The organism is Bifidobacterium sp. ESL0784, from assembly GCF_029433295.1.
In the GTDB taxonomy this organism is placed as follows: Bacteria; Actinomycetota; Actinomycetes; order Actinomycetales; family Bifidobacteriaceae; genus Bifidobacterium.
In genome coordinates this window covers 173015-288357 of record NZ_JAQTHV010000003.1, presented here as the reverse complement: position 1 = coordinate 288357, position 115343 = coordinate 173015, and the positions used below count along the sequence as shown (strand labels likewise).

At 54.9% G+C, this 115343-nt stretch carries 87 protein-coding genes, 2 tRNA genes and 1 pseudogene (2 of these 90 running past the window's edge); 58 read left to right on the top strand and 32 right to left on the bottom strand.

Annotated features, from left to right (window positions below):
- Positions 1–3191, top strand: the 3' portion of a protein-coding gene (gene ileS / locus PT279_RS05725; protein ID WP_277166441.1) for a mupirocin-resistant isoleucine--tRNA ligase. It extends 190 nt beyond the left edge of the window; the window shows 3191 of its 3381 coding nt (coding positions 191–3381); its start codon lies beyond the left edge, outside the window; the stop codon is at positions 3189–3191.
- Positions 3192–3506: 315 nt separating this feature from the next.
- On the opposite strand, the gene PT279_RS05720 is transcribed toward ileS, so the two are convergent.
- The 4 genes from PT279_RS05720 to PT279_RS05705 all read right to left on the bottom strand — a co-directional run bounded on the left by PT279_RS05720 (position 3507) and on the right by PT279_RS05705 (position 6988).
- Positions 3507–3671: a hypothetical protein gene (locus PT279_RS05720; protein ID WP_277166440.1), complete on the bottom strand. Its 165-nt coding sequence runs from the start codon at positions 3669–3671 to the stop codon at positions 3507–3509.
- A gap of 272 nt (positions 3672–3943) precedes the next feature.
- Positions 3944–4351, bottom strand: coding sequence for a hypothetical protein (locus PT279_RS05715; RefSeq protein ID WP_277166439.1), 408 nt, complete (start codon positions 4349–4351; stop codon positions 3944–3946).
- 394 nt (positions 4352–4745) lie between these two features.
- Positions 4746–5717, bottom strand: a complete 972-nt coding sequence (locus PT279_RS05710) for a thioredoxin domain-containing protein (RefSeq protein ID WP_277166438.1) — start codon at positions 5715–5717, stop codon at positions 4746–4748.
- Between the two features lie 290 nt (positions 5718–6007).
- A complete protein-coding gene (locus tag PT279_RS05705; protein WP_277166437.1) occupies positions 6008–6988 on the bottom strand; it encodes a thioredoxin domain-containing protein in 981 nt (326 codons plus the stop codon).
- A 369-nt stretch (positions 6989–7357) separates the two neighbouring features.
- Here PT279_RS05705 and PT279_RS05700 point away from each other — a divergent pair, with 369 nt between their 5' ends.
- Positions 7358–8692, top strand: coding sequence for a TraX family protein (locus PT279_RS05700; RefSeq protein ID WP_277166436.1), 1335 nt, complete (start codon positions 7358–7360; stop codon positions 8690–8692).
- Between the two features lie 256 nt (positions 8693–8948).
- Here PT279_RS05700 and PT279_RS05695 read toward each other — a convergent pair whose 3' ends face one another.
- A complete protein-coding gene (locus PT279_RS05695) occupies positions 8949–9935 on the bottom strand; it encodes a thioredoxin domain-containing protein (protein WP_277166435.1) in 987 nt (328 codons plus the stop codon).
- A gap of 261 nt (positions 9936–10196) precedes the next feature.
- On the opposite strand from PT279_RS05695, the gene PT279_RS05690 reads away from it, so the two are divergent.
- From PT279_RS05690 to PT279_RS05635, 12 genes are all read left to right on the top strand, one after another.
- Positions 10197–10385, top strand: a complete 189-nt coding sequence (locus PT279_RS05690) for a hypothetical protein (RefSeq protein WP_277166434.1) — start codon at positions 10197–10199, stop codon at positions 10383–10385.
- A 146-nt stretch (positions 10386–10531) separates the two neighbouring features.
- Entirely contained in the window at positions 10532–11437 is a 906-nt protein-coding gene (locus tag PT279_RS05685; RefSeq protein ID WP_277166433.1) for a hypothetical protein, read from the top strand.
- Positions 11431–12342, top strand: coding sequence for a hypothetical protein (locus tag PT279_RS05680; RefSeq protein ID WP_277166432.1), 912 nt, complete (start codon positions 11431–11433; stop codon positions 12340–12342). The genes PT279_RS05685 and PT279_RS05680 overlap by 7 nt, the downstream gene beginning before the upstream one ends.
- Positions 12342–12710 (top strand): hypothetical protein, encoded by a 369-nt coding sequence (locus tag PT279_RS05675; RefSeq protein ID WP_277166431.1) that lies wholly within the window; start codon positions 12342–12344, stop codon positions 12708–12710. The genes PT279_RS05680 and PT279_RS05675 overlap by 1 nt, the downstream gene beginning before the upstream one ends.
- A gap of 29 nt (positions 12711–12739) precedes the next feature.
- Positions 12740–13228: an S-ribosylhomocysteine lyase gene (locus PT279_RS05670; RefSeq protein ID WP_277166430.1), complete on the top strand. Its 489-nt coding sequence runs from the start codon at positions 12740–12742 to the stop codon at positions 13226–13228.
- Positions 13229–13411: 183 nt separating this feature from the next.
- A complete protein-coding gene (locus PT279_RS05665; RefSeq protein WP_277166429.1) occupies positions 13412–13948 on the top strand; it encodes an N-acetyltransferase in 537 nt (178 codons plus the stop codon).
- A gap of 155 nt (positions 13949–14103) precedes the next feature.
- Positions 14104–15462, top strand: coding sequence for an alanine racemase (alr, locus tag PT279_RS05660; protein ID WP_277166428.1), 1359 nt, complete (start codon positions 14104–14106; stop codon positions 15460–15462).
- A gap of 347 nt (positions 15463–15809) precedes the next feature.
- Positions 15810–17252 carry a cytosine permease gene (locus PT279_RS05655; RefSeq protein ID WP_277166427.1) on the top strand — a complete coding sequence of 481 codons (1443 nt, stop codon included), beginning with the start codon at positions 15810–15812 and terminating at the stop codon, positions 17250–17252.
- Positions 17252–17812, top strand: a complete 561-nt coding sequence (locus PT279_RS05650) for a cysteine hydrolase (protein WP_277166426.1) — start codon at positions 17252–17254, stop codon at positions 17810–17812. Before PT279_RS05655 ends, PT279_RS05650 begins: the two co-directional genes overlap by 1 nt.
- Positions 17813–18105: 293 nt before the next feature.
- Positions 18106–19389: a deoxyguanosinetriphosphate triphosphohydrolase gene (locus PT279_RS05645; RefSeq protein WP_277166605.1), complete on the top strand. Its 1284-nt coding sequence runs from the start codon at positions 18106–18108 to the stop codon at positions 19387–19389.
- 169 nt (positions 19390–19558) lie between these two features.
- Positions 19559–21670 (top strand): DNA primase, encoded by a 2112-nt coding sequence (gene dnaG, locus PT279_RS05640; protein ID WP_277166425.1) that lies wholly within the window; start codon positions 19559–19561, stop codon positions 21668–21670.
- Between the two features lie 412 nt (positions 21671–22082).
- Positions 22083–23276, top strand: a complete 1194-nt coding sequence (locus tag PT279_RS05635) for an SLC13 family permease (protein ID WP_277166424.1) — start codon at positions 22083–22085, stop codon at positions 23274–23276.
- Positions 23277–23368: 92 nt separating this feature from the next.
- On the opposite strand, the gene PT279_RS05630 is transcribed toward PT279_RS05635, so the two are convergent.
- The 3 genes and pseudogenes from PT279_RS05630 to PT279_RS09275 form a co-directional block, all read right to left on the bottom strand.
- Positions 23369–24616: an ATP-binding protein gene (locus PT279_RS05630; protein ID WP_277166423.1), complete on the bottom strand. Its 1248-nt coding sequence runs from the start codon at positions 24614–24616 to the stop codon at positions 23369–23371.
- Positions 24617–24789: 173 nt separating this feature from the next.
- Positions 24790–25175: pseudogene (locus PT279_RS09280) on the bottom strand (type II toxin-antitoxin system HicB family antitoxin).
- A gap of 96 nt (positions 25176–25271) precedes the next feature.
- Positions 25272–25352 carry a hypothetical protein gene (locus PT279_RS09275; protein ID WP_348519374.1) on the bottom strand — a complete coding sequence of 27 codons (81 nt, stop codon included), beginning with the start codon at positions 25350–25352 and terminating at the stop codon, positions 25272–25274.
- A gap of 231 nt (positions 25353–25583) precedes the next feature.
- On the opposite strand from PT279_RS09275, the gene PT279_RS05615 reads away from it, so the two are divergent.
- Together PT279_RS05615 and PT279_RS05610 are read left to right on the top strand one after the other, a co-directional pair.
- Positions 25584–26345 (top strand): ABC transporter ATP-binding protein, encoded by a 762-nt coding sequence (locus tag PT279_RS05615; protein ID WP_277166421.1) that lies wholly within the window; start codon positions 25584–25586, stop codon positions 26343–26345.
- The gene (locus PT279_RS05610; protein WP_277166420.1) at positions 26342–27772 is read left to right on the top strand and encodes a hypothetical protein; all 1431 of its coding nucleotides are present in this window, start codon (positions 26342–26344) and stop codon (positions 27770–27772) included. The genes PT279_RS05615 and PT279_RS05610 overlap by 4 nt, the downstream gene beginning before the upstream one ends.
- Positions 27773–27977: 205 nt before the next feature.
- On the opposite strand, the gene PT279_RS05605 is transcribed toward PT279_RS05610, so the two are convergent.
- The 4 genes from PT279_RS05605 to PT279_RS05590 all read right to left on the bottom strand — a co-directional run bounded on the left by PT279_RS05605 (position 27978) and on the right by PT279_RS05590 (position 31204).
- Entirely contained in the window at positions 27978–28661 is a 684-nt protein-coding gene (locus PT279_RS05605; RefSeq protein WP_277166419.1) for a response regulator transcription factor, read from the bottom strand.
- Positions 28658–29854, bottom strand: coding sequence for a sensor histidine kinase (locus PT279_RS05600; RefSeq protein ID WP_277166418.1), 1197 nt, complete (start codon positions 29852–29854; stop codon positions 28658–28660). Before PT279_RS05600 ends, PT279_RS05605 begins: the two co-directional genes overlap by 4 nt.
- Before the next feature lie 66 nt (positions 29855–29920).
- A tRNA-Arg gene (locus tag PT279_RS05595) sits at positions 29921–29994 on the bottom strand.
- 124 nt (positions 29995–30118) lie between these two features.
- Positions 30119–31204 carry a glycerol dehydrogenase gene (locus PT279_RS05590; protein ID WP_277166417.1) on the bottom strand — a complete coding sequence of 362 codons (1086 nt, stop codon included), beginning with the start codon at positions 31202–31204 and terminating at the stop codon, positions 30119–30121.
- Between the two features lie 254 nt (positions 31205–31458).
- Here PT279_RS05590 and PT279_RS05585 point away from each other — a divergent pair, with 254 nt between their 5' ends.
- The 4 genes from PT279_RS05585 (at position 31459) to PT279_RS05570 (ending at position 34574) form a co-directional block, all read left to right on the top strand.
- Positions 31459–31767, top strand: coding sequence for a YhbY family RNA-binding protein (locus PT279_RS05585; RefSeq protein ID WP_277166416.1), 309 nt, complete (start codon positions 31459–31461; stop codon positions 31765–31767).
- 460 nt (positions 31768–32227) lie between these two features.
- On the top strand, positions 32228–32725 hold the full coding sequence (gene purE / locus PT279_RS05580; protein ID WP_277166415.1) for a 5-(carboxyamino)imidazole ribonucleotide mutase: 498 nt from the start codon (positions 32228–32230) through the stop codon (positions 32723–32725).
- Positions 32709–33878, top strand: coding sequence for a 5-(carboxyamino)imidazole ribonucleotide synthase (gene purK, locus PT279_RS05575; RefSeq protein WP_277166414.1), 1170 nt, complete (start codon positions 32709–32711; stop codon positions 33876–33878). The genes purE and purK overlap by 17 nt, the downstream gene beginning before the upstream one ends.
- 258 nt (positions 33879–34136) lie before the next feature.
- Positions 34137–34574 carry a transcriptional repressor gene (locus PT279_RS05570; protein WP_277166604.1) on the top strand — a complete coding sequence of 146 codons (438 nt, stop codon included), beginning with the start codon at positions 34137–34139 and terminating at the stop codon, positions 34572–34574.
- A 126-nt stretch (positions 34575–34700) separates the two neighbouring features.
- On the opposite strand, the gene PT279_RS05565 is transcribed toward PT279_RS05570, so the two are convergent.
- Together PT279_RS05565 and PT279_RS05560 are read right to left on the bottom strand one after the other, a co-directional pair.
- Positions 34701–37823, bottom strand: coding sequence for a DUF2156 domain-containing protein (locus PT279_RS05565; protein ID WP_277166413.1), 3123 nt, complete (start codon positions 37821–37823; stop codon positions 34701–34703).
- Between the two features lie 97 nt (positions 37824–37920).
- Entirely contained in the window at positions 37921–39312 is a 1392-nt protein-coding gene (locus PT279_RS05560) for an alpha/beta hydrolase-fold protein (protein WP_277166412.1), read from the bottom strand.
- 292 nt (positions 39313–39604) lie between these two features.
- Between PT279_RS05560 and PT279_RS05555 the strand changes: the two genes are divergently transcribed.
- Positions 39605–41812, top strand: coding sequence for an LTA synthase family protein (locus tag PT279_RS05555; protein ID WP_277166411.1), 2208 nt, complete (start codon positions 39605–39607; stop codon positions 41810–41812).
- 231 nt (positions 41813–42043) lie between these two features.
- Here PT279_RS05555 and purD read toward each other — a convergent pair whose 3' ends face one another.
- From purD to PT279_RS05525, 6 genes are all read right to left on the bottom strand, one after another.
- Entirely contained in the window at positions 42044–43372 is a 1329-nt protein-coding gene (purD, locus tag PT279_RS05550; protein WP_277166410.1) for a phosphoribosylamine--glycine ligase, read from the bottom strand.
- Between the two features lie 117 nt (positions 43373–43489).
- Positions 43490–44527 (bottom strand): phosphoribosylformylglycinamidine cyclo-ligase, encoded by a 1038-nt coding sequence (purM, locus tag PT279_RS05545; protein WP_277166408.1) that lies wholly within the window; start codon positions 44525–44527, stop codon positions 43490–43492.
- A gap of 1 nt (position 44528) precedes the next feature.
- Positions 44529–46085, bottom strand: a complete 1557-nt coding sequence (gene purF, locus PT279_RS05540; RefSeq protein WP_277166406.1) for an amidophosphoribosyltransferase — start codon at positions 46083–46085, stop codon at positions 44529–44531.
- A 30-nt stretch (positions 46086–46115) separates the two neighbouring features.
- Positions 46116–49967 (bottom strand): phosphoribosylformylglycinamidine synthase, encoded by a 3852-nt coding sequence (locus PT279_RS05535; RefSeq protein WP_277166403.1) that lies wholly within the window; start codon positions 49965–49967, stop codon positions 46116–46118.
- Positions 49968–50104: 137 nt separating this feature from the next.
- Entirely contained in the window at positions 50105–50854 is a 750-nt protein-coding gene (gene purC / locus PT279_RS05530) for a phosphoribosylaminoimidazolesuccinocarboxamide synthase (protein WP_277166401.1), read from the bottom strand.
- 262 nt (positions 50855–51116) lie between these two features.
- Positions 51117–52052, bottom strand: coding sequence for an Abi family protein (locus PT279_RS05525; protein ID WP_277166399.1), 936 nt, complete (start codon positions 52050–52052; stop codon positions 51117–51119).
- A gap of 308 nt (positions 52053–52360) precedes the next feature.
- Here PT279_RS05525 and PT279_RS05520 point away from each other — a divergent pair, with 308 nt between their 5' ends.
- Together PT279_RS05520 and PT279_RS05515 are read left to right on the top strand one after the other, a co-directional pair.
- Positions 52361–54094: an AAA family ATPase gene (locus PT279_RS05520; protein ID WP_277166397.1), complete on the top strand. Its 1734-nt coding sequence runs from the start codon at positions 52361–52363 to the stop codon at positions 54092–54094.
- Positions 54091–55215, top strand: coding sequence for a hypothetical protein (locus tag PT279_RS05515; protein ID WP_277166395.1), 1125 nt, complete (start codon positions 54091–54093; stop codon positions 55213–55215). The genes PT279_RS05520 and PT279_RS05515 overlap by 4 nt, the downstream gene beginning before the upstream one ends.
- Here PT279_RS05515 and purT read toward each other — a convergent pair.
- Entirely contained in the window at positions 55193–56473 is a 1281-nt protein-coding gene (gene purT, locus PT279_RS05510) for a formate-dependent phosphoribosylglycinamide formyltransferase (protein ID WP_277166393.1), read from the bottom strand. The two genes, PT279_RS05515 and purT, sit on opposite strands and share 23 nt — an antisense overlap.
- 224 nt (positions 56474–56697) lie before the next feature.
- Between purT and PT279_RS05505 the strand changes: the two genes are divergently transcribed.
- Positions 56698–57882 carry a glycosyltransferase gene (locus PT279_RS05505; protein ID WP_277166391.1) on the top strand — a complete coding sequence of 395 codons (1185 nt, stop codon included), beginning with the start codon at positions 56698–56700 and terminating at the stop codon, positions 57880–57882.
- A gap of 109 nt (positions 57883–57991) precedes the next feature.
- Here the strand turns inward: PT279_RS05505 and PT279_RS05500 are convergent, their stop codons facing one another.
- Both PT279_RS05500 and PT279_RS05495 read right to left on the bottom strand, forming a co-directional pair.
- Positions 57992–59017: an aminotransferase class I/II-fold pyridoxal phosphate-dependent enzyme gene (locus PT279_RS05500; RefSeq protein ID WP_277166388.1), complete on the bottom strand. Its 1026-nt coding sequence runs from the start codon at positions 59015–59017 to the stop codon at positions 57992–57994.
- A 238-nt stretch (positions 59018–59255) separates the two neighbouring features.
- Positions 59256–60146, bottom strand: a complete 891-nt coding sequence (locus PT279_RS05495; RefSeq protein WP_277166386.1) for a formate/nitrite transporter family protein — start codon at positions 60144–60146, stop codon at positions 59256–59258.
- 433 nt (positions 60147–60579) lie between these two features.
- On the opposite strand from PT279_RS05495, the gene PT279_RS05490 reads away from it, so the two are divergent.
- The 6 genes from PT279_RS05490 to PT279_RS05465 all read left to right on the top strand — a co-directional run bounded on the left by PT279_RS05490 (position 60580) and on the right by PT279_RS05465 (position 65822).
- Entirely contained in the window at positions 60580–61746 is a 1167-nt protein-coding gene (locus PT279_RS05490; RefSeq protein ID WP_277166384.1) for an iron-containing alcohol dehydrogenase, read from the top strand.
- 58 nt (positions 61747–61804) lie between these two features.
- Positions 61805–62845 (top strand): ATP-binding cassette domain-containing protein, encoded by a 1041-nt coding sequence (locus PT279_RS05485; protein ID WP_277166382.1) that lies wholly within the window; start codon positions 61805–61807, stop codon positions 62843–62845.
- Entirely contained in the window at positions 62838–63518 is a 681-nt protein-coding gene (locus tag PT279_RS05480; RefSeq protein ID WP_277166380.1) for a methionine ABC transporter permease, read from the top strand. The genes PT279_RS05485 and PT279_RS05480 overlap by 8 nt, the downstream gene beginning before the upstream one ends.
- A 132-nt stretch (positions 63519–63650) precedes the next feature.
- Complete coding sequence (locus tag PT279_RS05475; RefSeq protein ID WP_277166377.1) at positions 63651–64508, top strand: MetQ/NlpA family ABC transporter substrate-binding protein; 858 nt, start codon at positions 63651–63653, stop codon at positions 64506–64508.
- Between the two features lie 68 nt (positions 64509–64576).
- Complete coding sequence (locus PT279_RS05470) at positions 64577–65608, top strand: DUF1684 domain-containing protein (RefSeq protein WP_277166375.1); 1032 nt, start codon at positions 64577–64579, stop codon at positions 65606–65608.
- A gap of 138 nt (positions 65609–65746) precedes the next feature.
- Positions 65747–65822: transfer RNA gene (locus tag PT279_RS05465), tRNA-His, on the top strand.
- Between the two features lie 82 nt (positions 65823–65904).
- On the opposite strand, the gene PT279_RS05460 is transcribed toward PT279_RS05465, so the two are convergent.
- A complete protein-coding gene (locus PT279_RS05460; protein ID WP_277166373.1) occupies positions 65905–67263 on the bottom strand; it encodes an aldehyde dehydrogenase family protein in 1359 nt (452 codons plus the stop codon).
- A gap of 490 nt (positions 67264–67753) precedes the next feature.
- Between PT279_RS05460 and rpsL the strand changes: the two genes are divergently transcribed.
- The 18 genes from rpsL (at position 67754) to PT279_RS05370 (ending at position 90819) form a co-directional block, all read left to right on the top strand.
- Positions 67754–68125, top strand: coding sequence for a 30S ribosomal protein S12 (gene rpsL, locus PT279_RS05455; RefSeq protein ID WP_277141808.1), 372 nt, complete (start codon positions 67754–67756; stop codon positions 68123–68125).
- A gap of 5 nt (positions 68126–68130) precedes the next feature.
- Positions 68131–68601, top strand: a complete 471-nt coding sequence (rpsG, locus tag PT279_RS05450) for a 30S ribosomal protein S7 (RefSeq protein ID WP_277141807.1) — start codon at positions 68131–68133, stop codon at positions 68599–68601.
- A 33-nt stretch (positions 68602–68634) separates the two neighbouring features.
- A complete protein-coding gene (fusA, locus tag PT279_RS05445; protein WP_277166371.1) occupies positions 68635–70764 on the top strand; it encodes an elongation factor G in 2130 nt (709 codons plus the stop codon).
- A 168-nt stretch (positions 70765–70932) separates the two neighbouring features.
- On the top strand, positions 70933–72135 hold the full coding sequence (gene tuf, locus PT279_RS05440) for an elongation factor Tu (RefSeq protein WP_277166369.1): 1203 nt from the start codon (positions 70933–70935) through the stop codon (positions 72133–72135).
- A gap of 208 nt (positions 72136–72343) precedes the next feature.
- The gene (gene efp / locus PT279_RS05435) at positions 72344–72910 is read left to right on the top strand and encodes an elongation factor P (RefSeq protein WP_277166367.1); all 567 of its coding nucleotides are present in this window, start codon (positions 72344–72346) and stop codon (positions 72908–72910) included.
- A gap of 98 nt (positions 72911–73008) precedes the next feature.
- On the top strand, positions 73009–73701 hold the full coding sequence (gene nusB / locus PT279_RS05430; protein ID WP_277166365.1) for a transcription antitermination factor NusB: 693 nt from the start codon (positions 73009–73011) through the stop codon (positions 73699–73701).
- Between the two features lie 98 nt (positions 73702–73799).
- On the top strand, positions 73800–75107 hold the full coding sequence (gene carA / locus PT279_RS05425; RefSeq protein ID WP_277166363.1) for a glutamine-hydrolyzing carbamoyl-phosphate synthase small subunit: 1308 nt from the start codon (positions 73800–73802) through the stop codon (positions 75105–75107).
- On the top strand, positions 75107–78487 hold the full coding sequence (gene carB / locus PT279_RS05420) for a carbamoyl-phosphate synthase large subunit (protein ID WP_277166361.1): 3381 nt from the start codon (positions 75107–75109) through the stop codon (positions 78485–78487). Before carA ends, carB begins: the two co-directional genes overlap by 1 nt.
- A gap of 368 nt (positions 78488–78855) precedes the next feature.
- On the top strand, positions 78856–79662 hold the full coding sequence (locus PT279_RS05415; protein WP_277166359.1) for a substrate-binding domain-containing protein: 807 nt from the start codon (positions 78856–78858) through the stop codon (positions 79660–79662).
- Between the two features lie 139 nt (positions 79663–79801).
- Positions 79802–80272: a YhcH/YjgK/YiaL family protein gene (locus PT279_RS05410; protein ID WP_277166357.1), complete on the top strand. Its 471-nt coding sequence runs from the start codon at positions 79802–79804 to the stop codon at positions 80270–80272.
- Positions 80273–80558: 286 nt separating this feature from the next.
- A complete protein-coding gene (locus PT279_RS05405; RefSeq protein WP_277166354.1) occupies positions 80559–81512 on the top strand; it encodes an NAD(P)-dependent oxidoreductase in 954 nt (317 codons plus the stop codon).
- 25 nt (positions 81513–81537) lie between these two features.
- Positions 81538–82551 (top strand): hypothetical protein, encoded by a 1014-nt coding sequence (locus PT279_RS05400; RefSeq protein WP_277166352.1) that lies wholly within the window; start codon positions 81538–81540, stop codon positions 82549–82551.
- Between the two features lies 1 nt (position 82552).
- A complete protein-coding gene (locus PT279_RS05395) occupies positions 82553–84073 on the top strand; it encodes an FGGY-family carbohydrate kinase (RefSeq protein WP_277166351.1) in 1521 nt (506 codons plus the stop codon).
- Positions 84070–84939, top strand: coding sequence for an L-ribulose-5-phosphate 3-epimerase (locus PT279_RS05390; protein ID WP_277166349.1), 870 nt, complete (start codon positions 84070–84072; stop codon positions 84937–84939). Before PT279_RS05395 ends, PT279_RS05390 begins: the two co-directional genes overlap by 4 nt.
- Positions 84940–85330: 391 nt before the next feature.
- The gene (locus PT279_RS05385; RefSeq protein WP_277166347.1) at positions 85331–86788 is read left to right on the top strand and encodes a PTS transporter subunit IIC; all 1458 of its coding nucleotides are present in this window, start codon (positions 85331–85333) and stop codon (positions 86786–86788) included.
- A gap of 25 nt (positions 86789–86813) precedes the next feature.
- Entirely contained in the window at positions 86814–87782 is a 969-nt protein-coding gene (locus PT279_RS05380; RefSeq protein ID WP_277166345.1) for an amidohydrolase family protein, read from the top strand.
- Positions 87783–88048: 266 nt separating this feature from the next.
- A complete protein-coding gene (gmk, locus tag PT279_RS05375) occupies positions 88049–88669 on the top strand; it encodes a guanylate kinase (protein ID WP_277166602.1) in 621 nt (206 codons plus the stop codon).
- A gap of 383 nt (positions 88670–89052) precedes the next feature.
- Positions 89053–90819: an ATP-binding cassette domain-containing protein gene (locus PT279_RS05370; protein ID WP_277166343.1), complete on the top strand. Its 1767-nt coding sequence runs from the start codon at positions 89053–89055 to the stop codon at positions 90817–90819.
- Between the two features lie 248 nt (positions 90820–91067).
- Here the strand turns inward: PT279_RS05370 and ilvD are convergent, their stop codons facing one another.
- Entirely contained in the window at positions 91068–92930 is a 1863-nt protein-coding gene (gene ilvD / locus PT279_RS05365; protein WP_277166601.1) for a dihydroxy-acid dehydratase, read from the bottom strand.
- Between the two features lie 111 nt (positions 92931–93041).
- Between ilvD and PT279_RS05360 the strand changes: the two genes are divergently transcribed.
- The 10 genes from PT279_RS05360 to dop all read left to right on the top strand — a co-directional run bounded on the left by PT279_RS05360 (position 93042) and on the right by dop (position 105938).
- A complete protein-coding gene (locus PT279_RS05360; RefSeq protein WP_277166341.1) occupies positions 93042–93665 on the top strand; it encodes a hypothetical protein in 624 nt (207 codons plus the stop codon).
- Between the two features lie 182 nt (positions 93666–93847).
- On the top strand, positions 93848–94141 hold the full coding sequence (rpoZ, locus tag PT279_RS05355; protein WP_277166339.1) for a DNA-directed RNA polymerase subunit omega: 294 nt from the start codon (positions 93848–93850) through the stop codon (positions 94139–94141).
- Between the two features lie 183 nt (positions 94142–94324).
- Positions 94325–95548 (top strand): methionine adenosyltransferase, encoded by a 1224-nt coding sequence (gene metK / locus PT279_RS05350; protein ID WP_277166600.1) that lies wholly within the window; start codon positions 94325–94327, stop codon positions 95546–95548.
- A 199-nt stretch (positions 95549–95747) separates the two neighbouring features.
- Positions 95748–97058: a class I SAM-dependent methyltransferase gene (locus tag PT279_RS05345; protein ID WP_277166337.1), complete on the top strand. Its 1311-nt coding sequence runs from the start codon at positions 95748–95750 to the stop codon at positions 97056–97058.
- Between the two features lie 112 nt (positions 97059–97170).
- Positions 97171–99663: a primosomal protein N' gene (locus PT279_RS05340; RefSeq protein ID WP_277166335.1), complete on the top strand. Its 2493-nt coding sequence runs from the start codon at positions 97171–97173 to the stop codon at positions 99661–99663.
- A gap of 91 nt (positions 99664–99754) precedes the next feature.
- Entirely contained in the window at positions 99755–100462 is a 708-nt protein-coding gene (locus PT279_RS05335; protein ID WP_277166333.1) for an HAD family phosphatase, read from the top strand.
- A gap of 11 nt (positions 100463–100473) precedes the next feature.
- Entirely contained in the window at positions 100474–101508 is a 1035-nt protein-coding gene (gene fmt, locus PT279_RS05330; RefSeq protein ID WP_277166331.1) for a methionyl-tRNA formyltransferase, read from the top strand.
- Between the two features lie 98 nt (positions 101509–101606).
- Entirely contained in the window at positions 101607–102461 is an 855-nt protein-coding gene (locus tag PT279_RS05325; protein WP_277166329.1) for an aldo/keto reductase, read from the top strand.
- Between the two features lie 37 nt (positions 102462–102498).
- Complete coding sequence (arc, locus tag PT279_RS05320; protein ID WP_277166327.1) at positions 102499–104142, top strand: proteasome ATPase; 1644 nt, start codon at positions 102499–102501, stop codon at positions 104140–104142.
- A 29-nt stretch (positions 104143–104171) separates the two neighbouring features.
- Entirely contained in the window at positions 104172–105938 is a 1767-nt protein-coding gene (dop, locus tag PT279_RS05315; RefSeq protein ID WP_277166325.1) for a depupylase/deamidase Dop, read from the top strand.
- Positions 105939–106056: 118 nt separating this feature from the next.
- On the opposite strand, the gene PT279_RS05310 is transcribed toward dop, so the two are convergent.
- The 7 genes from PT279_RS05310 to PT279_RS05280 all read right to left on the bottom strand — a co-directional run.
- Complete coding sequence (locus PT279_RS05310) at positions 106057–107082, bottom strand: class C sortase (protein ID WP_277166323.1); 1026 nt, start codon at positions 107080–107082, stop codon at positions 106057–106059.
- Between the two features lie 22 nt (positions 107083–107104).
- A complete protein-coding gene (locus PT279_RS05305) occupies positions 107105–108862 on the bottom strand; it encodes an isopeptide-forming domain-containing fimbrial protein (protein WP_277166320.1) in 1758 nt (585 codons plus the stop codon).
- A 780-nt stretch (positions 108863–109642) separates the two neighbouring features.
- Positions 109643–111169: a proteasome accessory factor PafA2 family protein gene (locus tag PT279_RS05300; protein WP_277166317.1), complete on the bottom strand. Its 1527-nt coding sequence runs from the start codon at positions 111167–111169 to the stop codon at positions 109643–109645.
- A complete protein-coding gene (locus tag PT279_RS05295) occupies positions 111169–111363 on the bottom strand; it encodes a ubiquitin-like protein Pup (RefSeq protein WP_277166313.1) in 195 nt (64 codons plus the stop codon). The genes PT279_RS05300 and PT279_RS05295 overlap by 1 nt, the downstream gene beginning before the upstream one ends.
- A 255-nt stretch (positions 111364–111618) precedes the next feature.
- Complete coding sequence (locus PT279_RS05290) at positions 111619–112476, bottom strand: inositol monophosphatase family protein (RefSeq protein ID WP_277166310.1); 858 nt, start codon at positions 112474–112476, stop codon at positions 111619–111621.
- A gap of 130 nt (positions 112477–112606) precedes the next feature.
- Positions 112607–112891, bottom strand: coding sequence for an HU family DNA-binding protein (locus tag PT279_RS05285; RefSeq protein ID WP_033521170.1), 285 nt, complete (start codon positions 112889–112891; stop codon positions 112607–112609).
- A 255-nt stretch (positions 112892–113146) separates the two neighbouring features.
- Positions 113147–115343: the 3' portion of a lysylphosphatidylglycerol synthase transmembrane domain-containing protein gene (locus tag PT279_RS05280; protein WP_277166307.1), read on the bottom strand. Its footprint extends 344 nt past the window's final position; only the last 2197 of its 2541 coding nucleotides appear in the window; its start codon lies off the right edge, out of view — the gene reads right to left on this strand; the stop codon is at positions 113147–113149.

Below are 115343 nucleotides of genomic sequence, written 5' to 3'. Positions count from 1 at the left end.
TCTTCGACGGCCCGCCGTTCGCCAACGGCCTGCCGCACTACGGCCACCTCCTGACTGGCTACGCCAAGGACGTCATCCCGCGCTATCAGACCATGAAGGGCCGCAAGGTCAACCGTGTCTTTGGCTGGGACACCCACGGCCTGCCCGCCGAACTTGAGGCGCAGAAGGAACTTGGCATCGAATCGGTCGACCAGATTGAGGAGATGGGCATCGAGAAGTTCAACGATGCCTGCCGCAAGTCCGTTCTCAAATACACCAACGAGTGGAAGGATTACGTCCACCGTCAGGCCCGCTGGGTCGATTTCGAGCACGGCTACAAGACGCTGAACACCACGTATATGGAATCGGTGATGTGGGCGTTCAAGACGCTTTACGACAAGGGCCTGGCCTACAAGGGCTACCGTGTGCTGCCGTATTGCCCGAAGGACCGCACCCCGCTTTCCGCGCACGAGTTGCGCATGGATGCCGACGTCTATCAGGACCGTCAGGACACCACGGTCTCCGTCGCTGTCAAGATGCGCGATGAGGATGACGCCTACGCCGTCTTCTGGACCACGACGCCATGGACCACACCCACCAACTTCCTCATCGTTGTGGGCGAGGACATCGATTACGTCGAGGTCAAGCCAACCGAGGGCAAGTTCGCTGGCAAGAAGTTCTACCTCGGCAAGCCGCTGCTCGGCTCGTATGCCAAGGAACTCGGCGAGAACTACGAGGTCGTCCGAAAGCTCAAGGGCAAGGAGCTGGTCGGTCGCCGCTACTGGCCGGTCTTCCCGTACTTTGCAGGGGAGGAGGCCGAGTCCGAAGGGCACGTCCCCGGGCCGAACGCCTACCAGATCCTCGCGGCCGACTATGTCGACACCGTCGAAGGTACTGGTCTGGTCCATCAGGCTCCCTATGGCGAAGACGATATGAACACGTTGAATGCCAACGGTGTCAACTCCATCGACGTGCTCGATGCCAGCTGCACCTTCACCTCCGCATGCCCGGATTACGAGGGCATGTACGTTTTCGACGCCAACCTGCCGATTCTGCGCAACCTGCGCAACGGTGACGGCCCGCTGGCCCGCATCCCCGAGGACCACCGTGCCCTGCTCTTCCAGGAGAAGAGCTACGTGCACTCCTACCCGCATTGCTGGCGCTGTGGCACCCCGCTGATCTACAAGCCGGTCTCCTCCTGGTTCGTTTCCGTCACCAAGATCAAGGACCGCTTGCTGGCCAACAACCAGAAGATCAACTGGATTCCTGAAAACGTCAAGGACGGCCAGTTCGGCAAGTGGCTGCAGAACGCCCGCGACTGGTCGATTTCGCGTAACCGCTTCTGGGGCTCGCCGATTCCCGTGTGGGTTTCCGACGACCCGAAGTACCCGCGCGTCGACGTTTACGGTTCGCTTGATGAGCTCAAGGCCGACTTCGGCGACTACCCACGCGACAGCGAGGGCAACGTCAACATGCATCGGCCCTATATCGACAATCTGACGCGTGTCAACCCCGACGACCCGACCGGCAAATCGCACATGCACCGCATCTCCGACGTGCTCGATTGCTGGTTCGAATCCGGTTCCATGCCATTCGCCCAGTTCCATTACCCCTTCGAAAACAAGGAGTATTTCGAGCAGCATTTCCCGGCTGATTATGTAGTTGAATACATCGGCCAGACCCGCGGCTGGTTCTATGTGCTACACGTCATGGCCACGGCCCTCTTCGACAAGCCCGCCTTCAAGAACGTCATCTGCCACGGCATCGTGCTCGGCGACGACGGCCAGAAGATGAGCAAGCACCTCAGGAACTACCCGGACGTCAACGGCGTGTTCAACGATTACGGTTCCGACGCGATGCGCTGGTTCCTTATGTCCTCGCCGATCCTGCGTGGTGGCAACCTCATTGTCACCGCCGACGGCATTCGCGATACCGTTCGTCAGGTGCTGCTGCCGGTGTGGAGCTCGTATTACTTCTTCACGCTCTATGCCAACGCGGCCAACGGAGGCAAGGGGTACGACGCTCGCGCGCTAAAGCATGAGGAAGTCGCCGGACTGCCGCAAATGGACCGCTACCTGCTGGCCCGTACTCGCAGGCTCGTCGTGAGCGTCGAACATGCGCTCGACACCTTCGCCATCTCCGACGCCTGCGCTGCGGTGCAGGACTTCATCGACATGCTCACTAACTGGTACATCCGCAACAACCGCGAACGCTTCTGGGATGAGGATGAGAACGCCTTCAACACGCTTTACACCGTGCTTGAGGTATTGATGCGCGTCATGGCTCCGCTGGCCCCGATGGAATCCGAGTCGATCTGGCGCGGGCTTACCGGCGGGGAATCGGTGCATCTCGCCGAATGGCCGTTCGTCACCGTTCAAGACGAGGAATCGCACGATGTCGGCGCGAACGCTGAAACCACCGGCGAGCTCAACCGGGGCAAGGAAACCGAGCTGGGTCGCGTCTTGGTGGATGAACCTGCGTTGGTCGACGCCATGGAGCAGGTGCGCGAGGTCGTTTCCGGCACGCTTTCGCTGCGCAAATCCTGCCAGATTCGCGTGCGTCAGCCACTCGCCAAGCTCACCGTCCTGGTCGAGAATCCCGAAGGTGTCGCCGAATACGACGACATTCTGAAGACCGAGCTCAATGTCAAGGACGTGGAATTCTCCACGCTCGCCGACGCAGGCAAGCACGGTTTGAAGATCGTGCACGACTTGAAGGTCAATGCGCGTGCCGCCGGTCCGAGGCTTGGCAAGCAGGTGCAGCTCGCCATCAAGGGCTCCAAGTCCGGCAACTGGCACGTCGACGCATCCGGTGCGCCGGTCGTAGAGACGCCGAACGGCGACCTCAAGCTGGAAGATGGCGAATACACGCTGATCAACCAGGTCGAGGAAGTCGGTGCCGATGATCGCGCCAACGATGTTTCCGCAGCGCTTCCTGGCGGCGGTTTCGTCATTCTCGACACGGCGTTGACCGATGACCTCATCGCCGAAGGCTATGCACGAGACGTCATCCGCGCCGTGCAGGATGCCCGCAAGGAAGCCGATCTTGACATCGCCGACCGTATCAGCCTAAAGCTCGATGTGCCGGTCGCCGATGCGCCGAAGGCCGAGCAGTTCCGTGACCTTATTGCCCACGAAACGCTCGCCACGACGCTCGACATCAACGCCGACACGTCCGCCGACGAGCTGAAAGTCACGGTCGCCAAGCAATAGCGGTAACAGCCGTTGCTGGTTCAACGGTTATTACCGGAATATGGCCAGCAAGACGGTAGAGCGGTAAAAACAAAAGAGTTGTGGGCCAACCGAAACGGATATCGGTTGGCCCACAACTCTTTTTACGTCGTGACAGGTCTTATTCTAAAGCTTGGAGAAAGCTCACCCATGCGTAATGCAAAATGCATCCGGAATGCTATCGGAAGCCCTCATTTGATGACGCTCAGTACTCCGTCCGGGCCAATGGCAGGCAGGAAGTCGGGATTGCCGACCTGCATGTAATCGAGGCCGATGCTGCCGCAGAACTGCTTGGCGCTATGCGAAAGATCGGCCGAACACGTCCACCGGCCAGATATGGCCGTCGACCCTGATGGTGGGGGTGAAGAAGCTGTGGATGCCTTGCACTGTGGTGTAGAGTTCCTTGCGTTTCCAGTCGTAGTTCGTGGCTTTGGTGACGTAGTCCGCATACATACCGTTCATCGCAGCTTTGGCGACATCCGGCTGATGGCTTGGGCCGCGATCCGGTCGTTGCTGACATCCCTGTAATGATTCTCGTCCGGCTGGAATCCTCGCTCAAAGAGGGCCGACACAAATGCAGCAGTGTGCTCGGTGTCATGCTCCGAGACATAGGCCACAGCGCTGGCGGTACGTGTGGAATACTGCTTGCTCTGAGGGGTGTCCAGGAAATTGCCACATGGAATTCAAGGTTGATCTGCCGGGCGTTCTGCATACGCATCAGCGTGGGCTCGAGTTCATAAGTCAACTTGCCGCAGTATGGGCACAAAAAGTCCTCGTAGACTTCCACCGTCGGCGCCTTGGGGTTTGTACTGTGCCTTCGTATAGGCTCTCAGCCCACCCTGCTTGGTGGCGTTCGCCGGTTTGTTTGCCACTTGTTGCAATTGTTGGTATGGCTGTGCAAGAGCTTCGGGGGAGCTTTCGGCAGCGGCTGCCTTGTGGTTGTTCCACACTCTGATGCTCGTGATTATAACGATTGCCGCCACGATTATGACGGTGATGGACAGGATGATATTGCGTAATTTTCGTTCCCTTTTGTTGGTGTGGCTGTCCGTCGCCGCGTTCGCTATCGCGGTTGTTTCTGCCCCCTGAACCGGTTCGGTGTCGTCCTGCTCCTGTTGACTGACGCTGTCGTTGATATTCACTTCAAACTCTTCCCGTTGTTTGCGCGATGAAGATATAGCCATTGCAGAATTAATACCGTCACTGTATCTAGAACACATAAAAGCTTAGATGGTATTATTTTACTTCAAATGGATATCGTTTAACTAATATTCTGAAGATAGTGTTAAGAAATGCCGAAAAATGTCAATAATTAGATAAAATACTATAGATAAACTAAAAACTATAAATTAAATAGTATTTTCCTGATAAAATATTTCCTATAGTAATGAAAAGAAACCATATTTAAATCTCAGAAAAATAATAAGTAAAATAGCGATAGAGAAGAAGCAGGTTATTTCTTGGCCGGTGGTGTCTCCGTATCCTAGGCATTTTCATGGCATGCCGAACGCCTTTGCGGCCGAAGCCTTGATATTCCTATTTTCCGCTAGAGGTGTCCGCGCCGATTGACGGCAAGACGTTGGGATTGCCGATGTCCGTTGGGCGCAGTCCCAGATTTCCGCTGAACCGCTGAACGATTTTGCCGTCGTTGTCGGTGGTGTTGAGTTCCGACACACTCTCATTGATGCGGATTGTCGGAGGGTAAAATCCTCTGGTGCCATGCATGGAGGTAAACAGCTCTTTTCGTTTGCTGGTATAGACGGTCGCTTTGCTAATGAAGGTCGAGTATGGAGCTTTCACCGACGCCTCGGCGATGTCGCGGCTCACTCCTGCTTTGGTCGCTTGTCCCACGATTTGCTCGTCGGTGACATCCTTGTAGTGAATGGCATCCGGCTGGAAATCCTTTTCGAAGAGCGCGCCGACGAACGCCGTGACGTGGTCGGGGTCGTGTTGAGAAACGTAAGCCACCGCATTCGCGGCTCTGGTCGAATATTTGTTGGTGGAAGGAGTGTCGTACAGATTGACGATATGGAACTCAAGGTTGATCTGTCGGGCTGCCTGCAGTTTTTCGAGTGTCGGTGTAAGCGCGCGGGTCAGATCCCCGCAGTACGGGCAGAGGAAATCCTCGTAGACTTCCACTGTCGGCGCATCGGGATTACGTTCGTCTTGCCGGTAAGCAAGCAGCCCGCCCTCTTCGGTGGAGCTGGTCGGTTTGTCAATGACCCTTTGCAGCTGGTCGTAAGCCTGTTCTTGGGTCTGGGGGAGTGCCTGCTTTGACTTCTTGCCTTGATTGATACCGATGGAAAGACCGATGACCAGCACCAATACCATCACAATGAGCGTTGCGATGCCGCCGATAATCAGTTGGTTACGGCTTATGACGCCTCCGTGCTGCCCAATATGTGTTTTGTCGTTATGAACGCTTTCGGGAGGTGTTGAAGTCAGAAGAGGCGGGTTCTTTCGTCTTTTGGGAGTGTACGACCGGGAATGCTTGCCAACCTTACTCATTTCCTGATCACCCGATTCCCTTCGCAGTGTTCTTTTCGGACGTCGCCGAAATCCCGATTATGCCAATATGATGGATTTTATCTCTTTGTTGAGATAATCATGTGTTTGATCGATACATACCAACTGTCGAATCTGCCATCTATGGCGGTTGTGAACGTGATACAGAACAGAGGCGGCAACGAGTCCTAAATCCTTGAAGGTTCCGGGCAAGGCAAGTAACCGGGGGTTGCTGTCAGATAATTCCCGGAATATCGAGCTGGTGCGCGAATGTATGGATATCGTCAGGGGCATCAGACTTTCCGGGGTTCTTCGTTGGCGCCGATGGAAGGAAGGATCTTGTGGTTGCCGACGTCTTTTGATTTGATGCCTAGGCCGTGTTCGAAATCGGCGACAAGATCGTTGTAATTGATGCCGTCCAATGACCATATATGGTTATTGACGCGAATCAGAGGCGTACCGAAACCGCCTTGCGGATGCAGAGCATAGTCGCACAACTCAGGCCGGTGGAGAGTGGTATAGGTGTTTGCCTTATCCATATATTCTGTGTACGTGCCTTGCATTGCCTTGGTCGCTGTGGTTTTGTCGATGCCGGCTTTGACGGCCTGGCAGATGATCTGGTCGTCGCTTACCGGTTTGTAGGCGGTCTCGCTGGGCTGGAAGTCCTTCGCGAACAGTTCTGAGACGAAACCCATCAGGTGGTCGGGGTCGTTGTCGGCGATATAGGCCGCGGCGCTCGCGGTACGCGATGAATAATGATCGGACGACTGGCCGTCAAGGAACGTGACCGGATGTACTTCGATATTGATTTGGTGCGCCTTGTTCATTTTTTCCAGTGTGGAATCCAACGTGCGGTTGAGCTCGCCGCAGGAAGGACACATGAAGTCGAGATAGATTTCGATGGTTGGGGCCTTGGCGTTGAGATTGGCTTTCTTGCAGGCGTAAAGACCGGCCTTGTTCGTGGCATTGGTAGGCTTTTGCGCCACTGCCTGCAAATCGCGGTAGGCGGCGGAAGCGGGTTGGCTTTTGATTCGCACGGACTCGTTGTGCCAGGTCCATCCGGTCACGCCGATTACGGCCACCAACGCCACGACAATCAGCATCACCAGAGCGCCGACCAACGTCTGCTGTCGACGCTCCTTCGCGGCGATTGCTGCGGCTTTGGCATCGGCAGCGGCCTTGGATTCCCGCCTTTGCATGGCCTGCTTCGAAGAGATTCGATCTTGTGCCATTCGTGTCGTCGTGGAATGCGTCTTCCCGTGTTCGCGTGACATCTTGCTCGGCTTTCCGTGTTATCCGATTGCGCATTTTATCCGTCATGAATCACTGCGAATAAAATCGCTTCTTGGTGTAATTATACAAGTTCAATGAGAAGTCTTGTTTGCTGCCTCTTTCGATTGCATGCCATGTAGTTTGGACGTATTTTTCTCACGGTATTTAGACAAAAGCGGATAATATTTCATCCTATAGAACGATGGCAGAGCAGTTGCGAATCCGTATTCTTGGATATTCGTAAGGGGCGTCAAGCCGGGTATCGCCAGCGACCTTCAGGGGACCGGCAGGTTTGAGGCTTCAAAAGCAAGACAAAAGATAAAACAAGAAGATTGATATCCGAGACTGACAACCACGAGGGGAATGGCTGATTGAAAGAGAATATCAACGTCATGAACAACAACATGGATGCCATGGCCACCGGAACGGCGAATGTGCCGGTTTTACCGGCGAGACCCGTATCCGCACCGTCCGGTACCTCGACAGGTTTCCGACGCCATGTCATCACAGGACATGGCATGTACGATAGGGGAGCAACGACGAACACCACTGCCTCAGTGAACGGCGAAGCCGCGAGTGTGGCGACTGGCAAAGCCCCCAATGCTCGGTTGGCCAGGCTTGCGAAGGCTGTGCCGGGCAACACTGCCAAAACGATGGCAGATGTTTCTGGTGCGCCGATTGACAGGGCTGCCGATCTGCATCTTAAGACCGCGCCTTCCGGTTTCTGGGGCAAGATTCGTTCCGGCCGCCTGGGGCTGACGACCTTCGACATCAAGATGATCGGCGTGGTCTTGATGGTGGTCGATCACATTCACCAGATGTTCGCCTCACACGGTGCGCCGAACTGGCTCGATTGGTTCGGCAGGCCCGTGGCTACGCTGTTCTTCTTCGTCAGTGTCATCGGCTTCTCGCACACGCACAGCAAAAAGGCCTATATGGTGCGGCTTTACGTGTGTATGGTGCTGATGGCGGTGCTCGACGTCGTGTTGCAGCAGGTAGTCAACTATGACGGCGCACAGCTGGTCAACAACATCTTCCGCGATCTCTTCATCGGAACGGTTTTCATGGCTGCGGTCGATTGCTTCGAGGCCGCGTTCAAGAAGCGCGGAAACAAGGCCTCCGCAGGATTCGGCGCAGCGGTGCGTGGAGGCGACGAGCGTACCGGTTCGGCACATGGTGTCATCGATCGCAATGATGCTGCCTCGGCGGGCGCAAACAGATCCGATGCCAGTCAGAGCGCAATGCACGCTGGTCGACATACCGGCAGTGTTACCCGTGGTTTCCGCGTGAAAAAGACCATGGAAGGCGTGCTGCTGCTTGCCCTGCCGTTCCTGCTTTCGCTTGTTCTTTTGCCGTTCCTGGCTCAAGGTGACGGTCCGCAAAGCCCAGTGATGATCTGGGTGTTGCGCGTGCTGACTGTGGTCGACCCAGCGATTCTGTTGGCCGAAAACACCGTCATGGTGCTGCTCATCCCCGTGATGTATGCGCTACGCAACGCGAAGTACAGTGTGATCTGGCAGAGCCTGGCCATCGCCGTGGTCGCGGTGTGTTATGCCTTTGCCGGACAGACGCAGTGGATCATGATCTTTGCCGTCATCCCGATCCTGCTTTATAACGGCGTCAAGGGGAGAGGAGACAAGTACTTCTTCTACATCTTCTATCCCGCGCATATCGCCGCGTTGTATGTGCTCGCAAGTCTTGTCTGAGAAAACGCATGACCGGTTTGGGCTTATCGCCCCGAAATAATCAGATAGAAGACCAATCGGTTTCTGAGAGCCTGATTGATCGGCCTGTTTCATCCGGGCTGGCGATCACAGTATCAGAAATGGATATAAGAAAGGTTCCGTCACCATGTCATCCTTGCGACGGAACCTTTCTTATATGTACTGCGGTTAATGTCGGATCATGCGATTTACGCATTTCAAATTTGCACGATCAATCAGACGGCAAAATACCGAATAATCACAGATACTTCTCCTCTATCGCTATCGCCTTGCCGTCCGCTCCGATCGAAGGGGTGACCCCAGGATCGCCGACTTGCTCGTCCTGAAGCCCGATGGAGTGAATAAGCGTGGGCTTGATGTCCTGGAGCACATGCAGCTTACGATAGTTCCACATGGTGCCGTTGATGCAGATGGTCGGGGTCGAGAAGCGGAACTCGTCCTGCAGATGTACATACAGCTCTTTGCGTCTGGTCGTATATTTCGTCGCCTTTTCGACGTAGTCGTTGTAGGTGCCCTTCGTCGCGTTTTCGGCGACGTCTTTGCTGACCCCCGCCTTTAGGGCGCGTTTGATGATTTCCTGATCGCTGACCTTGCGATTGTTGTCTTTGTTCGGCTGGTAGTCCTTGTCGAAAAGCGCCGTCGAGAAATCGAGCAGCTTGTCCGGCTCGTGCGAGGCGACGTAGGCGAAAGCGCTTGCAGAACGGGTGGAGTAGTGGTTCATCGTCTTGGAATCAAGGAAATTGACGGGATGGATGTAGAGGTTGATCTGTCTGGCCTGTTGCATTTTCTGCAAAGTCTCGGAAAGGCTGTGCTCCACGTTCGCGCAGCCAGGGCAGAAGAAGTCGACATAAAGATCGATGCTGGGCGCTTTGGGGTTGTAATCGCTGGCCTTGAACGCGGGCAGACCTCCCTGCTTGGTCATTCCGACCGGTTTCTGGCTCAGCTCCTGCAGTTGCTGGTAGTTGCTTTCCTCGCCGTGTTTGTGGTCCCAGAAGGCGTAGCAGCCGGCGATGATGATAATGACTGCCAGAGCCGCTGCGACGATACTGCAGATGATGATGGCGCGACGCTGCCGAGCCTTATCGTGAGCCGTCAAGGTTTCCGCCCCCGCTGTCGCTTCTTTTTGGTTTGCCGACGCTTCGATGCCGCCGTTGGCGTTTGCCGTATTTGCGTCTGTTCGTTCAGGCTTCCGAATGTCATTGCCTTGGCTATTGCCTGCTACCATGTCGCATCTCCCCCTGACCGACGCACAGTGTGACGAAAGTCTCATTTCTTATCTCTTTGAGAGTTTACTAGTTTTCCTGCTCAAACACCAATGCCAACAGTGTTCAAGGAGCTATTTGTATATAATTATAATTAACCCGCAGTAATATATCAAACAATCAATGTAATTAGTTTCATTGAATATAAATAAATGTGTAGAAATCTTGTATCTATATAAAATGGAATGCCATACCGTGAAAAATCAAAGATTATGGATTCCGTTATGCATGATCTATATGTCAACCACAATTCAGAAACTCTGTCTGAAGAAACAGGTGAGACGATGCGAGATATTTCTGATTTTGCGTTTGGTCTAAAAATGGTTATAAAAAATACGCGCAAACCGGGAATTGGTACAGGAACAAAAGAGCTTGACGAAAAGAAATATGAAGGTAGATTTATATCATATTGAGCTATTTGTAAAAGGCAGTGAAATATTAACTAGTTTCAAGTCATATATAACAGGTTTTTAACTTTATTCAATTTGGGTAAGTGTCAGTTCATCTTAAAAAATGAGAATAATCCTTGAATTAAGTAACGAAGTTATATAATGCCAATATGGCGCAGCAAAATATGAAGGTTTATTACTGGTTGCAAGGGTTTCAGTCAGAGGATGGAGACCCTAAAAATAATGATGGCTCTTGGATGCAAATTTTAATTAATCGTATGCAAAATGATTTTGTGAGCACATCTTCAAGTTCCACGACTCTTGATAGTGAAACTGCAATGTCATTAGGTAGCAATGAAAATGTTTATTTTTATATAGAGTTTGCACACCCTAATTTTTCACAAGATTTAATAGCATTTAAGCCAGAAGTGCCAGAGACGGGTTTCCATAGCTACACTGTTTCGCCTTTTGACACAGGTGGAGTAGCTACCGGAAAAATAGTATTGTCTGATGGAACTAGTCCGAAAGAATTAATTCAAAATAATTCTTTTGGTAGTGAGTATAAACAAAAATTTGCGGATTGGGCTAACAATCGAGCTTTTGATTCTCCTGTCGTTGACTATATTGATGGGAAATGCCCTAAAGAAACATTTTGTCATTCGATTAGCCCAACCGATTCAACCGGCAAGCCCGTTGAATGTCGGAATTGGATATGGGAAGTTAGAATGAAAAAGAAAATACAGAGGATTAATACAGGTAAAGTTGCTTTGACTATTCAGAAGTTAAAGAAACGAATTTGTGATATTTGTATGGGAAAGCAGATGCGAAGGGTAACTATGTTCAATAAAGGTGAAGTTTCCCTTACCGTTGCAAAATTGTGGATAGATGAAGGAGATTTAGAAAAAATCAAGAGGTACATTAGGGAAACGTACAAAGATTCAGAAAAAACTAGAATAGCAGCGCTTTTTTCTCCTAAGGAAAATCCTGTTATCCATAAAATTTCAGGAGAACATACTTATACAGCAGCTAGAGATTGGTTGAAAAAAGAACAATTAAAGGTAGGTGCAACATGGTAAAGCAACTTGTTCCCCTAGGTTTTGTAGGACCATTTGACTCAAGAATTGGTGGAATTGGTGCCTATAGGCCTACTTTTGCTTATGGCTTAGATAGTTATGTAGCATTAAAAAATGATTGGTCCTTCAATAAAAAGGATAGCTATGCAACTCTTTCAGAAAGTGATAAAAAATATACCAATGCATTTTCTTCAAAGTTATCTCAACAGTTGCGTCTTTCAGAAAATGATCTCGTATGGGCTTGCTCTAAAGAGTTTTATGATTCTGTCACGCACTGTGTAGACAGAATCATAGAAGTTTTTGATATGACGCGTTGGATACCTTATATCAATGGTTCGTATATTTCGATTGGCAGTAGTTGGGAATATATTTCGTTCTCAAAAAAAATGTTTTCAATTGCGGCCAAAATTTTAAATAAAGGATTAGGCGAACAGAATGGCGTTGGTATCACAATAGACGATAAGTTGAATAATGCCTTCAGCGTTTTAGATCAGATACAACCGTGCAAAGATAATAAAATCGGTCGGCCAAGCGAAAATCAATATATCGAAAGAGGATTATTTTATTATAAAACAGAGGGTAGAGATTCTACAAATTATAGACTAGTAGCTTCTGATGCGGCCGATTTTTTTACGAAATTTGAAAATAAGAAAATTTTCGATTTGAGAGTTGATTTAGCTAAAAACGCTGTTTCAGAGATTGAAGATGCAGATGAATTAGAGCCTACATATTATTTACCAACTGATGATTATCAAAAAGATAATTTCCATGAAGTGCTGAATGTTTTCAGTGACTCTTATGACTTGCACCATAAATCAAAATTTCAGAACTCAGATAGTGAGTTATTGGATATACTAGTGTCAGATATTCACCATAGTCGTATTTTAGATGATTCAGGAGATTACTAATGAGTAAACAAACATCTGAAGCTGAAGAAATTCTCAGGAAAGAGCTATATGAAGAAGAGATAGCAAGTCCTGACTATCAGCAACTTCTAAGACAAGCACAAAAAAATTATCATTCTGAGGTTTTTAATTCTGGTGATCTTGTTGAATGGAAACCGAATATGAAGAACCTTCAGTATCCCGAATATGGGGCTCCTGTCATTGTTGTTAAGATGACGGAAAAAGAGAGTTTGGATTCCGAACTTGCACCAAGTGTAGTTGTAAGACGCTCGGATATGCAGATAGGTATCATCGAAAAAGGTAAATTTACAGTTTTAAAGGTGGATAGCGCAAGGTTTAAATTATTTGAAAATAAAGAAAACTTAGACTGAATGCTGATATTATATTACGGAGGTCTTATATGTCAGAAGAAAACAAGCCGGAACCGGAGAGCTTTAAGCTCGATCATACCAAGGTGAAGGCGCCGTATGTGCGCTTTATCGACACCGAGACGGGCGAGAAGGGCGACGTGATCTCCAATTACGACCTGCGCCTGGTGCAGCCCAACGAGAACGCCATCCCGACCGGAGGCCTGCACACCATCGAGCACACCATCGCGGTGTTGCTGCGCGAACGCATCCCGGGCTATATCGACTGCTCGCCGTTCGGCTGCCGCACCGGTTTCCACCTGCTGACCTGGGGCGAGCACAGCACCGAGGACGTGGCGAAGGCGCTCAAGGAATCGCTCGAGTTCATCGCCTACAAGGCGACTTGGGATGACGTGCCGGCCACGGACATCACGAGCTGCGGCAACTACCGCGACCACAGTCTTTTCACCGCCAAGGAGTGGTGCAAGAAGATTCTCGACGAGGGCATCAGCTCCGATCCCTATGTTCGCAAGGTGGTCTGATTTCAGGGACGTCGCGGCTTTAACAGGAGTCGTGATTATCTTCAATACGATAAGAGGCGCTGGCAAGGTATTTGCTGGCGTCTCCTGTTTTATCTGTAATAGCTGAATATCAATAAGCTGGAAAGCCCCCATGTTAGGCTTTCCTTCGGTATTTGTAATAGATGTAGGTGAGGTAGGTATTTCATGAGCGGGCAGCAGTCGGGCGAGCATATCCGGAAAGCGACGCAGGCGGATTTCGAAACGATTCAGCGCAACTTCGATCGAGCGCGCAAGCTCATGGCGCAAAACGGCAACCCGACGCAGTGGGGCACGATCTGGCCGCCGGCCGAACTTGTTCAGCAAGACATCGACGGCGGCAACGCCATGCTGTTGGTGGATAACGAAGGCGAGAACGGCTCGGAACGCATTCTCGCGCAATTCGCCATGTTTACCGGGCTTGAACCGACCTACGCCGAAATCGAGGGCAAGTGGCTTGACGACGACGATTATGCCACGATGCACCGTCTCGCTTCGTCCGGACTCAAACGTCACAGTGCCAAAACCTGCCTCGATTGGGCGGTCGAGACATACGGCAACGTGCGTTGCGACACCCACCCCGATAACAAGGCCATGCAGCATGTGTTCGAAGGTGATGGGTTCCAGCGCTGCGGGCTGATCCACGTCATGAACATCACCGACAAGCCCGACGTACGCATCGGCTACCAGCGTCACGAGCGCTGAGATAATCGCTCGATGATCTGAAATAAGGTACGGTAAACCTGTATCGTAAAATTCTGGTTGACTTATGCGTCGCGCGAACCGATAAATTTGTCGCTTATGTAGCTGTTTGGCCTTGACGATTGCGCTCGTCACCTCTGCGCGACACAATATTGGTTATGACATTGAACGCACTCGATCCATGGCCCTTCTCGTCTACTCTTGGAAAGGCGAACTACGCTGCAGCGTTGCGGCGTTACCCGGGGCAGGCCATCGTCGATCTCAAGGCGATGCGCGACAATATGCGGCACCTGGTCGAGGTCGTCGGAGGCCCGAAGTCCGGTACGGCCGTCATGGGTGTGGTGAAGGCCGACGGTTACGGGCACGGGCTCATTCCCTCTGCGTTGGCGGCGCTCGCGGGCGGTGCGACGTGGCTGGGAACCGCGCAGCCCCGCGAGGCGTTGCTCCTGCGCATGGCCGGCATCGATTCCAGCCGTTGCCGCATTCTTACGTGGATGTACAACGGGCGCAACGCACCGCTCATCGAACTCATCGCCAGCGATATTGACATTTCGGTAGGCTCGCTCGACGGCATCGACGCCGTGGCCGCCGCCGCCCGTAAGCTCGGGATACCCGCACATGTGCATGTCAAGGTCGACACCGGCTTCGGGCGCAACGGCTTCACCGCAGAGGGCTTCCAGGCGGCGCTTGACAAGCTTGTCCCGCTCGTCAAGGAAGGCGTGCTTGACATCGTGGGGCAGTGGAGCCACTTTTCCGTGGCCGACGCGCCCGACGTCCCCGAATTCGTGGAGGCGACCGATCAGCAACTCGAAAGCTTCAAGCAGTTCACCGCACGCATGGAGAAGGCCGGTATTCCACCGCGCATTCGCCATATCGCTAACACCGCAGCCACGCTTTCACGTCCGGAAACGCGTTTTGAATTGACCCGTCCCGGCATCGGGCTTTACGGCTACGAGGCCGATCCCGCAATGGGCACGCCATCGAAATACGGGCTGAAGCCGGCGATGACGCTGCAGGCGCAACTGGCCACCGTCAAGCGTGTCGAGGCCGGGCATGGGATTTCCTACGGTCGCACCTACATCACCGACGAAGAGACCAGCACGGCCATCGTGCCGCTGGGTTACGCTGACGGCATCCATCGTTCCTCATCCGGTTTCGACGAGTCCGGGGCCAAGCACACGAAGAAGCCCGGCGGGCCGGTGCGTGTGATGACTTCTGAGGGGCCGAAGCTGATGCGCGTCTCCGGGCGCGTGTGCATGGACCAGTTCATTCTCGATTTGCACGGCGATTCCGAGAAGCTCGGCGTGCATGAAGGCGACACCGTCGAACTCTTCGGGCCTGGGCGCGGCGAAAAGTATGTGGAACCGACAGCCGACGATTGGGCTCGCGCCGCCGACACCATCAGCTACGAGATCTTCACTTGTCTGCGCACCCGCATCCCGCGCCTTTACCTGCATGCGGCCGAAGTGCTTGAACCGCAGGATATGAGCAAACTCAGCCCCAAGACGTTGTTGTGACATTGGATGGTATTGCCATGGAGCCATTGTTGCTGTGATGTTGTAGACAATATTTACTAAACGCATGTCAGGCGGGCGTCGCAAAGCTGTGGCGCCCGTTTTTCGGATGTGGTTGATTCACGCATAAAGCCAATGAAGGCAAGGCGTGATGATTTGTTGGGGCATGTTTTATTCGCAAGGATGTGTTCAGATTGTTCCAAGGCTTGAAACGACGACACGAAACTGGCAAAGCTGGAATTGCATTTCTGTATCTTTAGTTATAGTCTTACTGACTATAAGTGAATAAAACATTCAATATAAATATTTTTATCATACTTAGATAATTGAGATAATTAAGAAGGTTAATCATGAGTGAAGAAGGGAAGGGTTCGTCGCTGAGTGTCGAGGAACAAGGTATCGACGTCATCGATGAATCGGAACGCAAAGGCAAGCCCTCGAGCCTGTTCTGGCCGTGGTTCGCGGCCAATATTTCGGTGCTGGCCATGTCGTACGGGGCCTGGGCGCTTGGTTTTGGGATTTCATTCTGGCAGGCGGCTCTCACCACCATCATTGGCGTTGTGGTCTCGTTTCTGCTGGTAGGCATCGTCTCGATCGCGGGCAAACGCGGCAACGCGCCGACCATGGTGATTACACGTGCCATCTTCGGCGTCAAAGGTGCGAAGGTGCCCGCAGCGATGTCGTGGATCGCCACGTTGGGTTGGGAAATTTCGCTGACCGTGACCGCGGTGCTGGCCATGGCCTCTACGCTGCAGAAGCTGGGAATGGGTTCCGGGCCCACAGCCAAGATCATCTCGGCGGTTGTGGTCGTTGGGCTCGTGGTGGTGGCCGGCATTTTCGGCTATGACCTCATCATGAAATGCCAGCAGGTCATCACCATCGTCACTGGAATCGTGACCGTTGGCTTCTTCTTCCTAGGCTGGGGCAGCATCGATTTCTCGAAGATCAGCAGCGCTCCATCCGGCGGTCTGCCGGCCATGCTTGGCTGCTGCCTGTTCGTCATGACCGGCTTCGGCTTGGGCTGGGTCAATGTGGCCGCCGACTATTCACGCTATTTGCCGCGCAATTCCTCCAACGGCGGCATCGTGGCATGGACCACGTTTGGTGCCTCGATTGCTAACGTTCTGCTGATTATGTATGGTCTACTGCTCGCGGTGTCCAACGGCTCGCTGTTGAAGCAGGTCGGGCTGGACCCGGTGGGAGCGATGGCCTCGATTCTGCCGACGTGGTATCTGGTACCGTTCACCTTGGTTGCTGTGCTCGGGCTGATGTCAGGGGCGATTATGGATAACTATTCCAACGGACTTGCCCTGCTTTCCTTCGGCATCAAGCTGCCGCGTACCGTCGCCGCCGGGCTCACCGCGGTGCTGACCGTAATCGGCGTCATCTACGTGACGTTCTTCTCAGAGACGTTCATCGGCCCGTTCCAAGGTTTTCTCATCACCCTTGGCGTGCCGATGGCCGTCTGGGCCGGCATGTTCGTGGCGGATGTGCTGATGCGCAAGCTTGATTACGATGGTGCCGATCTCTATAATCCCGAGGGTCGTTACGGTTCGTGGAACGTCAAAGCGTTGGTCATCCTCGCAGTAGGCACAGTGCTTGGCTGGGGGCTGGTCGTCAATTCGTCGGCAAGCTGGCTGAGCTGGCAGGGCTACCTGCTTGGTCTTTTCGGCGGCAAATCCGGCATTTGGGCACAGGCCAATCTTGGTGTCATCGTGGCGCTGGTGGTCGGCCTGCTCGGAACCCTTATTTTCCAGCGTGCAGACATCAAACGACAGGAAGGAATCGACTGATGATTGACAAGGATGAATGGCTGGTGGTCGTGGACCGCCAGAAGGTCTTCGCACAAAGCGACTGGTCGGATTGGGCATGCGCCAACGGCTCCTACTATGCCACGGACGAGCCTTTCGAACGCCTCGCAAAAGCCTATGGGGAGCATGTGGTCTATACCCGCTATATTGCTCCGGACGTGCCTCAGGACGCGTGGGTCGATTACTTTAAGGACTGGCCGCAGTTCCTGGTCCCGACGGACGATCCGATGTATGACTTCACCGATGAGACGGCCGAGTTGGCCAAAGGTCATCCCGTGGTCAGCAAAACGACGTTCGGCAAATGGGGCGATGAGTTAAAGCAGGCCGTGCGAGGAGCCAAGAAAATTGCGGTGTGCGGGGTGGCGACCGACTGCTGTGTGCTTCAGACCGCTTTGGCCGCAGCCGATGACGGTGTCGCGGTTCGGCTGGTCGAGGACGCGTGCGCGGGCAGTACGCTCGAAAACCAAAAGTTGGCCATCGAGACGATGAAGCTGTTCACGCCGCTGATCACCGTGACCGATACCAAGAAATTGCTTGACTGACTATTATCGGCTTTTGCTGTTGGAAGCGGCAGGATACGAATTTTTGGGATGTCATAAAAGATAAAAGATATCGTTTCCTGATTTCGCTTCATACGTCTCCATCAATAAAGAAAGTCGTCTGCCACATCAAAATGACAGGCGGCTTTTTGTTGCCGTGTGATGCGTGGCATGATCTTGCGGTTTATATTGGGCACGCGAGTGATGTGGGCTATCATCGGAAATATAGTGTCAGGTTCGATCGGCGGTGTCCGCGGACTGGCGCAATGGCTTGGTTTGATGGAGCGAGGTACGTGATGGAAACTGCCGATGGCGAAGAAGTGCTGGAAGATGAGGGCTACGATGCCTTCGACGAGGAACGCTGGGCCCCCGAGCCGCCGAAATCCCAGTCCCGCACCGCCTTCCAGCGTGACCGTGCGCGTCTCATCCATTCCTCGGCCCTGCGTCGCCTTGGTGCGAAAAGCCAGATTTTGGTGGCCGGAACCGATGATTTTGCCCGTACACGTTTGACGCACACGCTTGAAGTCGCGCAGATTGGCCGTCAGATCGGCTCGATGCTCGGCTGCGACCCGGACGTGGTTGATTGCGCCTGCCTGGCCCATGATCTTGGTCACCCACCCTTCGGACACAACGGTGAGCGGGTGTTGGCTGACATCGCCTCGGGTATCGGCGGTTTCGAAGGCAACGCCCAGACCCTGCGGTTGCTCACGCGGCTGGAGCCGAAAGTTTTTCATGCCGATGGACGTTCCGCTGGCGTTAACCTCACCCGTGCCTCCCTTGATGCGGCGGTGAAATATCCTTGGACGCTGGCCGAAGCTGCACAGCATCCCAAGGGGGAACGGAGCCTCAAATTCTGCGTCTACCCCGATGACGTAGACGTGTTCAACTGGCTCAAGACAGGTGCGCCGAAAGACGCCAAACCGATGGAATGCCAGGTCATGGACCTTTCCGACGACATCGCCTACAGCGTCCACGATGTGGAGGACGCCATCGCCACCGGTGCTCTCAAGCCGTTGGCTTTGGCTGATTCCCGGGTGCTTGACGGCATCGTGGAAGTCACTCGCGAATGGTACGGGCAGCAATGGGACCCGGATGAGCTGCTCGAAGCCTTGCATCGCCTGAAGAGACGGCATATGTTCCCCACGCATTTCAACGGATCACGGCAGGCGCTGGCGCAGTTGAAGAACATCACCAGCTCGCTGATCGGCCGGTTCGCCGGTTCCGTAGAACAAGCGACGCGCGAGAAATATGGTCAAGGCCCGCTTACGCGATACAGCGCCAACGTCGTCATCCCCGACCAGACCAACTACGAGATTGTTGCGCTCAAGGGCATCGCGGTCTACTTCGTCATGGCACCGCGCGAACGCGAGCCGTTGCACGAGCAAGAACAGCAGATTGTCGCCGATCTGGTCGACGTACTGATGGCCGATTCGCCCCGTCCCTCCGACGCGCTGGAAACGGTGTTCCTGGAGGACTGGAACGAGTCCACCAACGACGACGAACGTCTGCGCGTCGCCATCGATCAGGTCGCCAGTCTTACCGACGGATCTGCGATGACCTTGCATTCCTTGATTTGCTGAACTTCGGATAGCGTATCCTTTGGGGGAAGCCCGATCCGGGTCATTGACAGTCCCGGTAATGGTTGAATCGTGCTTCTGCGTCTCAAGGAGAATCAGGAAACCTTGATTTTTGGTTTTGTTCATCCGTCTTGATTGCCCTCATGCATGGCGCGCGGTAAGGTGAACAATTATGGCTGGAATGATTCTCAAAGCGGATGTGGAAAAGGTGCGTGCCACTGCGGACCTCTACGACATTGTCTCGTCGACGGTGACGCTCAAAGCTGCGGGCACCGGTACCTTTATGGGATTGTGCCCCTTCCATGACGAGAAAACCCCCAGCTTCAGCGTGCGTCCTTCGCTGGGTGTGTGGCATTGCTTCGGCTGCGGGCTCGGCGGTGACGTTTTCGCTTACGTCGAGCATCGTGAGAACATTGATTTCCGCGAGGCCGTGGAACTTCTGGCCGACAAGTACCATATCGAATTGCATTACGAGAAAAGCGACGGCGGCAAGGAAGAACACCGCGGATCAAAACGAGCCCGCCTGCTTGAAGCCAACGAAGAAGCGCAGCGTTTCTTCGTCTCCCGGATCATGACACCCGAGGCGCTCGCGGCACGAAAACTCCTTGGTGGCCGCAACTTCAGCCAGGCCGATTGCCAGCGTTTCGGGTGCGGCTACGCTCCGCAAGGTTGGGACAACCTCGTCCGTCACCTGGCGGGCAAAGGCTTCACGCAGCAGGAGATGCTGGACGCCGGTCTCGCGCGTCAGGGGCAGCGCGGCATCTACGACTATTTCCGCGGACGGGCCACATGGCCGATCCGCGACTCAACGGGACGTACACTCGGTTTCGGGGCCCGCAAGCTTTACGATGACGACAACATCAACGCCAAATACATCAACACCCCCGATACCCAGCTTTACCGCAAGACACAGGTGCTATACGGTATCGACCTGGCCAAATCCAGCATCGTGCGTAAGCGCCAGGCCGTGATTGTTGAGGGCTATACGGATGTAATGGCCTGCCATCTGGCCGGTATCGACACTGCCGTTGCCACCTGCGGCACCGCATTCGGAGAGGACCATGCCAAAATCATCCGTCGTCTCATTTCCGACGATTCCTTGGGCGCCGTCCAGCTGGTCGGCCCCTTGAAGGTCGAGGGTCAATCTCTGAGCTCGCGTATCGTCTTCACCTTTGACGGCGACGCGGCGGGGCAGAAGGCCGCCATCCATGCCTTCGGATTGGATTCCGCGTTCCTTTCTCAGACCTTCGTAGCCGTAGCCGACAACAATCTCGACCCCTGCGACCTGCGCATCCAGCAGGGCAACGAGGCGGTTCGCTCACTGATTGACCACGCGAGGCCGCTTTACGATTTCGTCATCGACACCGCCATCAACCGGTTCGATACGTCCTATACCACGGGCCAGATGGGTGCGGTAAAGGCCGTCGCACCGCTGATCGCGCAGATTCGTGACCGTTCCCTGCTCGATATCTACACCCGCAAGGCGACCCGTCGTATCGGCGTGGACCTTGACATCATGCGGCGTGAGGTCAACAATGCGCGTCGAGCGTTGCATGTGCGCGACGACGATGCCTACGCGTCCAAACGTCATGGCGGCAACGGCTTCGAGAACCGCGGCCGCAACGATGAGAACGCTTATGCCAATCCAGCTGCACGCAAGGCCTTGCAACACCATGATGCCGCCGATCAGGCCTATTTCCGCGTCGACGATGCCGTGTTCATCTGCGAGCAGCAGTTCATGGCCGTGCTCATTCAGGTGCCCCGCGCCATTGATTTCAATTCATTCGCGCAACTCACCCTCGCCGATTTCATGACCCCGGTTTTTCGCACGTTGTTCCAGGCGATTGCTGCGGCGGGTGGTTTGCCGGATAGCAGTACCCCACAGGGGCTGTGGATGCACAATCTCACCAAGGCAGGCGGCCCAATGCTCGAGCAGGTCATCAACGAGCTGGCTGTCATGCCGTTGCCTTTGCCGGGCGGGGATGACCAGAACGGCAGTGCCAACGATGCGAATGTCGGGGGAGCGGGAACCAACGGTGCCGATATGCCCAACCCAGCAGCTGCCCAGCTTCGTGCACCAACCCCGGAAGAGCAGCGCTATGCCGCGGAACTGACCGCACGGCTTCTCGATGTCGGTTACATGCGACGTATCGGTGCCGCAAAGCGCAAAATGGCGCAGATACCCGATGGTGAGGAGAAAATCAGGATTTTGGGAGAGATCACCAATATGGAGGCCGCCAGAAAGGATTTGCAGGCGCAGGTCTACGGCAATGCCGTTGCCTGAATGCTGTATTGTCCGCAACACGGCAAGCTAATGTAAATTTTTACAACTTTTTTGACAATTTTGGTCGCTTTTATCCACCTCAAAAAGACCAATGAAATCTAGGAATTTTCCCTCTATTTTTTGTCCTACAAATAAAAATGGTCGCTGGAAGCCCGGTTTTTCGTACTTTTCCACTCCCGAGTACCCATACAATAAGAAGTGAGAGAACGAATGCACACGTTGTTTGTGAGGTCAGATTCTTGCCAAAGTGTGTTTTCGTTGACCGTTGCATCGGCCTTGTGATGGATGGGAAACTGGATGATCGAGATGTTTGGCGGTAGCGGGCGAAAATGTCGCCTTACGATTGGACTGCATCGATGAGATGCGATCATAATATCGACTATTCTTCGTTGAACCCTTGGTTGGTGTATTGATGCGCAAGTGGATTGTCAAGGAACTGAAAAACGACACCATTTTGGTGGTGGCGACGATACTCGCCATCATTTCGTGTTTCATCGTTCCCCCGGACCGTCAGTACCTCGGCTATATCCACATGAACACCATTTCACAGTTGGTCTGCCTCATGCTGGTGGTCTGCGGCTTCCAGCGCATCGGCGTTTTCCATATCATCGGCACCAAGCTGCTTGAGCACGTGCACACCGAAAGTGCTTTGGTGATAGCGCTCGTCTCCTTGACGTTCTTCTCCGCGGCTTTCATCACCAACGATGTTTCCCTGGTTACCTTCATCCCGTTTGCGATTTCCGTGCTGGTCATGGCGAAAATGGAAGACAAGGCCATTCTGGTGACTACGATGATGACCATCGGGGCCAATACCGGCAGTATGCTGACGCCAGTCGGCAACGCCCATAATCTTTACCTCAAATCAGTCTCCAAAATGTCGACCTCGGAGTTTCTCACGGTAATGGGGCCGTTCTCCCTTGCCTCGGCGATTATGCTGCTTGCAGTCATTCTCATCGTGTTTCGCCGTCGTGATAGCCAGGCCGATTTCGTAGGACTCGGACACAAGGGCATCGAGCAATCTATTATTGCGCCACAAGGGGATCGGCAACCGGACGAGATCCGCGTACTCGATTACGGAGCAGGATACGGCGGTTGGCGGGCAGTTGTCTATGTCGTTCTGTTCCTCGTCTGTATTTTTACCGTCGGTGGTTCCGTTCCGCTGTGGCTGATGTGTGTGCTGGTATTCGGTGCGTTCCTGATCTGCGACCGCCGAGCGTTCCTTAAGGTCGACTGGAGTCTGCCGCTGACCTTCGTCATGTTCTTCATTTTCATCGGCAACATGCGCCGCGTGCCGGAATTTTCGAATTTCGTGGCCTCGATCGTGGGTCAGCACCCGATGGAAGTTGCCGTCGCCTCCAGCCAGCTGATCAGCAACGTGCCCACTTCGATTCTGCTTTCCGGCTTCTGCAGCCAGTGGCGTGAGCTGATTATCGGTACGAACCTTGGCGGCCTGGGTACGTTGATCGCCTCGATGGCCTCGCTGATTTCCTATCAGCAGATCGCCCGCAAATACCCAGATAAGAAAGGACGTTATCTTCTGGTTTATACTGCGGTCAACGTTTTGTTCTTGGCGGTGCTGCTCGGGTTGGCACTCATCATCAACTGATTCAATACACGAGTAAATTGAGTATATCGGTCTGTATTACTTATTGCCGACAAAATAATTAATCGATTAATGCCGGTGAGAAGGATTCGGATTTAAGCGAGAGAGTATCTGGTGGCCCGCGAACGTCCGACTTGCTTCAATTTGCCTTCACTGACGAGTTTTTTCAATACGTAAGAAGTCTCGCCTTTATTGGTACCGAGGCCAGTTTGAATTTGTTTTCGGCTTAGTGCTGTCCCACGTTGTGCGATGAGCGCCATGGTCATTTCGTCAACGGATTCAATCTTGAATTGTCGCGACTTCGTGTCGGCTGGTTTCGATTTATCATGGCTCTGAGCGGTATACGGAGTGCGGTTAGCCGGTGAATTCTTAGAAGCGCCATTGTATGACTGCCACGATTTTTCGCTGGCAAAAATCAAAGAAGGTAACGAAGTTGCGCTGAGCACACGGCTACCAGTAAGAGCTTCGGCAGGAATGGTAGTGAAAAGGTGACCGCCTAACGGGAATGTGTAGCGTTTGGCTTTGCCGGAGCCTTCGTCGGAATTGTCGTGGTTGTTTGTCGGATCGTTCGATTCCTTGGCATTGTCACCAGCTAAGTGAGGCTCGGGCCATGCTGAATCGAGTACGGGCTTCGGCAGAATCATCGCCACTGAACCCGGGCCTACGCGAAGCTGCGGGCTGGCAAGGCTTTCGGAATACGAGTCAAGAATGCGTTGTACACCGGTTCCGCAGTTTTCGCTTAAGTGCAGTGCCTCGAACGTGTCGGCAAGCCATGGGTTGCGCGATTCGCTGACACCGTTCAAGAGATCGTTGACTTCGAATCCGTCCACTAGACCGCCAGGGGAGACGATTTCGATGCTGGAATCAAAGAGACTAATCAGAATGGGGCCGTTCTTGTCGTAATCACGGTGCAGAACGGCGTTGACCAACGATTCGCGTAGCGCGGCTTCCGGCCAAGTGTTCTTAGTATTGTGTCGGTTAAGGAACATCATCGTGGCATCAATCTGGCTGAAAACGGAACCAGAAATATTTTGCCGTTCGGTCAGGTTCGCTTTGGTGTCGCCGTCGAAGACCGCACATTTAACGCGGTACGGGCATTGGTCGGAAAGCAAGAGCGCTGTGTTGACAAACTGTTTTTCAGCATCGAAAAGGTGCAGTTTCGTAAGGTTTTTATCGGACCATTCAAGCCCAGCTGAAGTGAATGCCGGTTTTGCGTATTCAAAGGTCAGATTCTGGTTCGAACTCAAACGCTGGTCAAAAGGCAACGCAGCAGAAAACGCCTCGGCAACTTGCCGAGTCTCGTCGTTATCAGCGGTCTGGGGCGTTTCCTTGTCCGAATCCATGACTCGAGTTTATCGTCACTTTGCGACACGCCAGAGTCGACTCTTCCCTATGATTTTAGCCCTATTGTGACGTATCTGATTGTCGAAAATCCAGTACGAATACAATTCGTCTTTACCTTCTGCCAAGGGCAAAGACGAATGATTGATTCAATGGAATTATTTGAATATGCTGATCAGGCTTCCTGCAATTGTTTGTGGTAGATACTTTCCAGTCCATCGCGGAGAACTGCAGAGTAACTGACATTATGTTTGTCGGCGTATGTCCCAAGCCATGCCGGAATGGTTACATTGCGGCGAACTGCCTTGCTGCCGTATTTTTCGGCATAGGCATCCATGTCAAGAGCGACAAGGCTTACGAGACCATCCGGTTCATCGGGATGGATGTGATGTCTTCTAGACGGCTTGTCTTAGGGGATGGTTTCCCGTCTTCGAGTTCGTCGAGCACCCAGCCGCTGGCGGCGTCTTCTGCCATGAGCATGGCTTCAGCAAGTGAATCGCCTTCAGTTACGCAACCGGGGAGATCGGGAACCTCAACGGTATAGCCGCTGCCCTTTTCCATCGGATATAGAATTATGGGATAAACGAGTTTCGTTTTGCTCTCTTCTCATGAATAGAAGCTTGTTGCCAAATGCTTTTGACGGTTCTGGGATCAAGGTCACCTCTGTGGCAGGGGTGTGACCTTTCCTTTTTTAAAAAGGTGGACGTAATTGCGATGGCTGCCGTTTTGCGATTTTATACGCCAGCCGTCGGCTAGTAACCGTTTCTCGATCTCTTAGAATCTCATACTTAACGAAACGTATAACACGTATTGTATGTCAAATCTTGATATCTCAAGGTTTTCGCCTTGAAAAGATGTGAAATCTACATTTCGGTTATTTTCTGTCATTCTTCTCATTTTGAAGGATTCAGGGAAAGCAGTGACTTTCGGCACGGGGCATGGTCTCTTGGAATGTGTGACGATGGAAATATGGAGACTCAACAGATCGTATTAGATCCCAAGATTACCGATATTTTCCAGCAGCAGGCAAGGCCGGAACCGAGCGTGATAGCTGTAGGTTTGTCGAAAGTCGTTTCGCCTCGCAAAGGCGACTCGGTCACGATTCTCAGTGATGTCGATTTCTGCGCCTATCCCGGCCAGATCACTGCGATCGTTGGTCCCTCCGGATCGGGCAAGTCGACGTTGCTTTACTGTCTTGCCGGTCTTGAAACGTTTACAGACGGGTCTGTCTCGTTGCTCGGTACGCCAATCAAAGGTATGAAACCGACGAAACTGACCAAATTCAGGCGTAACCATCTGGGCTTCGTCTTCCAGTCATACAATCTTGTGGCCAGCATGAGCGTCGAGGAGAACATCGCCCTGCCATTCACGTTGCGCGGCGCCCGTTTCCCGCGCAAACAGGCTGAAAGCATGCTGGACTATTTCGGACTGCTCAAGCAGCGCAAGACCAATGTGACTGAGCTTTCGGGCGGCGAGCAGCAGCGTGTGGCGTTGGCCCGTGTACTGCTGGCGAGTCCGGACATCATTTTCGCCGACGAACCGACGGGCGCGCTGGATCAGGAAAACGGCAGAAAGGTCATGGGAATCCTGCGTGATATCGCTCAGAACCCCGAGAAAACCGTCGTTTTGGTGACCCATAGTGCTGAGGTCGCTGAGAAATGCGACAGGGTCGTCGAGGTCCGCGACGGCAGGATTTCGCAAGCTTCGGCCCAAAACGAGGTGACGGTATGAAAGGCGCATTGAAAGACCTCAAAGCCGCTCCGATGGTCTGGGGTGCGGTCGGGCTGGTGCTGGTCGTCGGTCAGACCATGCTCTCGCTGTTCATGGCGCTTTGGGAATCGCTGAAACGTGCCTGTACTGGTTCGTGTGTGGGTACGAGCGGCGACCAGTCATTCGTAATGACTATGCCGTTGTTCTTTCTGATTGTTATGTTCGCCTTCGTCGTGCTGTGGACGGTGTCTTCGGCGCTTGCCCAGCGTCGTCGCCAGCTTGCGTTGCTGGTCTTGCAGGGTGCCACGCCGATTCAGCTGCTCATGCGCACGATTGTGGTGGTGGCAGTGTTGTTTGTGGTGGCAAATGTGGCGGCGTTCGTCATTGTGCCGCTGGTTGCCCAGGGATTCTATCGTTTTTATATGCCGATTGCGATTGATGTGGGTTCATTCCCGCCGTATGTGGGTTCTGGGGTTTATCCTGCTTTGATGAGGGGTGCGATTTTCGGCGGTGCTACAGTGTTGGTCGGTACGATATTTACCATGCGTTCAATCGCCCGAATCAGCCCAATAGAGGCATTGCGACAATCACAGAATCCTCCGCGCCGTATCGGTGTCAAACGCATGGTGATGGTCATAGTGCTGTTTTTGGCGGCTCTGGTGGTTCTGAGTATTTCGGGGCTGGCGCTGAAACCCGTGAGTCAGGCGACGATTATGGCAGGCAAGGCGTTCACTGATTCGACAAGCGCCTTGTTGATATGGACTGCGATGTTGGGCATGTTCCTGTTGGTTTTTGCGTTGGCTTTGGCGGCACCGTTAATATTGGGCCGGTTCGCTTCGTGGTGGACCTCGATTCCCATACCTTCGGCGACTTGGAAACTCGCCGGTCAGCAGTCGAGCGGCCGTATCAATCGGCAGCGAGGCACGGTGATGCCGTTGGTGATCGGGTTGACGATGACCATGACGTTTTCCAGTATTTTGGCCACATTCACCACGACCATGAATTACATCGCACCGGGTGTCAAAGGGTATAAGTCCGCAAGTCTCGAACGGATCCTTGCCGTTCTGGCACCGGCCATCATCGTGGCGTTGGCAGGAGTAGTGGCAGGGTTATGCATTTCCGCCGGTGCCCGAAAAGTCGATGCCGCACTGACATACGTCGCCGGTGCCGATATCGGCCAGCTGACGGTGCTTTCGTTTTTGGACGGTGCCATCATGTCTGCAACCTCGGTGTTGCTGGCGTTCATCGTCACGAATGTTGCGTTGCTTTCCATTGATTTCGGATTGCTGAAATTGGTGGGTCATTGCGTGCCGAATCTGGAACTGCTCGGTTGGCTTGCCATTCTCGTCATTGCGGTTATCGTCGGTGCCATCGCCACTGGGATTCAGGGCTTGACAACTAGGTACCAGGATTCCATGCGTATCATCGCCTCGGCAATCGGAGAATGATGCTATTGGTGAGTGGTGCCGTGTTGACTGTTTCAGTGTCCAACCGATTTATCGGCTGCGTCAGTGCGGTTCCGATTATTCTTATTCATCCAACTTTCCACTGACAGTATGTGAATCCTTGGATCGTCCTGTTAGTTTCACCTGTCCAATTCTCCATCGGTACTAGATGGAACGTCGGGGCGTTTCACTGATTTCACTAATGCTGCTAATCCAACGTCCCGTTGAGCAGGGCAGTTAGCTCGGTCCGATTGCGCACGTCAAGGGACGAGAAGATGCGGCTAACGTGGTTCTTGACCGTACCGGTGGATAGACATAGTTTGTTGGCGATTTCGGTGTTGGTCATGCCTTGCGCGACGAAAGTGGCGATTTGCTGGTCGCGAGGTGTCAGGGACGAGGTTGTTACGTCGTTGATGTTGTTGGCGTTGTTCGATTGCGTGATAAGGCGTATGACGTGCGCTGTGGCGCTGGAACCGATGACCTTCCCGCCTGCAGCCGCGGTATGGATGGCCTTGTTGAGTTCAGCGGTGGAAACATCCTTGAGCAGATAGCCCACTGCGCCGGCCTTCATCGAATCGACGAGGTTATCGTCTTCGTCGAATGCGGTGAGCAGAATGCATTTGATATTGGGATGATTGGCGTGCAAGTTCGCGATGAGTTCCGTTCCATTCATTTGTGGCATGCGCGCGTCAATCAACGCCACATCGATGGCATCGAGCACGGCATCGCCTAACGCGAACACCACCTCGGCACTCGATTCCTGTGCGACCAAGTCGACATCGGGCATGAAAGAGACGAGCTCGGCCAGCCCGGTCAGGATGAGCTCCTGGTCGTCCACGATCAGGAGGCGAATCTTCCTTTTGGTTTTGTCGATTTTCGAAGTGTCCGTCATTGCTTTTCCGTCATTTCTGCATTGGTCGCCAGCGGAATCGTCAAGGTTATACTGGCACCGCCCAGCTTCCGTGATTCGCCGATGGTGAGCGTTCCACCGGCCTGCTGTGCACGTTTGCGAAGTGCCGCAAGACCGAAGCCGTGATCGATATCACCGGTGTCGATACCAGGACCGTCATCATCGATGGTCAGTGTCAATGATTTTCCGCTGACAACGATGGTCAGACGAACGTTGGTGGCGTGGGCGTGACGGACAGCGTTCGTCAATATCTCCTGCAAAGCGCGGAATACCAAGGTTTGTTCGTCCGCTTCGAGTAGGCTTACATCGCCGATGATGTCGGTGTGCATGTCGAGACCGGCATCGCCGAAGGAACGCGCCATTGCATCGATGGATTCGTTGGTGAGTTTCTGCCCGAACGAAGCCGGATCAAGCGCCCGTGCCATCTGCCGGACTTCCGACAAGGTTCCTTTGGCGATATCGTCGGCTCTGGTAACGGGTTTGTTGATCGATTCCCGTTCGAGGTCGGTTATGTTTTCTGTTGCGGCGGTGGCATTGAGCGCCGATTCATGGGCATAATGCATGGCAGTGAGCTGTTGACCGATGGAATCGTGCATTTCGCTGGCCATCCGTGCCCGTTCGCGCGAAAGGGTCAGCGACTCGATCTGCTGTATATTGTCCCGAAGTTGTTCGTTCGCCTGTTGCAGTTTCTCCGATTGCACGGTGTAGACCATGAAGAGGATGCCGGCGAACAGTATGTAGTTTGATGTGGCGATGAAATCAGGAATATGCAGGCTTTGCAGATCATTGAGTATCGGCGAGAGCACCCACATCGTAATCGCGGAAAGCACGATGGTGATGTATCCGAATGCCGCATTGAACAGTATCGACGTTTCGGCTATGACGATGTAGGTAAGCAGTTGTCCACCGTGGCGCAGATACGGCGCCGACCAGATGCAGGCCGCTATCAGAATCAGCGCGGCTGCACGTTGCCAGAACAGTTTTGGCGCTTTGATCATGGCGATGTATAGCAGCGCAATAAGTACCGGTTGCAGAACCATAAGCACGAAGTGGCCCACATATGCCGAGTCAGGAAGCAGAAAAACGAATCCCAAAGCGAATATCAGTGCCGAATATTTTGGAAAACGGCGTTTGTGCGCCTGCCAGTCGATGCTTATTTTCGGTGATTTCATCATTGAGGTGTCTTTGTCGTATCGTTCGATTCCTTCGGCGTGGGATTGCAATCTCGTCTCCGAATCAAGTGACCCCGGCGAGATTCGAACTCGCGACCTACAGATTAGAAGTCAGTTGCTCTATCCAACTGAGCTACGGGGCCGAACAACAATCCTTTATTGTATCAGCACGTCTGACGCAAGAATGGCAGGAACGTCGTCGAAATCAGCTTTGATGACGTTCCTGCCATTCATACGGTTAGCCAAACAACGAACCGTTTCTGGGATTTAGTAGACGGAGGCTACTTCGGTAGCGGTACGCAGTGCGATCGCCACATCTTCGGGCGTCACCTCGAAGGGCATGTTGGACATCGTGTCGTCCTTGCTGCAAGCGAGTTCGCCGACTTTCAAGAGATCCTCATCGGTCGCGTCCTCGACACCAATCTGGGCGAGGGTGGTGGGCAGGCCTACCTTGCGGAAGAAGCCGTAGGCCTCACGCAGATCCGCTTCGGGGCGGTCTTCGAGCACGAACTGGGTCAGTGTGCCGTAGGCCACCTTCTCGCCGTGCAGATACTTGTGCGTGCCGGGAAGCACGGTGAGCGCGTCATGGATGGCGTGTGCGGCGGCAAGGCCGCTGGATTCGAAGCCGAGGCCGCTTAAGAGGGTGTTGGCTTCGATCACGTTCTCGACCGCCGGACTGCACAGGCCTTGGCGCACAGCGGCGACGGCCTTGGGGCCATCGGCGATGAGCAGGTCGTGGCAGAGCTTGGCCAGCGCGATGGCCGCGTTGGTGGAATGGCCACCGGTCATGGTGATCGCGTTCGATTGCTTGCAGGCCAATGCCTCGAAATAGGTCGCATAGGCGTCGCCGAGGCCCGAGATCAAGAAGCGCACCGGGGCCTTCGAGATGATGGTGGTGTCCATGATGACCATGTCCGGGTTCTTGGGCAGAGGCAGATAGTGGTCGAATTCGCCGCTATCGGTGTAGACCACGGACAGACGTGAGCACGGAGCATCCGAAGAAGCCGCGGTCGGGGAGATGATCACCGGCCGCTTGCCGAAGTGCGCGACGGCCTTCGAGGTGTCGAGCGTCTTGCCGCCGCCGATGCCAATGACCGCATCGTTTTCGCCAAGTGCTGCGACGTGCTTGTTGATTTCGTTGTCGGAGCATTCGCCGCCGAATACGACGAGCTGGTAAGGTGTGCCGCTCTTATCGAAGCTGGAGACGATCTGGTCGTGATAGGTCTTCTCGATGAACGGATCGACGATGATGTAGGCGCCTTTGCTGCCCAGGGTGCGGTACTGATCCGCGAGTCCGTTGATGGCGTTGGGTTCCTGGATATAGCTTCCGGGTGAGCACAGAATTTTCTTCAAAATGTCCTCCTTTGACAATAATGAATAAAACGTGATGTAGGTCACATAATTTCCATTATATGGGATATAGACATAGCGCATGCCGATATTTTGTGAGCGTTAACAATTCCTTGGTTACCGTATTTCTATTGGGAATATTGGCAGGACAAGCCTTTGGGATATGGTGGAATCATCGAAAGTCGAATATCGCCGATTGCTTATTAATGGTCACGAAACGTTTAAGGCGATGGTGATTGCGAGGAATAGGATTTTATATGGCAACGAAACTCAACAAACGACAGGTCAAGCAGCTGAAGGCTTTGGCAAGCAAGATTTCGCCGATGCTGTGGATTGGCAGGAACGGGGTCACCGATGCCGCCGTGAAGCAGGCTTCGGAGATGCTTGAATCGCACGAGTTGTTCAAAGGTGTGGTGCAGGACGGCTGCCCGATCGATGAACAGGAGGTCGGGGAGACCCTTGCCGGCCAGATCGGCGCGCAGCTGGTGCAGGTCATCGGCCATCGTTTCGTCCTCTATCGGCCTTCGAAGAAGCCTGGAATCACGAAGATCGAGCTCGTTCATTAGGTATTCGGGTATGTCGCTTTCCCGGGGCCGCGACGGCTTGGTGTGTTACGTATTATAGTGTTTGAATAGCGCGCAATGACGAATGTAGTGTATTGATGTGTCAATGTTGTGCAGGTGCAGCACGGAAGCGTTTTGCTGGTGCAATGACTCTTCCGTGCTGTGTTTGATGGGTTGCAATAAAAGCGGAATGTTGGAATTCCAACGAAGTCGACGAAGACATCGTGCAAGGGAGCAGCATTGAAGAATAAATTGTTCGGTAAGACTGTTCAGTGCTGCGTTGCGGTGGTTGAAGGCGAAGTGCGAGAGATGCACGTATCGAAGTACATAATATCGGCGATTGCCCAAGGTGACGACACGGAAACTCTACGCTATATATTGCTTTGAGCCGGCCCGATTTTCTCGCAACCGTCGCGTAAAGTGGGAGCCGGCTCTGGTTTCCCAACGATACTTCGGAGGTATCATGGCAGCTCACGCACCACAAGTAGCAGTGATTATGGGTTCGGCAAGCGATTGGGAGACGATACGTCACGCTTGCGTTACCCTTGACCAGTTCAATGTCTCCTATTCAAAGCAAGTCATTTCCGCCCACAGGACGCCCGAATTGATGGCGGATTTCGCACATAACGCCCGCAAAAACGGCATCAAAGTGATTATTGCGGGAGCCGGGGGAGCCGCGCATCTCCCCGGCATGGTCGCCGCGCAGACCACATTGCCGGTCATCGGCGTGCCGGTGAAATCCCATGCGCTTTCTGGCGTGGATTCCCTGCTTTCCATCGTCCAGATGCCCGGCGGCATCCCTGTGGCGACGACGGCTATCGGCAATTCCGGTGCACAGAACGCTGGTCTACTGGCAGTGAGCATTTTGAGCATTTCTGATGATTCCTTGGCTGCTGCACTTGCCGATTATCGCGAAGGCCTCAAGAAGAAGGTGGAGGAATCCAATGCCCAGCTTGTCTGAAGAGACCAATGGCAGGATTGAAACCCTGATGCCGGGAGCGACCATCGGCATCATCGGAGGCGGACAGCTCGGACGCATGATGGCGCTTTCCGCGCGATATCACGGTTTCCGCATCGGTGTGCTCGATCCGACACCGGATTGCCCGGTCGCGCAGGTCGCTGATTTCCAGGTTACGGCCGATTACGACGACAAGGCCGCCATTCGTGAGCTTGCCGAACGCAGTGACGTGCTTACCTACGAATTCGAGAACGTGGATGCCGACGCCATCGACGAGGTGCGTGGCAGCGTCGCCGTTCCGCAGGGAACCGATTTGTTGCGGGTTACGCAAGACCGCGTTTTCGAGAAACGGTTCATTAATGACCATGGCACGCAGACCGCGCTTTGGAGGCAAGTTGATGATCTTGATGGCCTTGACAATGCCATCAAGGAAATCGGCTATCCAGCGGTGCTGAAAACCCGTCGTGGCGGCTATGATGGCCATGGTCAGGTCGTTGTGCGCGGCCCGGAAGATCTGGCAAAGGTTCACGAACGCGACAGGCTGGGCACGTTCCCACCATCCGTTCTGGAAGGTTTCGTCGATTTTGCGTTCGAGGCCTCGATTCTGATTTCCGGCAATGGCAAGGATTTCGTTACGTTCCCCATCGTGCGCAACGAGCATCGTCATAATATCCTGCACCTGACCATTGCACCTGCGCAGGTGAGCGACGGAATCGCCGAGGAAGCCAAGGCTCTGGCACTGAGGCTGGCAAAAGGTTTCCAACTCGCCGGTACGCTGGCCATCGAGCTCTTCATCACCAAAGACGGCCGCGTCGTGGTCAACGAGCTCGCCCCGCGTCCGCACAATTCCGGCCATTACACCATCGAGGCCTGCTCCATCGATCAGTTCGACGCCCACATCCGGGGCATTGCCGGCTGGCCGCTGCCGCAGCCGAAACTTCTAGGTCCGGCCGTGATGGCCAACGTCTTGGGGCAGCACGTCTCTTCTACGCGCAAGCTGATCGCTGTGCACCCCGAGTGGTACGTCCACGACTATGGCAAGGCGGAAGTTCGCCAAGATCGCAAAATGGGCCATATTACGGTGCTCACCGACGATACGCAACGCACGGTTGACGAGCTCGAAGCCACGGGCTGCTGGGACGATTTACGGCAATAACGCGTCGTGCGGTCTTCCGTTATATACATATACAAAACATGCAGTCGGCTTCGCTTATTTCGCCAAAATATGGAATGCCGGGACCTAAGGCAAACGGCTCTTTCCAATTTCAATAAATACGAGTAACATACGTGGTGCATTCGATGAAACGTTCCGAAATTCGACGGAACGGTCACAGCGAAGATATGAAAAACACGAAAGAGGTCACGCAGCGTGTTAGCCAACGAGCACAACGACAAGGGACTTTCCGGACGTGGGATGCTGACTCGTCGCGGCAGACGCGGCACCCAACATACCTGGCAGAAAGACGCCGTGCTAAAGGCACTTTCTAGTTGTGATGATTTCGTTTCCGCGCAAGACCTCTATCGGATCTTAAGCGAAGACGGGCAGGGCATCGGGCTTTCCACCGTTTACCGACAGCTCAATGCGTTGGCGGATGACGGCAGTGCCGATACCATACACCTGAACGATCAGCAGATGTTCCGCATCTGTGATGACGGCGAGCATCATCATCATCTGGTCTGCGAGAACTGCGGCAAGACGGTGGAGATCGAGCCGCCGGAGGAGTGGGTGCGCAAGGTCGCCGAGGAACATGGCTTTACGGTCAGTTCGCATACGCTGGAGGTATTCGGACTCTGCCCGGATTGCCAACGTTTGGAAGCCGGAACACAAGATGAAAGCAAGTCGGATTTCTAAGGCATCTATCATTTTTCTGGTTTCGAGATGAACAAACGAACCGTTGAATAAAAAGGATGGTGACCAACCTCAATGGGCTGGTCACCATCCTTTTTATCGATGCCTCACCTGGATTTTCCGGTGCGACTACTTCTTATCGGATTTGTTGTCTGTAGATGTCATCTGCTTGACGATTTCGACGACCTGCTTCGGCTTGAGCTCCGGCACGTAGGCGTTGATCACGGCGAAGGCAATCTGCGCCAGCTTGGCCGAATCCGGGTAGCAGATGTAGATCGGGGCAGGACTGGGCTGGAACTTCTTCTTGAAGAAGAACAGCGACTTGAAGGCGTAGGCCGGTTCGAGGATGTCCGCCGCGATCTGCAGCGCATGTTCGATGATTTCAGTGCCGCTGGGCGACGCCGGTTTCGGCTTGCCGCTCTGGCCTAATGAAGGCTTGTCGGTTTCGGCATCCGATTTGGCGGCATTGGCCTTGGCCCCGACGGATTCCTTATCGGAAGGTTGGGCGTGGGGAATCGACGGTTCGCTGCCAGCGGCCTTATCATCGGCTTTATCCTTGACTTTGCCGGTATTCGCCTTTTCGGTTTTCCCTGATTCCCCGGGTTTCGCAGATTCCTTTGTTTTCCTGACCTTATCACCTTCAACCGCTTTATCGGCGGCAGCAGGTGCTTTCTCGCCCATACCGGCAAGTGGAGCTGCCGAAAGGCTCATGAATTCAATGGCATTGGCCGGGTTCTCCAACCCTTGGTCGCGCAGACGCTCAGCCATGCGGGCGATGAGGAATTCCATAATGCCGTTGGGGCTGTCGGTGCGATGGCGCATGAAATCAAGGGTCCAGCCGATGACTCGGCCCTCGCGATAGGTAGGCAGCCAACTAGTGACGCCGAGCACCTTGCCTTGCGCATCCACCGCGTACAACAGCGCCACACGGTTGTCGCGCAGTTCCTCGATGCCTCCCAGCGTGAACTTCATTTCCGGCAACGCCTTGAGCTGTGCCCATTGCTCGGAGATGTCCACGATCTGCTGATCGATGTTGAAACCGGCCTGGTCGTAAGTGGTGAGCACATCGGTGATGCCATCGCGCTTGGCCTTGTTGATAGCGGTGCGGATATCCTGCCATTTCTTGCCGCGGGTCTCCCAGCGGTTGGGATCGAGCACCATTTCGGTACCGACCTGGATGGACGACCAGCCCAGCGATTCGAGTTCCTCTCGCTGATCGTCGTGAACGGCATAGAACGAAGGAGACCAGCCTTTCGCATAGCAGAATGCGGTAAAGTCGCGCAGGTCGTTCATGTATTCGTCGGGTTCGCCGAATGGTCCGGTGACGGTCAGGGCGATACCGTGCAGCACTCGGTAGGCGATGGCGGAACGGCCGGTGGGGGAGAACCAATAGTGGTTGCCTTCCCAAGTGGTCATGAAGCTCATGGATTCGCCGCCGAGGGTGACCAATGCTTCGGCCTTCTTCTGGTCGCGTTCGTCTGAGGTGACGTTGTCACGGAACCAAAGAACGAAAACGATAAGCACGGTCAGCCAGAAGATGACCGTCAGCCCCTCGCTGACCAGCGTCGCTATCGTGGTCTGAGGGACGATCAGGGCGGTGGACTTGCGGCCGCCGAAACCGGTGGGCAAAAGCCTGCGCAGCATATCCATCACCATGAGCTTCACGGTGGGGCGCGGTTTGAAGTCCTGCGGGACGGCCACGGAGAAGCCGATGTAGACACAGCTGGTGACCAAAAGCATGCCGACCATGGCAATGATGCCGTTGCGTACGCGTGACGTACCGGTGGATACGCTGAAATGAGGCAGTTCCCGGATCATCAAAATGATGAGTATCAGCGGCGGAAGCGCCGTGGTGATGAAGGCCGGCATGAAGTTGTATTTGCTGGCCATGCTGGGGCTCATCGGCGCGATCGTGAACGGGAAAATGACATAGTAAAGAACCGCGAAAACAACCGCCGCACCGTTGAGTGCGATGCTTACCCATGCAGCCAATCGACGTCCGTGATAAAGGCCCCATGCCACCAAAGCAAGAGCCGCGATGGGAAGGAGCATATGCAGCCATAGTCCTGCGATGGCGAGATGTTGCCGGGTGGAGACCAAGCGTAGGCAGCTGGTGACCGACTGGTTCACGGAGCAGGAGGTGAGCAGTGAGGAATCGCCCCAAATGGAGGAAGTGAAGAGTCCGAAGGTTGTCAGCGGACCGAGGTGCGAGGTCGAAGTGAGTGCCAGCAGAGGGCCGATGGCGAGCACTAGTTGGGCGAAGGCGAAGAGGCGTCTGATTTCGTAATCGGAACTATTGGCCAGCTGGATACGGTCTTTGATCGGGCCGTGCATTAACAGACCGGTGAGTTGGCCGACGATGGCGGCACCGAGCGTGCAGTAGTCGCCCGGATTGCCGCTGAAGAGCAGCAGCGTACCGATGACGGTGTAGCCGATAAGGATGATGCGTCGTCGCCAGAGTACGGATTCATAGGCGCTTTCGGCCATCAATGCGCCGATGATGATCGTCAGAGGCGAGAGCAGCACGGGCAGGCGCTCCATGCTCTGCCAGTTGTGCATGGCCATGTCAACCAGGACGCAGACCAGAAGCCCCAGCGTCGAGCCGATAATCGCACTGAACAGCCCTGCAAACGTCGTTTTGAGGGCACCGAGCCGGGATTGCGCCACGGAAAGGATGATGACAATCAGCAAAGTGTAAATGATGAGCATCAACGGGCTTCGTACGAATACCGCAGAACGCAGGATCTTGGTCAGCCATGGGATGATGTCTTGGCTATGGAGTGGTTGCTGGAACGGATCGCGTGGCCTTCCACCGTTGTGCAGGCGCCCGAGAAGGATTTCGGTGAGGCTGAGCGTTCGTCCGGAGGCCGGGGCGTTGAGATGTCGTATGGCGGAGTGGACCATATCGAAAATGTTGATGAAAAGGAAGAGTACGGAGACGATAATGGCGAAAAGATGCCCTTGCATCCAGCTGAGGATGTCACGGCCGAGTACCGTCCAGCTTGAGGGCCCACGTTTCTTGCCTTTTGGCGGGATTGGGTTCTTTGGGCGGTGAGAAGACTTTTGGTCTTGGCGTTTGGAATTGCCTTGGCCTTTATTCGCCTCGTTGCCGTTTTTCCCGCCGTTTGGCTTGGCTTCGGTCTTTGACGCTTCCGGTGCGTTCGAAACCGTGGCTGGTGGCTCCGGATTCGTGACGGAAGGTGCCGATGGCTGCTCTGTTGGCTTGGGATTGTTCTCTTCGTCTGTTTGCATCTTGATGGCTTTCGTCCTTCAATCGTATGACTTATTGTCTCTCACTGCAACACAGCTGCCTGCCAATAATCATGCAGTTGCATCGGATCGGGGGATACTAGTCGCTTTCGCGGTTGGTGTTCGCGGTTACCACTTGAAGATTCGGATAAGACGATATTTGTCTGCCGGTTTCGCCAAGACCGGTTTCGGTGCCGAAGAGGTCGATCTGTGCGGTCATTCCGGCGTTGACGGTATGCCAGTCATGGGCGGTGCCTTTGACTACTACCGTGGTCACGGACATGCCGGCTTTCATCGCTTCCGCAGAAATGGCCTTCTGGTTCTTCTGTGATTTGGGGTCGAGCTGGCCGGCTGCGGAGAACCATGTCTGCTTGGAAGGTGCATGGCTACGAATGATATTGATGGGGACGTGCTTGTCGAATTCCTTTTCGTTGCCGTTGAAGAAACGTTTCACTGTTGAGTTGTGCGAGCCGTCGGTAGGCTCGATTTCGCCGCCCGCACTATAGATGTGTCCATAGATATTGGGATAGGCCGCCCCAAGTTGCGTGGCACATGTGCCGCCTTGTGAATAACCGCCGATAAGCCATTTGTCGGCTGAAGTCTCAACAGGCAGGGTCTTTTTGATCCAGTTGGTCACATCGCGGGTCAGGTAGGTTTCAGCGTTGCCGAAGACCGGGGTATCGGAGCACAGCGAATTGTGCGTGATGGTTCCGTTCTGGTCCGGGGAGACTGCGATTGGGGCCAGGCCGTAATGCTTTGCCGCGTAGTTGTCGAGTTTATCGCCGAGCAGGCCTGCGCTGAAGAAACGGTCCGGGGTTCCCGGCTGGCCCGCCATCACGACCATGACCGGCAGCTTCGGAGGATTTTTGGTCAAAGCGGCAGGCGGAAGATAGACGTTGGCCGTACGTGCCTTAAAGTTTGAGGTGGTTGCCGGAATATCGACGGAACGGACGATGCCTTTCTTTGGCATTTCGGGCAGTTTGTTTTCCTCTCCGAGTTTCTTCCATTCCTCTACGGTGTTGGGCCGGGTCGCCGAGGCCTTATGCACGTTTTTTGATTCAAGGGCGGCGAACTGGTTACGCCCGAAAAGCGAGCCGACCGTCGAATATTCGCCATAGATGATATCGACGCGAAGCGCAAACGTGATCAGGGTCAGGAATGCAGTGATGATGGCAAGAACCTTGCGCAACGTCCCCGAATCGAAGCACATAGCCACCAATACCGAGATAAAGCCGATGCCGAAGGCGATGTTGAATTCGATGACCCGGCCGAGACTGACCCCGAAGACGAGGAAGACGTCGGAAAGCAGCCAGACGACGATGTAGCCGACGATGGTGCCGATGAAGCCCCAGCCGAATTGCTTGAGCAGGGAAGAGAACCAACCGTCTTTTGACTTAAGGAGGATGACAGCGATGAAGCCGAGTAAAGTCAGTGCCTTTAAAGTGGTGGGCAGCCATCCTTCAAGCAGGTTGATATTGTAAAACCAATCCATCGTTTCCCCTCGCCGTTTCAAGCGCAATAATACTACGTGGTAATTCTAGACTCATGAACCGGATTACGGCCATCAGCCTGAAGAATGATTCCGTTTTCGACGCAATTGCGTGCCGTCGATATAATAGCCTTTCGCTATGATTATTTATGTCGAAAATTGAGGGCATCGGAAAGAATGCACGTTTTTCTTGCAGATTAACGTGATAAAAGGTTTATAACATTAACATTCGTCGGGTCAGCACAACATGACAATACAAAATTCCCGAAATGACAGGACTAAGGAACGCAACGGTATGGACGAGGTCGAAGGACAGGAATCTATGGGCGGCAAACCCCAGGCTACAGCAGGGCAAGCTGCGTCCGGTAACGCGGAAAAGATACAGAAAAAAGCACGCAAGACAGGTTTTGGCGGGCGCTGCATGCATATCCCCGGCTGGGTCTACGTCTTGCTGTTTGTGGTTTTCGACATCGTTATGGCGGTTATCCTGCAGCAAGGTGTTTCCCAAAGCGACACCCGTGTGAAGCTTGCCAGTCCGCTTACCGGCGTCTGGGGCATGATTTCCAAAATGTGGCAGAATGGCAATTTCGTCTTTGTGCTGAACCTACTGCTATTGGGACTTATTTATCTCGCGGTGATTATGGTGTTCAACCGTTTCTGGATAGCCACTCCGGTCATGTTTGTGTCGATTATTTTCATTGCGGTGGTCGAGCATTTCAAGGTCAGCGTTCGCTACGAGACGATTCTGCCTTCCGATCTGAGCTTTGTTTCCAACGGCGACGCTGGCTCACTGATGAGCTTCATCCCGTCCGGTTCGGACGGGCTGATTGCCGGCGTTGCGGTGGCGATGGTGCTGGTCGTTGTTTTGTTTGTGGCGCTGAACCATTTCGACGCTCGACACGGCAAGGTGTTCGGTTTCCAAAGTGACGAAGTCGCTGCCGGTGCCGTTGCCGATGACGGTAGTGAAAAATCAAATAAGAACAATGGTAAAGATAGTACTAAGGACAGCAATAGCCAGGCCAAGAGCAAAAGCCTTGGTGCAGCGCTACGTATCGTGCTTGTTCTCGCGCCGCTGCTTCTTGTGATCGGCTTCAGCTATCAGATCGGCCAGATCAATACGTTTACCAATTCGTTTGCCAAGACCATGGGCTATATCCCTTCGATGTGGGATTCCGTCTATGACGCGCAGCGCAATGGTCCGCTGGTCTCGTTCCTCGGCCAGGCCCATCCCAAGGTGATGGACCAGCCGAGCGACTACAGTGAGGCGACGATGAAACAGGTCGCCAAGCGATACTCCGCCGAAGCCGCCAAAATCAACAAGACCCGCACCGCAAAGATGAACGACAGCAGCGTCGTCTTCATCCTTTCCGAATCATATTCCGATCCATCTCGTGTGCCGGGGCTCAAACTCAACCATGACCCGATTCCCAACACCCGCGAAATCAAGCAGCACACAACTGGCGGCTACATGCTTTCCTCCGGGTACGGTGGCGGCACCGCGAACCTCGAATATATGAGCCTCACGGGTATGTCGATGGCCAATTTCGACCCGTCGCTGACCAGCCCGTACCAGCAGCTTATCCCGGGCGAGAAATGGACGCCGACGGTCAACCAGCTGTGGGGAAGCAAGGAGCATTCCGTTGCCTTCCACCCTTACGAGCCGTCGATGTACTTGCGTGCCAACAACTACAAGAAGTTCGGCTTCTCACACTTCTACTCGCTGGAACCGCCGGAGGTCATCGCGCATCGGCAGAAGATCGATTCCTCGCCGTACGTTTCCGACGCCTCGGCCTACCAGAGCGTCTATGAATCGATGAAGAAGAACCCACAGAACGAATTCGTCCAGCTGGCCACGATGCAGAACCATATGCCGTATCACAACTGGTACAAGGGCAACGATTTCAAGGCCGAATCCACCGACCCGTCGCAACCGCTTGGGGCCGACGAGAATGAGTCAATCAACACCTACGCCAAGGGCGCGAACATCACCGACAAAGCCACCGCCAAGTTCCTGGAACAGATGGATTCACTCAATAAGCCGGTCACAGTTGTCTTCTACGGGGACCACCTGCCTGGCATCTACAAGACAGCTTCGGCCGACCAGAAGAACTCGCTGGCGCTGCACACCACCGACTACTTCATCTGGTCGAACAAGGCCAGCGGACGGCAGGGGTACAAGAGCCCGGACGGAGAGTATTCCTCGCCAAACTTCTTCATGGCCCAGGCCGCCGAGCAGACCAATTCGAAGGTCACGCCGTTCCTCGCTTTTCTGACCCAGCTGCACGGCAAGGTCTCCGCGATGGAGCCGCCGGTGGTCAACCAGATCCAGGGTTGGTCGCGCATCCCCGAAGGCCAGCCGATCTATCTTGACCCCAAGGGCCAGCCGATGGCCGCGAGTGACTTCGACAAGGAGACCAAGCAGCTCATGCACGATTACAAGCTCATTCAATATGATGTCACCGCCGGCAAGGGATACCTTAAAGATGCCGGGTTTATGGAGTGAGACTGTTAGGCTCTAATCAACAAAAGGCCGGTTGATATCAATCATAAAATGGCTATTTTCTGCCATTTCGGTTTTGGTATCGACCGACCTTTTTGTTGTTGTAGGAGTTATTTTCAAGTGTTATCGTAGTGCTGTGACGTTGATGCCTCTGTTGACGTTTGTTTCCTAACCGTTGTCAATTTGATGCAGGGTTTCAGGGGTTTGGATGAATTTCGCTCTTAGAATTCGGTCCTATTGTTTGTTATCCGGAACGACGGCTTCCAGTGCCTTGGCGCCGATGTCGTGGCGGTAGAAGAAACCAGTGGTGTCTAGAGCGTCTAAGGTGTCGTAGATCTTAGACTGGGCGGCTTGGAGCGTGGGAGCGACGGTTTTGTAGACCAACACGCGGCCGGAAGAGGAGACCAAGCCGGTTGAAGAGGCCAAGTCGGCTGGATTCAGATTCTCGGGATGCTTTGGTGTTTTCACGCCCGCGTAATAGATATGGGAATCGGCGTCAGTGGGGATGGCAGGAACCAAAGTGCCTTTCTTCGGCTTGCCGGGGTATCCGTCGGCGGTGAGCACCACCCCGAGGGCTGTGGCATCCGTTCGCCAGGTGAAGCTCGGTTGTTCGTCGTTGAAGATGGCGTTGATGCCTTCGCCGAGGTCGCTGGTGAGCAGCGGCAGCACAGCTTCCGTCTCGGGGTCGCCGAAACGGGCGTTGAATTCGATAACTTTCGGGCCGTCGTCGGTGGCGATAAGACCGGCGTAAAGGATGCCGGTGAACGGCGTGCCCTCTTCGGACAGCGCTTCGACGGTCGGACAGATAATGGTGTCGATTGCCTGTTCGACGGTTTCGTCGCTAATCTGCGGAACAGGGCTATAGGCTCCCATCCCGCCGGTATTCGGGCCTTTGTCCCTGTCGTAGGCGCGCTTGTGGTCCTGTGAAATGGGCATAGGCCAGAATTCGGTGCCATTGACGAAACTCATCAGCGAGAATTCCTGACCTTCGAGGAAGTCCTCGATCACCACCTTGAGATCGGTATTGCCGAAACGATGCTCGACGAAAATGTCTTCAAGGGCACTGAGCGCGGTTTGCGTATCGAGCGCAACGGTCACGCCCTTTCCGGCGGCAAGCCCGTCGGCCTTGATGACGATGGGGGTGCCATGCTCCGTGATATATGCGGCGGCCGGTTCGTAGTCGGTGAAGGTGCGGTAGGCGGCGGTTGGGATGGCATGGCGGGCCATCAGCTGCTTGGCGAAATCCTTGGAGCCTTCGACCTGGGCCGCAGCGCGTGTCGGGCCGAACGCTTTGAGGCCGACTTCATGGAAATCGTCGACGATGCCATGAATCAGTGGCACTTCGGGACCGATAAGCGCCCAATCGTAGCCGCTGGACTGCATGAATTCGATGAGGGCCGCGTGATTCGACGGGTCGATACGAGTGGTGCGGATGCCGTCGAGTTCCATACCGGGATTACCCGGAGCGACAGTGACCTCATCGACGCTTGCACCTTCGAGCAGAGTGGCGGCGATGACGTGCTCGCGCGCGCCCGATCCGATGACCAAAACCTTCATACCCATTTCGTGTCCTTTCAGCAATTTCCGCCAGTGGAATTTTGTTGTTGAATATTGTCTTGTTTTCTTTGAAAGTTTTTTGATACCAATACTCAAGTATAGATGAATATGTTTCGGTATGAGCTAGGCGAGCAGGACCCGTCCGTGTCCGCTGTCGGGAACGATTGAACCGATGACATGGCCGGTTTCGCCGACCGATTCAAGGGTTTGAAGCGCGTTCTCAACATTCGCTGGATCGACGGCCAAAACCATCCCGATGCCCATGTTGAAGACGTTGAACATTTCCTTGTGATCGATGCTGCCGGCACGTTCGATGATGTCGAAAATCGGCGGAATGCTCCATGTGTCGACCTTGATTGAGGCGCCGAGACTTGCCGGAATCATACGTGGGATGTTCTCGATGAATCCGCCGCCGGTGATGTGCGCAACGCCCTTGATAAGGTCTGCGGCAAAGAGCGGTTTGAGTGCTTTGACATAGATTTTCGTCGGGGTGAGCAGTACGTCACCCAACGTTGCATCGCCGAGTTCGTCGAGTTTCGTATCGATGGTATAGCCGGCTTCGTTGAACAAAGCCTCGCGTACCAGCGAGAATCCGTTGGAATGGACGCCGGAGGATTCCAGACCGATTAGCGCATCGCCTTCCCGGATGCCCGAGCCATCCACAATAGTGGATTTTTCGGCGACACCGACGGCGAATCCGGCCAGATCGTATTCGTCTTTGGCGTACATACCGGGCATTTCCGCCGTCTCACCGCCGATAAGTGCCGATTCTGCCTGAACGCAACCATCTGCCACGCCGGAAACCACCTGCTCCAGAAGCGCAGGGTCGTTCTTGCCGCAGGCGATGTAGTCAAGGAAGAACAACGGCTGTGCGCCTTGGGCGGCGATGTCGTTGACGCACATCGCCACGCAATCGATGCCGATGGTGTCATGTTTGTTGGCCATTTTTGCGACCATCAGCTTGGTGCCCACGCCGTCGGTGCCGGAAACCAGCATCGGTTCCTTGTATCCGAGGCTCGCCAGGTCGAAAAGCCCGCCGAATCCGCCGATGCCGCCGACCACGCCGGGACGGTTGGTCCGCGCGACGTGTGATTTGATACGTCGGACGACTTCATAGCCGGCCTCGACGCTGACTCCCGCTTGTTCGTATGCTTGAGGCATGCTATGCCCTCCTTGTGGTGGTGCTGGTGGTAGTTGTACCGCCGGCGCTGCGCTTGGATGATTCTGTATTGCTGTATTCGTTATCCACGTATTGGCTTTCGTACTTGGCGAAATGCGGCAGGCGCTCGCGTTCCTCGGGTTTCAGCGAGGCGAGGAATTCGTCTTCGTAATCGTCCAGAGCGGTGGGGTAGTCGCCGTTGAAATAGGCGACACACAAGCCTCCGTAGGGAGCGTCGGCGTTAAGGCCAATAGACTCGATAAGTCCATCCAAACTCAGGAATTGCAGGGAATCTGCACCGATATATTTGCGGATTTCCTCGACGCTCATGCGAGCGGCGATCAGTTCGCGGGTGGTGGAGATGTCGATGCCGTAGAAGCACGGGTATTTCAGTGGTGGCGAGCTGATACGCATGTGCACTTCCGCTGCTCCCGCCTCACGCAGAAGTTGGACGATGCGCTTGGAAGTGGTGCCGCGCACGATGGAATCGTCGATGACGATGATCCGCTTGCCTTTGACCACGCCCCGCACCGCCGAAAGTTTCATGCGCACACCCTGCTCGCGCAGTTCTTGCGTCGGTTGGATGAACGTGCGCGCGATATATTGGTTCTTGATCAGTCCCATCTCGTTGGGTAGGCCGCTGGCCTCTGCGTAACCGGAAGCGGCGGAAAGCGAGGAATTTGGCACACCGATGACCATATCGGCGTCGACCGGCGCTTCCTTGGCAAGCCGTGCGCCCATACGTTTGCGTGCGGAATGGACGTTGACACCATAGATATTGGAATCCGGACGAGCGAAATAGATGAATTCCATCGAGCAGATCGCCAGCTGGGTTTTGTCAGTATAAGACAGAATCTGATAACCGTCATCGTTTACGACCACGATCTCGCCGGGGCGAATGTCGCGCACGAGCTCGGCACCCACGGTGTCAAGGGCACAGGTCTCACTGGCCAGCACGTAGGCCCCGTTGCTCATTCGCCCCAGCGAAAGTGGGCGGAAACCGTTGGGATCGAGCGCGCCGATCAACGCGTTTTCGGTCATCAACAGATAGGCGAATCCACCATGGACGATGTTCAGGGCTTCCTTGAGTTTTTCGACGAACATCGGCTTGTTCGAGCGGCGAATCAGATGCATCAGCACTTCGGTGTCGGAGTTCGAATGGAAAATGGCGCCTTCGTTCTCCAGTTTGGCTCGCAAAGCGATGCAATTGGTGAGATTGCCGTTGTGTGCAAGCGCGAAATCGCCGTCGTGGAAGCGGAAAATAAACGGCTGGATGTTGTCGATGCCGCTAGAACCGCTCGTGGCATAACGGACGTGGCCGATTGCGCGGTCTCCGGTGAGTCGTTCGATTTCATGCTCGTCGTGGAATACGTCGGTCAGCAGCCCCAGCCCGCGGTGGCCGATAAGCTTGCCTTGGTCGTTGGAGACCATGCCGGCGCCTTCCTGCCCACGGTGCTGCAATGCGTGCAGGCCGAAGTAGGTCAGTCGTGAGGCATCCGGGTGACCCCATACACCGAAAAGGCCGCATTCCTCATGAATGTCTTCCAATTCAAATGACATATCAAGCCTTCCTTTCGCCTGTTTGGTCGTTCAGATTGTCTGTGTTAATCGGTTCGTCGGTACTCCTGTGAAATACCGTACGCCGGCCTCGAAAATCGGCTGGAACTTGCGGCCTGGAACGTTCAGGTAAAGCCCGTCGCCACGGCGTTCGGAATGCCCCATTTTGCCGAGCACGCGGCCGTCGAGGCTGGTCAGTGCTTCGACGGCGGCCATGGAACCGTTGGGATTGTCGGCCAAATTCATGCTTGCGTCGCCGTTTTCGTCGACGTATTGTGTTGCAATCTGACCGTTGTTGGCCAGTTGTTGAATCTGTTCCGACGTGGCCACGAACCGACCTTCGCCGTGCGAAATCGGGATGATGTAGATATCGCCGACTTCGCTACCGGCCATCCAAGGCGACAAATTGCTGGAAACCCGCGTGCGTACCAAGCGGCTTTGGTGCCGTCCAATGGTGTTGAACGTCAGCGTCGGCTGGTTCTCGCTGGGTTCGACGATATCACCGTAGGGCACGAGGCCGAGCTTGATAAGTGCCTGGAACCCGTTGCAGATGCCGAGCATCAATCCATCGCGATTGTTCAGCAGGTCGCGTACGGCGTCGGCCACGGCAGGGGCGCGGAAGAACGCGGTGATGAATTTCGCCGATCCGTCTGGTTCGTCGCCGCCGGAGAAGCCGCCGGGAATCATGATGATTTGGCTGACCTTGATTTCCTTCGCCAGTTGGCGAGATGATTCAGCGACGGACTCGGGGGAGAGATTGTTGACAATCAGGGTATGAGAATCGGCACCTGCCGCAGCGAACGCGGCGGCCGCGTCGTACTCGCAGTTATTGCCGGGGAACACGGGAATGAGCACGCGTGGCTTGGCCTTGAGCGGATTGCTCGTGTAGAAAGCCTTCTGGCCGTTGCGGTAGGTGACGGTTTCCGTTTCGTGTTTTGTTTCAGTTTCGATATCACTGGCTTTATCGTTGCGGTAGGGGAAAATTTCCTCCATCGCGGATTCCCAGACATCTTGCAATTCGCCGAGATCGACGGTTTCGCCGGCTGCAGCAAATTCGTAGGTAGCGGCGGTCGTGCCGATGACTTCGACATCGACCTGTCCGTTGCCTTCCGGTACTTCGGCATTTTGGGCGAGTTCGATGATAAAGGAACCGTAAGCAGGCTCGAACAGGGCATCAAGGTTGATGTCGTTGTTCAGCCTCACACCGATTTGGTTGCCCAGTGTCATCTTGAATAGCGCTTCGGCGGTGGCTCCGTACCCGGGCGTCGAAATCGCAAGAGCCTGGTTCGTGGCGGTCAGCTGTTCGACCAATGCCAACGTTCCAAGCAAATCATCGGGATTAGGGATAAGACGGTAAGCGCTATCTTTGTCGCCCATATCGCCAGAAATACTATATCCATACTGTTTCGGTGCTACACGCAAGATACGATGCCCGGAACCCTTGAATTCCGGCGATACCGTACCGTTCATGTTTCCGGTCGAAACGGCGAAGGAGATCAGCGTCGGCGGCACATCCATTTCCTTGCCATCCTGTTCGAAGCTGCCACTCATCGAGTCCTTGCCACCGATAGCCCCGACTTTGAGGTCAAGCTGTGCACTCAAAGCGCCGAGCAGTGCCGCAGTCGGTTTGCCCCAACGTTCGGGGTCTTGGTGGAGTTTGCCGAAATACTCCTGGAAGCTCAGATAGGCGTTTTCTTTAGTGAAACCGGTTGCGACCAGTTTGGACACTGATTCGGCCACTGCCAAGTAGGCTCCGGCGAACTGGTTGCGTTCGGTAATGAACGGGTTGAAGCCCCAAGCCATGGCGCTCGCCGTATGGGTCAGTCCGCCAGGCACCGGCAGTTTGGCGACCATGGCTTGGCTTGGTGTCAGCTGTTCGCGGCCGCCGAAAGGCATCAGCACAGTGCCGGCACCGATGGTGGAATCGAAGCGTTCGGCAAGCCCTTTGTTGCCGGCGATATTGATGTCGCTGATCAGTGATGTCAGGCGCTCGTGAAGATCGCCGGACTCCCAGGATTGGGGAACCCTGTAATCTTCGGCAGGCAGCACGTGGACATTCTGATGTTTCGCTGCGCCGTTCGAGGCCAAGAATTTGCGGGATAAATCAACGATACGCTTTCCACGCCAATCCATGACCATACGCGGTTCTTCAGTTACGGTGGCAATGACCGTGGCCTCAAGGTTCTCTTCGCGTGCATAACGCAGGAACTCGTCCACGTCTTCGGCCGCCACGTCGACGGCCATGCGTTCCTGCGATTCGGAAATCGCCAGTTCCGTGCCGTCCAAGCCTTCGTATTTCTTGGGAACCTTGTCGAGGTCGATTTTCAGTCCGTCGGCGATTTCGCCGGTGGCAACGGAGACGCCGCCTGCGCCGAAATCGTTGCAGCGCTTGATAAGCACACTGGCATCGTGGCGGCGGAAGAGCCGTTGCAGCTTACGTTCGACGGTCGCGTTGCCCTTCTGCACTTCGGCGCCTGATTCCACGAGGCTTTCGGTGTCCTGTGCCTTGGAGGCACCGGTCGCGCCTCCGATGCCGTCACGCCCGGTGCGTCCGCCAAGCAGGATGATTCTGTCACCCGGTGTCGGTGTTTCACGGCGTACGTTGGTAGCCGGCGCGGCTCCCACTACGGCTCCGACCTCCATACGTTTGGCGACATATCCGGGATGATAGATTTCATCGACTTGTCCGGTTGCCAGCCCGATCTGGTTGCCGTATGAGGAATATCCCTGTGCAGCTGTGGTGACTAGTTTGCGTTGTGGCAGCTTGCCTTCCAGCGTCTGTGAAACCGGAACGCGCGGGTCTCCGGCTCCTGTGACGCGCATCGCCTGGTAGACGTAAGCGCGTCCGCTCAACGGGTCACGGATGCAGCCGCCGATGCAGGTAGCGGCCCCGCCGAAGGGCTCGATTTCCGTGGGGTGGTTGTGCGTCTCGTTTTTGAAGAGGAAGAGCCAGTCTTCGGGCTTGCCGTTGACATCCACCTTGGTCTTGACGGTGCAGGCGTTGATCTCCTCGGACTTGTCGAGTCCCGTCAGCTCGCCTTCGGCCTCGAGTTCCTTGGCTCCGATGGTTCCCATATCCATCAGGGTCACGGGCTTGTTGGTTCGTCCCAAATCCTGACGAACCTTGAGATAGCGCTGGAATGCGGCGGCAACAACACTGTCGTCGATATCGACCTGTGTCAGCTCAGTGCTGAAAGTCGTATGCCGGCAATGGTCGGACCAATAGGTATCGATGACCTTGATTTCTGTGACGGTCGGCTCGCGATGTTCACCGCGAAAATAGTCTTGGCAGCACTTGGCATCACCCAGATCCATGGCAAGCCCACGGTTGTCAATGAAGCGCTGCAATCCGGCGTCGTCAAGCTCGTTGAACCTTTCGATTACTTCGACGTCCGCCGGAACCTTAACCTCGGTTTCCAAGGTCTCGCGCGTCTCAAGTCCGGTTTCATGTGCATCGACCGGATTGATGACATAGCGTTTGATAGCCGCGACATCTTCAGACGAAAGCTCGCCATACAGCGCGTAGATTTTTGCTGTACGCACGTCCGGACGTGTCCCTTGGCTCAGCAGCTGAATGCACTGGCTGGCCGATTCCGCTCGCTGATCAAACTGACCGGGCAGATACTCCACGGCGAAAACCTGTGCCTCACCCAAATCGGGAAGTTTCCGCATTGCGGTGTCCACAGGCGGTTCGCTGAAAATCGTGGGAATGGCCGCTTCGAAAAGCTCGGCATCCAAGCCTTGGGCGTCGTAACAGTTGATGACACGGACACACTCGAGGCTTTTGAGTCCGAGCACGTCTCTTAATTCATTGGCGAGATTAACGGCTTCGACATCAAAGCCGGGCTTCTTTTCTACATATACACGAAAAACTGTTGAAAGCACTGATATTCCTTAGCACTGCTGGTCAAGAAGTTGAAAGTAAATAAGTCGGTAAATAAAGAATCGTGTCGGTTGCAAAGAAAATGCAGAACAACCAAAAATCGCTCACATACCAACGATTAAGGTATGCGAGCGATATGTCATTCGACCTTGACGCCTCGGCGGTTGGCCAGATCAAGCAATCGTCTGTAGATTTCCTCGTAGGCGGGAATGATGTTGCCCAAGTCTCTACGGAAGAGGTCTTTGTCGAGATGCTCGACTTTGCCGGAACCGTCCTTCAAATCCCAAAGCCTGCAGGTGTCGGGCGTGATCTCGTCGGCCAGAACGATTTCACTGTCCTTGTTCTTGCCTTCCTCGATCTTGAAATCGACCAGTTGCACGTCGATGTCGCGGAAGATTTTGGTGAGTTTTTCGTTTATATCGTGTGCCTGCCGTGAGATCTCTTCCATTTCGTCATCGGTTGCCAGCCCAAGGGCCACGATGCCGTCGATGTTGATGAACGGGTCGTGCAGTTCGTCGGATTTGTAGCAGAATTCGAGGATCGGACGCTTGAGTTCGGTGCCTTCCTCAATGCCGTAACGCTTGGCGAAGGAGCCGGCGGCGGTGTTGCGCATGATGATTTCAAGCGGGAACATGGAGATTTTCTCGTTGAGCTGTTCGGTGTCGGAGACGCGGCGGATGAAATCTGTCTCGACGCCTTCGGCCTCCAGAAGCCGGAAAAGCACCGTGGTGATGCGGTTGTTGAGGCTTCCCTTTCCTTGAATCTGAGCCTTTTTCGCACCGTCGCCGGCGGTGGCCTGATTCATATATTCGACCCAGAGTACATTCGGGTCATCCGTTGAATAGAGTTTCTTGGCTTTGCCCTTGTAGAGCATGTCCAGTTTCTCCATGATTCGCCCTTCCCGTAGAGTAACGAGATTGATTGAATGAGGTGAACTTACGTCAAAAATATACCAACTGAAGCCAACAATTTCGTTCGTCGCCGTGTGTAAAAAATGCGACAACCGATACTTTATTTATATAGAAGCGTTTTATCGCTCGCGTCATTTCCCAATAAATTCAGGCATTGTAAATTTTCTGTTACATCTGTTGTTTTGGGATTGGATATCGTATCTTTTTACCGTTTCTATAAAAATGTTTTGCGGTACTGCTTTAAAAAATCCGCCATAACTTTTCTTCTTGCCAATTTGCTGGAACACCCATTGACCGTGCGACGTCGACTTGGGGAATATCAGTCGGCAAGGCAGAAATGCAGTTCTTTAGCTGCTGAATTGGAGTTGTCTCGTTTTCTTGTTTTAGGAGATACACCAATATGGCAATTCCTGCATACATCTTTTTGGGCGATGGTCCGATATGCGTTAATTCTGAAAGTTCTGTATCGATACTCGGAGATACGGTGAGTGCCCGGTTATAGACGCGTCCATGATGTGCACAGAGATTTCTTATGAAGTTAAGGCAACCAAGCCAAGATTTTAAAGTTGCTTGGTTAAGCTGGTACTTGGCGGCGATGTCGGCTCGCATCGGGTAGGGAAGTACATCATATAGTTTTCTGAGTGTACCGAATTCCATGATTTCAGTAGCTGCCCATATTGGGAGTTGCCCATCATATTCACGTCTAAAGTGCTTGATGAAATCTTCGCGTGAATGAGCACGACGGTCATTGTATTTGTTGATGAAACTTCCATATTCGACTGGATCCATGACAGTGTCGAGCAGCGCCGGTTTTAGGTAAAGAAACGGGTCTTGACGTCCGACGTCATAGGCAAGGCGCGCACGCAGGGAAATTTCGAAACAGGCAATAGCAGCGAAGAGCGCGGTTCTCAGCTCCCTGTCGAATTCGTAGATTCTTAAAACGTCGCTGAAGCGAGAATCTGACATGAAAAAGCTTGACCGTGAATGATTGTCGGAGTCGATTTTCCGGAACATATACCAGAATCCGCTCAAGCGATAATAACCGATACGAGCAAGGCGCTCTTTATTTGCATATACACCCTGCATTCCATGTGACTCGAGTCTCTTGCATTGCTCATCGATAGATAACCACGGTTTATCGTAACGTGGATGAGATCCTTGAGATTTTGTCGTCATCGTCGGCTCCAAAACTAAAAAATGATGACCGCCCCTGAGCCGTGTATGCGGCATCAGGACGGTCTTGCAATTTGTATTATAATAGGTTTGGTTTGAAATTGCAAGAAAGAATGCCGTGTGGTCCTTTGCTGATTGATGCGACTGTGCAGCAATATGCTAGGTTTGCCGTGAAGTGTTCTTGTAATACTGAAACCGTCGTTTTTGTGAATCGTCAATTGTCGAGTTTCCGGACTGGAATTTATTGCATAAGTCTGTTGTGAACGATAAATTATAAGTGTTTGATGAAGTAAATAAGCAATGGGGCGGTTATGAGTGAGAACGGTATAGAAGAGGACGAATCTGTATGGATTGGGCATGACCCGGGTATCACCACTGAGCATTGGGTGAAGCTGCTTCAGGACTCATCCATGGTTACTGGCAATAACCTCATTACTCTCAGATGTCTTTTCGAACAGCCTAATGGTCTTTCCTGTGCTCAGTTAGCTGGGGAATATGGTCGGGATTGGCATTTCTATCTCAGCAATGTTTCTACGTTGGGTGAAAGAGTAGCGAGAAATATTAAGCTGGTAAAACCCAATCAGGAAGAAAGAACTTTCGAATACTGGACGGTACTTTGCTTGGGTAAGTCAACGGGTGAAGGGCAACATGGGTATTTCGTCTGGAAACTACGCCCTGAACTTCATGCCGCACTTGCACAGATGGATTTGTCAATGTATCCGTTGCATGCTTCAGAAAGCGAAGGCTCAGACTCGGTCGCCTACTGGTGGTTGGTGGCCAGTCCTAAACAGTGGAAAATCTCCTCGTTAAAGGTCGATGAAGAACAGAATTACACAGTTCATAACGAGAACGGCAATTTGCGACGACTCGCTCCCAACTTTAAAGCTATTAAGAAAGGTGACCGAATCGTTGGCTATGAAGCGAGTCCGACCAAGGCGGCGCTCGCGATATTTGAGGTGAGCCGTCAGCCGAGTGATGAACTGTTGTATTTCAAGAAACTTCGCGATTTTGACGAGCCTGTTCCGTTCTCTGCCATCAAAGCGAACCCGGAATTGTCCGGCATGGAATTTTTTAGGAACATGAACGGGAGTCTTTTCAAACTTTCCAAGGCGGAATATGAGGCATTGGAAGAGATGGCTGGTGAGGATGATATTTCGCCGTTGGTTGAGAAAACGCCGGAACTATACAATGACCGTGATTTCCTCAATGAGGTGTTTCTTTCAAAGGATGACCTCAAAGTGTTGAAGGGTCTGTTGCAATATAAACAAAACTTGATTCTGCAAGGGGCGCCGGGCACAGGCAAGACATTTGCCGCCAAGCGATTGGCTTATGCCATGATGGGTGAAAAGGACGAAAGTCGTATTCAGTCCGTTCAATTCCACCAGAGTACCAGTTATGACGAATTCGTCTACGGCTATCGTCCCAATGACGATGGCAATGGCTTTACACCTGTGCCGGGGATTTTCACGCGGTTCGTGTGGCAAGCCAAGCGCGACAGGGATAGGGATTATTTCTTCATCATTGATGAGATCAACCGTGCCAACATCTCCAAAGTGTTCGGCGAATTGCTTTCTACCATCGAGTCTGATCACCGTAGCCCGGATGATGCTGTCGTTCTTTCAATCACAGACAAGCCGTTCTACGTTCCGGACAATCTTTATATCATTGGCATGATGAATACGGCGGATCGCGGGCTAGCCCTGATTGATTACGCTCTGCGTCGTCGTTTCGCGTTCTTTACGATGAAGCCGGAGCTTGATAACGCGAATTTCAAAAACCGTGTTGGCAATCTTGGCGATGCAAGGTTGTTGAATCTTGTAAAAGCCGTGCGTGAGTTAAACAAGGTGATTGCCGAGGATGCCGCTTTGGGTGAGGGGTTCTGCATCGGGCATAGCTATTTTTGTGATAATCAAACTAAGGACGGTGAAGGCTTGGCCGCCTCCATTGTCGAGTTCGAGCTGGTTCCATTGATTGAGGAATATTGGTTCGACAATAAAAAGCAGGTTAAGGAACAGTCCGATTTGCTGCGGAAAGCGATTCAATGACTGTGGGTGGCGAAGAAGCGACGGATGGTGAAAAGCAGCGGAAAACCGAAGACAATGTGGTCATCAAGAACATCTACTATATGATGACCTATGCGTTCAAGGCTTTGCGGCTCAACGATTACCGGCGTTTGGCAACCGAGGATTTCGATCATATCGACGACCTACTGGCAGCCATTCTGGCTATTGCGATTGGTGCTCAGCGGCGTCGTGGTTTTGAGCGTGAATATTTGCCGATTCATGAAAATCTTCATACAGTTCGCGGCCATATCGATATGACAGCAACCGCTCGGTTACAAATGGCTGGATACAACGGGCTGGCGTGCGTCTATGACGATTTTTCGGAAGATACCTACAAGAACCGTGTGCTCAAGACTACAGCGCTGTTGTTGATTGGCCGCAAGGACGTTGACGCGGTGAGAAAAACCGATTTGAAACGGTGCCTGATTGCCATGCGTGATGTCGGCGAGGTGGATATTCATCGCGTTGATTGGGCGAGGTTACGTTTCCATCGCAACAATGCGTCGTATGTATTGTTGATGAATGTCTGTCAGATGGTCATCGAGCGAGAGCTGTTCAATCAGGATGAAGGTAATTGGTCGATGCAATACCGGTCGAAGCGAAAACTAAGCAAACTCTACGAGAAATTCGTGCTTGAATACTATCGAGTGCATCATCCGGAACTGTCTGCCAGCGCCAAAACCGTCAATCGTCAGGCTCAGGGGAATATAGAATTTCTGCCGAGACTACTAACTGACGTTACTCTGTCTAGAGGAAGGCGGGAACTTATCATCGACGCAAAATGCTACGGCCATATTCTCGATGTCCATTATGGCAAGCCCATCTACGCACCAAAACATATCAACCAGATTCAAAGTTATGTGCTGCATGAGGTATTCGACAATGACAAGTTGGTGGATGGTATGTTGCTCTACGCGAAGGTGGGTAATGAGGACGGGCATAACGAGACTTGGTCAGAGCTTGAGCATCACTTCTCGGTCCGTACGATGGACCTTAACCGAGATTTTGATGCGATAGCTGCCGATCTTGACGACATTGCGGTTAGGTGGATCGAGGAAACTGGAACAAAGTCGGAGGGTACTATTCAGCTGGCGTCACAGTAATATCGAGTGCATCCGTCACGTTAGTGGTCTTGGAGCGGGCCTCGGTTTCATCTTTTCCGATAGCGAGAGCTACGGCCATGCGACGGTGGCCGTGGACCTCGGGCTTGCCGAAGATGCGCAGGCCGGTATCGGGTTGCGATAAGGCTCGGGGGACGTTGGTAAAGGTGACCTGGCCGTTTCTGGTGACCACTATGGCGTGGCTGGCCGCGACCTCGCCGTTTTTCAGGCTCAGCGCGACGCTTTTTTCGGTGACGGGAATGCCCAGAACGGCCCTGGCATGCAAGGCGAACTCGCTCAAACGTTGGGAGATCATCGTGACCATGCCGGTGTCATGCGGGCGAGGCGAGACCTCGTTGAAGAGAACTTCGCCATTTTTCAAGACGAACAATTCGACGCCGAAAACACCCCAGCCATGTTCGTGATTTTGGTGGGCCATGTCGGCGAGTCCGCTGACGGCTTTGCGAGCGATGTCCTCTGCTCTTTCCAGAACGATCGGATCAACCTGTGCTGGTTGCCACGATTCCCGGTAATCGCCGTCTTCCTGTCGCTGGCCGATAGGGGAGCAGATCACGATGCCGGCGCTGGAAGAGACGGTGAGCATCGTCAGTTCGTAATCAAGTGGTGCTAATGCTTCAACGATAACCCTTGAAATGCCGCCGTCCTTGGCATCCCTCCGCCCGGTTTGCGCTTTCTGCCACGCCGGTTCGAGGTCGGCGTCGCCGCGAAGCACGGATTGGCCGTGTCCCGAAGAGCTCATTACCGGTTTGACCACGCACGGGTATCCGACAGCGTTTGCCCCGTCTTTGAATTCATCAAATGAACCGGCGAAACGATATGGCGTGGTTGGCAAACCGAGTGTTTCATGCATCAGCGTTCGCAAGGCTTCTCTGTTCATGCAGATTGCCGCTATTTGTGAACTTGGCACGACCTGAATGCCGTTTGAAGAGGCTTTCGCTAACTCTGTGGTTGCAATCGCTTCGATTTCCGGGACGATAATGGAAGGCTTGGTTGCTGAGATCAATCGGTTCAGTGCTATTGCATCGGTCATATCCAAGATATGGCTTTCCTGCGCGATCTGCATGGCAGGTGCGTGTTCGTAGCTGTCGGCCGCAATCACGAACGCGCCAAGCCTTGTCAGCTCGATGGCGATTTCACGCCCCAGCTCGCCCGAGCCCAGCAGCAGCACGCGGGTTTGGTGTGATTCTGCCGGATTGCCAAGCGGATAGTTGACGAATGATGATGCGGCTTCAGCGGTCATGGTTTCATTGTCGCATAGGATGGCCCCGAGCAAGATCACCGTTCGATGATTGTTGATGAATTGATTAGCGCGTCGATCAATGACGTCAGGGAATTTGATAATTATCGGACGGAGTTAAACAGGTAACTGGTAAATTGAGAATATGAAATGTCATACAGTTCTGGCAAAGTCCATTTGAGATATTTCGATAGTCGTGAACTAAACAATGGCGCTAAAATTGAACCATGCCACATTCCCAAAACGCTGCAGATGACGCCGCCAAGCCGCTGACCATCGTACTGGTGGTGGATTCGGTGGGCAATCGCGGCAACGGTACCTCGAATTCGGCATTGCAGTATGCACGGGAACTTGAAAACCAGGGCCATTGCGTTCGGCTTGTAGGCGTCGGCGCGCCGGATTACCCCGTCGAAGTCCATCATTTGCCGTTCATCTCATGGCTCGCGGCCAAACAGCAGATGCAGTTCGCACAACCCGATGATGCGGTTTTCCGCTGTGCTTTCGAAGGTGCCGATGTGGTGCATGTTTATATGCCGTTCAAGTTCGGCAGGCATGCGCTGGCTGTCGCGCGATCCATGGGAATTCCCGTAACCGCAGGCTTTCATCTTCAGCCCGAAAACGTCACGTATTCGGCAGGCCCTTTGCGTTATATCCCCGGTATCCCGTCGTTGATTTATTATCTGTTTGATTTCTGGCTCTATGGTCATATCGGCCATATTCACGCCCCAAGCGAGATGATCACCCGTCAGCTGCGTGCTCACGGTTACCATGCAAGACTGCATGTTATTTCCAACGGATATTCCAGCCGGTTCCATCCTGCACAAAAACAATCGGACAACAGGCACAGCAAACGCGATGAAGATGGATTCCGCATCATCGCTTCCGGTCGGCTTACCCACGAGAAAGACCACGAAACGCTGATCCGTGCCGTCGCCTTGAGCAGACACGCTTCACAAATCGATTTGACCATCTGCGGCACCGGTCCGTTGCAACACCGTCTGCGTCGACTTGCGAAACGCTTGTTGCTGAGGCCTGCGCATATCGGTTTCCGTGCCAATGAAGATATGCCGAATCTCTTGCGTCAAGCCGATCTGCTCGTCCATCCCTCCATTGTGGACATCGAATCATTGAGCGTGCTCGAAGGCATTGCCTCCGGGTTGGTGCCGGTCATCGCGGATTCGCCCCTTTCGGCCGCCAGTCAATTCGCCCTGACCGATTCCTCGGTGTTTCCGTCGCGCAACGCCAAGGCACTCGCTCGTCGCATCGACTGGTGGATCGAGCATCCGCAGGAACGTGCCGAGTGGGGACCGAAATACGCGCAGGAAGCTCGTGAAAAATATGCGTTGCCTCAGTGCGTACGCCAGTTCGTCGCGATGGAGCGTGAAGCTATCGCCGATGCTCGGCGTCAATAGACAGACCGTCCATGCTAACGCGACGAAAAGCATGAAAAATCCTGCTTTTCGTCGCATTGGCTCATGAGTCTGCGACGCAAAGCAGGATTATTGGCAACTTCAGCAGGTGTTACAGCAGTGCGATGAGCTGGTCGGTGTGCTCCTGCGTGGTGGCCCAACTGGTGCAGATGCGCATCACCGAATGCGTGTCATCGTATTTCTCAAGGAAGCCCATGGCGACCTGCGGCGAAAGCCGGTCGATGGTCGGCTGGTCCATGGCCACAAAGATCTGGTTGGTTGTGTTCGGGTAGACAAGCTGGTAGCCCTTTGCCTTGAGCACGGCACGAATCTGGTCGGCCATCGTGTTGGCGTTCTTGGCGATCCTTGTGTAAAGCCCGTCAGTGAAAAGCGTGTCGAACTGCAGCCCGAGCAGCCAGCCCTTGGCCAGCAGGGCACCGTGCTGCTTGATTTGGGTGAGGAAATGCTTGGGTGTGTTGTGTTTGGTGAAAACGACGGCTTCACCAAACAGGGCACCGACTTTGGTACCACCGATATAGAGAACATCGACGATGTGCGCGATATCCTCGAGCGTCAAATCATTGCCTTCTGCGGTCAACCCGTAGCCAAGGCGAGCGCCATCGAGGAACAGCGGCATATCGTATTTGTGTGCGATGTCGGCAATGGCCGTAAGTTCCGCTTTCGTGTACATCGTGCCGTATTCGGTGGGATGCGAGACATAGACGCAACCGGGGAAGACCATGTGGGTGTAGTTGCCGTCGGCGTAGAAATCCTTGCAGTATTGCTCGAGCTCTCCGGCTTCAATCTTGCCTTCGTGACTCGGCAGCGTGAGCACCTTGTGTCCGGTATATTCCACGGCGCCGGCCTCGTGGACGTTGACATGTCCATTGGTGGCAGCCACGACGCCCGCGTAGACCGGGGTGATGGTGTCGATGACGGTCTGGTTGGTCTGGGTGCCCCCGACCAGGAACCAGACGTCGGCATCCGGGCATCCGCAGGCCTCGCGAATCTTCGCCTTGGCGGACTCGCAGTATTTGTCGGAACCATAGCCTGGCAGCTGTTCCATATTGGTTTCCGTCATCCTCTTGAGGATTTTGGGATGGGCGCCTTCCGTGTAGTCACTGGTGAAGTCCAGCATGTCACTCCTTGCTTTATGTCTAAATAATATGTTTCCACCATAATCCCATGGGTGACTACGGCAAGGCGGACGGCGGCATGGGTTTTAGCGCTTGCCGGAAGAGTGGGAACTGACAGGCGATGAATAGCTTTTTGCAATGGTGGGGAAAGATGTTCGCGCTTTGCCCCATCAACGCTTTTCAACGCTCGTCCGAGGTTCGGGTTTGAGCTGCGGAGGTCTCCTGACGCTGGATATCGCCTTATTGTTTTGCACTCTCGGCGGTGATGCCGCGTTCATCGTTCATGGTTGCGAAGTTGAGGCCGATGAGGATGCCGCCGCCGACAAGGTTGCCGAGAATCGCCACAACAATGACGAGAATCGCCTTCCACGCGTTGACGGCGCCATGCATCCCGAGAATCAGGAACATCGCGGAATCGGCCACGGAATGCTCGAAGCCGCAGAAGGTGAAGACCAGCACCGCCACCACCATGATGATGCACTTGGTGAAATCGTTGGAAAGCTTGCCGTTGTATACCATGAGCATGGCGATGTTGATGCAGAAGTTGCAGAAGATCGCGCGCACAAAGAGGTCGCCGACACCGCCGGCAGAGTTCAGATAGTTGAGTTTCGTGTTGGCTGCGGTGAGCATGACGTCATAGCTTGCGCCCGAAATAATGGTCGAGAATCGCAGGATGACGGCCACGATGAGCGCTCCAAGCAGGTTGCCCAGCAAGCACAGACCGAGCAGTTTCAACGATTGCAACCAGCCGATGCGCTTGTGGTAGGCGCCTACACTCACCACCATCATGTTCGAGGTCAGCAGCTCGGAATTGGTGTAGTAGATGAGCACGAGCGCCCAGCCGAAGGTTGTGCCGGCCAATACTTTGCCTGCCAACAGCAGTCCGGGCCCGCCTGCCGAACTTGCTCCCATGATCACCCAGAAGGCGGTGAAGAAGACGCCGACCAGAATGCCTGCCATCATGGCACGCTGAATGTAACGGCCGGTCATTTTGCCGGTCATGGTCTCCTTGTTGTCGAGCGCGTCAAGCACCGTCGAGATGAAGGCGCGTCCCGGAAAAAGCGGTTTGGTCTCGTCCTCGGTCCCTTCGACTTCGGAAATGGTTGTTTTCAATTCGGATAATTTGCCCATGGTTCTTTCTGTATTTTCTGTCAATTCATTTGATCTTAAGATAAAACTCGCCTATTCATTATGGGTCGTGGTTGTTTTGTATTTCGCGGGAATCCCGTATTTTGTAACGAAGAACACAATATTTTTGTGAGGAAAGCCACAGATTGCGCCAAAATCCGCGGGGTTGCATGTCCACATAGTGATAACGATTCATGAAAACAGGAAATAATAATTCCCGACTGAAGGATTCCTAACTTGCGGCCGCCCCGATTGATAAATGACTATTGATTTTGCATATATCGTCCAGCTTGCAATGGCGGAACGCGGACCGATACACTCGGTTGCTAACACCGAGGAGGTCATGAAAATGGCCAGTTCATTCGCTTGTTTGGCATCTGGGTGCAAACATACAGACAAACGATGAACGCAGAAGGAAAGAAAGAAGGGGCAGAGCATGGTTTTCACCTATTACACTCCCAATGAACTCGTGTTCGGCGTCGGAGCCGAGCGCCAGCTTGAGCCGCTTCTGCGCCAATACCATGCGACCTCCATCATGCTTATCTACAGTGGCGATTATGTCTTCGACCTCGGCATCCATGACGCAGTGGTAGGAGCCACAAAAGCGATCGGTGCGCAACTGGTTGAAAACGGCGATGTCGTGCCCAATCCGCATATCGAACTCGTCCGTGACCTGATTGACCTCGCACGCAAGGAAAAGGTCGATTTCGTTCTCGCTGCAGGTGGCGCCAGTTCGTTCGATACGGCGAAGGCCGTGGGTGTGGGCGTTCCTTACGTTGGGGATGTCTGGGATTTGTTCGATGGCGAGGCCGAACCGAAGGAAACCTTGCCGGTTGGTGTGATTTCGACGATTCCCGGCAGCGGTTCGGAGGTTTCCGATTGCGCTGTCCTCCAGCAGAGTGAGGATAAGGAAGCGCTGGAGACCAGGCTTATCATCCCTAAATTCTCCATTGTCGACCCCGAATATTCGCGCACGGCGCCTTATCGTTACCAAGCGGCGGCGGTGGCTGATCTGGCTGTGGGATTCCTGGAACCGTATTTCACGTTGCAGGACCATCTCGAATCAGCGGACAGGATTCTTGAGGGCGGTTTCCGGGCCGCTCTTGTTCAGGGCAGACGCTTTGCGGCCAATCCCGATGACCTTGCCACGCGTACCGAGCTGCACTGGCTTTCGGAGTTGATGTTCAACCATTGCTATCTTGCCACTGGTTCGCAAAACGATTGGACGACCCACCGCATCGAACATGAGATTGGCGGTGAATTCGACGTCATCCACGGTGAGGGCATCGCTGCGGTCCTGCCTTCCATCATTCGTTACGTTGCCCGTCGCAGCCCTCAGCGTTACGCGCAGATGGCGGTCCGGGCACTTGACGCCGATCCATATGACAACACGGAACAGGAGTGCGCCGGCATTCTCGCGGATACGCTTGAACGCCACTTTCAGATGTTGGGCTTGAAAACCAGCCTGCATGAACTTGGCATACCTAGGAAAGCTGTTGCTACGGTCGCCGAGCGCCTGACGAAGTCCGACACGAAGCCGGTCGGAAATTACGTTCCTTTGAGTGAGGCTGATGTGCGCGCCGTGCTCGAACTGGCTTACTGAATACTTGTAATGCATATCTTCGGCATATCGCCGGATAAAAAGACGGAAAAGGGGTCTTATGTCATCCGTCATTACGATACGCAATCTGACGAAAAAATATTCCAGCGACGAAGGTGAAAAGATCGCGCTGAGCGACATCGATCTGGATGTCGACAAAGGCGACATCTACGGCATCATCGGTCTGTCCGGTGCCGGCAAATCGACGCTCGTGCGCTGTATCAACGGGCTCGAACACTACGACGGCGGCACGCTCGCCGTCAACGGCAAGGAGATCGCCGATTTGCGTTCCAAGGAGCTGCGCGCCTTGAGAAGCGACGTCGGCATGATTTTCCAGTCATTCAATCTGATGCCGTCCCGAACTGTCGCCGCCAACGTCGAACTTGCCTTCCGTGGCAAAGTAGACGCGAAAACCCGCAAAGACCGGGTTTCCGAGTTGCTGGAGCTGGTCGGCTTGACCGAAAAGGCCGAAGCCTACCCGGGCGAGCTTTCCGGCGGCCAGCAGCAGCGCGTCGCCATCGCCAGGGCCTTGGTCAACAAACCCGGCATATTGCTGAGCGACGAGGCGACCAGCGCACTCGACCCGACCACCACCAAATCGATTCTCGCCCTCCTGCGCAACCTGCACGACACCTTGGGCCTGACCATCGTTGTCATCACCCATCAGATGTCGGTGATCAAGGAGATCTGCAACAAGGTCGCCGTCATCGACCATGGCACCATCGTCGAAAAGGGTAATGTGTTCGACATCTTCGCTGCTCCAAAGGCCGCGCTCACCAAAGCGTTTGTGGCCACGACCTCGAATCTCGACAAGGTCCACGAGTTGCTCGACGACCATTCACCGCTGGTCGAGCCGAAGCCCGGCCAAGTGCTCCTGCGCATGAACTACATCGCCAAAGAGGTCTCCGAGGCTCTGGTCTCGCATATCTCGCGCGAGTTTTCCATTGACGTCAACATCATTTTCGCCGATATCGACATCGTGGAGAACGCCCCACTCGGCGGCCTGGTGGTCATACTCAAAGGCGATTCCAAGAAGATCAATGATGCGCTCGCTTATCTTAAGGAACGCAATATCGGCATCGAGGTGATCGATCGTGCTTAATCTACTTGATCAATGGTTCCCGAACGTGATGAGCCGTCTGCCCGAATTCTTCGATTCGTTCGTGCAGACCATCATCATGGTCGTCGTGGCCGGTCTGATTTCCTTCGTCTTGGCCGTCATTCTGGGTGTCGCCGTCACTGTAACGAAACCCGGCGGGCTTCATCCAAATCGAGGCGTTTTCAACGTCATCGACAAGCTGATTAACTTGTTCCGTTCGATCCCGTTTATCATTCTTGCGGCCTCACTGGTACCGGTCACCCGATTCGTCATGGGCACGGCCATCGGTACGAAGGGCGCGTTGTTCCCGCTGGTCGTGGGCATCACCCCGTTTTTCGCCCGTCAGATTCAGTCGGCCTTGGCTGGCGTTGATTCGGGGCTGATCGAAGCGGCACAGGCGATGGGCATGGGACTGCCGGAAATCATCTGGCGCGTCTACCTGCGCGAGGCGATTCCCTCGATCGTCCGTGTCAGCGTCATCACACTGGTCAGCCTCATCGACATGACCGCAGTAGTCGGCGTGGTCGGCGGCGGCGGACTCGGCGATTTCGCCATCCGCTACGGTTACCAGCGCTACATGATGGACGTCACCATCGCCACTATCATCGTTCTAGTCCTGCTGGTCGGTCTGGTCGAGCTCATCGGCCGTTTGCTCGTCGAAATCACCGAACACTGACGATAACCAAAATCCGTTTATTTTTAATAATCAATACCGACTTTAATTTCTAAACCTATCAAATATCCAGCAGCAACTTTTTTTATATCGAGCACAAGCCGTGAGATTTTATGAATCCCGAAAGGGGCTTTTATGGCCACCAAAAAACAAATCAAAGCCAAGCATCAACTTTTCGCGCTTCTGGGGGCAATCCTCGTGGTGGTGCTGGTCGTCGCCGGCATCAGCATCTACCGTAATGTCAAAGCAAGCAAGGAAGAGACCGTTACAGTAGGTCTTGTCGGCAATTCCGACGATGCGGAATGGAGAGACGTGCAGGCGCAGCTTGACCGGGAACATGCCAATATAAGGCTCAAATACAAGACCTTCCAAGACGGCATCTACGCCAATCAGGCGCTCGCCAACCACGAGCTCGACATCACGGCTTTCCAGCATTACGCGTACCTCCATCAGGAAGAGAAGGAGAAGGGATACAAGTTCACTCCGATCGGCGAGACCTACATTTCGCCGCTTAACCTCTATTCCCAGAAATACAAGAGAGTCAAGGACTTCAAGGCTGGCGACAAAGTGGCCATTCCCAATAACGCCACCAACCTCGGGCGGGCGCTCAAAGTGCTTGATTCCGCAGGGCTTATCACGTTGAAGGACAACACCAAGGCCGACCCCACCACCGACGACATCGCCTCCAACCCCAGCGGCATCGACATCGAGCTCAATGACCCGGCCTCCATCATCAACCTGCTGCCCGATTACGCCGGCGGCATCACCAATACCAACTTCATCGTCGATGCCGGCAAGAAGCCTGAAGACGCCATCTATGCGCCCAAGCTCAAGCCCGATGACGCCAGCTTCAAACCGTATGTGAACATTATCGTTGCCAACACGAACGACAAGGACAGCAGGACTTTCCGCAAGATTGTTGACGCCTACCATACGCAGGCCGTCGCCAAGCAGCTCATCAAGGACCACAACATCCCGATGTTCAAGTACTGAGGTTCGAATGTTTAAGATTCGCGCAATCGACAAGCAGGAAATATCAATCAGAAATAATGGAGATTATCATGAGTGATTTAAATACAACTGGTGCAAAAGGCGGCGAAGAGGCTACCGGGACTTCGATAAATCGGCTTTTTGCCTCGTCAAAACAAGGTCTGGATCTTTCGTCTTCACAAGGCGGACTCCCCGAAGGAGTCTCGACGCTTCCGCCGGTCGCCACCGACCCATACGTCCAGCAATGGCAGATGTGGCACGAACAGCGGCTGGAGGAACTCAAGGCGCCGCACGGTTATCTGGCGCCGGCGTCGATTACATGGGTCGCCAACGGCCAGACGCAGACGATTGACGGCATTCCGGGGGCCTGGCGTGCCGAAAACGATGTGCTGACCTATTATCCCAAATCCGACGAAAACGAAACACAGAAACGGACAGGCAATATCGACGGCAAAAATGGTGATAAATCCGTGACTGTGACCAATGGTCGAACGATACTTAAGGCCCCGATTTCCTTCGCTCCTACAGCGTTCGGGGAACAGGCGCTCGCCTATCTCAACTACGGTGACAAGCGCATCGAAGTGAACTCGCAAACCGATCTGGTTGACCAATCCACCTACCGGTTCTGGATTCGCGTCAAGGACCCGCACGCCAAAACCCGTCAGCATTTCGATGACATCGACACATTCCCAATCGATCCAAAATGGCGGATTCAGGCTCATTTCCGCCGTGCCGAGCCAGACGAATTCGACATTCATGATTCGGTGGTGAAGACCGTGTTGCAATCATACCCGTTGCTGGGCTTTGTCGAGTTCCAGTATGACGGCAAAGGCTATTCGCTGGTCGTCTCCAACGTCTTCGGACATGCGAGCATCTTCTTCAGCGACCCGACCAACGGCAGAGAGACCTACGGTATCGGCCGTGTGATGCGGCTTGACGAGTTGACCTTGGACGAGTTGGAGGAGCTCGATTTCAATTACGCCTACAACTATCCCTGCGCGTTCTCCGCCTACTGCACCTGCCCGATTCCTTCCAAGCGCAACACGCTTCCGTTCTCCGTGACGGCGGGGGAGAAGACTCCGGAGGTGGATACCGAATTGTGACAAGGCTTACAAAACTGACAGGTTGGACGGATCCCGCGACGCGCCGGTGACTCAAGGTCTTGAGAATCATGTATAGTTCTTATCTGTTGTGCGGATGTTGATTCGGTTCATCGAACCGGTCGGTTTCCCACTTCGATGGTGGCCATAGCTCAGCAGGTAGAGCATCTGATTGTGGTTCAGAAGGTCGCGCGTTCGAACCGCGTTGGCCACCCCATCAATCCCCGAAATCATTAGGTTTCGGGGATTTTTCGCTTTCGGATGATTTTCGCTCAGTCAGCACCAGTCAACATGCCGCATTAGCGGACGATGTTTCTATACGGCGGGTAGGCGATACGTAACGTGTCGGGGAATGTCGGCTTGCTCGTCACGGTTTTGATATGACTGAACTCGAGGAAGCCCGTCTTGCCGTGGTAGGAGCCCATGCCGGAAGCGCCGACGCCGCCGAAGGGGAGACGGCTGGAAAGCAGATGGCCGAGCGGCAGGTTGAAGCCAAGTGCTCCCGAGCTGGTGTGGCGCTCGAACAATAATCGGGTAGCTTTCGAACGTGTAAAGACATACAAGGCCAACGGTTTTGGGCGCTTGTTGATGAATGCTACGGCTTCGGTGGCATTGTCTACGGCGAGAATCGGCAGAATCGGGCCGAAGATTTCCTCCTGCATCACCGGGTCGTTCGGGTCGACGTTGGTAAGGATAGTAGGCGCAATATAGAGGTGCTTGCGATTTGTTTCACCGCCACTGAACGCTTTTCCGTTGGTCGGTAGCAATCCGGCAAGTCTGTCGAATTGTTTGGTATTGACGATGCGTCCGTAACTTGCGGATTCTGCCGGGTTGTCGCCAAAGAACTTTTGGGTGAACGTCGCAATTTTCTCTGCCAATGGTTCGACGAGCTCCGGGGTGGTCAGCACGTAATCCGGTGCCACGCAGGTCTGCCCGGCATTCGTAAACCGTCCCCAGGCGATACGACCGGCAGCGACATTGAGGTTGGCGCTCGCGTCCACGAACACCGGCGACTTGCCGCCAAGTTCGAGCGTGACCGGTGTAAGCTGCTTCGCCGCGGCCTCCATCACAATCGAGCCAACCTTGCCGTTGCCGGTATAAAAAATATGGTCGAAGGGCTGCTTCAAAAGCTCGGTGGTCTCGGGAACCGCACCTTGAACGACGGCAAACGCTCGTGGGTCAAGATATTGGCTGATAAGCCGTTCGAGCAGCGCGCTGGTATTGGGGGAGAGCTCGGAAGGCTTGAGACATACGCAATTGCCGGCCGCAATGGCATCGACCATCGGTTCAAGGCTGAGCATCAGTGGATAGTTCCACGGCGAAATCACCAGCACGACACCCTTGGGCTCGGCCACAGTCCAGCTTCTGGCAGGTTGCATCAGCAGTGGCATGGCTGTGTGTTGTCGCCTGCTCCAGCGCCCGATACGCGGTTCGACGAACTTTATTTCGTCCAAAACCAGCTTGATCTCCATCAGCGCGGTTTCGGCGGCAGGTTTGCCCAGATCGAGATAAACAGCGTGTTCGATATCCCGGCGATGCGCCGAGACCATGCGTTTCATCCGCCGGAGTTGTTCGCGCCGCCAAGCGAAAGGACGCGAGACTCCCGCATCGAACGAGCAATGTAATTGTTGGACTTTCTGCTCACAGGTTTCACTCATGGTGCACTGCTCTTTCGTACGTGGAGTATCGATACCCCGTATTTGTGTTGTATGGCTTAGTGTAGATTCATTCTCTGATACGTTGCGAATACTTTTGTGATTCTATAAAATTTCGGCTGGGTTATAGCTGGACTATCGTAAGTCCGGTTCGTGCAGGGTTTCCGCTCATCCGATAAAGCGACGAACAGGGATATCGATTGCCGATCAGCCAAGACAGCCCAAGGGGGTATTCGCAATGGCGCGGCTTTCCAAAATGTCCGAAGCTTTATGTTATAGTTCTTACTTGTGTGTGCCAGTGGCACGCCTTATGTAACAGGCGTGGGCACTGGGATATCCCGGAACTTGTTAGATTGCGCGCAGCAATGCGGCGGCAGGAGAGTGAAGGGCCATCGGGCCGGTGGACTGTGGCTGTCTCATTTCGATTCGTCGATTGGGGCTGCAGCGAGGCGGCTCCGCAAGAAATAATGATTAACGAATCGGAGAACTGAAGTTGCCTACTATAGAACAACTTGTCCGCAAAGGACGTAAGGCAAAGTCAAAGAAATCCAAGACTTTGGCCTTGAAGGGCAGCCCGCTGCGTCGCGGCGTGTGCACCCGTGTGTATACCACTACACCGAAGAAGCCGAATTCCGCGTTGCGTAAGGTCGCCCGTGTGCGCCTGAGCTCCGGCATCGAAGTAACCGCCTACATTCCGGGCGAGGGCCACAACCTGCAGGAGCACTCCATCGTGCTCGTTCGCGGTGGCCGTGTGAAGGATCTTCCTGGTGTGCGTTACCACATCGTGCGTGGCGCGCTCGATACCCAGGGTGTCAAGGACCGCAAGCAGGGACGCTCCCTGTACGGCGCAAAGAAGGCGAAGTAAGAGATATGTCACGTAAAGGACCATCCAAGAAGCATCAGCTGCTCCCTGATCCGATCTACGGTTCGACCGTGGTCGCTCAGCTCATCAACAAGATCCTGCTCGACGGCAAGAAGTCGATCGCCGAGGACATCGTCTACTCCGCACTTGACATGGTCAAGGAGAAGACCGATCAGGAACCCGTCGCCGTCTTGAAACGCGCGCTCGACAACATCCGTCCGTCCCTCGAGGTCCGTTCCCGCCGTGTCGGCGGTGCGACCTACCAGGTCCCGGTCGAGGTCAAGCCCAACCGTGCGAACGCCCTGAGCCTTCGCTGGCTGACTGATTTCTCCCGCAAGCGTCGTGAGAAGACCATGGCCGAGCGTCTCGCCAACGAGATTCTCGACGCCTCCAACGGCCTCGGTGCTTCCGTCAAGCGCCGCGAGGATACGCACAAGATGGCAGAGGCCAACAAGGCCTTCGCTCACTATCGCTGGTAATCTTCGCAGAAGAGTTAGGGTAAGGAAACATTTATGGCACTTGATGTGCTCAGTGACCTCAATGAGGTCCGCAACATCGGCATCATGGCTCACATCGATGCCGGTAAGACAACGTGTACGGAACGTATTCTGTACTACACCGGTAAGAACTACAAGATCGGCGAGACGCACGAAGGCGCCTCGACCATGGACTTCATGGCCCAGGAAAAGGAACGCGGTATCACTATTCAGTCCGCCGCGACCACCTGCTTCTGGAACCGTCAGACCCATGATCCCGACAAGAAGTTCCAGATCAACATCATCGACACCCCCGGCCACGTGGACTTCACAGCCGAGGTGGAGCGTTCGCTTCGCGTGCTCGATGGCGCCGTTGCCGTTTTCGATGGCAAGGAAGGCGTAGAGCCCCAGAGCGAGACCGTGTGGCGTCAGGCCGACAAGTACGGCGTGCCGCGCATCTGCTTCATCAACAAGATGGATAAGCTCGGAGCCGATTTCTACTACTCCGTCGACACCATCAAGAAGAAGCTCGGAGCCACCCCGCTGGTCGTGCAGCTGCCGATCGGCGCTGAGAACGACTTCGTCGGCATGGTTGATCTGATTCGTATGAAAGCGTATGTCTGGAACGACGTCACCACCGATCTCGGTGCCCACTACGACACTGTCGACATCCCTGATGACTTGAAGGACAAGGCCGAGCAGTATCGTTCGGAGCTTCTCGATCAGGTGGCCGAATCCGATGACGACCTGATGGAGAAGTACCTCGAATCCGGTGAGATGAGCGAAGAGGAGATCCGCGCAGGTATCCGCAAGCTCACCATCGAGCGTCAGGCCTATCCGGTCCTGTGCGGTTCCGCATTCAAGGACAAGGGCATTCAGCCACTGCTCGACGCAGTGGTCGATTACCTCCCCAGCCCTGAGGACGTTCCCGCCATCGTTGGCTTCAAGCCCGGTGACGAGTCCGAGGAGATCGACCGCAAGCCCACGATGGACGATCCATTCGCCGCGTTGGTCTTCAAGATCTCGACCCACCCCTTCTATGGCAAGCTCGTGTTTGTGCGCGTCTATTCCGGCTCCATCAAGCCCGGCGACACCGTGCTCGATTCCACGAAGGACAAGAAGGAACGTGTCGGCAAGATCTTCCAGATGCACGCCGACAAGGAAAACCCTGTTGACGCTGCCGAAGCTGGCAACATCTACACGCTCGTTGGTCTGAAGAACGTCTCCACCGGTGATACCCTGTGCGACGATAAGGCCCCGATTTCGCTGGAATCCATGACCTTCCCGGAGCCGGTGATCGAGGTCGCCGTCGAGCCGAAGACCAAGGCCGATCAGGAGAAGATGTCGATCGCTCTGGCGAAGCTCGCCGACGAGGATCCGACCTTCCAGGTCAAGACCGATGAGGAAAGCGGCCAGACGCTGATTTCCGGCATGGGCGAACTCCAGCTCGACATCATCGTCGACCGTATGCGTCGCGAGTTCAACGTCGATTGCAACGTGGGCAACCCGCAGGTCGCCTACCGCGAGACCATTCGCCAGGCCGTTATGAACCAGGAATACACCCACAAGAAGCAGACGGGTGGTTCCGGCCAGTTCGCAAAGGTCTTGATGAACTTCGAGCCGATTCCTCCGGAAGAGGGCAAGGACTACGAGTTCGTCAACGAGGTCACCGGCGGCCACATCACCAAGGAATTCATTCCTTCGATCGATGCTGGTGTGCAGGAGGCCATGGAAGCCGGCATTCTCGCTGGCTTCCCGGTGGTCGGCGTCAAGGCGACCGTCACCGATGGCCAGATCCATGATGTCGATTCCTCCGAGCTTGCCTTCAAGATCGCCGGTTCCATGGCGTTCAAGACCGCAGCCCCGAAGGCAAAGCCCGTCATCCTCGAGCCGATCATGGCCGTCGAGGTGCGTACCCCTGAGGAGTACATGGGCACCGTGCAGGGCGATCTCGTCTCGCGTCGTGGCAGCATCACCGATATGAAGGATGCCACCGGCGTCAAGGTCATTGAGGCGAAGGTCCCGCTTAGCGAGATGTTCGGCTACATCGGCGACTTGCGTTCCAGGACACAGGGACGCGCGATGTTCACCATGCAGATGGATTCGTATGCGCAGGTCCCCAAGTCGGTCTCCGAGGAGATCATCAAGGCCCAACGCGGCGAATAAAATACTTCGCCCAAGGCGTGTCTGTCTCCAGTCGGCGCTAGAATTTTCAAGCGCTGACTGGGTTCGGGCACTTTGTGGCAGGTAACCCAGAAACCCAGTAAACTGTAGCGAGTATCTCGAGGCCGAAAAGCTCGGGAATAACTACGAAACGTCCAGGAGGACAAAGTAATGGCAGAAAAGGAAAAGTACGAGCGGACCAAGCCGCACGTTAACATTGGCACCATTGGCCACGTTGATCACGGTAAGACGACCCTGACCGCGGCCATCTCGAAGGTGCTGCACGAAGAGTACCCCGATCTCAACCCGGAGTATGACTTCGATCAGATCGACGCCGCTCCTGAAGAGAAGCAGCGTGGTATCACCATCAACATCGCCCACATCGAGTATCAGACCGAGAAGCGTCACTATGCTCACGTGGATTGCCCCGGCCACGCCGATTTCGTGAAGAACATGATCACCGGCGCCGCTCAGATGGATGGCGCGATTCTCGTCGTCGCCGCCACTGATGGCCCGATGGCTCAGACCCGCGAGCATGTTCTGCTCGCCCGCCAGGTAGGCGTGCCGAGGATTCTCGTCGCTCTCAACAAGTGCGATATGGTCGACGACGAAGAGCTCATCGAGCTCGTCGAAGAAGAGGTCCGCGACCTCCTCGAAGAAAACGGCTTCGATCGTGACTGCCCGGTCATCCGCACTTCCGCCTATGGCGCTCTGCATGATGACGCTCCGGATCACGACAAGTGGGTCCAGACTATCAAGGAACTCATGGATGCCGTCGACGATTACATCCCGACCCCTGTCCACGACCTTGACAAGCCGTTCCTGATGCCTATCGAAGATGTCTTCACCATCTCCGGCCGTGGCACCGTGGTGACCGGCCGTGTCGAGCGTGGCCGCATCCCGGTCAACGCCCCGGCAGAGATCGTCGGCATTCGTCCGACCCAGACCACCACCGTCACCTCCATCGAGACCTTCCACAAGCAGATGGACGAGGCCGAGGCTGGCGACAACACCGGTCTGCTGCTCCGCGGCATCAACCGTGACGACGTCGAGCGCGGCCAGGTTGTGGCCAAGCCCGGCACCGTGACCCCGCACCACAAGTTCGAGGGCGAAGTCTACGTCTTGACGAAGGATGAGGGCGGTCGTCATTCGCCGTTCTTCTCCAACTACCGTCCGCAGTTCTACTTCCGCACCACCGACGTCACCGGCGTCATCACCCTGCCGGAAGGCGTTGAGATGGTTCAGCCTGGCGACCACGCCACCTTCTCCGTCGAGCTGATTCAGCCCGTCGCTATGGAAGAGGGCCTGACCTTCGCAGTTCGTGAAGGTGGCCACACCGTCGGCTCAGGCCGTGTCACCAAGGTGATCGAGTAGTTCTAAGAACGCAAGTTCTAGATTTACTTATTGTTGTGCCCCGCATCACAAAGGTGTGGGGCACAACTGTATTTGAATTAAAACATAAACTTAGAAACTCCTGCGGGAAACATACTGTCAATCGGCTGTACATACGCCGTGGCATAATTGCTGAGGCATTTTATGGAATGCAAATCGTTTGAAAAGTAAATGACTAAGGTGACGAGACGTGGCACAAACTAGCAATGACATCAAAAACGGGTCGGTATTGAACCTCGACGGACAGCTCTGGACCGTCACGAAATTCCAGCACGTCAAGCCCGGCAAGGGCCCGGCTTTCGTGCGTACCACCATCAAGAACGTGCTTTCGGGCAAGATCGTCGATAGGACGTTCAACGCGGGCATGAAGATGGAGTTCGAGACCGTCGATAACCGTACGCTGCAGTATTCCTATGAGGAAGGCGATACTTTCGTCTTCATGGACATGACCACTTACGATCAGGTCAGCATTCCGAAGGAACTTGTCGGTGACCAGGCGAAGTACCTGCTGGAAGGCACCGATTGCATCGTCAGCTTCCATGATGGCACCCCATTGAGCGTCGAGCTGCCGGCATCTGTGATTCTCAAGGTCACTTCAACCGAGCCGGGCGTGCAGGGCAACCGTTCGAACGCCGGAACCAAGCCCGCCACCGTAGAAACCGGTGCCGAGATTCAGGTGCCGCTTTTCGTCGGTGAAGGCGAAATGGTTAAGGTCGACACCCGCGACGGTTCCTACCTCGGCCGCGAAAACAACTGATTTCTTTTTCTGGCTTGGCAGGATTTCGTCACCCAAGTCGGAATACTATATTTGTAAGCGGTAATTCGCAAAACTTTCACTGGGAGGCAACTGGCTAGATGGCACGTTCGACAGCTCGCAAACGGGCGCTGAATACGCTCTATGAAGCGGATGAGAAGGGGCAGGACATCCCGTCGCTGCTCGCCGAGCGCATTGCCGAACCGGGAGCCCAGACTCCGTTGCCCGATTATGCTATAGAAATCGTTCGAGGCGTGGCCGACGAACAGGTGGGTATCAATCGAGCCCTCGAATCCCACTCAACCAAATGGCCGTTGCGACGGATGGCCGTCGTTGACAGAAATATCCTGCGTATCGCCGCCTGGGAGATTCTTTTCAACGATGACGTTCCCGACCGCGTGGCCATCGACGAGGCATTGGGATTGGCGAAAACCCTTTCTGACGATGATTCGCCCGCGTTCATCCATGGCCTGTTGAGCGCACTTTGCGATGACAAGGACACGGTTCTTGCCGATATCAAGACGGTGCATGAAGTCGAGGCCAAGGAAAAGGCCGAACGAGAAGCGGCCGATCGCAGGCTTAATTCGCCTACAGCTCCAGGGTTCCTGAATTCCCGTGGTATTTCCGGCAAGGGCGATGGTGTTCCGTTTGAAACGGAAACCGTCAACGACGATTCCCCAACCAGTGTCGATGCGGATTCACAACCTGAAACCGGTGAGAATTCCTCTAGTGAGGCTAGCGAAGTCCCGATTCCCGCTGCGCCCGATGGCGACAATAATTCAATGATTGTGTAATTAGTTCTGACCGCGGTACGGTGGCCGGGCCGCGAATCTGTTTTCCGGTCCAGTTATTTCCGAGTCCGCGCACGGGCCCGGAGCAAGGGGGACTCGTGGTGAGTCAGCAGGAAACTTCGGCGGCACAGTACTCTAAGGATGATGCTGTGCTGTTGTTGGAAGACGGCCAGCTTTATGTAGGCGAGCCTTACGGCAAACTTGGTTCGACGTTCGGCGAGATCGTCTTCGCAACAGCCATGACCGGCTACCAGGAGACGATTACCGACCCGAGCTATGACCGGCAAATCGTCGTGCAGACTTTCCCACATATCGGCGACACCGGGGTCAACGACGAGGATCCCGAGTCCAAACGAGTCTGGGTGGCTGGTTACGTCGTGCGTCAACCCAGCCCGAACGTGAGCAATTGGCGGGCGAACGACAGTCTGGACGACGAGCTCAAAGGTGACGGCATCGTCGGCATCAGCAATATCGACACCCGCAAGCTGGTGCGTCACCTTCGCAGCGCAGGCGTGATGCGTGCGGGTATTTTCTCCGGCGATGCCTTGGTGGACAAGGCGACCGGGTCGTTACGCTCCGTTGAAGCTTTGTTGCAGGAAGTCTTGGCTTCCCCGAAGATGCAGGGTGCCAGGCTTTATGACCATGTGAGCACCGATAAAACCTATACTGTCGAGCCTAGCGGCGAATTCGAAGGCAAGGACCCCCTCTTCACCGTGGCCGCGGTCGATCTTGGCATTAAAGGCATGACTCCTCATCGCTTGGCCGAACGTGGCTGCCGCGTCTACGTCGTGCCGTCCACAGTCACGTTCGACGACATCAAAGCGCTGAATCCCGACGGAGTCTTCTTCTCGAATGGTCCGGGCGACCCGCAAGAGGCTGCTCCCGAAGTTGATTTGCTGCGTCAGGTGTTGGATGCCCGATACCCCTTCTTCGGCATCTGCTTCGGCAACCAGCTTTTCGGACGTGCGCTCGGTTTCGATACCTACAAGCTCAAGTTCGGCCATCACGGCGTCAACCAGCCGGTGCGTGATATGACGACCGGCAAGGTCGAGATCACCGCGCATAACCACGGGTTCGCGGTCGATGCCCCGATCGGCAGGATTGTGGAATCGTCATATGATAACGGCAAGTTCGGCAAGGTGTTCGTTTCCCACATCGACCTGAATGACGATGTGGTCGAAGGCCTGCAATGCGTTGATATTCCGGCATTTTCGGTACAATACCACCCCGAAGCCGCAGCAGGCCCGCACGATGCCGCCTATCTGTTCGACCGTTTCGTCTCGCTGATGCGGGCGCACAAAGCGGGGGAGCCGGTTTCATCCGTGCTCGCGACGCCGACATCATTATCGCAATCGAATACTTCCGAATCTGGCCAATCCGCCGCCGCTTTTGACAAGGAGAACAAGTAATGCCGAAACGTCAGGACATCAAATCCGTCATGGTCATTGGCTCTGGCCCCATCGTCATCGGCCAGGCCGCGGAATTCGATTACTCCGGAACCCAGGCCTGCCGCGTGTTGCGTGAGGAAGGCATTCGCGTCATTCTCGTCAACTCCAACCCGGCCACCATCATGACCGACCCGGAAATGGCCGATGCCACTTATATCGAGCCTATCGACGTGCCGATTCTGGAACGCATCATTGCCAAGGAACGTCCGGACGCCCTGTTGCCGACTCTCGGCGGCCAGACCGCCTTGAACGCCGCCGAAGCCTTGGGCAAAGCCGGCGTGCTCGACAAATATCACGTCGAGCTCATCGGCGCCTCGCTTGCGGCCATCGACCGTGGTGAAGACCGAGAACAGTTCAAGCAGGTCGTCGAATCCGTCGGTGGCGAATCCGCGCGAAGCGATGTGGCCCATACGCTCGAGGAAGTCGACGCCATCGTCGACAAACTCGGCTTCCCGGTGGTCGTCCGTCCAAGCTTTACCATGGGTGGCCTCGGTTCTGGCATTGCACACGACGAAGAGGAACTGCACCGCATCGCCGGGGCGGGCATCCACTATTCGCCGACCAACGAGGTGCTGATCGAAGAAGGTATCGAGGGCTGGAAGGAATACGAGCTCGAGCTCATGCGCGACCGCAACGACAACGTCGTGGTCGTCTGCCCGATTGAGAACGTCGACCCGGTCGGCGTCCATACCGGCGATTCCATCACCGTGGCCCCGACCTTCACCCTCACCGACCGTGAATACCAGCGCATGCGCGACATCGGCATCGCCATCATTCGTGGCGTCGGCGTCGACACCGGCGGCTGCAATATCCAGTTCGCCGTCAATCCGAAGAACGGTCGCATCATTGTCATTGAAATGAACCCGCGCGTCTCCCGTTCCTCGGCGCTTGCCTCGAAAGCCACGGGTTTCCCGATCGCCAAAATTGCGACGAAACTCGCGCTCGGCTACAGCCTCGACGAAATTCGCAACGATATCACCCAGTCCACGCCGGCCTGCTTCGAGCCGACCATCGACTACGTGGTCACCAAGGTGCCGCGCTTTACCTTCGAAAAGTTCCCGGGCGCCGACCCGACGTTGACCACTTCGATGAAGTCGGTGGGCGAGGCCATGGCCCTCGGCGGCAACTTCCAGGAATCGCTGGGCAAGGCCATGCGCTCCATCGACAAGCGCCATATGGGCTTCAGCTGGGACGGCACCAAGCCCGACCAGGCTGAGGTCGACCAGTTGCTGGAAGACATGCGTACACCAACCGAAAACCGCTATCTGCAGGTGCAGCGTGCACTGTGGGGCGGGGCCACGCTTGAGCAGCTTTACGATGCCACCAAGATTGATCCGTGGTTCTTAAAGCAGTTTGCGCTCATCAATCAGACTGCGATGGAAGTGCGGTTCACGGAAATCCTCTCGCCGAAGCTCTTAAAGAAGGCGAAGCTGGCCGGACTTTCCGACCTTCAGATCGCACACCTGCGTCATTTGGGCGACGAAGGAGAGAACACCATCCGTGAGCTGCGCCACAACTATGGCCTGCGTCCGGTCTACAAGACCGTTGACACCTGCGCTGCAGAATTCGACGCGGTCACACCGTATTACTATTCCTGCTACGCCGACGAATCCGAGCTCAAGCCGCGCGACCGCGAGGCCGTCATCATTCTGGGATCCGGTCCCAACCGCATCGGTCAGGGCATCGAATTCGATTACACCTGCGTGCACGCAGTACAGGAACTGGGCAAGGACTATGACACCATCATGGTCAACTGCAACCCCGAGACGGTCTCCACCGACTACGACATGTCCGACAGGCTCTACTTCGAGCCGCTCACCTTCGAAGACGTCATGGAGATCTACGAGGCCGAAAAGAAGCTCGGCCCGATCAAAGGCGTCATCGTCCAGCTCGGCGGCCAGACTCCGCTTTCGCTGGCCGCACGTCTCAAGGCCGCCGGCGTCCCGATTCTGGGTACGTCTCCCGAGTCCATCGATTTGGCCGAAAACCGCGAGCTCTTCGGTGAGGTGCTGCGTCGTGAGAAGCTCAACGCGCCGCGTTACGGCACTGCGCTCAATATCGACGAGGCGCTCGAGGCCGCCCATTCCATCGGCTACCCGGTGCTCGTGCGCCCGAGTTATGTGCTCGGCGGGCGCGGCATGGAAATCGTCTATGACGACGCCCAGCTCGAGAAATACGTCGACCGTGCGCTCGACGAGGCAAAAGCGGACACAGTGGTTTCCGGCCGTCTGCCCTCGCCGTTGCTGATTGACAAGTTCCTACAGGACGCCATCGAAATCGACGTCGACGCGCTTTACGACGGCAAGGAGCTTTATATCGGCGGCATCATGGAGCACGTCGAGGAGGCCGGTGTCCATTCCGGCGACGCGGCTTGCACTCTGCCGCCCTCCACGCTTTCCGACGACCAGATTCAGCGTCTGCGCAAGGCGACGCTCTCCATCGCCGAAGGCTGCGGTGTGCGCGGCGTGATGAACGTCCAGTTCGCCTATATGGCCAACACCCTTTACGTCATTGAGGCCAATCCGCGCGCTTCCCGCACCATTCCCTTCGCTTCCAAAGCGACCGGCGTGGCTCTGGCCAAGGCTGCCGCCCGTATCATGGTGGGGGAGTCCATCGCCGACCAGCGTCGCCGTGGGCTGCTGCTTCCCAATGGCGACGGCGGCACCATCCGCCCAGGGCAGCAGGTCGCAGTCAAGGAATCCGTCTTGCCGTTCAAACGTTTCCGAACCGAGGCCGGCAAATCTGTCGACACGCTGCTGGGGCCTGAAATGCACTCGACCGGCGAGGTCATGGGCTTCGACCGTGACTTTCCGCACGCCTTTGCCAAGTCCCAGCTCGCCGCTTACGAAGGTGGTCTGCCAACGCACGGCAACGTGTTCCTTTCGGTTTCCGACACCGACAAACGCCAGTTGCCGCTGATTGCTACGCGCCTAAAAGAGTTGGGCTTCACATTGTGCGCTACCGACGGCACGGCTTCTGTGCTGCGCCGCTACGGCATCGATTCCAAGGTGGTGAGTAAGCTTAACGCCACCGAGGATGAGAAGCGCCAACTGCGCGAACGCTATGGTCACGATGTCATCGGCAAGAATCCGGTCGAGATGATTGAGGACGGCGAGATCAACATGGTCCTCAATACCCCGAGCACCCGAGGCTCCCGTTCCGACGGTTACGCCATCCGCGCCTCGGCCGTGATCGCCGACGTCCCGCAGTTCACCACCATCACCGAATTCTCCGCGGTCCTCCTCGCCATCGAGGCGGTCAAGGCCAACGATTATCAGGTGATGAGCATCCAGGAGCACGCCAAGCAGCTCTTCGACTCCGAGATGGAGCCAGAGCGATAAGATTCTAACGTGCTGATCGCGTCAATGTCACTGAAACAGGAAGAAGCCAAGCGTCAATGAATGTGGTGTCAACGATTGACTTCGCCTTCGGGCAGAATTGTCAAGTCGATTGTTGACATCGCGCTTCCTGATATTCGTTTGATACGGTATCGTAGAACCTGTTCCCAAGTGTCGAGTTAAAGGCTAAAATGCATTACACTATTAAAGATATTGCAAGGCAAGCCGGGGTTTCAAAGTCGACCGTTTCTCGCTATATCAGAGGCGAGCGGGACAAGATTTCACCAACCACACAAAAGGTGGTTGCAAAGGTAATACAAGAGCTTGATTATCGGCCAAACCAGGTGGCCGTCGGTTTGGCGCGGGGGCAGATGCCGACGGTAGGGGTGGTCGTCTCCGACATCAGCAATCCTTTTTCGTCCGTGTTCATGAAAGGCATTTTTGACGCCTGTGAAGAACGTGGCCAGTCCACGGCATTCGCCATTTCGGACGGCAGCATCAAACGGGAACGCAACATCATCAAGAATTTCAGATCATCCAGTGTCGACAGGCTGATCATTCAGACCTGCGGCGACAACGAAAAGTTCCTTTCGAAGCTGGATCCCCGCAAAACGGTCATCATCGATCGTCCGTTGAAAAAGGACATCTTCTCCACTGTTACCTCGGACAATTACGACAGCACCTTGCAGGCCATCCGTTATCTGCAGAAGCAGGGATGCGAACCCGTCGCTTTCGTCACGCTCGACATCAAATCGGTGACCACCCGTTCCATCCGTTGCGATGCCTATCTGGACGCCATTGAAGGCCACCAGGAGCCGATGGTCGTCTCTTTCGACACCTTGAATGAAGCGGAAGTAAGGCTCACTGATCTTTTCGCTTCCTCAAACCCTCCGAAGGGGATTTTCACCTCAAACGGCGAAGCCTTGAAGATTTTTCTGAAATTCGCCAGGAAGCATCGGTTGGTCATCGGGCGCGACGTCGGGGTGATTTCCTTCGAGGATTGGGATTGGATGGAGTTCCTCAATCCCGCGATTACGGCAGTGCGCCAGGACTCGTACACCATGGGCTATGTCTCTGCCAAAACGTTGCTCGAAGGCGGAACGCCACTCGGAGCCAAGCCCGAAACCAAGATTATCGAATCGAGACTGGTGGTCAGGGATTCAAGCGAGCTTAGTTAGTTTCTTGTCTTGGTTTTTCAATCTTTCGACAGCGCGTGTTTGTCAAGAGTCATGTAATTTTGGGTTTTCGTGATTTTTATTTGTCGTTACCGGGAAGCATGCTTTTCCTGATTCCTCACGAATGCAAAGGAGATTCATTATGGAAAACGGAAATGCATTGGATTACCGCGTCGATCCCAAGGTCCGTGCACGCATCGACAAGGCCATCGCCTACCTCAACGCCCATGCGATGGAGCTCTCCGGGAAAGCCGACGAAACATATTCGCTGGACGGCACAGACGATATCGTCGTGCATCTGCAGAGCTACGATTCCATGGATTACCAGACCATCAGCTACGAAAGCCACCGCGACCACATCGATCTGCACTACTTGCTTTCGGGGCAGGAATATGTGCGTTGGTGGGATACCGGCAGCGTGGAGCCCAACACCGAATACAATGCGGATAACGACATTGTCTTCTACCCGCACCCGGACCATCACAATCGCGTGCTGCTGACCCCGGGCCATTATGTCTTGGTCTATCCCGAGGATATGCATGCACCGCGTGGCATGGTAGGAGACACCGCCGAACCGGTGCACAAGGTCGTCGTCAAGATTTCGGTGCGTTGAGTTTTTCTCTGCTTCAACAGCAAATCGATGCGTCAGTAAATCCCGAAAAACAGCCCTGATGAATATGGCGTGTTTCATTTGACAGCTTTATTTTTTTATTTATAATAAAAATTATTATTTAATTAAAAATGATACCGGTGTCATTAGGAGATACTTAACATGTAAGAAAGAAATAATTAGATTTCTGTACCATATGAGACCGGTGTCATCCTTGCAATGACAGGATTTATCTCAAAAATAAATGGGCTTAACGATGATTCGCTAACGAGTATCAAGGAGAACAACAATGACCGAAAAAATTCTAGTGACGGGGATTGTACCTCGCGAAGGACTCGACAAACTGTTCGATCGTTTTGACGTGACGTATTCCGCTGACAAGCCGTTCACCCGTGACTTCGTTCTGGAGCACGGCCACGAATATGACGGCATGATTCTTATGGCCCAGAAAGGCGACCGTGAACTGCTCGATGCCTGTAACAACCTGAAGGTCATCTCGCTCAACGGTGTCGGCTACGACCACGTCGATGTCGCCTACGCCAAGCAGAAGGGCATCGTGGTTTCCAACAGCCCGCGCGAGGTGCGCATCCCGACGGCCGAGTTCACCATGGCGTTGATTCTTGCCGCAGTGAAGCGCTTGCATTTCTACGACGGCATCGTCCGCCGCGGAGACTGGATCGATCCCTCCGAGCGCAAGTATCAGGGTCGTACCTTGAACGGTTTGACTCTGGGCGTTTTCGGCATGGGCCGTATCGGCAAGACCGTTGCCAAGTATGCGCAGGCTTTCGGCATGAAGGTCATCTACAACAACGATTGCCCTCTTGGCGAGGATTTCGACCGCGAAAACAATTGTGAATATGTTTCTTTCGACGACTTGTTGAAACGTTCCGATGTGGTGACCATCCACGCTCCTGAACTGCCGAGCACCCATGGGCTCTTCGACGCCGAGGCCTTCGCCAGGATGAAGAACGATGCCTATCTGATCAACGCTGCACGCGGTCCGATCGTGCAGGAGCAAGCGCTCGTCGATGCACTGGAATCCGGTCAGATTGCCGGTGCTGGGCTCGACGTCTTTGAGTTCGAGCCCAAGGTTTCTGAGAAGCTGCGCTCGTTGCCCAACGTCATGCTTTCGCCTCATGCGGGTACCGGCACCATCGAGGCCCGTATCGGGCTGGCCGCAGAAGCCACCGACAACCTGATCAGCTTCTTTGATGGTAAGCCGATCAACGTCGTCAACAAGTAAGTTCTGCTAGGCAAAAGGAGAAGTCATGCGATTTTCCAAGGTTTTCAAAGACGAGCTCGATCATGGCTACGCAATCTTGCGGATGAACGAACTCGGACGCGATTTTGCGCTTATCGCTTCCGAGGAAAATCGCCCCTGTTATGCCTACGACCTCGATGATAATTATCGTCGTATCACGGTCTGGCCGGATGTCGGCGGCACGATGACCATGGTCCAGCTGCCGGGGACGCTTGATTTCCTGGCCACCCAGCGTTTCTATCCTGGGTTCAACTCCAAGACCTGCCGCATCGTGCACGCGCATTTCAACGGCAGAGACTGGGACGTCAAACCGATAGCAGAGACGCCTTATATCCACCGTTTCGACATCATCAAACACGACGGCGGCTACTGGTACATCGGCTGTTCCATCGCCAATTCCAAGAAATTCACCGACGACTGGTCCGATCCGGGCAAGGTTTTCGTAGGTGCCTACGACCCAGTGGCTGACTGTCTTAAAGATGTTCGGGAACTTGATATCCGTATCACCAAGAACCACGGATATCGTCGTGAAACCCCTACGACCTCGCTGGTCACTGGTCATGAAGGCATCTTCCGCCTGCATTATCCACAAAATGGCGAGGATTGGCGCATCGAGCGACTGGCCGAAGAAGAGACCAGCGACATCGCCATGATCGACATCGATGGCGACGGCCATCAGGAATACTTGGCCATCCAAGGCTTCCACGGCGACCATTTAAGACTTTATGACGACCGGTTCCAGACGCTGGATGCCACCGAAGGCGGTTCGCCGTTCGGTCATGCCATCGACAGCGAGATGCTCTTCGGCAAACCTTATTTCCTCTTTGGCTACCGTGGGGGAGACCAGGAGCTCATGACCATTACGGCCCCAGAGCGCAAAATGCACAAAACCGTCATCGAATCCGGAGTCGGCCCCAGCAATGTCACGATCTTTCGCAAGGACGGCGAAGATTATCTGTTGAGCGCCAATCGCGAGAGCAATTCCATAGCCATTTACCGCATAACCGATGAGGAGAAGTAAGATGGCCGGACATTATTTCCTTATTCTTGACAATGGCGGCACCAATACTCGCGCGCTGCTCTTCGACGAAGAAGGAGCGCAGATCGGGGTTTCCGTTTTCAATACACCTTGGATTCAAGACAGGGCCGAAATGCGTGAGATAGACCTGAAAGGGATGCGCGATTCACTGTTCGCCGCAATCCGGCAGGTGCTCTCGCAAACGGGAATCTTACCCAAAGACATCGCTTGCATCACCTGTGTGGGGCACGGCAAAGGGCTCTATCTTCTCGGCAAAAACAGAGAGATTTTCTGCAACGGCATCTTGTCAACCGATGAACGGGCCAACGACCTGGCGAAGAGCTTCGAGACCAGGATCGAAGAGATCTACCCGATCAGCCATCAGCACGTCATGGCCAGCCAGGCTCCGGTGCTGCTGCGCTGGATCAAGGACCACGAGCCAGAGCGTTACGACGGCATCGGCAACGTGTTTTCGGCGAAGGATTTCGTGCGTTACCTACTGACCGGCGGCATCCATCAGGAGATAGGAGATGCTTCGGGCAACAATCTCATCAATCTCAAGACCCGAAACTATGACGACAGGCTCCTTGCCTTCTTTGGCGTATCCGAGGCCAGGCAATGGCTGCCGGGCCTGGTCGAATCGGCGGATATCGTAGATAAAGTAGATGCTCAAGCTTCTTATGAGACCGGTCTCATTGAAGGAACTCCGGTCACCGGCGGTCTTTTTGACATTGATGCGGGCACGCTGGGCTCGGGAACCTTGAATCACAATCATTATTCCGTGATTGCCGGCACGTGGAGTATCAACACCTATCTTTGCAAAGAACCGACCCCTCGCATGCTCGGCATCATGAACTCCCTATTCCTCAAAGACAGGGTGCTGGTCGAAGCCTCAAGCCCCACTTCGTCGGGCAACCTGAGCCGGATTCTGCGGTTGCTTTCGCCTACCGGAAAGGAGAGCGACGAGGATTACCGCCGGTTGGAGGCGAACCTTCAGCAGGAGGACGCCGATTTCACGCAGGTCCTCTACACTCCCTTCCTCTATGGCAGCAACAGCGACCCCGATGCCATGGCCTCCTTCGTGGGTCTGGGAAGCACGACCACACGCATGCAGCTGGTCCGCGCGGTTTACGAGGGCGTTGTTTTTGCGCATCGTCAGCATATTGACCAGTTGCTGCGCAGCGATACCACCCGTCCGCAATCCCTGCGGATCTGCGGGGGAGCGGCCAACTCGCCTTCCTGGATGCAGATGTTCGCCGATATCATCGGCATTCCAGTTCAAACCATCAAAGGCCATGAAATCACTGGCCTTGGCGGTGCAGTGCTTTCGGCCTATGCCACAGGTGGCTATTCCGACTTGCGGCAGGCCGCAGACCATATGATTCACGTCGACTCGAACTTCGAGCCTGACGGGGCGCAACATCGCAAATACGACGAGAAATATCAGCGTTATCAGATTTTGCTGGATGCCTTGGACGGTGTCTGGTCGAAATTACATGCAACCCGGAAGGAAGGAACACGATGAATTCACTGGGTATATACGAAAAGGCGTTGTCTGCCGTCGAGTCCTGGCACAAGACCCTGCAGCTGGTGCATGACCTCGGTTTCAATTTCATCGAGTTTTCGGTGGACGAAAGCGACGAACGTCTGGCCCGTCTGGACTGGACGCGTGAGCAGCGTGAAGACCTGCGCAACGCGGCTTGGGACACGGGTGTGCGCATCCACACGTTGATGCTGAGCGGCCACCGCCGTTTCCCCATGGGTTCGGCCGATCCCAAAGTGCGCGAGCACAGCCTTGAAATGCTTTACAAGGCGATCGATCTCGCCTACGACCTTGGCATCCGAAATATTCAGATGGCAGGATATGACGTGTATTACGAGCCGAAAACGCTCGAATCGCGAGAATGGTTCGTCGAAAACCTCAAGAAAGGTGTCGAATACGCGGCGACACGTCAGGTCATGCTCGACATCGAAACGATGGACGACCCCTTCCTGAACTCGTTGCAGAAGATCATCTATCTGAAGACCCAGATTCACAGCCCGTGGCTGCAGGCCTATCCCGACCTCGGCAACCTTTCCGGCTGGCCGGAAAACGATGTCGGCAAGGAGCTGGAGATGGGTATCGACAACATCGTTTCCGTCCATCTGAAAGACAGCAAACCGGTAAGTGCCACCGGCAAGGGCCAGTTCCGCGATGTTCCGTTCGGCGATGGCTCTGTCGATTTCGAAGGATGCCTGCGCACCTTGCATCGTTTGGGCTACACCGGAGCGATGACCATCGAAATGTGGACCAGCAAGGCTCCCGATCCCATTGCCGAGGTCAAAAAGGCCAAAAGCTTCTTTGACGACATCTTCCGCAAGGTCGGCATCGAGCAGGAACCGGTCGACTGACTTTTATGAGAAATCCCGGACGGTTGCGTCTGGGAGGCCATGATGAGAAAGAAGAATCCTATGACAAAGCTTGATGATGAAGGGCTTGTTTCAGGGGTTGGAGCTCGACCGTCCAAGATCTAGAATGACTCCAACCCTGAGCTAGAGGGCAATGACGGGCCTCGCACCACCATTCAGAAACGGTGTGAAGGCACGAGTATTTCCCACGGGCGGCAAAACAAACCAAAAGCAATCGATGAAGTAGTCATGATTGCATAGTTGAAGGCGATGAAGCCAACTCCTTCAATACCGAACAATGGTGCAGTGTTTGCACCGAAATGTTTCAAGGAATTCGTCGTACAAATGTCCCTTTTGGGCGTGAACTGTACCTTGAAAGAAAGTGTGAGCGGAAATGCTCCAAACCGTAAATCAAATCTTCCAGACCTTCGGGGCCAGCGTCGTCGTCCCGATCATGATCTTCATCGTCGCGCTGTGTCTGCGGGTGAAACCCAAAACCGCAATGATGAGTGCTTTCTATGCCGGCGTTGGGCTCACAGGCTTCACCTGGATCATCCAGGCTTTCACACCTGTGGTGACCAAGGTCATCAAGCAGATGGTCAACAATACCGGCATCAAGCTGCCGGTGGTCGATATCGGCTGGCAGGCCGGTTCGTTGGCCTCCTTCGGTTCCCCGGTGGGTCTGACGTTCTTCGTGTTCGGCCTGATCGTCGAGCTGTTGCTCTTCGCGCTTGGAGCCACCAAGATTTTCATGGCTTCCAATCTGTGGAACAACTTCGGCTTCATGATTTGGGGCACGTTGTGCTACTACGTCACCCATAACTTCGCCCTTTCGCTGGGTCTCTCCTTCTTCATGCTCTTGTACGCACTGCTGCTGGCCGAAGTCCAAGCTGACCGCTGGTCCGATTACTACGGTGTGAAGAACGCGTCGGTCGCCTCCCTGCACAACATTGAGCAGGTGGTTCCGGCCATTCTTCTCGACCCGTTGTGGAACCTCCTCGGCTTCAACAAGGTCAAGATGACCCCGCAATACTTCAAAAAGAAGCTCGGCGTCTTCGGCGAGCCGACCACACTCGGCATCATCCTGGGCCTGATCATCGGCCTGATTGCCAACATTACGAATTTGGCGAGCCTGAAGGCTTGGGGGCAAATTCTGTCCTTCGCCATCGAACTTTCCGCCGTAATGACCATCTTCCCGCTGGTCACCAACGTCTTCTCCAAGGCCTTCACCCCGTTGGCTGAGGAAATCGACGAGAACCGCAAGAAGAAGGCCAGTGCGGAAGACGATGCTCCCGTCGATGAAATCGACGACAAGAAGCGTTGGTTCCTCGGCGTGGACGACGGTGTCGGCTACGGCGAGCCCGCGACCATCATTTCCGGCGTCATCCTCATCCCGATTATGGTGGTCATCGCCTTCCTGCTCCCCGGCAACAAGACCCTGCCCATCGTCGATCTCATCTCCCTGCCGTTCATGGTCGAGTCCATCGTGGCCATCACCCGTGGCAACATCCTGAAGGTCATCGCCAACGGCGTCGTCTGGTTCAGCCTTGGCCTTTACGCCTCCAGCTGGCTCGGCGACATCTACACCGGAGCGGTTTCGCAGTACGGCGCGGCCATCCCGGCAGGTGTGGTGCTGATCACCAGCTTCAACCTCATGGCACGCCCGTTGAACGCCCTCATCTTCGCGGCCTTCATCTCGAAGAACCCGTTCATCATCGGCGGCTGCGTGGTTGTGTATCTGGTTTTGCTGTTCCTGCTTCGCAAGTATCGTTCTCAGATTTGGCGTTACCTGCGCAAGATGTCCGACAAGAATGCCGGATATGCGGGCAGCGATGAAAAGATAACGTACTGATAATAAATAACAAAGGAGTAATATCATGAAAAAAATTGACGGACATATGCATCTGGTTCGTTCGGTCTCCGGCTACAACGGCAAAGGCCGCATGACTCCGCTGGGCGGTGGCAAGGCCGTCTGGGACAACGGCATGCCCCTCAAGCTCATTCCCGACGGCTGGGGCGACGACGACTTCCTCGCCGAGTCGGCGCTGAAAGTTATGGATGAAAACGGTATCAACAAGGCTGTGCTCCTCCAGGGCAGCCTCTACGCCTTCCAGAACTACTACACCTATCAGACGGTCAAGAAGTACCCGGATCGTTTCATCGGCGCCTTCTCGTTCGACCCGTTCAGCGACGAGGCGATGACCTCGGTCAAGCGCCATATCGACGACCTCGGCTTCCGTGCGGTCAAGCTTGAGATCAGCCAGGGAGGTGGCCTGATGGGCTACCACCATGCGTTCCGTCTCGACAATGACCCAAGGCTTGGTCTCTTCTTCCACTACATCTCGGATTACCCCGGCTTCGTGGTGACCGTGGACTATGGTGACTACACGCAGTTGAGCCATCAGCCCGAAGCCATCGCCAACCTTGCGCAGCGTTACCCGCAGCTTGACTTTGTGGTCTGCCACCTGTCCTTCCCGAACGCTGACCATCTCAATCGCTTGGAATGCGAGTTGCGTCAGTGGGAGCCGTACCCGAACATCTCCGTCGAGCTTTCCGCGATCGAGGATATCGAGGGCGAGACCGAGTTCCCGTTCCCGCGCTCCCAGAAGGACACCGCTCTGGCCAAGAAGGTGCTTGGCGCCAAGCGCATCTTCTGGGGCACTGATTCGCCGTGGTCCTCGACCTTCAACTCGTACCACAACTTGGCTACCTGGCTCGAGGCTACGGATATCTTCACCGAGTCCGAGCTTGAGGATGTGTTCTACAACAATCCGGAACGTATCTACTTCAAGCCGGAAAACGTCAAGGCTGCGGCCGAAGCTGTCGATCCGGTCACCGGAGAGTGAGCCGTATGATGTGATGATAGGGTTGCGCGGGCTTGGTTAAGCCCGTGAGCGTTGAGTTCGGGCTCCTAGGTACCGCGCAACCCAGTCGAATTTTTCCAAGTTTTGTTTTTCCAAGTTTTGGCCCCGTTGGCATTCATAGCTGGCGGGGCCAAAGTGTTATCCGGTTCATCCATGTCAGAGATTGATACAGATTATGATTGCATGAGGTTTTTCGATTCGGTGGCTTGGATAGAATAATCTGTGGGCTTGCAAGGAGAGGGATATTGATGGAAAACGGTGAGATGAAGACCAACGAGGCGCAGGCGCACAAGGGACGGCTGATTGTGCTGACCGGGCCTACGGCCGTCGGCAAGGGAACCGTCGAGGCGAAGCTGCTCGCCAAGCATCCAGAAGTCTGGGTTTCCGTTTCCGCCACCACGCGTGATCCGCGGCCGGGGGAGGTCAACGGGAAGAACTACTGGTTCATGAGCGAAGACGAGTTCGTCGCGCGTGAGAGGCGGAACTGGTTTTTGGAGACCGCCGTCGTGCACGGCATGGCCCATTATGGCACGCCGTTGCAGCCGGTGCTCGATCATTTGGCCAGGAACATCCCCACGATTCTTGAAATCGATTTGCAGGGTGCCCGCCGTGTGAAGCAGCGCGCTGCCGAGTTAAACCTTGAAATTGTCTCAGTTTTCATCGCGCCACCAAGCTATGACGAACTGGTGAAGCGCTTGATTGGCCGAGGTACCGAGAACGAGGAACAGCGCAAGAAGCGTCTTGAGACCGCCAAGGTCGAGCTGGCCGCCGAGCCCGAATTCGACGTCAGGATTGTCAACGACACCGTTGATCGCGCCGCCGACGAACTCTGGGATGTCATCGCCAAGGAATACGGGATCGCTGAGTGAAAAAGTAACGTTGGAAGATGTTTTTGCGAGGCTAATGGATTTCGGTATTCAATGCCGTATGCAATTCATCTCCTATGCAAATCTTTTGATTTCGAATAGCTAATATCTCAATTTTTTATTTGTCTTTATCGATATCGTGGTTATAATAGACAGTAATTATTGAGTGAAATCGGAGTTTTATATTGCTTTTCTGAACATGACGGTGAACAAGCGCATCGAGGCGCATTGCAGTCATTGTTCATATTTTCGTTTGGATGAAGAAATCTAAGAGAATCTAACCGTCACGTTGCGGCAGTGCGCCATATGGCAGCGATATTCGTGTCGAGGGTCCTTGCGGACCAGAAAATATCGCTGAGTTCATTTCTTTAAAAGGGGCAATGTCCATGAATAATCCACAAGTTTTGACGTTATCGCATATCACTTTTTCATATCCGGAAAGCATCGAACCTATTATCGAGGATGTCTCATTGACCCTGTCGCCGGGCTGGACGGTTTTGCTGGGTGACAACGGCATCGGCAAAACGACATTGGCGAGGCTTGCGATTGGGGGCTTGCAACCGCAAAGTGGCCATGTCTCGCCTGCCCCGTCCACAATGGTGTCTGCGTTCTGTCGGCAGGACGCGAAACTGCCGCCAGACAATCTGGACGATTTCGCCGCCGATTGGTCAGCTGAAACCTTGCACATAAGGAAATTGCTGGGTATCGGCGATGATTGGCCTTATCGTTACGACACACTTTCGGGAGGGGAGGCGAAACGTGTTCAGGTCGCCTGTGCGCTCGCGGTGCATCCAGACGTTCTGGTGCTTGATGAGCCGACGAATTATGTGGATGTCCCTACACGCGATGCCATCTGTTCGGCACTTGATACTTTTTCCAAAATCGGCATTCTTGTCTCTCACGATGTGGAGTTCATAGATCGGGTTGCCGCGCGTTGCGCATACTTCGAAAGGATTCATCGTAATGGACGCAATTTCACTCAGATTAAATTGAGACCCGGTAATTTCAGTGACTCGCAATCGCAGCTCAGGAAGGATGACGAGAGCGAAAAGCGTAGGCTTCGTGAGGCGACGATACAGGTGAACAGACTCACTGCTGTCAAACATGATCGTGACCATGAAGTTGCAAAGGTGGAAGCGAAAAAACATGGCGGCAGAAAAATCGACCCGAAAGATCATGATGCTCGCAATACTTTGAAAATGCGGAACATGATGGGGCGTGACGCATCCTCCTCGGCAGCTAGTGCGCAGATTGGCGCGAGGATCGGATTCGCCCGGAAACGCGAGCAGGGGATTGCGGTTGGCGCGAAACGCTATGACGGTCGGCTGGATTTGATAGCAGACATCAGACCAAGTCATCACGATGAGTTGGTGGGGTTTGGCCCCGGCGTCATCGAATACGGTGGATCCGGATTGTCGGAGAAGAACCTTCCGCCTGATTTCTCGCTTCGACGAGTGTCGATATCCGGTTTTGATACTGACACAAGCGACGGTACATATCGATCTGAAAATGAAGGACGCGAGCCAGTGGATAAAACATCGGAAAATAGTGCCGATAGCCGAGGTGGGAATGCCGTTTTGTCCTCGAATTATCGGGGCATACGTGTCCCGCGTCTCAGTGTCGGTCCTACCGACCATATCGGAGTGACGGGTTCGAACGGAACCGGAAAGTCCACGTTGGTCAATGCACTGTTGCAGGTATTCAGCCAGCAGAATCTGCCGATATTGGTGATACCGCAGGAGACTGGCGTAAACGATCAAGGCGGGGTATTGTCCCGATTTGTTTCGCTGGCCCAAATGCAGCGTTCGAAGGTACTCAGCGACTATGCGCAGCTTAACTCGAATCCGAAGCGGGTATTGGATATCGTCGAGAAGTTCACAGCTCACGAAACCAGTCCATCCGGCAAAGAAACGCAGATTGTCGACACTCGGGATGCCTTGTCTCCCGGCGAGTTGAGGAAACTGCTGCTATGTGTTGGCCTGCTGGATGGCCCTCAGTTGATGGTACTGGACGAGCCGACCAACCATCTTGACCTGCACTCCAAGGAGGCGCTCGCCAACGCGCTTTTGAGCTATGCCGGCGCGCTGATCGTCGTGTCGCACGACATGTGGTTTCTTGAAAAAGTTGCATCGATTCGCTGGAATATCCGATGATTTTTTCAATGCCTTAGTCGAAGCCGATATGTTATCGGATAGTCGCTGATTGTCGAAGTCTGCCGCTGGTTGCGATGTCTGGTGAAATCGTATGCAGAATCGCTTTGTAATCGTTTGCTAAAACGTTAACACACCTTGCAAGACCGCTGAGCTTGTTGATGAGCTCAGCGGTCTCGGGCCGAAACGTGAAGCGGGGAGTCCTGTGGGCTCCCCGTAGGTGAGGTGAACGACTGTTAAGGTAGCGAAGGCTACTTGAGGCCAGAGAGCTGATTTATCAGCTCGGGGTCTCGAGTAGCACCCTTGTCTGCGGAACGGGCGAAAGCGGCGTAGGCCTTGAGGGCCAGCGAAACCTTGCGGTCACGGTGGGCGACATAGCCGTCCCCTGCCTCGAGCTCCTTGCGGCGCTCCTCGAACTGCTCGGGGGTGAGCTCCACATCGATTTTGCGGTTGGGGATATCGATGTCGATCATGTCGCCATCCTTGATGAGCGCAATCGGACCCTTATTGGCCGCCTCGGGGGCGACGTGGCCGATGGCCAGTCCTGACGAACCGCCGGAATAACGGCCGTCGGTGATCAATGCAACATCCTTGCCGATGCCCTTGCCCTTGACGAATGAGGTGGGGTAGAGCATTTCCTGCATGCCCGGTCCGCCCTTCGGTCCTTCGTAGCGAATGACCAGCGCCTCGCCCTTCTTGAGCTTGTCGCCAAGAATGACTTCGACGGCCTGCTCCTGGGACTCGACGATGTGGGCCGGCCCGCGGAACTTCCAGATGTTCTCCGGCACACCCGCGGTCTTGACGACGCAGCCGTCAGGGGCGAGGTTGCCGCGCAGAATCGCGAGGCCGCCTTCCTTCACTGCAGGATGGTCGATGTCGTGGATGGCGCCGTTGACGCGGTCGGTGTCCAGCGTATCGGAGAGCGTTTCGTGCGTGAACGGTTCGGGGGACTTGATATGTCCAGGTGCTGCACGGTAGAGTTCCTTCGCCTTGGCAAGGCAGGTCGGACGCATGATGTCCCAATCGTCGAGCTTGGCTTCCAGCGTCGGATAGTCGACGGAATGCACGTCCTTGTGCAACTTGCCTGCGCGGTCGAGCTCGCCCAAAATGCCGCAGATGCCGCCGGCGCGGTGTACGTCGGAAATCTCCCAGTCGCCGGAGGGGCTGGCCTTGCAGATGCAGGGCACGGTGTGACTGATGCGCTCGATGTCGTCAAGTGTGAAGTTGACGTCAGCGCTCTGGGCGGCGGCGAGGATATGCAGCACGGTGTTGGTCGAACCGCCCATGGCCACGTCCATGGTCATGGCGTTTTCGAAGGCATGCTTGGTGGCGATGGCACGTGGCAGCACGCTCTCGTCATCCTCGTCATAGTAACGGTGTGCGAGGTCGACGATTTTGTGACCGGCGTCGACGAAAAGCTGTTTGCGATAGCCGTGCGAGGCCAGCGTGGTGCCGTTGCCGGGCAAAGCTAGGCCGAGCGCTTCGGTCAGGCAGTTCATCGAGTTGGCGGTGAACATACCGGCGCAGGAACCGCAGGTGGGGCAGACGGTCTTCTCGTAAGAGAGCAGGTCCTCGTCGGAGACGTGGTCGTCTGCGGAAGCGTACATTACGTCGATCAGGTCGGTGGTGTCGGTTTCGCCATTGGACAATGTGGTTTCGCCGGCCTCCATTGGCCCGCCGGAGACGAAAATGGTGGGAATGTTCAAGCGCAATGCGGCCATCAGCATACCCGGGGTGATCTTGTCGCAGTTGGAGATGCAGATCAGTGCGTCGGCGCAGTGCGCGTTGACGGAGTATTCCACGGCGTCGGCGATCAAGTCACGGCTCGGCAGTGAGTAGAGCATTCCGGTGTGGCCCATGGCGATGCCGTCATCGACGGCAATGGTGTTGAATTCGCGGGGGATGCCACCGGCTTCTTCGACGGCTTTCGAGACGAGGCGTCCGACCTTGTTGAGGTGGACATGGCCAGGCACGAACTCGGAGAACGAGTTGGCGATGGCGACGATGGGTTTCTTGCCCAAGTCGTCTCCGGCCACGCCTGCGGCGCGATAGAGTGCTCGGGCACCGGCGAACATGCGGCCGGTCATGATATTATGTGAGCGCATTTGCATGATTCCATATAAGTTCATCTGTCTCATATTTGCCGAATAGCGACCAAATGATGAAATGTATGAATGATTTTTTTAGATGATTTCACTGCGTTGTGTGATTGATAGGCGGTTGGTATGAAAAGCCCATATAAAAAGATTCGACGTGCGGTGTGGATTGTCTTGGCTGCCATATTGGCATTGTGCATAGTGGCGGTTGCCGTCGTCACTGTGAAAGATGTGTGGAGGCAGCATGAAATCAAGGAAGATGAACGCACGATATCCGTTGAACCTGATGTAAGAAAATCGTTGGATTCCTATGTAGCCCTGCTCGAAGCGACATTGGAAAACAATCAGACAGTATTGTCGAATTATTCGCAAAAGGAGCGGGATGTCGCGGCGGATTGCGAAGACATCTATCTTCATTCGGACGGCATGCCGAACATGGACCATGTGAAAATCAACGTGGATGTTCGCTATATGCAACATGAGAACGGCCGTGTTACGCTGGATGTTGACACCAGCACCATGGTTTTGGCGAATAAGCTCAATTGCCTGACCGGCTCGGGATGGAAGAATACCGATTGCGAACTCACTGGTTGGAGCGATGACCACGTGCTGACTTTCATCACACCATCGATGGTGGGTTTGAAAGGGAAAACCAAGGTGCCGTATGTCATCCATGACGACGAGACGTTGTTTTGGCCGGATATGCCTGGTTACAAGCCGTTGAAAGACCTACGCAAGTGGGATAAACGATAAGGCTTGCGTATGCGCGTTGTCTTTGGGATTCCAGTTTCCATATTTATGGTTTCGAGGAAAGATTCTTTTTGATAACCGGTATATTTTGTATTTCTCTTTTCAATGAAAGCAGTGAAATATCATAGGTGTTGAGTATAATCAATCTTTTGAGCAGCTTTATTTTTCTTTAGGGAGCAAACAATATGGCATTTGGCACCGAGCCTACACCGAGCGGTCTTGCCGATCCGACGATCGACGAGTTGATGGAACATTCTGATCACAACAAGTATTCGCTGTCGATTTTCGCTGCGAAACGCGCTCGTCAGATCAATTCCTATTTCACCCAGCTCAACGAAGGTCTTTTGCAGAACGTCGGTCCGTTGGTGGAATACCAGAACAACGAGAAGCCGCTTTCCATCGCCTTCCGTGAGATCAACGAAGGCCTCTTGGAGGAGACTCTCGGCGAGGACGACCTGAGCGAAGGCAGCCTCGACTAGTTTCCGTCCTTGGACATTTTTCTTCAGCCCGATTCCATTTGTGGAGTCGGGCTTTTTCTATGCTCCGGGTATCAATCGGCCGCTGAAATAGAGGCATAAGGGTAGTGTTGCCTTCCGTATGTATACACGTCGGCCGCTATGCGGTTCTGGCATGGAAGAAAGAAGTTCACTGTGTCTACAGAAGTGACAAAAGAGCGTCGCCTGATTTCAGCGGAATCGGTTACCGAAGGGCATCCCGATAAGGTCTGCGATCAGATTTCGGACGCAATCCTTGACGATATGCTTCGTCAGGATCCCCATTCCCACGTGGCCGTGGAAACGTCGGCCGCCATCGGGCAATTCCTTATTTTCGGCGAGGTGACCAGCTCGGGTTATTCCGACATTCAACGCATCGTGCGTAATGTCGTCAAAAACATCGGCTATACTTCCTCCGAAGTCGGCCTTGACGCCGACTCCTGTGGTGTGCTGGTCTCGCTGACCGAACAGAGCGCGGAAATCAACCAGGGCGTCGACCGTCTCAACCCTGAGCAGGAATCTGCGGTTTCGCGCGAGGAACGCTACGAGGCGCAGGGCGCCGGCGACCAGGGCATCATGTTCGGCTACGCCTGCGACGAGACGGACGTGCTGATGCCGCTTCCGATCTATCTTTCGCACCGCCTGGCGTTCCGTCTGGCTCAGGTTCGCAAGGAAGGCATCGTCCCGCATCTTCGTCCGGATGGCAAGACCCAGGTCACCATCGAATACGACGACAACGACCGGCCGATTCGCGTCGATACCGTTCTGATTTCCACGCAGCACGACCCCGAGGTCGGCCATGACTGGCTGATGGAGCAGCTGCAGGAGCACGTCATCAAGCCGGTGCTCGAAGAAGTCTGCGGCACCAAGATCCGTCACGACGATTACCGCGTGCTGATCAATCCGACCGGTTCCTTCATTCTCGGCGGCCCGGCTGCAGATGCAGGTCTTACCGGCCGCAAGATTATCGTCGACACCTACGGCGGTGCTGCCCACCACGGTGGCGGCGCCTTCTCGGGCAAGGACCCGAGCAAGGTCGATCGTTCTGCGGCCTACGCCACGCGCTGGGTGGCCAAGAACATCGTTGCTGCAGGACTCGCACACAAGGTCGAGGTGCAGGTGGCCTACGCCATCGGCGTTGCCGAACCGGTGAGCGTCAACGTCAACACCTTCGGCACCGAAATTGGCGGTGTGACCCGCGAGCAGATCCAGGCTGCGGTGCGCAAGGTCTTCGACCTTCGCCCGGCAGCGATCATCGACGAGCTCGACCTGCTTCGCCCGATTTACTTGAAGACGGCGGCATATGGCCACTTCGGCCGCACCGATCCGGACTTCACATGGGAGGCCACCGACAAGGTCGATGAGCTCAAGGCGGCCATTGCCGAAAGCTGACCCTTTATATATTGGTTTGTCAAAGAGCCGCATCCAAAGATTTTCAGGGGTGCGGTTCTTTTTGTATCTTGCGAGACGAAGGCGGGTTTTTAGAATTTCACAACCAGCAAAACGCTTACGGTGTCGTAAGCGGGCAATAGGCTAAGTATGGTTTTGCATAAGGAAAATGCAATAAAACGCTTATATATGGAGGTTGCGCATGGCCGCTATGACCGTAGCCGATATGGTTTCAATGTTCCTGAAGGACAACGGAAAAATCAACATTACCGCATTCGACGGTTCGTCGTTCGGACCGCAGGACGCACCCCTGCACATCACGGTGAACAACTCGCGCGCTGTGTATTATATGGTCGATCATCCCAATGATCTCGGCTTGGCGCGCGCTTATCTGCAAGGCGACATCGCTTCACCCGAGCTTATTCCGGGCGACCCATATGAGGTGTTCAAAGAGCTCATGGCCCTGAAGCCGGATATGAAGAAGCCGAGCCCCGCCGACTTGGCCCGCATCGTCGCTTCCGTCTATTCGCACGGCATCCGTCATCCCGAAGCCCCGTCGATTGAGGGTCCGAGTCGCTGGAAGCGCCGCACCGAAGGTTTGCTGCCGCACTCCAAGGCCGGCGATGAGGCCACGGTGAGCTATCACTACGACCAGTCCAACGAGTTCTATCGCCTCTTCCTTGGTTCCTCCATGACCTATACCTGTGGCGTGTTCACCTCGCCCGAGGATTCGCTCGAGGACGCCGAATGGCGCAAGCTTGACCTCGTGCTCGATAAGCTCAACCTGAAGCCTGGCGACCGTCTGCTCGACATCGGCTGCGGCTGGGGTTCTATGGAGATTCGCGCCGCACAGCGCGGCATCAAGGTTTTGGGTGTCACCTTGGCCGGCGAACAGGTCAAGTGGGCACAGGAATGGATCAAGCGCGAAGGCCTCGAAGACCTCGCCGAGGTGCGTCAGATGGATTACCGCGACGTGCCCGAAGGCGATTTCGACGGCATCTGCTCGATCGGCATGATGGAGCACGTCGGCTTCAAGCACTATCCTTCCTACTTCAAGGAGATCTTCGACAAGCTCAAGCCCAACGGCCGCCTGCTGAACCACCAGATCACCCGCGTCAACTCTATGACGGGCAAGGCCGCCGGCGAGTTCATCGACCGTTACATCTTCCCCGACGGCCAGCTGGCCTCCCCGGGCGAGATCGAGACCGTGATTCAGGATACTGGCTTCGAGGTCGTCAACCAGGAGAACCTGCGTCAGCATTATGCGCTGACCTTGCATAACTGGAACAAGAACCTCGTGGCTGGCTGGGACCGCGCCGTCGAGCTGATGGGCGAGCCCAAGGCGCGTCTGTGGGGCCTCTACATGGCCGGTTGTGCGTTGAACTTCGAACTCAACAACATTCAGATCCACCAGTTCCTCTGCGTGCGTCCCGACGACGAGAAGATGACCGACACCTACCCGCTGCGTCCTTGGTGGGTCGAGGATTCGACCGTCAAGCCGACCGAAATCTGAATCTGATACGGAATAAAAACGCCACGGTTTGCGCCGTGGCGTTTTTGTATTCTAGGGAGGTTTCCAAAATTTCAAGGTGTCGAAAATTTGTGAGCCACGTTATCATTGAAGCATGAGTGAACCGCAGGCCGAACAACCGGCGCTCGCCGGGCTGGCCCCGCGCAAGCGCCGCAAGACTGTCACCCATACGCCTGCTGCAGAAAACCCGATCGCACAGGTCGTGCTCGACGTGCAGGCCACCCATTTGGGGCAGACGTTCGACTATCTCATCGACGAGAAATTCTCCGAGGCCGCACAACCGGGAGTCATGATACGCGTACGGTTTGGCGGCAGGCGTGTCAACGGCATCATCTGGAACCGTGTCGGGGAAAGCCATACCGCGGCTTCGGCGCTTCGCTATATCGAACGGGTCATGACCCCGGGCGTCTTAGTGTCGGCCTCGATGCGTCGCGATATCTCCGCCATTGCCGAAGCATACGGCGGAACCCCAGCTAATATTTTGCGTCTGGCCGTTCCGCCAAGGGTCGCTAAAGTCGATAAGGAACAGCATCTTGCGATGGCTGGAAAGTGGGTCGGAAGCCGTGGCCGGGTGAAGCTTGACGAAGACCACCTTGAGCATGGTTCACAGCGTTTGCGGGCAAGCTACGACCAGGCCATAGCGTTGCAGGATTCGTTAAGCGGTGGCGGATTCGCCTCGTTCGTCGTTGATGCGTTGCCGGGAGCCAACCGATGGGCCGATGACCTTGCCTATATGGCCTGTCAGTCACTCAAGTCAGGACGGACGGCCGTTCTGGTGCTGCCGACCATGCGCGAAGTCAACGATATAGCCGCCGCGTTGCGTAGGTTCGGGTTGAAGCCCTTCCAACAGACCAAAGCTACCAACGGTGGCTTTGACGGTGATTTCGCGTTGCTGGCAGCGGCTATGGCTCCCTCTGAGCGTTACCGGTCATATCTCGCGGCAGCAAGCGGTCAGGTTCGTTGCGTCATCGGTACCAGAGCCGCGATGTATGCGCCCGTGGAAGGGCCCGGACTCTTTGCCGTTCTTGAGGACGCGGCCTATCAGAACGCAGACGGGATGATGCCATATGCCGCCGCGCGCGGGGTCCTGCGTCTGCGTGCCAAGCTCCGTGGCGGTGCGTTCGTTGCCATGGCCAACGCCCGCAGCGCCACCAGCGAATGGGAAGTCAGCGGGAATTCCGGGAAAAGCACCACGGTTGATGGTAATGCTTTGGAAACCAAAATCGCAGTTGCCCAAAAGGACAATGTTGAAGATACTGATCTTGTTGGTCATTCGGTATTATCTAATGATAAAAAACCCTCAGAACCGATATTAGAAACCGGTGAAACCTATCCGTTGCATGCCTACGAAAATCTGGGACATCAAGAGCTAGAAGAATCAGCGAGGCAGCAAAAGGCACAGGCCGATGATGCGATATTTTCCGTCGAACCGACCTGTCATGTCGAAGTCTGCGAAACGCCTGTGAGTGGGTTCAGCACGCCGGTACATCCGTTGCCGGCCGTAGTCGAGGACGTGTCGCCGTGGGTTCGTTGGCTCAACCGTGACGAACTGGCGCGCTTGGCCGACCCGTCCATCGGCGCCCGCGTGCCGCACACCGCGGTCCGGGCCCTTTCGCAGGCCTTGGAGAACGGTCCGATCCTCTTTTCCATTCCACATGACGGCATCGCCGAAGTATTGAGTTGCGCTCGTTGCCATCGCCAGGCGCGTTGCCCTCGTTGCACCGGCCCGCTGCAACAAGTTCGCGGAGGAGCGCCGCGCTGCCGCTGGTGCGGGGCTCCGGTCAGCGATTGGACTTGCCCGCATTGCCATGGCAAGCGCATGAACGTGGTGCGTGTGGGTGCCGCGGGCACGGCCGCACAGCTGCAGCATCTGTTCCGCGATATCCCCATGGTGCTTTCCAGTCCGAGCCAATCCAACGGCATTGTCGAATGGGTGCCGGATCGTCCGCTGATCGTCATCGCCACGCCGGAAGCCGAACCCCGCGTGAGGAAAGAGGACGGCAGTACCGGCCATTATCAGGCCGTGGCCATCCTTGACGCATGGACCAGCCTATACGCTCCCGGTGTCGATGCCAGAATCGACGCGCTTACCGCATGGATGCGGGCCGCCTCGATGTGTGCCTGCCGTAAAGTTGGCGGGCAAGTCCTCCTGATTGGCGAAACTGACCCGTTAATCGCCGAATCGCTGATTCAATGGGATTCTCGCATCCTCGCCGCCAGAGAACTTGACGAACGTGCCGAAACCGGGTTGTCTCCGGTTTTTGCAGTGGCTTGCGTCTGGGGGCGCAGAAAAGCGGTGATGGAAACGCTGCATAACATTGGCGTGCTGACCGGAGACTGGAGCCAGGTAAGCTGCGAGATCGGAGACCTTCCGTCGGTTCTCGGCCCTGTCCCCATCGCCCAGCCGAAAACGGTGGATGCCCGAGAACTGGAAGCGACCCAGGATCGCGTTAAAGCCGTGGTGCGCGTCCCGCAACCGCTGCGTGCAGAGTTGGCCAAACGCCTGCATACCGAGGTGGCCCGGCATGTGGCCACACGTACCCCCGGCGAGTTGCGGTTCCAGCTTGACCCCAAGGATTTTATTTAGCCGTCGGCAACTACATCTGTGGGTTTCGTCGTTGTGCCATGAAACCATGGAAACAGCGACGAAGATAAGTGTTTTCTTGCAAGGAGGAGCCATGAAAGGCTGGCCGGGCGAACCGGAAATGGATTACAACGTGATTAAGTCGGAGGACGCGGCGAAAGGTTCCGTGAGCAAGCCTATCGAAAACGTGATTTTCGATTTCGGCAATGTGCTCGTTGGTTGGGATCCTCAGGCTGCCATGCTGCCGCGGTACTCGAAGGAACTGACCGACAAATTCCTTGATAACGATGTTTCGGGCTTCTACGATGCCAGCGATGCCATGGATATCGGCGGAACGGCGGCGCAGGCCGTGGCTTGGGTTCGCGGGAAGAATGGTGAACCATGGGCAACGATGGCGGATTATTATTACCGTAATTTCGTGGATTCACTGATTGGCCCGGTGGAGGGCATGCGTGTGCTGGTCAACGATCTGAAGGCCGCAGGCATCGGCGTTTGGGGACTGTCGAATTGGGCGACGGAATTGTTCCCGCCGGCAAAGGAAATGTATCCGATCCTAAGCGATCTGGACGATGCTGTGGTCTCCGGTTATGTCAAGCTGCGCAAGCCGCATCGCGATATCTTCGAATTTTCGTTGAAACGCTTCGGTATCCCGGCCGATACCGCCTTGTTCGTCGATGACAAAGCGATGAACATCGTTGGCGCGAACTCTGCGGGCATACGTGGGGTGCGATTCAATGATTCATACAAGTTGAGGGAAATACTCAGGCAATCCGGTATCGATATCCCCGGGATTCAGCACTGAAAGGAACTTCCATGTTGAAAGTGTTGTTTGCCGGAACGCCGGATGTAGCGGTTCCGGCGTTGCGCCAGTTGGCTCAAGACGAGGAGCATTTCCAGGTTGTAGCCGTGCTCACCAGGCCTGATGCACCTCAAGGCCGGGGACGCAAGCTGATGCCCAGCCCGGTCAAAGAGGCCGCGCTTGAGTTGGATATTCCCGTGCTGGAATGCGACCCGAAGGAGCCGACCTTCATCGCCGAGCTCAAAGCCACGGGTGCGCAGGCCGGGGCAGTCGTCGCCTATGGAAAGATTCTGAAGGAAGACGTGCTTGGCGCACTGCCAATGGGCTGGTACAACCTGCATTTCTCGTTGTTGCCGCAATGGCGTGGTGCGGCACCGGTGCAGCGTTCCGTCTGGAGTGGCGATACCGTCACCGGTGCCACCGTTTTCAGGCTCACCAAGGGCATGGATACCGGCCCGATCCTGGCACAGTCGACCTGTGAGATCGGTGCGCACGACACCTCCGGCGATATACTTGCCCGCCTCGCAGAAGATGGTTCGCATCTGTTGGCTTCTGCGTTGACTGCCATGGCCGAAGGGCGGATCGTCCTTCAGGAGCAACCACAGGGTGCCTATGAAGTGGCCAGGAAAATCAGTCATGAGGATGCACGTATCCGCTTCGATGTCCCTGTTTTCGCCACCGACCGACAGATTCGCGCCTGCACTCCTGAGCCCGGTGCTTGGTGCATGTTGCATCCGCAGGGTGCGGTCAATAGTGCCAATGGGTCTGAACGGAGCGATAAAACCAAGGTTTCTCCGAACGCTGAACGTGATATGGGCAATGCCGAGCCCTTCCATGTATTGAAGGCGCGTCCAGCCGATGGCAACGATCCACAGGTTCCCACCGACCTCAAGCCGGGTATGTTGTCAACAAGCAAAAAGCACGTCTGGATTGGCACCGCAACTGACCCGCTCGAGCTTGAAGAAGTCAAGGCTCAGGGCAAGAAGGCCATGCGAGCCGCTGATTGGGCCCGCGGCGCACGTCTGTCCGCGGATGCATACGTTGACTGAAGCTGAGGGCTCGATGCGGTTTACTTAATACCGCTAGACTGGCAGAGTAAAGTCAAGATGGCACACTTTAGGTGTGAAATGCACAAGGGAGGCATGTTATGAGGAAGCTGAACATTGCAGGACAGGAAGTCCCGGCAGTCGGCATCGGTACGTGGCATATGGGCAACGACCCGCAAAACCATGATGAGGAGGTCGCTGCGATTCGAGCCGGCATCGAAGCCGGTGCCCGGGCGGTCGATACCGCCGAGGTCTACGGCGACGGCAAGTCCGAAACGTTGGTGGGCGAAGCGCTCAAGCCGTTCAGTCGTGACGATATCTTCCTTATCTCCAAGGTAAAGCCGGACAATGCCTCCAAGGCGGTGATGGAAGAGCATCTCGACGCCAGCCTCAAACGGCTTCAGACCGATCATCTTGATCTGTATCTCTATCATTGGCGTGGCGGATCGATTCCGCTCGAAGAAACCGTTGCCGAGCTTGACAGGCTGCGGGAAACGGGCAAAATTGCCGCTTGGGGCGTTTCAAATTTCGACATTCCTGATATGCAGGAACTGGTGGCGCTTCCTGCCGGTGGCAACGTCGCTGCGAACGAAGATCTTTATAACATTGAATCTCGTGGTATTGAATACGATCTGCTGCCGTGGCAGCGCGAACGTCATATCCCCCTGATTGCCTACAGTCCCGTCGGTGGGCTTTCCAACAATCTCAAGACCAGCATGCTGACCGATTCCACGGTTCGTGAAGTAGCCGCGCGGCATGGCGTCACGACCTATGAACTGCTGGTCGCATGGACCGTGCGCGACGGCAACACCCTGTCCATCCCGCAGACCTCCAATCCCGAACACATGCGTGCCAATATCGCCGCAGCCGGAATCGAACTGACCCAGGAGGATCTGGCAGAACTCGACAAGCGTTACCCCGCGCCGACCCATCATATTCCGCTGGATATGGATTGATCCCACACGGGCTTTTCATCAAAGAAGTGGATTTGCAATGAGTGACGGTGAGCAAGGCAACGGTTTGACACCTGATAAAAATCGTTCTGTAGGTGGAATACCGGCAGACGGCGGAGAGAAACAGGGCCCAGAGACTCATAACAGTGGGTTTCCTGATTCCAACGACGAGCTTGCACGCGAGAATGACAACCTGAGGGCGAAAAACCATGCCTTGGCTGTCGCCTTGACTCGAGCCGGCAAAGAGTTGCAGAAAGCCAAGTCGCAGCTTGGACTGATGACCGCTCCGCCGTTGAATTTCGCCACGATGGTGCGGGTGGACTCGTGCAGCACCGATGAGCAGGGCGTACAGCGTGCCATGGCCGAAGTGCTCTCTGGCAACCGCCGGCTTATCGTGCCGGTGGCGTCGAATGTGCCCGCCTCGCGTCTGGTCGGTGGCAGAACGGTGCTTTTGAACGAGAATATGGTTCTCGTCGAGCAACGGGGGCTGGAAATCTCTGGTGCCGTGCGCATCGTCAAGCAGGTTTTGGACGACGGACGGCTGATGATCGAGGACGTTTCGGGCAACGTCACGCTGATCGAACGGGCGAGTGCGCTCGCGGATACTTCCATCGAGCCCTCGACTCGCGTATTGGTGGATGGCATGGCCCGGATGGCGTTGGAAATACTGCCCGTGGAGAATGCCACTGATCTGGTGCTTGAGCAGATTCCGGATGCCACGTTTGCTGACATCGGGGGACTGGATTCCCAGATCGAACGGATTAAGGATGCCGTCGAACTGCCGTTCCTGCGCCGCAAGCTCTTCGAACGCTACGATTTGCGCCCGCCCAAGGGAGTGCTGCTATACGGGCCTCCGGGCAACGGTAAAACACTCATCGCCAAGGCCGTCGCGAACGCGTTGTCTGGCGGGGATGCCGGCAACGGTGTGTTCCTTTCGGTCAAAGGTCCTGAGCTTCTGAACAAATACGTGGGGGAATCGGAACGCCTGATCCGCCTGATTTTCAAGCGGGCACGGGCGCGTGCGGCTGAAGGCAAACCGGTCATCGTCTTCATCGACGAGATGGATTCGCTGCTGCGCACGCGTGGTTCTGGCGTCTCCAGTGACGTGGAAACGACCATCGTCCCGCAGTTCCTCGCCGAACTTGACGGCGTGGAAAGCCTCGACAATGTCATGGTCATCGGAGCCTCCAACCGCGTCGACATGATCGATCCCGCCGTATTGCGGCCTGGCCGTCTCGATGTCAAGATTCGCATCGACCGTCCCGATAAAAAGGCCGCAGCACAGATCGTATCGCATTATCTCACCGATAACCTGCCGTATGAAACCGGCCAAAACGCCGAAACACTGACCCAGGTCTTGGTCGACAGTGTCTATGCCGATGGCCCGCAACGGCATATCTGCGATGTATGTGACGATCAGGGCCGTTGGTCGAGGGTCATTCTGGCCGATGTGATGTGCGGGGCGATGCTCAAGAACATCGTCGATCGGGTCAAGACGCATGCCGTCAAGGACTCGATTACGCTCGGCAGTCCGATGAAAATCGGAGCGGATGCCGTTCTTCGTGCTGTGGACGACGAGTTTGAGGAAACCAGCGATTCGGTGATGGACTCTGATCCGGTCCAATGGTCCAAGATCAACGGCATCGCCGGCGGCCACGCGGTTCGTATCCGTCCCGCAGAGTAGTGATTTTCGTCTAAAAGAGGTGCATCTCAATGAGCGTACGCAGGATGATGGGAACCGAGACGGAGTATGCGGTTTCGGAATCAGGAAAAGACCATTACAATCCGGTTCAGCTTTCGTTTGACGTGGTCAGCGGTGCGGCGAATCCCAAGACGCAACATATCCGCTGGGATTACCGGCAGGAAGATCCGTTGAACGACGCTCGCGGTACACGCCTGCCACGCGCTTCCGCACGGCCCGACATGCTCACCGACGAACCGCAACGGCAGATTGTCAATGTCATTGCATCCAACGGCGGCCGGGTCTATGTCGACCATGCGCATCCCGAATATTCCGCGCCGGAAACGATGGATCCCTTTGAAGCGGTCTGCTACGACCATGCCGGCGATCGGATCATGTTCGAAGCTGCTCAGAAAGCCAATAAGCACAACGGTTCCCATATCGTCTTGCATCGCAACAACGTCGACGGGAAGGGTGCCAGTTGGGGTACGCACGAAAACTATATGATGCGGCGTCGCGTTCCGTTTGAGAAAGTCGCGGCGCTGATGACCTTGCATTTCGTCTCCCGTCAGATCTACACCGGTTCCGGTCGTGTCGGCATCGGCGAGAAAAGTGAACAAGCAGGTTATCAGCTGAGCCAGCGCGCCGACTACGTCCATTCCCTCGTAGGCTTGCAGACCACCTTCGACCGCCCGATTGTCAACGCCCGCGACGAATCTCACGTCACTGGCGATTATCGTCGTCTGCACGTCATCGTCGGTGACGCCAACCGGATGGATGTGCCGCAGGTCTTAAAGCTCGGCGCGACGAGTATGCTGCTGTGGCTGCTTGAACACGCCGGAACTGATGATTCGGCATGCGACCTTGACGGTTTGCTCGCCGAGCTGCAGCTGGTCGATCCGGTCGAGGCGATGCATACCGTATCCCATGATCTGAGTTTGGCGGACCAATTGCCGCTTGAAGCGGGCGGCACCACGACTGCCTGGCAGATTCAGGTGCGTCTGCTGTCTGCGGTATCCGTGCAAGGGGCTGCGACATACGGAAGCGATAATAGGGGAGAGCCGCTATGGCCGGACGAAGAGACCAAACGGATCATGGCGATGTGGCGGCAGGCGTTGATGGACGTCGCCGCGGTGCGCCATGCCAGTGATGACAAGCGTTTGAAGATGGCCGGCGAGGGTTCACGACTGGAATGGCTGCTCAAATGGCAGCTATTGGAGCGTTTGCGGCGTAAAACCGATGCCGACTGGTCCAATCCGAAATTGGCTGCCCTCGACCTGAGCTGGGCCGCGCTGGACCCGTCGTATTCGGTCTTCTCGCGTTTGCAGCCGCAGACCGAACGTGTGACTCTAAGTTCAAATGAAAGCCAGAGCCAGGCCGATATTCAGGTTCAGCATGCGATGTCGAAACCTCCGGAAGACACCCGAGCCTGGCTACGCTCTGAAATCATCAGCTGCTTCCCGCAGGATGTGGTTGCCGCCTCATGGTCGCATCTCACTGTACGGGATGGCGGAAGCGACAGGGACGATGACGGCGATTTAGCTGGCCTCCGTCAGAGTACTAAGGCGCACATTGAGCAGGAGCCAGCCGAGAATCCGGTCGATTCCCCATCGCTTTGCGCCGATACGGAGGGAACGCCGATGGAGGCCTGTGCTCCAGGACTTTTTTCTTTGGATATTTCAGAGCCGGGGCGCTGGACCAGACAGCGTTGCATCGGGGTCTTGGAGGAATGCCGGAATCGGCACGAAACGGCGGCACAGACTCTTCGCAGCCTTGAAGCTGGTGTGAAACGAATGTGAATTGGCAGTTTCCTTGCAATTGCGCGTGAGGTCTGAACGCCGGTCTTGTCTCATATCAGTACGTATTACATATTTATATGTTGTGCCTATGACGAAAACGGAACGAGAAAATCCATGCCTACAGTGAATGATTGGTTGGGTGTTGGTGATGTCTCGCGAGGGTCGGTTTGTTTCTTTTCTGCACATATTTTATCGTCATGCAGCTTATCAGGGTGACCATGGCGATGGATGTTTCTCCTATGCAGATTTTTTTCGTGTCATTGCCTGTATCGTTGACGGGTGTAGCCGTGCGGGTTGCGGAGACCAAAAGCCGATGATCGTTGATACCGTAAGGGGTGCAGGTCATGAGTGTGACTCTGTCCTGGCCGGGTTCGATTCGGAGCTTGCTGTCATCATCGGGCAGAATGACGTTGATTCGGTCGACCCGATATGACAATGTCCTGTCCATCGATTTGATGGAGAACCGGTCTCCGATGCGCAACTCATCAAGCCTGGTGAACATCAACGAGTCGGCCATGCCGTTGTGCGCAGCTATCACGGCGTGTGTGGAGGCGCCTCCTACCGGCAGTGAACTGCCGTAGAGATGTCCGGCTCCGTTTGCGAGGATTCTGTCGTCAGTGCCGTGATAGACGGGAAGTTTGACTGAGATTTTCGGTATGGTGATCGTCGCCATGATGCCTTCACCCTCGTCGAGAAGGGATTGATAGCGCTTGACGTTGTCGGCGTCCGGAGATGTCTGGAGCGCCGAATGTGAGGCGTCTGAAGGGATTTCCCCCAGAAATGGCTGACCGGTCCTGGCAAGTTCGTCGTTGTAACGATGCGCCATGTCCAACTCATGTTTGAGATGGCGCGGCGATTGGGATTCGGCGAGGACTTCCGAGGCCTCGGCGTTGCGGGCCAATCGTCTGGAGGATATCTGTTGGAGTATCAGGGGATAGGCGATAGCGGAAAAGCCCAGTACGATCAATACAATCGCACAGGTCTTGAGGATGATGGGAACAATCGGTGTGTGGCCTGGACTGTCGTTCGGCAATGAATCCTCACTGTTTCCGGGGTCATCAAAGTCGGATGAGACCGTATTGCCTCGATTGTCCGGCATGGGCCGGCAAACCGACGGCTGTGAAATGGTCTCATCCGTTTTCATATCATTCTCTTAGTTTCTGCGATCAGCGGGAAGCCGCGTTCTTGCCGACATGTGAATGTTGGCTTTTGCGTACGGCGACATAGATTCCGGCACCGGCGCCAACCAGCAGCAAGCCAAGGATGATCTGCATCATGATGCCCGCCTGACCTGTTCTGGGCAGATCGATGACGGTCTTGATGTTCTTGACGATGTAAAGCTGCGGATCGGTGCCGTCTTTGGAGACAAGGCCGTAAACGTCTCCGGCCGGTGCCGAATAATCGACCGTCTTCAGTGTCTGGTCGCTGTTGAACGTGGGGGTGATGGTCACGCTGAATTTGAAATCGGAGGGGATGATGTAGCCCGTGACGGCCTTGATCTCCTTCAGCGTGTAGGTACCTGCATCAACGCCGGAAATTTTGATGATCCCGTTTGCAGGGACCACCAGCTTATCCACGCTGGCCTCGCCGGTTTGAGGCGGGCGATAACCGCCGTTGCCGTCGCTGTACATGGGCATCGGGGTGGTGGAGGTACCTTGGAAGATCTGGAACTCGGTACCGGGCAACACCGTGCCTTGGGATTTCGAAATCTTCTTGATTGCGAAGTTGAAGGTGTATACGTGCTTCTCGACTGGCGGAGTCGTGGTCCCATGGCAGTCGGTGGATTGGTTGTCCTTGTAGGTCACCGTTGCGGTGTTCTTGGAATTTCCATGATCGATCGTGATGGCGTCCTCGTTGAGCAATACCGTGTAGGTGATTTCAATCGGTTGCCCGGCAAGGCTGAAATCATGAACGTTGATTTTGCCTTTTATGTATTCCGACAGATCAAAGACCATTGAAGCCCCCTTCACGGTGGTGTGGCTAGATGGCGCCGTGGACACCGGTTGCGCCTGCTGGTTGAACACCGAAAGGCCATATTGGCCTGGGGTGAGTGTCGTGCTGCCGATTTTCACGGTTTCGTTGAAAATCGACGAATCATAGGTCAATCCTGCGGAGAGCTGGTCGTTGACATGCAGCATGTAGCTGTTCGGATCGTAATAGGTGTACAGGGGAACGGTTGAATCAATGGTGAATTTGATAGGGTCCCCGACCTTATGCGTGGGTTTGTCGACTTTTTTCACTGGTTTCTGCAGATAGGTGGATTTCACTTCGGCCGATGAAGACATTCCCGGCAGGTTCACGCTTGCTCCGTCGACTATCTTTCCGGCTTTGGTGCTTACCAGCATCGGAATGGTTTGCTCGGTGCCCGTGTTCGGATCGAGTTGTGGAGTGGTGTCTTCGATCAGATAGATGCCGTTGGGGATGTTGAAGTGTGCAGTCGCATGCCCGCTTGCATCTGCTGCACCTCCTGTCGCCTTAATCGTCGAAGTCGAGATTGCGTTGGTGATATCCGCCTGGGCTGTGAGTTTCTGGACGAAATCGCGGACGTTGCCGGTATAAGGAGACTGTCCGGAGGTGTCATGGTTGAATCCCCAGTTTTCCGCGACCCAGCTGATGGGGTCGGTGAACTGGGCATTTGCGTCGACCGCGGTCAGTGCGGTGGAGGCCGCGTTCCTGATTGCAGTGTTGTCCACCGAGGTGACCTCCATGGTGTTGTGTGCGGGGTCCTGAAGGTTGTAATCGCCGAGTTTGACTGCGACGAAAATATGGTTGCTGATTACCTCCTGTGCGCCGGTAATGTCGAAATCGACGTTCGGTTGGTCTTCTATGGCCGACGCACTTGTCGCGGTGCTTGCGAGCATGGTTGTTCCGGTCAGCAAAGCGAGAGCTGAAACCATGAGTTTCTTGACTGATAGATGCTTCATTGTAAGGTTCTCTTCTCTTTTCTGGGATGAGATAAATGATTTTGACGAGCCGTTATCGGCGGTCGCTCGACGGATTCGCGCAAATCGGTCGAGCGCGCCTGAAACAAACGAGAGATAGCTGTGTGGAGTCTGGTCCTGGGATTTGAAACCACGATTGGCATTGACCGATGAACGGGTTGCGTTCAATGACGGGCGTTCACTCCTGTATGTTTGTCTGGAAACGGTTCATTTGATATTTGGCGTGCAGACCATTACCATCGGGGCCGATACAAAATGTGTTACACCCTTGGAGTAAGATAAAGAACGGTAGCGAGTTCACCAAAATTCGATACCTCAGCTGTCTCCTGTATGATTCTTGAGCGGATCACAGGAGGCAGCATCTTTTATCACTGGTCATGTGGATTGAGTGGATGCGCGATATGACGGGCATCCTTGCTTTATTGCTCGAGCATGTCATCGGTTGCTGCTCGCTTCGATTTCAAGATGGCGGCATTGGTACTCCTTGCGACTGTAATCACATAATGATAAACATCAACATTTTTTAGCATAACTTCAAAAACTATTGATATGTATGCCGCGATAAAAGGTAAAACGATAAAATTCGAAGATTATATGAATTTTTTGAAATCGTTGAACTCGTTGAGAATCGCGGGTTTCCGCCCATACGGAAAACAGTTTATTCAAGATGGATAATTTTTCGCTATCGATGATATTTTGAACCCAATGGGCGCGTCTTCGTTTGCCGGTCGGTGTGCAAAACGGGTCAATCTATGGCAAAGACTACATGTCTTCGACCAACCGACGGTATTCGCTGTCGGGGACACAGGAGAATGGGTCGATGAGTTCGACTTCGTGACGGATCGGAGAACTCGTCTTCAGATGTGTCCAATCACAGGTGAATTTCGCTCCTGCCTTCAAGGCTTGATGAACGAACCCTCCACGCAGCGCAGCCCGCGTGTCTTCAGGCGGGTTTCCGAGCGCATGCTCGATGGCGTCGTCGGATACGAGTGTCTCGATGAGTCCATGACCAACCAGCGACTGATAGATGGACCCGTTGACGACGTCGTGGTAATTCATATCGATTTGGCGAGCCTGTGTCGGCGAAAGTTCGGGATTGCGTTCCTTCATTTTGGCAAGCAGCTGGTATTTTGCGGCCCAGTCGACGCGGTTGGAAAGGGACGAGAAATCTTTGGAGGCCAACGCATCGAGTGCTGCCTTCCATTCACGTAGGATATCGGCATGGTCGGTATCCGGCAGGGATTGCTCAATCTGGTCATGATGGGAGTCAACAAACCTTGAAACGATAGTCCAGTACAGATACTGGATTTCCAGGGCCGTTACAGTCTCGGAATGATTCTCTAAGCCGGAAGGTGAAGACATGAGTCCAAGTTTTTCCTGCATCGTGCGCAACGCGTCGATATCCTCAACCTGCATCACGGGTTTGCCACAGCTCAGGTCGGCACTCATCGCCTTGTTCGACACGCTCGGATCAGCGCTTAAAGCGCAATATTCGAACCCAGAGGCAATGCCCCGTTTCGCAGCATCCTCAATGACGCAGAGTACCAGATGAGTGGTGGCCAGCTTCATCTTCGTCGCCCATTGCGAGCGGTTGGAATCGCCGATAATGACATGGAGCCTGCGGAATTCGTCCGGGTCGGCATGCGGTTCGTCACGGGTATTGACCATCGGTCGGAAACGGGTGGTGGAGGAGGAAACGCCCTCATCCAGGAATGCGGCGCGTTGCGTGATTTCGAATCCGTTTTCCGTGACTCTTCCGGCTCCGGTGAAGAGCTGACGTGTCACCAAAAATGGCAATAACTGGCTTTTGATGATAGGCAGGGAGACATAACGACGCACCAGATAGTTCTCATGGCAGCCGAAGGCATGGCCCGCCGAATCGACGTTGTCTTTGAACAGATGGATGGTGGCGTGTTCGCCATGGGTTTTGCGCAGCCTCTCCTGCGCGCCGATGGCCAAGCGACGCATGATTTTCTCTCCGGCCAGATCCTGTGCCAGCGCTGTTGACGGATCCCGTGCTTCGGCGGTGGCGTATTCAGGATGCGAGCCGACGTCTAGGTAGAGCCGTGAGCCGTTCTCCAGATAGGTGTTGGTGGAGCGCGATCGTGAAAGTATCGGCGCGAACATCATCATCGCCACCTGGCCGGGATCACAGGGCTTACTTGCTCCGGTCACCGAAACCCCGTATTCCGTTTCGATGCCGAAAATACGGTGGAACGAATCATATTCGGGGGAGCGCAGCGTGGTGTTGCCCGGTCCTTGATTGCTGCTGTCACGCAGCTGAGGCATCACTCGCCGCCTTTCTGCACGAAGCTGGAGACGTACGTTTCCGCATCGGTTTCCAAGGTTGAGGAGATGTCGTCAAGTACGGCGTCCAGAGCGTCTTCCTGGAGTTGTGAACTGTCGTTTTTTTGTGTTTTGCTTTGGGCCTGTGATTGAGGTTCTTCGCTTTGATGCTGTTGCTGTACAAACTGCTGTGCCATGTCACTCCTTAACATCTGGCAACGAAAGCAAAACCGTTGCCCAAAGTTGCCATAAATATGCATATTCTTTTTTCACTTTAGCGCAAGTAATATCAAGCATCTCGTCTTGTTCGTTGACTGGTATTCAGCCTGCGTCCATCGATATCGGGTAGCGGCGGCATTCAATGCCTTGCTGACCCAAGGTCGGTTTTCAAGGTAATCTATCCATTCGGAAAATCGAATGTGAAAGGTGAACCAGTGATCAGAACCGATAATCTATTGGAACGGGTAGGCCAGGTCGACGAGATATGGCTTGAGTTCATCGGTAATCGGACCGTTGGTGGCCACGATGTCGTTCTCGCTACGCCAATGGATGGGGTTGCCGTTCCAGCGGCTCACCCTGCCCTGTGCCTGACGGACCACAACTGTACCGGCCGAGACCGCGGGGATATCCCAACGGTGCAGGTGCGGCTCGAAATAGGCGTCATAGGTGCCGTCGGCCACCTTGCACAGATCGAGCGAAACCGGGCCGATGCGCTTGACGTCGGCGGGCTTGCCGGATATCTCGCTTAAGACGTGGAACGCGCGTTCGGATTCCGCCGGGACATGCGACATACCGAAACTCACTACCGACCCGGTCAGCGTGCTAATGGTCGAGGGGAGTGCCTTGCCTCGTTTTTCGCCGATGGGCGTGCGGCGGATGCGGATGGCGCCCTGTCCGGCGGCGGCCAGATAGGTAAGACCGAGCGCGGGAGCGTGCACGACGCCCAGAACCGGCTGTGCCGAGTTCTCTTCGTTGAATTCAAAAAGCGAGACCGTGATAGTCCATTCGCTCATGTTCCGTCGGAAATTGATGGCCCCGTCGATTGGTCCTACGCACCAGAAGCGGTCGCCGGGCTTCGCGTTTTCGGGCCTGTCACGCCACATGCCGTCAAAAGGTTCGAGATAGTTGAGACGATTTTCGATGAACGCGATGAGCTTCTTGTCGATGCTGCTCCCCAGACGTCTGGAGGTCGACGGTATTTCCAGCTCGGCGAAATCCCGCGGATTGATTTGGTCCTGAAGCGCGTGTTTGCCGGCGTCCTGTGTCACCTGAGCCACTTTGAGCGCCAATGCCCTTGGATTAGTCGTCATGTCTACCTGCCTGTCGTTTTGCCATTAATATACTATCCTGTAGGCTTTATAACCTCCAAATGCGCATGAAAAAACCTCCGGTCGAGATAGCAATCGGAGGTTTGGAAGATCAAATGATCCTATGATTGTCTCACTTGGAGGCAACGGCCTTCTTGAGGAGGCTGCCAGCGGAGATGCGGACACCGTAGGATGCCGGAATCTTGATCGTTTCGCCGGTGCGCGGGTTGCGGCCGGTGCGGGCGGCACGACGAACACGCTCGGCGGAGAAGAGACCGGTGAGCTTCAGGCCTTCGCCGGACTGCATTGCCTCGACGAACACATCCTGGAAGGCGTTGACGGCCGCTTCGGCCTGTGCCTTGGTCAGGTTGGACTTCTGTGCAATCTTCGAAACGAGATCAGACTTGTTGTATGCCATGAAGAATCCTTTTTGATAAGGGGCTTTCCTGTTTGGTAAAAGCCATTTTCAGTTATACAGTTTAGCCCAAAGTCTCGCCAAATACCGCCAATTCTGGTAGTTTCTTCGCTGATTTGTAAAGATTTGCGCCTTTGGAGAGACATTTTTAGTCGTATCGGAACGAAAAACGCTTTTGAGCCGGGTGGAGCCGGGTGAAAACCGGATCGAACATATCCGCGAATGCCTGCAAAGCAGGAAGCAATATCGTTCCGGGGACTACACAAGGTTGCGATGGTCAAGCCGTTTCATTGCCAGGAAACCGATTGGGATACGCAGCCAGTAGAAACCGACGCGATAGAGCAGCGTGGCACTCAGCGCGACTGCGGGAGGCACGCCGATGGAGGTGAAGGCGAAGGTCAGGGCGGCCTCGACCGCGCCCAGGCCTCCCGGAGTTGGGGCCGCGCTGCCGAGCGTATTGGCCAAAAGGAAGACGAAGATGGTTTCCAAAGGATTCGAGGAAGTGCCAAATGCCATCAGTGCCGCCCAGAAGCCAAGACCGGTTGCGATGTTCAGTATCAACGCCCCAGCGACGCCGACGGCAAGTTTCTGCGGTTGGGCCAGGACTTCGATCAGTTGATGGGCGTAGGAACGCAGAATCGGCAGATATTTGTCCACGATCATCCGTCGGATAGGCGTGATGGCCATACACAGGCACAACACGAGCACGATCGCGCCAATGACCACGACCAAGGTGTTGGTCGGTACCATGCCGGAAAACATATTGCGACCGGTGAAAAGGCCCATAATTAGGAGTAATACAATAGTCGTCAAACCCTGTACCGCCCAGGTCACCGACATAATAGCCGTGGCGGCGGTGTTCCTGTACCCGTTTTTGCGCAGGAACTGGAGATTGACGAATGCCGGGCCTACACCTGCGGGCATGGAGACTGCGGTGAAGCCAGATGCAGCCTGCGAACAGAACAAATCCATCCAGTGTCGTTTCCCGTTGTCCATGAACGAACCGAGGGTGATGGCCGACCCGGCCCAGGCCAGCATCGAAAGAAGCAGGCAGACCAAAGCCCAGCCGAGATTGGCGTGACGCACTGCGGAGATGACCTCATTAGGCCTCAGCTGTGTGAAGATCACGGCGACGGCGATGATCAGCAGCGTGATGGAAACAAAGGATTTGACGTTGAAACGGGCCAGAGTCACGGGTTCCGCCGCTTCGATCTCATCGTGAGGGTCAAGAGCGTTGAGAGTGTCACGCACTTCGCCAAGCAGTTGTTTGCTCCATCCTGGGAGGTTTCTGGTGGCGGAGGGGATGGCGACTTTCTGTATGAACGGCGCCAAGGAAATCAGCGTCTGGCGATCCCAGACTTTCAGCGCCGCATTGATGGCGAGCTGGGGGTCGCTCAACGTAGCAAGCAATACCAGAAGCTGTACCTTATCCATGGCGATATTGGTGCCGCCACTGGCATAATCGCCGTTTTGCCAGCCAACGATGACATGTTCTCCGTGAATCTCGGCAAGCGTGTCGGGGGTGATACGGCGGTGAGTGTAGCCGCGGCTGTTGGCGCGGGCCAGGTAATCCATATAATCGACCATTGCGGCTTCGTCGAGCTTATTAAGGTCGGTCGGGCTTGGGATGTCGCTGACATCCAATACCAGCAGGGAGGATTCCTCGCTGTCCATCACGCCGTACGGATTGGGCGTTGTCAGACCGCAGGATTTGAGTCCCAGGAGCATGGAAAAATGATGATGGATGGCATCGCTTGCCGAACGATCTCGGCGTATGGCAACTCCGGTGAAGCGCAGGCCTTGCCATAGCTGGTTTAGGTAGCCGGCGGCGTGGGGCAGAGAATCCAGCACGGAGATGATGTAGCGCTTGCCCTGTTTGTCCTTGGCGTCGTAGATACGTGAGTTTTCGATTAGATCGTCGTCGAGCCTTGATTTGAGGGCTGCCGTTTCATAGTCGTCTTCGCGCCGACTCAGTTTCGTAAGTTTCAGACCGATGCTGCCTACCGCTTGAACGATTCCGGAGCCCCAAAGCCCTTGGGTTCTGGTTCCCATCGCAAAACGCAATATCAAGCCGATGATGCGGCCAATCGCAAACGAGACGATGGTTCCGGCCACCGAATGCCAGGAGACGATGACGAAAACCGCGGCCGCGATAAACAGGATGTTCCAGCCCCATTTGACCGAGGAACGGGAACGTTTCGGGCCGGCTACCGTCAGGAATGCTCCGATGCCGGCGTAGAAATCGGGTAGCATGGCCGGCCCCGCGCCCTCGCTTGATTGCACGGCGTCCATCAGAGCCGGCACGCCCAGATGGGCCAGTACGAAGGAAAGGCCGAGGATGAACGTGTATCCGCAGAACAGTGCTACCACCGAAACCGCGGACTGGAACCATTCCCTGTTGATGAGCAGGTGAATCAGCACGCTGATGATGATGACGAAGCTCAGGAATTGTTGA

Coding starts and splice junctions, on each gene's coding strand:
- PT279_RS05720 (WP_277166440.1), bottom strand. CDS start 3,671: ATGAACGGTATGTATGCGGACTACGTCACCAAAGCCACGAACTACGAC.
- PT279_RS05710 (WP_277166438.1), bottom strand. CDS start 5,717: ATGAGTAAGGTTGGCAAGCATTCCCGGTCGTACACTCCCAAAAGACGA.
- PT279_RS05705 (WP_277166437.1), bottom strand. CDS start 6,988: ATGTCACGCGAACACGGGAAGACGCATTCCACGACGACACGAATGGCA.
- PT279_RS05695 (WP_277166435.1), bottom strand. CDS start 9,935: ATGGTAGCAGGCAATAGCCAAGGCAATGACATTCGGAAGCCTGAACGA.
- PT279_RS05690 (WP_277166434.1), top strand. CDS start 10,197: ATGCATGATCTATATGTCAACCACAATTCAGAAACTCTGTCTGAAGAA.
- PT279_RS05685 (WP_277166433.1), top strand. CDS start 10,532: ATGGCGCAGCAAAATATGAAGGTTTATTACTGGTTGCAAGGGTTTCAG.
- PT279_RS05680 (WP_277166432.1), top strand. CDS start 11,431: ATGGTAAAGCAACTTGTTCCCCTAGGTTTTGTAGGACCATTTGACTCA.
- PT279_RS05675 (WP_277166431.1), top strand. CDS start 12,342: ATGAGTAAACAAACATCTGAAGCTGAAGAAATTCTCAGGAAAGAGCTA.
- PT279_RS05670 (WP_277166430.1), top strand. CDS start 12,740: ATGTCAGAAGAAAACAAGCCGGAACCGGAGAGCTTTAAGCTCGATCAT.
- PT279_RS05665 (WP_277166429.1), top strand. CDS start 13,412: ATGAGCGGGCAGCAGTCGGGCGAGCATATCCGGAAAGCGACGCAGGCG.
- alr (WP_277166428.1), top strand. CDS start 14,104: ATGACATTGAACGCACTCGATCCATGGCCCTTCTCGTCTACTCTTGGA.
- PT279_RS05655 (WP_277166427.1), top strand. CDS start 15,810: ATGAGTGAAGAAGGGAAGGGTTCGTCGCTGAGTGTCGAGGAACAAGGT.
- PT279_RS05650 (WP_277166426.1), top strand. CDS start 17,252: ATGATTGACAAGGATGAATGGCTGGTGGTCGTGGACCGCCAGAAGGTC.
- PT279_RS05645 (WP_277166605.1), top strand. CDS start 18,106: ATGGAAACTGCCGATGGCGAAGAAGTGCTGGAAGATGAGGGCTACGAT.
- dnaG (WP_277166425.1), top strand. CDS start 19,559: ATGGCTGGAATGATTCTCAAAGCGGATGTGGAAAAGGTGCGTGCCACT.
- PT279_RS05635 (WP_277166424.1), top strand. CDS start 22,083: ATGCGCAAGTGGATTGTCAAGGAACTGAAAAACGACACCATTTTGGTG.
- PT279_RS05630 (WP_277166423.1), bottom strand. CDS start 24,616: ATGGATTCGGACAAGGAAACGCCCCAGACCGCTGATAACGACGAGACT.
- PT279_RS05615 (WP_277166421.1), top strand. CDS start 25,584: ATGGAGACTCAACAGATCGTATTAGATCCCAAGATTACCGATATTTTC.
- PT279_RS05610 (WP_277166420.1), top strand. CDS start 26,342: ATGAAAGGCGCATTGAAAGACCTCAAAGCCGCTCCGATGGTCTGGGGT.
- PT279_RS05605 (WP_277166419.1), bottom strand. CDS start 28,661: ATGACGGACACTTCGAAAATCGACAAAACCAAAAGGAAGATTCGCCTC.
- PT279_RS05600 (WP_277166418.1), bottom strand. CDS start 29,854: ATGATGAAATCACCGAAAATAAGCATCGACTGGCAGGCGCACAAACGC.
- PT279_RS05585 (WP_277166416.1), top strand. CDS start 31,459: ATGGCAACGAAACTCAACAAACGACAGGTCAAGCAGCTGAAGGCTTTG.
- purE (WP_277166415.1), top strand. CDS start 32,228: ATGGCAGCTCACGCACCACAAGTAGCAGTGATTATGGGTTCGGCAAGC.
- purK (WP_277166414.1), top strand. CDS start 32,709: ATGCCCAGCTTGTCTGAAGAGACCAATGGCAGGATTGAAACCCTGATG.
- PT279_RS05570 (WP_277166604.1), top strand. CDS start 34,137: ATGCTGACTCGTCGCGGCAGACGCGGCACCCAACATACCTGGCAGAAA.
- PT279_RS05565 (WP_277166413.1), bottom strand. CDS start 37,823: ATGCAAACAGACGAAGAGAACAATCCCAAGCCAACAGAGCAGCCATCG.
- PT279_RS05560 (WP_277166412.1), bottom strand. CDS start 39,312: ATGGATTGGTTTTACAATATCAACCTGCTTGAAGGATGGCTGCCCACC.
- PT279_RS05555 (WP_277166411.1), top strand. CDS start 39,605: ATGGACGAGGTCGAAGGACAGGAATCTATGGGCGGCAAACCCCAGGCT.
- purD (WP_277166410.1), bottom strand. CDS start 43,372: ATGGGTATGAAGGTTTTGGTCATCGGATCGGGCGCGCGCGAGCACGTC.
- purM (WP_277166408.1), bottom strand. CDS start 44,527: ATGCCTCAAGCATACGAACAAGCGGGAGTCAGCGTCGAGGCCGGCTAT.
- purF (WP_277166406.1), bottom strand. CDS start 46,085: ATGTCATTTGAATTGGAAGACATTCATGAGGAATGCGGCCTTTTCGGT.
- purC (WP_277166401.1), bottom strand. CDS start 50,854: ATGGAGAAACTGGACATGCTCTACAAGGGCAAAGCCAAGAAACTCTAT.
- PT279_RS05525 (WP_277166399.1), bottom strand. CDS start 52,052: ATGACGACAAAATCTCAAGGATCTCATCCACGTTACGATAAACCGTGG.
- PT279_RS05520 (WP_277166397.1), top strand. CDS start 52,361: ATGAGTGAGAACGGTATAGAAGAGGACGAATCTGTATGGATTGGGCAT.
- PT279_RS05515 (WP_277166395.1), top strand. CDS start 54,091: ATGACTGTGGGTGGCGAAGAAGCGACGGATGGTGAAAAGCAGCGGAAA.
- purT (WP_277166393.1), bottom strand. CDS start 56,473: ATGACCGCTGAAGCCGCATCATCATTCGTCAACTATCCGCTTGGCAAT.
- PT279_RS05505 (WP_277166391.1), top strand. CDS start 56,698: ATGCCACATTCCCAAAACGCTGCAGATGACGCCGCCAAGCCGCTGACC.
- PT279_RS05500 (WP_277166388.1), bottom strand. CDS start 59,017: ATGCTGGACTTCACCAGTGACTACACGGAAGGCGCCCATCCCAAAATC.
- PT279_RS05495 (WP_277166386.1), bottom strand. CDS start 60,146: ATGGGCAAATTATCCGAATTGAAAACAACCATTTCCGAAGTCGAAGGG.
- PT279_RS05490 (WP_277166384.1), top strand. CDS start 60,580: ATGGTTTTCACCTATTACACTCCCAATGAACTCGTGTTCGGCGTCGGA.
- PT279_RS05485 (WP_277166382.1), top strand. CDS start 61,805: ATGTCATCCGTCATTACGATACGCAATCTGACGAAAAAATATTCCAGC.
- PT279_RS05475 (WP_277166377.1), top strand. CDS start 63,651: ATGGCCACCAAAAAACAAATCAAAGCCAAGCATCAACTTTTCGCGCTT.
- PT279_RS05470 (WP_277166375.1), top strand. CDS start 64,577: ATGAGTGATTTAAATACAACTGGTGCAAAAGGCGGCGAAGAGGCTACC.
- PT279_RS05460 (WP_277166373.1), bottom strand. CDS start 67,263: ATGAGTGAAACCTGTGAGCAGAAAGTCCAACAATTACATTGCTCGTTC.
- rpsG (WP_277141807.1), top strand. CDS start 68,131: ATGTCACGTAAAGGACCATCCAAGAAGCATCAGCTGCTCCCTGATCCG.
- fusA (WP_277166371.1), top strand. CDS start 68,635: ATGGCACTTGATGTGCTCAGTGACCTCAATGAGGTCCGCAACATCGGC.
- tuf (WP_277166369.1), top strand. CDS start 70,933: ATGGCAGAAAAGGAAAAGTACGAGCGGACCAAGCCGCACGTTAACATT.
- nusB (WP_277166365.1), top strand. CDS start 73,009: ATGGCACGTTCGACAGCTCGCAAACGGGCGCTGAATACGCTCTATGAA.
- carB (WP_277166361.1), top strand. CDS start 75,107: ATGCCGAAACGTCAGGACATCAAATCCGTCATGGTCATTGGCTCTGGC.
- PT279_RS05415 (WP_277166359.1), top strand. CDS start 78,856: ATGCCGACGGTAGGGGTGGTCGTCTCCGACATCAGCAATCCTTTTTCG.
- PT279_RS05410 (WP_277166357.1), top strand. CDS start 79,802: ATGGAAAACGGAAATGCATTGGATTACCGCGTCGATCCCAAGGTCCGT.
- PT279_RS05405 (WP_277166354.1), top strand. CDS start 80,559: ATGACCGAAAAAATTCTAGTGACGGGGATTGTACCTCGCGAAGGACTC.
- PT279_RS05400 (WP_277166352.1), top strand. CDS start 81,538: ATGCGATTTTCCAAGGTTTTCAAAGACGAGCTCGATCATGGCTACGCA.
- PT279_RS05395 (WP_277166351.1), top strand. CDS start 82,553: ATGGCCGGACATTATTTCCTTATTCTTGACAATGGCGGCACCAATACT.
- PT279_RS05390 (WP_277166349.1), top strand. CDS start 84,070: ATGAATTCACTGGGTATATACGAAAAGGCGTTGTCTGCCGTCGAGTCC.
- PT279_RS05385 (WP_277166347.1), top strand. CDS start 85,331: ATGCTCCAAACCGTAAATCAAATCTTCCAGACCTTCGGGGCCAGCGTC.
- PT279_RS05380 (WP_277166345.1), top strand. CDS start 86,814: ATGAAAAAAATTGACGGACATATGCATCTGGTTCGTTCGGTCTCCGGC.
- gmk (WP_277166602.1), top strand. CDS start 88,049: ATGGAAAACGGTGAGATGAAGACCAACGAGGCGCAGGCGCACAAGGGA.
- PT279_RS05370 (WP_277166343.1), top strand. CDS start 89,053: ATGAATAATCCACAAGTTTTGACGTTATCGCATATCACTTTTTCATAT.
- PT279_RS05360 (WP_277166341.1), top strand. CDS start 93,042: ATGAAAAGCCCATATAAAAAGATTCGACGTGCGGTGTGGATTGTCTTG.
- rpoZ (WP_277166339.1), top strand. CDS start 93,848: ATGGCATTTGGCACCGAGCCTACACCGAGCGGTCTTGCCGATCCGACG.
- PT279_RS05345 (WP_277166337.1), top strand. CDS start 95,748: ATGGCCGCTATGACCGTAGCCGATATGGTTTCAATGTTCCTGAAGGAC.
- PT279_RS05340 (WP_277166335.1), top strand. CDS start 97,171: ATGAGTGAACCGCAGGCCGAACAACCGGCGCTCGCCGGGCTGGCCCCG.
- PT279_RS05335 (WP_277166333.1), top strand. CDS start 99,755: ATGAAAGGCTGGCCGGGCGAACCGGAAATGGATTACAACGTGATTAAG.
- fmt (WP_277166331.1), top strand. CDS start 100,474: ATGTTGAAAGTGTTGTTTGCCGGAACGCCGGATGTAGCGGTTCCGGCG.
- PT279_RS05325 (WP_277166329.1), top strand. CDS start 101,607: ATGAGGAAGCTGAACATTGCAGGACAGGAAGTCCCGGCAGTCGGCATC.
- arc (WP_277166327.1), top strand. CDS start 102,499: ATGAGTGACGGTGAGCAAGGCAACGGTTTGACACCTGATAAAAATCGT.
- dop (WP_277166325.1), top strand. CDS start 104,172: ATGAGCGTACGCAGGATGATGGGAACCGAGACGGAGTATGCGGTTTCG.
- PT279_RS05310 (WP_277166323.1), bottom strand. CDS start 107,082: ATGAAAACGGATGAGACCATTTCACAGCCGTCGGTTTGCCGGCCCATG.
- PT279_RS05305 (WP_277166320.1), bottom strand. CDS start 108,862: ATGAAGCATCTATCAGTCAAGAAACTCATGGTTTCAGCTCTCGCTTTG.
- PT279_RS05300 (WP_277166317.1), bottom strand. CDS start 111,169: ATGCCTCAGCTGCGTGACAGCAGCAATCAAGGACCGGGCAACACCACG.
- PT279_RS05295 (WP_277166313.1), bottom strand. CDS start 111,363: ATGGCACAGCAGTTTGTACAGCAACAGCATCAAAGCGAAGAACCTCAA.
- PT279_RS05290 (WP_277166310.1), bottom strand. CDS start 112,476: ATGACGACTAATCCAAGGGCATTGGCGCTCAAAGTGGCTCAGGTGACA.
- PT279_RS05285 (WP_033521170.1), bottom strand. CDS start 112,891: ATGGCATACAACAAGTCTGATCTCGTTTCGAAGATTGCACAGAAGTCC.